Below are 115,343 nucleotides of genomic sequence, written 5' to 3' on the forward strand. Positions count from 1 at the left end.
TCCTTCCATTCGATTGGGAAAAGGATTGGAATCCAAATACCGCATTACCGTTGATGGTTTAGTTGGTCAAGACAACCGTATTTTTACCAATGTAGAATTACTGGCCAAGGACAGCCTATTTGTTTTTATTGAAACTACAGCCGGCATTGCGGATGCCAATCCGGGTGATTTTTTATACACCGATCAAATTGAATTCCATAACATTGCAAGCGTAACCCCGCAAACTGTGGAATTGGTTACCTTAATTCAAGATGCTTACTTCTTATATCCGCAACGCTTTGAGAACGGCACAACGGAAACACTACCTATTGGTGAAGACGAAATATATGGTTTCTTTTTAGATGAAAACGACCCCATTAATGGCAATGAATTGTTTTGGAACAACTCCAAGCCCTATGTGATATATGGCTATGCGGCAGTCCCTTCCAATCAAACATTAACTGTTGAAGCGGGAGCACGCATTCACTTTCATTCCGGTTCCGGTTTGATTGTTGGCAACAACGCTTCTATAAAAGTAAACGGATTGCCTGTAACCGATGAAACACAACCCTTACAAAATCAAGTTATTTTTGAAGGCGACCGATTGGAGCCGTTTTTTGAAGATGTGGCGGGTCAATGGGGCACCATTTGGTTGACTCAAGGAAGTAAAGAAAATGAGTTCAACAATTGCATCATTAAAAATGCAACTGTAGGTTTGTTTGTTACAGGAAATACGGGATTGTCAAACATAGCACCGGATGTCAAACTTTCAAATGTTCAAATTTACAACTCGTCTAATGTAGGTATACTTTCCAGAACGGGCTACATTACGGGAGAAAATGTGGTGATTAACCGAGCCGGTCAAGTGAGTTTAGCTTGTTCGTATGGCGGAAGTTATGAGTTTACGCATTGCACGTTCAACAATAGTTTTCCAAACGCACGACAAGTTTCTGTTATTATTGACAATTATATTGAAGGAGCTATTCCGGAAACACAGCCACTTGTTAAAGCCACGTTTCAGAATTCCATTATCTATGGTTCCAATCAAATTCAAATGTTGATTGTAAAAGAAGGCAGCGACACCTTCAATTACTTTTTTGACCATTGTTTGATTAAGTTCAACAACATTTCCAATCCGTTTACAAACAATCCTTTGTATCAATTTGCAACGGATACAGCACATTATAATGAAGTATATTTGGCCACTAATTCCTCTTTGTTTAATCCGAATTATTTTAATGCCAATTCTAATAAATTATTCATAGATGAAACCTCGGGAGTGATTGGTAAAGGCTCCAATGCTTTCTATATTGAAAAAGATATTTTAAACAGAACCCGTTCCACACCACCTGATTTAGGGGCTTATCAAAATGCACCTTTCCCGGAATAATTTTAACCTATAAAGTATAATTCAATTTTTTTACCACATAGAATCATAGAATTTCATAGAATTTAAAAGTCGTTTCACTTATCTATAGAAAATCATAGCTATGTGAGTCCAATAATTGGGTTATCTCACTCTTTTTTCTTCGTTTCTAAGTGTTTCAATTATGTTACGCATTTAAAAAAATCAATCTTGTTCTAATTACACCCAAATGGTTAATTTTAACTCGTCGGGTGTAATTGAATTCTCTGGATTTTAAACCACATAGGTTCATAGTATTTTGAGTTCTAAAAGACGCTTTGCTCAATTAGAGAATCACATAGCTATGCGAAACCAATAATTGGTTCTATGTCATTTTTCCTATGTATCTATGTGGTTAATTTGATTCAATAATTAAAAAAATCATTTTTGCACTAATTGCACCCAACGGGTTAATTTTACTATTTAAAAGTTTTTACATTTTACTTTTTTAGAGTACTTTTGCACGTACAACACAACTAATAAAAATATAATGATTCATTTCTTCGGAAGCGAAAGTGCAACTGTTTTTGCGGTTCAAACGCAAAACGAGCTTTCGGTACAAAGTATTTCAAAATTAAACTGGCTTTTTGGCAACACCCATAAAATAGAAAAATCCGTCCTGACGGATTTTTTTGTTGGACCTCGTGCCGCAATGGTAACCCCTTGGAGTACCAATGCCGTGGAAATTACACAAAACATGGGTATTGAGGGTATTCTTCGCATTGAAGAATTCCAAAAAGTAAAAGAAGATTCCACTGATTTTGATCCGATGTTATTTCAAAAATATTCGGAACTGCATCAAGACATTTTCACCATCCATATTCAACCGGAATCGATTATTGAAATTGAGGATATTTCGGCTTACAACAAACAAGAAGGTTTGGCTTTAAGCGAAGAGGAAGTCAATTACTTGAACACGTTAGCGATTAAACTGAAACGCAATTTAACGGATTCCGAAGTTTTTGGTTTCTCACAAGTGAATTCAGAACATTGCCGTCACAAAATTTTCAACGGAACATTTGTGATTGATGGCGAAGAAAAACCGTCATCGCTATTCAAATTAATCAAAAAAACATCGGCAGAAAATCCGAATGATATTGTTTCGGCTTATAAAGATAATGTCGCGTTTATCAAAGGGCCGAAAGTGGAACAATTTGCTCCCAAAAGTGCCGATAAACCGGATTTTTATCAAACGAAAGAATTTGATTCGGTTATCTCGATTAAAGCAGAAACACATAATTTCCCAACTACGGTTGAACCCTTTAATGGAGCAGCAACCGGTTCGGGTGGAGAAATCAGAGACCGTTTGGCCGGTGGTCAAGGTTCGTTACCCTTAGCCGGAACAGCGGTGTATATGACCTCTTACTCACGCTTGGAAGAAAACCGTCCGTGGGAAAATGCCATGGAAGAACGCCAATGGTTGTATCAAACGCCAATGGATATTTTAATCAAAGCATCCAATGGTGCTTCTGATTTTGGTAATAAATTCGGACAACCGTTAATTACCGGTTCGGTTTTGACCTTTGAACACGAAGAAGATGCTCGAAAACTAGGTTTTGATAAAGTAATTATGTTGGCAGGCGGAATTGGTTACGGAAAAGCCGAACAAGCACAAAAACACGAACCCAAAGTAGGAGATAAAATCGTCATTTTAGGAGGTGAAAACTACCGAATCGGAATGGGTGGAGCCGCTGTTTCCTCAGCGGATACAGGAGCATTTGGTTCAGGAATTGAACTAAACGCCATTCAACGTTCCAATCCCGAAATGCAAAAAAGAGCTGCCAATGCCATTCGTGGTTTGGTGGAAAGTGATGAAAATCCGATTGTTTCCATTCACGATCACGGTGCGGGTGGCCACTTAAACTGTTTATCGGAATTAGTGGAAGCAACCGGAGGATTAATCGATTTGGATAAATTGCCTGTGGGCGACCCTACCCTATCTGCCAAAGAAATTATTGGCAACGAAAGTCAGGAACGGATGGGCTTGGTGATTGGTCAAAAAGATATGGATACATTGCAACGCATTGCCGACAGAGAGCGTTCACCCATGTATCAAGTGGGTGATGTAACCGGAGATCAACGATTTACCTTTGAATCGAAAACAACCGGAGCCAAACCAATGGATTTTGAATTGGCTGATATGTTCGGAAGTTCGCCAAAAGTGATCATGAATGATGTTTCGGTGGAACGAAATTTTACCGAAATTAATTATAAAGAAGCCGATTTTGAAACCTATTTAGAACACGTTTTACAGTTAGAAGCTGTTGCTTGTAAAGATTGGTTAACTAACAAAGTCGATCGTTGTGTTGGTGGAAAAGTGGCCAAACAACAATGTGCCGGACCATTACAATTACCCTTGAACAATGTGGGTGTGATGGCATTAGATTACAAAGGAAAAGAAGGAATTGCCACTACACTAGGTCACTCGCCTATTTCTGCGTTAATTGACCCGAAAGCCGGAAGTAGAAATGCCATTGGTGAAGCTCTTTCCAACATTGTTTTTGCTCCGTTAAAAGATGGCTTAAAAAGTGTTTCGCTTTCTGCCAACTGGATGTGGGCTTGTAAAAACGAAGGCGAAGATGCTCGTTTGTATGAAGCGGTTGAGGCGTGTTCCGATTTCGCTATCGAACTTGGAATCAACATTCCAACCGGAAAAGATTCCCTTTCCATGAAGCAAAAATATGCTGATGCGGAAGTAATTGCACCCGGAACGGTTATAATTTCTGCCGCCGGAAATTGCAATGACATTACGAAAGTAGTTGAACCTGTTTTTCAAAAGAATGCCGGTTCTGTTTATTATATTAATTTGTCGCAAGACGCGTTCAAATTAGGAGGTTCTTCTTTTTCGCAAGTTAGAAATGCGATTGGAAAAGAAACACCAACCATCCAAAATGCCGCTTTCTTTAAAAAAGCATTTAATGTGATTCAGGAATTAATCAAAAACGATGAAATTGCTGCTGGACACGATATTGGAAGTGGTGGTTTGATTACGACATTATTAGAAATGTGTTTTGCCGATAACAATTTAGGTGCAAAACTTGATTTTTCCTCATTTGAAGAAAAAGATGTATTGAAAATTTTATTCGCAGAAAACATTGGAATTGTGCTTCAAGCGAATGATGACAGTGTGTTTGAATCATTCTTAAAAGAGGAAAACGTCACTTTCCATAAATTAGGAAATGTTACGCATTCAAGTGCTTTAGAAATTGGAGCCTATTCGTTAGACATCGCAAAATGGCGAGATATCTGGTTTAAAACCTCCTATTTATTAGATCAAAAACAATCCAAAAACGGAAAAGCAGCCGCACGCTTTGTAAATTATAAAATGCAACCGTTAGCATACCAATTCCCTTCCCATTTTGATGGAAAGAAACCGGAAATTGATTTGTCAAGACCAAGACCCAAAGCCGCAATCATTCGTGAGAAAGGAAGTAATTCGGAACGCGAAATGGCCAATGCGATGTATTTAGCCGGATTTGATGTAAAAGATGTACACATGACCGATTTAATCTCAGGTCGTGAAACGTTGGAAGACATTCAGTTTATTGGTGCGGTAGGCGGATTTTCCAATTCAGATGTTTTGGGTTCTGCCAAAGGTTGGGCCGGAGCCTTTTTATACAACGAAAAAGCAAAAACAGCGTTGGATAATTTCTTTAAACGTGAAGACACGTTGTCTGTTGGAATTTGCAACGGTTGTCAGTTGTTCATGGAATTAGAAGTCATCAATCCCGAACACGAAATTCACGGAAAGATGCACCACAACGACAGTCAGAAACACGAAAGTATTTTTACCTCTGTGAAAGTTCAGGAAAACAATTCTGTGATGTTAAAGTCCTTAGCGGGAACAACATTAGGTGTTTGGGTTTCACATGGCGAAGGAAAATTCAAATTGCCTTATGAAGAAAGTCAGTACCATATAGTAGCCAAATACGGTTATGAAAATTATCCTGCGAATCCGAATGGTTCCGATTTCAATACGGCCATGATGTGTGATAAAACGGGTCGTCATTTAGTGATGATGCCACATATCGAACGTTCGACATTCCCTTGGAACTGGGCACATTATCCAAAAGACAGCAACGATGAAGTGTCACCATGGATTGAAGCATTTGTGAATGCCCGAAAATGGATCACAGCATTATAAAAATAAAAAAGGTGCCATCGATATAACAGATTGCACCTTTTTTTATTTGAAAAGCCAAAGCTTATCTACTTCCCAATTGTTTGTCTATAATTTTATCAAAATAATCTTTTAAAAACGCTTTACAACCCAATTCGACGCGGTCCATCTCCTTGTTGCGTTTTGAAATTAAATTGGTTTGTAGTCCTTTATCTTTGATGTCATAAAAACCAATGGCTTTTTTACCATCAAAAACGCAAATGTAGTTACCTTGTTGGAACTGGTAATTCTGTCCGTTATAATTGATTACATACGGTTCTGTTGTTGTGGTATCCAATAAACTTCTACCCCAACTTCTAAAGGGCTTATCATAGCCTATCATGTCCAAAATGGTTGGAAATATATCAATTTGTTGGCTTAAGTGTTTGTCAACTCCTTTGTATTTTTCATCCGGAGTATAAATCAAAATAGGTACTGCTAATCGGTTGACGATTTTATAATAGTCCTCATAATACACCTGGTTGCAATGATCGGCAGTAATGATAAAAATGGTATTGTTGAACCACGCTTCTTTTTTTGCGGCTTCAAAGAATTTTTTAAATGCATAATCGGTGTAACCTACACATTGATGGATGGGTACATTGCCTTTTGGAAACTTCCCTTCGAGGTGTTCCGGCAGTAAATATGGTTCGTGTGAGGACAACGTAAATAAGGTGCTGAAAAAAGGTTTCGTTTTTTCAGACAAGGTTTGATTCATAAATTGAAAGAAAGGCTCGTCCCAGATACCCCAAGAGCCATCAAATTGGGAGGCATCATTAAATTCGGTCATGCCATAATAATGGTCAAACCCTAAAATATTGCCAAACCCTAAAAATCCCATCGAACCATTTGGGGCTCCATGAAAAAAAGAAGTATCATACCCTTGGTCCTTTAAAATAGAAACCAATGACTCAATGTTTTGCTTACTGTAAGGTGAAGAAGTAAAAGCATCTTTAAAGGAAGGAATTCCTGCCAAAACCGATGACATCCCGTGAATGGATTTACTACCATTGGCAAAAGCGTTGGGAAAAATCAAACTTTTGGAAGCCAACGAATCAATAAACGGTGTATAACTCACATGATTTTTTATGCCGCTATCTTTATTGAACGCACCAATGTATTCCCTGCCAAAACTTTCGGTAATAATCAACACAATGTTTGGTGTAGTTTTAGGATTGGTGGTGTAGTGTTTTACAGGATGAAATAAAGAATCAATAACTTGATCTTCTATTTCATAAGGCACCTTAATAAATGTTTTTACACGAAGGGTTCTCAAAATAGCAAAGGGGGTATTCAACACCAAATCCGCTTGCTCCATTCTGGTAACATGTCGGTTCGCATCCACCAAATTAATGGGGCGTGTACTTTTTTTGAAATCACCACGAATCCCACCCACCATTAAAGTTGAAATGACCAAAAGTGCCACTATTGAAGTAGAACCGTAAATGATTTTTCCTTTTGGATAAATAATGTGTTTTATTCCGACTTTCTTGTATAAGTAAATCCACAAAACAGCACATACAATGAAAAGCAAAAACACATGCCAATACGTAACCAAAAAGCGAAACAGCATGCTGCCTTTGTTTGATTCGTTCTGCACTAACTCCCAGGCTGATATAGTAGTTCGGGCATACGTATATTTGTAATATATTAAGTCTATAAAATTGGTAGCATAGGCTAATAAATTTGTTATGAAGTACACATAAAACAACATTTTCTGATAGCCTTGACGCGTATTTACCCAAAAAGGCAAGACAGACAACAACACAAAAAGACTGTTTACATATAAAATAGCGGTGGTATCAAATGCTAATCCGTGATAATAAATGCTAAAAAAATCAACCACTGAGGTCACTTGCAGGACTTCATTATTATAGCATAAAAACAAAAGTCGGCTGATAAAATAAAAGACATAAGCTAAAAGCAATCTGTATAACAACACTTTATACTCTGCCAGTCTAAAAAAAGCTTTCATTACTAAATGGTTAAATTAATGTAAATTTTTTTGCAAAAGTACAAAACATGACCTATCAAACTTTTAAAAATTAATATTTTTTATTCCTGACAAAATTTACTAATTTGCAGAAAATATAACCTGTATTCACATGATTAACATAACCCGCCTTTTTGATTTTCCTTATTATCAACTTGAAAAGAATGATATTGCCGATTGCCTGGTAACCAAATACAACGGAGAATGGATTAAAACATCCACTCAGGAATATGTGGATAAAGCCAATGCAATTTCTCGTGCTTTTTTGAGGTTAGGAATTAAAAAAAATGATAAAATTGCTCTGATATCTTCGACCAACAGAACAGAATGGAACATTTTTGATATTGGATCGCTTCAAGTAGGAGCTCAAACGGTGCCCGTTTATCCCACAATAGCATCTGAAGATTATGAATACATTCTAAACCATTCTGAATCTAAGATTTGTGTTGTTTCCGATCAAGTGGTTTATGATAAATTGATAGCTATTAAAAAGAACGTTCCAACCTTAACTGAAATCTATTCATTTGATGTAATTTCAGGTTGTAAAAATTGGAAAGAATTGCTGGACTTAGGAGCTGACAGTTCCAATCAAAGTGAAGTTGAAGAAAGAAAAGACAACGTTAAACCGGAGGAACTGGCAACCATAATTTATACTTCCGGCACAACCGGACGACCCAAAGGAGTGATGCTTTCGCACCATAACATTGTATCGAATGTATTAGATAGTGCTCCGCGAATTCCTTTTAAAGAAGGGACAAGTACCGCTTTGAGTTTTTTACCCATCTGTCACATTTTTGAACGGGTTATTTTGTACATCTACCAATATTATTCCGTGTCTGTGTATTTTGCCGAAAGCATTGAGAAATTAACGGACAACCTAAAAGAAGTACATCCTAACGTGATGACCGTTGTACCCCGCTTATTAGAAAAAGTATATGATAAAATTTACGGAAAAGGTGCTGAACTAACCGGAATTAAAAAGATGTTGTTCTTTTGGGCCATCGATTTAGGCTTAAAATACCAACCTTATGGTCAAAATGGCTGGTGGTATGAAAAACAATTGGGGGTAGCCCGCAAATTGATTTTCAGCAAATGGAAAGAAGCATTGGGAGGAAATCTTGACGTTATGGTTTCCGGTAGTGCTGCTCTTCAGCCCCGATTAGCCCGAGTTTTTGCTGCGGCAGGTATTCCTGTGATGGAAGGTTATGGTTTAACCGAAACCTCTCCTGTTATCTCTGTAAACGACATGCGTAATGGCTTATTCCGCATTGGAACCGTTGGAAAACTGATTAAAAACGTAGCAGTAAAAATAGCTGAAGACGGTGAAATTCTTTGTAAAGGACCCAACGTCATGATGGGCTATTATAAAGATGAAACCTTAACCAACGAAGTAATCAAAGACGGTTATTTTCATACGGGAGATATTGGAGAATTTGATAGTGACGGCTTTCTTCGCATCACCGACCGTAAGAAAGAAATGTTTAAAACTTCAGGCGGAAAATATATTGCTCCTCAATTAATAGAAAACCGATTAAAACAGTCCTTTTTTATTGAGCAAGTGATGGTGATTGGTGACGGTGAAAAAATGCCGGCAGCATTTATTCAACCTAATTTTGACTTTGTTCGCGAATGGGCAAAACGACATCAAGTGAAAGGAGTTGCTACCAATGAAGAATTGGTGAATAACCCTAACGTTTTAGAACGTTTTCAGGAAGAAATTATAGCTGCCAATGAAAACTTTGGTAATTGGGAAAAAATCAAACGTTTCGAACTGACTCCTGATGTTTGGTCTATTGATGGCGGCCATTTAACCCCTACTATGAAACTGAAAAGAAAAATAGTTAAAGAAAAATACCAATATTTATACGATAAAATATATAATTCTTAAAAAAACACACCATTTTTTAACAAGTGTTTACCATTTTTCATAAATTTACACCACTAACCAAAAACAATTAAATTTATGAATGCAAAAAACGTTTTAGTTTCCGGTGTCGTTGGAGGTATCGTTAATTTCTTTTTAGGCTGGATTTTTTATGCTATGCTCTTTAAAGATTTCTTTCCCCAATCGAATGAAGAAGATATGGATTTAACCATGATCTTTTTAGGTTGCTTGGTCTATGGCCTTTTTATGGCGTATGTGTTTGTTAAATGGGCCACCATTAGTTTAGCAAAAACAGGTGCACAAGCCGGAGCCATTTTCGGGTTTTTCTATGCCCTCTCGGTTAACCTCTTTATGGCCTCTTCAGGTAAATTAGACGTGCAAGTGATGTTACTTGATGTTGCTATTACCATTGTAATGAGTGCCATTATTGGTGCTGTTATTGCAGTAATCAATGGAAAATTGAAATAAAATATAAGCTATACTTCAAAAAGAAACGCTCTTTTCAGAGCGTTTTTTTTGTTTTTAAAAAGTAATCTTTTCCAGCGTTTCCAGTACATAGGTATGCATGACTTCTTTGTAATCCAGATGCGTCACCATTCGCAATTTTCCTTTACCTAAGGAACTAATGGCTATGTTTTTTTGCTTTAGTTTTTCAATGACATCTAAGTCCGCTATTGTGGGTTGTACCGAAAAAATCACAATATTGGTTTCCACCGGTTCCACTCCTTGAATCCATGGCAATCGTTGCAGCATTACGCCCAATTCTTTTGCCCGTCTGTGATCTTCTGCTAAACGTTCGATATTATTTTCTAACGCATAAATAGCTGCTGCAGCAACAAAACCTACTTGTCGCATGCCACCACCCAATACCTTTCTGATTCGCATGACTTTATTGTAGTGTTCTTGCGACATTAAGAGTACGGACCCAATTGGGGTTCCCATACCTTTTGAAAAACAAACCGAAATGGTATCAAATAGTTTTCCGTAATGCAAGGGATTCTGATTTTTAGCCACCAAAGCATTCCACAACCGAGCACCATCCAAGTGGTACTTTAACCCATGTTGGTCACAAACTTTTCTAATCGCTACCAAATCGACCATTTCATAACAAGCACCTCCTCCTTTGTTGGTAGTGTTTTCTAAAGCAACTAAGGTAGTCAACGGACTGTGGTAAAAGTCAGGCGGATTGATTGCTTCTTCCACTTGTTGAGCGGTAATCATCCCTCGAGAGCCTTCCAGTAACTTACAGGAAACACCACTATTAAACGAAACACCGCCACCTTCATAATTGTATATATGAGCAAACTTATCGGCAATCAATTGCTCTCCGGGTTGTGTGTGCAATTTGATTGCTGCTTGATTGGCCATTGTTCCTGACGGAAAAAACAAAGCGGCTTCCATGCCAAAAAACGCGGCAACTTTTGCTTCCAATTCATTTACTGTGGGGTCTTGTTTAAAAACATCATCACCTACTTTGGCGTTAAACATGGCACGTAGCATATCTGCATTTGGTTTGGTAACCGTATCACTCACTAAATTTATTTCCATTGAATTTTTAATTTTATATTTCATTTCGGACAGGTCGCAAGCTGTCCCTACGTAACAAATCTTACATTATTTCATTTTCACTATTAGGACAAATCACAACTTGTTCCTACCTTTGCAAAAAACAAAACTACAATAATTATGACAAATACCGAACAAATTAAAGGTATTGTGGAGCGTCTTGGTGCGTTGAGGAGGTATCTTTGACATCGATAAGAAGTTAATAGAAATTACCAACGAAGAAGAAAAAACGTTTGACCCCAATTTTTGGAACAATGCTAAGGAAGCGGAACTTATCGTTCGCGAACTTCGTTCCAAGAAAAAATGGGTAGAAGATTACCAAAAAGCAGTCAATCTCTCTGAAGAACTGCAAATGGTTTATGAGTTTTACAAAGACGGTGATGCTTCCGAAGAAGAAGTAGACAATGTTTTTGACCAAGCGAATCTTTTAATCGAAAATTTAGAATTTAAAAACATGCTTTCCGAAGAAGGAGACAGCATGAGTGCCGTATTGCAAATCACTGCCGGAGCCGGTGGTACCGAGAGTTGTGATTGGGCTTCAATGTTGATGCGAATGTATTTGATGTGGGCCGAGAAAGAAGGCTATAAAATCAAAGAACTCAACTTTCAGGAAGGTGATGTAGCCGGAATCAAAACCGTTACCCTAGAAATTGAAGGCGATTATGCTTTCGGATATCTGAAAGGGGAAAACGGCGTACATCGACTGGTGCGAATTTCGCCTTTTGACAGTAATGCTAAACGACATACCTCGTTTGCGTCAGTATATGTGTATCCGTTGGTGGATGATACCATTGAAATTGACATCAATCCCGCTGATTTAGAAATCATTACCTCTCGTTCGAGTGGTGCCGGTGGTCAAAATGTAAATAAAGTGGAAACCAAGGTACAATTGTTTCACAAACCAACCGGTATTCAAATTCAATGCTCGGAAACCCGTTCACAACAAGACAACCGTCAACGAGCCATGCAAATGTTACGTTCGCAATTGTATGAAATTGAATTGAAAAAACAAATGGCCCAACGAGCGGATATAGAAGCCGGAAAAATGAAAATTGAATGGGGTTCCCAAATCCGAAATTACGTTATGCAACCCTATAAATTGGTAAAAGATGTTAGAACCGGACAAGAAACCAGCGATGTAGACGGCGTCATGAATGGCGAAATAGACGAATTTTTAAAAGCGTATTTGATGATGATGGGACAGAAGGAAGAGTAGTTTTCGGGTTGCAGGTTGCGAGTTACGGGTTTTAGAAACGCTGAAAAAAGTATACGCTATTGTTACCTAAAAATCATTTTTCAAATTCTCTATCGTTTTCGTATTTTAGCAACAAATAAAAACACTACAACATATAATGGACATCAACTTCAACAAAAACGAAGACCACAACAAGCTTTTACTTTCTGATTTAAAACAGCGATTTGCTCAAGTGAAATTGGGTGGCGGTGAAAAGCGAATTGCCAAATTGCATGCAGAAGGAAAAATGACGGCACGCGAACGCATCGATTATTTGCTGGATCCTAAAGCGAAAAGCATTGAGATTGGCGCTTTTGTAGGTGACGGCATGTATGCCGAACACGGCGGTTGTCCTTCCGGAGGTGTGGTTGTAAAAATAGGTTATATCAAAGGAAAACAATGTGTGGTAGTAGCCAATGACGCTACTGTAAAAGCCGGAGCTTGGTTTCCGATTACGGGAAAAAAGAACTTAAGAGCTCAGGAAATTTCCATAGAAAACCGATTACCCATTATCTATTTGGTAGATAGTGCCGGAGTTTATTTACCGATGCAAGATGAAATCTTTCCGGATAAAGAGCATTTCGGACGCATCTTCCGCAATAATGCAGTAATGAGTAGTATGGGAATCACACAAATTGCGGCGGTTATGGGAAGCTGTGTGGCCGGTGGTGCCTACTTACCTATCATGAGTGATGAAGCGATGATTGTGGACAAAACAGGGAGTATCTTTTTAGCCGGAAGTTATTTGGTAAAAGCCGCTGTGGGTGAAAATATAGACAACGAAACATTAGGTGGTGCTACTACGCATTGCGAAATATCAGGCGTAACTGATTACAAAGCCAAAGACGACAAAGATGCTTTAGACCGCATTAAAAGTATCGTTGGGAAAATTGGCGATTATGACAAAGCCGGATTCAACAGAGTAAAAGCGGAAAAACCTGCCTTGAAAGAAGAAGATATCTATGGTATTATTCCAAAATCGAGATCGGACCAATACGATATGATGGAAGTAATCAAACGATTGGTTGACAACTCCGAAATGGATATGTATAAAGAAGGCTACGGACAATCTATCATCACGTGCTATGCTCGAATTGACGGATGGGCTGTGGGAATTGTTGCGAACCAACGTACGGTTTCCAAAACTAAAAAAGGAGAAATTCAGTTTGGCGGTGTGATTTACTCCGATTCTGCGGATAAGGCTACCCGTTTTATTGCGAATTGCAACCAAAAGAAAATACCCTTAGTTTTCCTTCAGGATGTCACCGGATTTATGGTAGGCAGTAAATCAGAACACGGCGGCATTATCAAAGACGGAGCCAAAATGGTGAATGCGGTCTCCAATTCGGTTGTACCCAAATTCACTGTGATCGTTGGCAACTCCTATGGAGCAGGAAACTATGCCATGTGTGGAAAAGCCTACGACCCCCGATTAATCTTTGCTTGGCCAAGTGCCGAATTAGCCGTAATGGGTGGTACGCAAGCCGCTAAAGTTTTAGCACAAATTGAAGCTTCTTCTTTAAAAGCTAAAGGGGAAATAATTGATGAAGTAAAAGAAAAAGAACTCTTTGACAAAATAAAAGCCCGTTACGATGCCCAAGTTTCTCCTTATTATGCCGCATCAAGGTTGTGGACTGATGCAATTATTGACCCATTAGAGACACGTACTTGGATTTCTATGGGTATTGAAGCGGCTAACCACGCTCCTATTGAAAAGAAATTTAATTTGGGGGTGATACAAGTTTAAAAAATATACCTCAAAATCTTATGAAATTATGGGATAGCAATAGTCCCTCGTTTTCTATAAACCAATACTTCTTTACCCTTTATTTCAATACACAATTACTTGATAATGACTAAAAACAGGAATACATTAGTTGCCATGAGGCTAGTACTTAAAACTTTTTTTCTTTTAATTTCACTACAACTGCTTGGTCAAACAGACACCACCAATGTTTCATTTGTGGCCTACTGGTCAATTGGTGACAGTTATGATTTTAAAATTTCAAAAGTTAAAAAGCAATGGAAAGAAGGAAAACTGGTTAAAGATGAAAACCAATCCTACATTGCCAATTTTACCGTCATTGATTCAACTGAAAACTCCTATACAATAAATTGGTCCTATGAAAATGATTTCAAAAACACCTACAATATTCCGGATCAATTGTTAGATAAATTATCAAAGTACAGGTTAACTGAAATTCAGTATAAAACTTCGGAGGTTGGTGATTTTATTGAAATCCTCAATTGGAAAGAAGTCTCCGAAATAATGAACAAAATGTTCGTTGATATTATTAATGTTAAGAGTTTAGATGACCCAAAATCAAAAGACAATTTAGAAAAGGCAATGGAACCTTTTAAGCAGATATACAGCTCTAAAGAAGGAATCGAGCAACTGGTAATGAAAGAAATACACTATTTTCATTTTCCTATGGGTCTTGAATTTGACACTACAGAAACCCTTACCTATGAAGACCAAATTCCCAATATGTTTGGCGGAGACCCCATTAAAGCCAATGCAAAAATGTATTTTGAAGAAATCGATTTTGAAGAAAATTTTTGTATCATAAAACACACTATGGAATTGGATCCTGATGACACTTTAAACATGCTTAACCAAGTATTTAAAAGCATGAATCTTAAGGATGGTGAATTTGAAAAGGCATTTGAAACTGCAGTATTTAAAATTAATGATTCCAACACTTTTGAATATTACTTTTATCCCGGAATCCCACATAAAATAGAAACTCTCAGAGAAACCGAGCTTACTATCAATGGTGAAAAAGGCAAACGAAGTGATAAAATTACGATAGAATTACTCTATCAGGATTAGTTTTGTTATCGTCTAAAACACAAAACCGGCCCATTTTGTGACACTTCATTAAATATGACTAAAATCATATTTTAGGGTAAAAAAATCACCCAATTTTGCTCCAAAATGTACACCCATGGAATTTTGGAAAAAAAGAACACCCGCAGAACGACTGCACCATATTGAAAAGGCCTTACAAGAAAATGTAAACTTTTCAAAAGATGCCTCTTTGGGCTATCCCGCGTCAAAATTAGACGGCAAAGTGTTTTATGATGATGCTCCTTTCTTAAAAGATGCTCCGGTATTAATGACTTTTGTGGCCAATCCGAATCATATCGGTTGTCATACCACGGGTACGTCAGAAAAGGCGTTTAAAGGGACACAGCAAATTGAAAGAGAGACCTTAGATATTCTGGCTGTGGACATCTTTGGAGCTGAAAAAAATCAATTTGACGGCTATATTGCTTCGGGAGGAACAGAAGCCAACCTACAAGCCTTGTGGATGTATCGCAACAATTTTATGAAGCATTTCGGGGCACAACCTACTGAAATTGCCATCCTAGCTTCTGAAGATACCCACTACTCTATTGCTAAGGGAGCCAACTTACTTTTAATTGATTGGTTATCCGTTCCTGTTGGTTTTGAAAATAGAAAAATCGACAAAGAAGCTTTGAATACTATGCTAGCTGTCGCGATGGAAAAAGGTAAAAAATACTTTATTGTGGTTTGCAATATGGGCACCACCATGTTTGGTTCGGTTGACAATCCTGATGACTATTGCGAGGTTTTAGAAAACTACAACGTTCCCTTTTCGATTCATATTGATGCCGCTTATGGCGGATTTGTATATCCTTTTTTGGCAAAAGAAACTACCGCATTGAGTTTCAAAAATCCAAAGGTATCTTCTATAACTGTTGATGCACATAAAATGTTGCAAGCCCCTTACGGAACGGGAATATTTATCTGTAGAAAGCGTTTAATTGAGAATGTGTTAACACAAGAAGCTCAATATGTTGAAGGAATGGATTTAACCTTGTCAGGAAGTCGTTCGGGAGCGAATGCAGTTGCCGTTTGGATGATTTTAAATACCTACGGACCGAATGGTTGGTTTGAAAAAATTAAGATACTGCAAATGCGTACCGATTGGTTTTGCCAACAATTAGATCAGATGAAAATTGCCTATTTTAGAGAACCCAATATGAATATTGTAACCATTAAATCGGCGTTTATTCCCGAGGAAACAGCGGCACGTTTTGATTTAGTTCCCCAAAAACACAACGACCAAAACCAATGGTATAAAGTGGTTTTGATGGAACATGTGGAAGTAGATCATCTCAACCAATTGTTGGAAGAGCTTAAAGAAGCTACCGTCACGGTAACTACCTAACTAGTAAACCTAAAAAAAGCCACTTAAATAAGTGGCTTTTTTATTTCGTATTAAACTTTGATTACGAATTTGTTTCTGCTTTTTTAGCAGAACAACATGCTTTTTTAGCAGCTCCACAGTCTTTCTTCTCTTCAGAAGCTTCTGCTTTTTCTGTTTTAGCTTTCGCTTTTTTCTTTTCTTTATTTTTTGGTTCACCAGCCATAACATCCATTGAGAATAAGAACGATGCTACTGCAAATAAGGCTACAATTTTTTTCATACTATTTAAATTTTTAACGGTTAATGTAATGAATTGAAAAACAAATATATATAATTTTTTAAAACGAACACTGTTAATTTTGTAGAATCTTTTCAGAAATGATTTGAAGCAACTGTTGTTTCGATAAAACACCCGACTGTCGCCAGAGTTGTTTTCCGTTTTGAAACAAGAGCATGGTGGGTACTCCTTTCACTTGGTATTGAGCCGCCAGGCTCTGATTTTTATCGACGTCAATTTTGATAATTGAAATGGTTTCACCTAAGCTGTCCTTTACCTCTTTGAGAATCGGACTTAGGGATTGACAGGGTCCGCACCAGGTAGCGAAAAAATCGACCAGTACGGGTTTGTCGGCGTTAATGAGGTCTTGAAAGGTTTTCATTAGTAATGCATTTTGTTATTTCCAATTCAAATAACCGCCTTCTAAATCGATGACTTCGGTAAAACCAAGGTCAACCATTTTCTTGGCTGCGATTTGACTTCTTGCTCCGCTACGGCAATAGACATAGACGGGTTGGGTTTTGTCCAGTTTTAGGATCTCCGTTTCAAAATCGGGTCCATTTACATTGTTATTTAGGGCGTGACCGATAGCACCTTCCGAAAATTCCTCCGGAGTTCGAACATCTACCAGTTGCACCTCCCCTTTTGCGATTGCTGTTTTAAAAGCATCGGGAGCAATGACCTTTATTTTGGGATTGGACTGCGACTGACACGAAATGGTGAGCATCGACAGGAATAGTATAACCAGTATTTTTTTCATCTTCTTTTCTTTTAGTTTATTGCGTTTCAACAACGGTAGGCGTATTAGTTACTTTACAGTGTACTCGGACAAACATAAGCCGTACGTTTAATACCTGTGTTTTTAATCGCGGCATAACCTCCTTTAACATCAATCACATTGTGATAGCCACGTGCTTTTAAAATGGAAGCGGCAATCATACTGCGGTAACCACCTGCACAATGCACATAGAAATCTTTGTCTTTAGGGAATTCAGCGATATGGTCGTTTAGAAAGTCTAGAGGTGTGGACGGCACATTTTCAATGTGTTCCGAATTGTACTCACCCGGCTTTCTAACATCAAAGACAGCGGCATTTTCGTTTATCTTTTGTTCCAGTTCGGTGGCTACTACGGTGGTAACGGTGTCGTATTCTTTACCGGAACTACGCCATGCGTCAAAGCCGCCTTTTAAATAGCCAATGGCACTGTCATAGCCCACACGGGATAATCGGGTGATGGTTTCTTCTTCTTTGCCTTCGGGGGCTACGATTAGAATGGGTTGTTTGTAATCTAAAATTAAGGCACCTACCCAGGGAGCAAAACCACCTTCAAGACCGATAAAGATCGATTTTGGGATATGTCCTTTTGCAAATTCATCCTGATGACGCACGTCCAGTATCAGAGCGTCGGTATCGTTAGCAACTAACTCAAAGGCAGTGGCATCGAGTGCTTTTGCTTCTTTGATGATGTCTTCTACATTGCTGTAGCCTTCTTTATTTAGTTTCACATTCATAGGGAAATACGCCGGAGGCGGTAATAAACCATCGGTTACTTCTGCGACAAACTCTTCTTTGGTCATGTTGGCTCGCAAGGCATAATTGGTTGCTTTTTGTTCCCCAATAGTACCCACCGTTTCTTTACTTAAGTTCTTTCCGCAGGCAGAACCGGCACCATGTGCGGGATACACAATAACATCATCGGCTAGCGTCATGATTTTTGTACGCAAACTATCAAACAACAAGCCTGCTAATTGCTCTTGTGTCATGTGTGCGGCTTTCTGAGCCAAATCGGGACGACCTACATCACCTAGAAATAGCGTATCGCCACTAAAGATGGCGTGATCTTTTCCGTTTTTATCTTTCAACAGATAGGTGGTACTTTCCATCGTATGGCCGGGGGTATGCAACGCGGTAATGGTGATATCGCCGAGTTGAAAAACTTCACCATCGGTGGCGATATGAGCTTTAAAACTCGGATTGGCATTAGGACCGTAAACAATAGTAGCTCCTGTTTTTTCTGCTAAGGTGACATGACCGCTAACGAAGTCGGCATGAAAATGGGTTTCAAAGATGTATTTGATTTTTCCGTTGACTGCTTCTGTTTTGTCGATGTAGGATTGCACTTCTCGCAGCGGATCTATAATGGCTACTTCACCTTGACTTTCAATGAAATAAGCCCCTTGAGCTAAACAACCGGTGTATATTTGTTCTATTTTCATAATTCGTTTTATTTTAGATTACAAAAGTAAAGCTGCATGGGTAAGCATACAGTAACATTAGTTACAAAGATACGGATTTTTGAAAAAGATTGAAAGGAATGGTTGTGTTTGGGAGGAAATTGGGAAAGTCGGCTGATTTACTGATTTGGAGCTTCGCTCCTTTATTGTTGCACAGCGTTCCACAAAGTTTTTTTGCCGCTAAGGAAGGAAGGCACTAAGTGGATTGGGTTGGGGAGCTTCGCTCTTATTTTTTGCCACGGATTATACGGATTTTGACAGATTAATACGGATTTTTTTTTCGCTGATTTACTGATTTGGAGCTTCGCTCCTTTATTGTTGCACAGCGTTCCACAAAGTTTTTTTGCCACGGACTTGCCTGCCGGCAGCTACGGTGTACCCACATCTTTTACTACTATCCTAACAAAGTGCTATGTTTTGCTAAAGTGCTGTTTGGGAATAGTTCTTGGTGTTTTGTTCAATCGCTTTTTTGAGATTGGAAAGATTCGTTTCTTCCTGTTTCTTTAGTGAACTTCCCATTAATGCCAGTATAGATTTTGAAAATATTCCATTTCCTGCTGCTGTTGTGATGGAATGAATTTTTGTTTTTCCATCAACGGAAGTAGTTCGTACTTCATAATCCATATCCATAAAATCAGATTCATATTTCATAGACATCATTTCATTTGGTTGGATGTCCGTTATTGTTTCTTTAATGGCCATAGTTTCTCCGTTATTGTCAAAATAAACCGTTGACACTGCTCCTATAGTTCCCGGAGTACCACTATTATGTTCAATTCTTTGAAAGCCGGGCAGCCATTCCGATAATTTTTCAGGGTCTTGCAGTACGTCCCACGTTTCAGTCACCGGTTTATCCACTACTATTTCACATTCATAGGTTGCTTTTGGTTTTATCAAACCCAAAACTAAAAATCCAATAATCAGGATTCCGATAATTACTAAGGCGTATTTTATATACTTCATGATGTTTACTTTTAATTATTATTTTATGGTTTTATGGTCGGAAAATTTGTTGTGTTTGTTCATGTTGTTTTTTGTTTGGCGTGGGGTTGGTTGTGGGGGTTTATAACTAACCTACAGTTCAAATATAGGTAACTTTTTTGAGGATTTAAAAAATTTTTATGGGTAATGCGTAGGAGGTCCCTTCCGCCTAGGCTGGATAAAATTTCGTCTTCGACATCCCGCGGGATGACAAAATTTGAGGGTAAACTGGGGGTGACTTTGATTATGGGATCCCTCCTTGCGTCGGGATGACATAGCGTGGTAAACTGGGTGGGGAGTTGCCTACTGCGTAGGGTATTCCTAATTCCTAATTAAAAAAAGCCCTCAACCGAAGTCAAGAGCTTTTGAACCAACTCAATTAGATTTATAGTATACGATGCAGAGCTTTGTGTTTGTTTTTACGGAAACTCTAGGTTGTGTGGGCAAAAGGGTGTGTTGATTTAATTGTAATAATAAAAAACTTCTGTGGTGAGTAGGTTATTATTGGCGGCTGCATTGATATAGGTTGATTTATAATATTCGATAAAGTTGTTTTCATTAAAATCGGTTTGATAGGTGGTGCTGACGCTATTGGTGGTTTCATTATTTCTTTTGAAATAAAAATTACCTTCTTCCGCCATTTTTAGTAATGAAAGACCCAATAAAACCGTATTATTCAATTCCGTTGTAGATTTTAAAATAGTTGCCGGTTTAGCAACCGGATAGTAGTCAAAACTTATTGTGTTCACCGAATTCGTATATTCGATGGGTCGCAATCCATCAAAAAGCAACGTGCCTTCTGTTATTGTAGTAGGATCAAAAGTTGTTGGTCTGTTTTCTTTAAAAATCAGTCCTTGATTGTTTTTGAAATAGGTTCCCACATACGAAACGGTTTGATCTATCAGATTCATGGCTTCAACCGTTACAGTCTCATCAGCAGTATAACTGTAGGATATCGCCAGAATATTTTCAGGAATTAGTTGTTTTCTGCCTGTAATTCTGCCTTGACTATCATAGGTTTCCTCTCTGTGCTCTGTGACTTCTCCGCTCACAGTAAAGGTTTTATAGGTTTTTGTAGTACCATTGGTCGTAGTTACTTTTCTATGTGTCCATTCCTCCAGATGATTAAAAATAGTGTCGGCTACTATTTCGTTATTTGAAAAATATTGGACTTCTTTAGTAAGAGCTTCCGCATTCAAGGATTGCGTTCGTACAATGACTCTTTTGTGTAAGGTCATTGCATTCGGATTGTTGGTAGTTTCAGCATCATTGCTACATGAAAAAAACGATGCTACTAGTAAGCCGAGAAATACATTTTTAAGTTTCATAGGTTTTGAAATTAGGTTATACTGAATAGTATTTAATTTCAAAAAAGGTTGCGTGGGTTTTTAAAAAAGAGATAGTGTAGGGACAAGTCGCGACTTGTCCGTACGGGACGTATAGGGTGAAAATCAGTGGCAAATAAAATCCGTCCCAATCCGTATAATCCGTATAACCTGCCTACCGGCAGGCAGGTCCGTGGCCAAAAAAAAAGCGAAGCACTCCCCCAATAATCCTTGTGCCTTCCCATCTTCGTGGCAAAAATAATTTGTGTAACCTGCTGGCAGTCCGTAGCAAAAAAAGAGCGAAGCTCCAATTAGTACATTCGTGGCAAAGAAAAAAAGCCAAGCTTCCACTCCTAAAAAATTCTCAATTCCTACTTCATAATTCCCCTCCAACCCCCAAAAAAACAACTTAAAAATGTATATTTGTGAAAACCAACTAAACACTATCTATTCCATGAACCTAACCATCGAAAACATACTCTTAGTGGGCTCGCTTCTCCTCTTTGTCAGCATTATTGTTGGCAAAACTTCCTATAAATTCGGAGTGCCAACACTACTCCTTTTCCTTGCCATTGGTATGTTAGCAGGTTCAGACGGCATCGGGGGCATTCATTTTGACAACCCCAAAGTTGCTCAGTTCATCGGAATAGTATCCTTGAACTTCATCTTGTTTTCCGGAGGTCTCGACACCAACTGGAACGCTGTAAAGCCCATACTCAAAGAAGGAATTGCCCTTTCCACCCTGGGTGTTTTATTCACCGCACTTTCGCTGGGTACTTTTGTGTGGCTGGTGACCGACTTCACCATTTACGAAAGTATGCTATTGGGTTCTATCGTATCATCAACCGATGCTGCAGCTGTATTCTCCATTTTACGTTCCAAAAGTCTCGCTCTAAAAACCAACTTACGTCCCACCTTAGAATTAGAAAGCGGAAGTAATGACCCTATGGCTTATGTACTTACCATTGCGTTTCTAACCCTGGTAGTCCATCAAGACCAAAGCTTTGCTTCCATCATTCCGCTATTTTTCCAGCAAATGATTTTAGGAGCTATTGCGGGTTTTGGATTTGGTAGGTTAAGCAAAATCATTATCAACAGAATCAAACTTGACTTTGAAGGGCTTTATCCTGTTTTAGTTATTGCCTTAATGTTCATCACCTTTGCCACTACTGACTTTGTTGGCGGTAATGGCTTCCTCGCCATCTACATTTGTGCGGTTTACTTGGGCAACCAGGAGTTGATTCACAAAAAAACCATCCTTAAAATGTACGACGGTTTGGCTTGGTTGATGCAAATCGTTTTGTTCTTAACCTTGGGGTTATTGGTCTATCCTTCCGAAGTGTTCCCGTATATGGGTATCGGTTTACTAATTTCCGTTTTCCTTATACTTGTTGCTCGACCCATTGGCGTTTTCCTCAGTTTGATTTTCTTCAAAATGCGACTCCGTCGCCGCTTTTACATCTCGTGGGTAGGCTTGCGTGGTGCGGTTCCTATTGTATTTGCCACCTATCCCCTTTTGGCCGGCATTGACAAAGCACATATGATTTTCAACATCGTCTTCTTTATTTCCGTAACTTCGGTACTGATACAAGGTACTACCTTATCCGTAGTGGCAAAGTGGTTGCATGTGGCCTTACCCGAAAAAGCAAAGCCCATTTCTGAAATTGACAAACTCATTATCGACCTCCCCAAATCGTCGTTACAGGAATTTGAAATCAGTCCTGATTCCAAAGCTGTAAACAAACGAATTGTAGATTTGAATTTTCCACACTCCGCTTTTATCATCATGATTAAAAGAAATGAAGTGTACCTCAGACCAGGGGGTTCTACTATTATTGAAGCTCAAGACCTCTTGATGGTGTTAGCCGACAAACAAGAAGATTTTAGTAGCGTAGCTGCCTGTCTTGATAACCGAATAACCACTCTAAAAGTGTAACCCATGAAAAAACGCTTTATCGTATTGATTGACTTTTCAGCCTATTCCTTAGACTTGCTGCAGTATGTATGCGATTGGAGCAACCAAGTGGACGCAGAAGTACTGCTGTTGCACCAAACCCTTGTGTTTGTTCCGGCTCTTGCTGACAATGAAACCCGAAAACAAATTGTCTTTCAAACCAATACCGATGCCCTGATACAACTAAAAGCTTTGGTAACCGACAACCACATTCAAACCGGTAAAATCTCTTTTTATGTGACCGAAACCAGTTTGAACACCACCTTAGAACGACTATTAGCCGATCCATTCGAGAACTTACTTTTTGTGGGGCTGAAACGCACCGCACGTATCAAACAATTGGTTTTAGGTAGTGTTGCCCTTCAGGTCATAGAAAAAAACAATAACTGCGTGGTAGCCCTACCTGCAGCAATAACCAAATTCAACCACCCGCGAATCTTGGTCGCTGTTACGGAAAAACACCCGTTGAATATTCTTGAACTTAACAATTTCCTCAAGTTTGTTGACTCGGATACCACACAGATTACCTTTTTTTACTTAGCCAAACCGAACGAAAAAACCACCGGAATCGAAAAACAACTCCGGCAACTGTCTGAATTGTTTGCGGACCGCTTTACCACGGACTACACCCTATTTGAGGGTGACAACCCATTTAACGACATCAAAAACCTCATCAACAACAAAACCGATGAACTCTTAGTGGTGCAGAAAGGCACCCGTTATTTCACCGACCAACTTTTTAGAAAGTTTATGGTAAGTGAGTTGGTGTATGAAGGAGAAACGCCGCTGGTAGTGTTGCCTTAGGGTGCGTATTATTTGTAGGGACAAGTCGCGACTTGTCCGTACGGGATGTATAGGGTGAAAATCAGTAGTCCGAAACATTCCACTTAGGGCTTGTATGGTCTTTCATTAAAATTATCCTTGTAGTAGTCTGCTATGATAAAAAACTGTTCGTCAGTCAAAAGAATGGCATGCAAGTCGTTGCCTCCATAAAGTAAATAAAACTGTTCGTTACTGTCATTTGCTTTCAAAATTGTATTTACTTTTCTGAAGAAGTTTATCGGTGCAGTACTCCAAAACGTATCGTTGTCTAATTCCAGCTGCGTGTAAAGTTGTATCGGTTGGCCATTAATTAAAACTTCAAAAGAATCATAATTGTCATTACTTTTTTTAACGGTAAGGCTGCTATTTCTTTTAGCCAGTATCGTATTGAGATTGGGAAGAAAAAAGTCAAAACTGAATTCAGCGAGTGCTTCGGCGTCAATGTGTGCGGTTTTAAAAAGAGCAGCGTCATAAATAGTGAATGCGTTTAGCAGTTCCATTTTCAAACTGTCAACCTTTGTACTGTCGGCATATTTCAGGAAGTCCTTTTCAATAAGTTCAGCCGCATGATTTCTTTTATCTGATGGTACTATATCGTCATTTTTTATCGGAGCATTTTGTTTACAACTGAATAAAAAAAGAATGTAAAATAAAAGTGATAGTTGTTTCATTTTATTTCGGTTAAGAATTCTAAAATTGGTTTATAGCATTACTTGTAACGAACTTTAATTACTTTCAAAACCCTTACCCTGATTTTGTTTGCCCCAACCTGCCTAGGCAGGAGGCAAAATCAGGATACTGGTTTTTTCCTAGCACAGTTCTTCCTGTTCTACAACTTTACTGTATTTCCTTCATCACCAAATACGTGGTATACAAAAGATAAAACCCCAACAAAATACTTGCTTCCCAACGGTCTAATCGTTTTCGTTTTCCGGTGAGCATGGCCAGTAGAAGAAAAACGGTACCGCCCATTAAAATATAAAGATCTAAATTAAACTTGGGGTTGTATTCAATGGGCATAATCAGACCGCTGATGGAGAGAATCAAAAGGATATTGAAAATATTTGAACCAATCACATTACCAATGGCTATATCGCTGTTCTTTTTTGTGGCGGCTATAACGGACGTAACTAATTCGGGTAAGGATGTTCCTGCCGATACGATGGTTAACCCAATTATTTTTTCACTCACACCTAAACTAGCGGCTATTTCAACGCTGTTCACCACCACCATTTGTCCTCCAATAATCAAAAGAGCCAATCCGATGAGAATAAGTCCCCAGATTTTATACGTTGCTTTCAGCACTACTTCCACTTCAACAGTGGGTTCCGATTTCATTTGACGGAAAACATAATACAGAAAGAGGAAAAACAACACAAGCATGATAAGACTATCCACTCGGCTGAGGTAACTTGGTGTTGAAAAAGTAAAATCGTTTAGTAAAAATAACAGCAGGATAGCGACACCTAACGAAATTGGAATTTCCTTCCATGCTGTTGAAGATTGCACGGAGATGGGTAGAATTAATCCCGAGATACCGAGTATCAGAAATAAATTAAAATTATTACTTCCAATGATGTTGCCCAAAACAATATCGGAATAGCCATTTACAGAGCCAATACTATTCACTACCAGCTCGGGAGCGGAAGTACCGAAGGCAACAATCGTTAAACCGATGGCTAAATCGGAGACTTTGTATTTTTTAGCTACTGCCGCAGCTCCGTCAACCAGCCAATTGGCTCCAAAAATCAAGAAAACAAATCCGATTACTACTAACAAAATTGGAATTATCATGTACTTTCTAATTTACACCCAAATGTATATAAATGTAGTTAATTCTGTTTGTTAATAGTCGGTAATTTTACAGGTGATCATACAACATCCCTCGCAATTAAAAAAAACTCTCGCAAAGTCGCAGAGAGGTAGAGCCGCAAAGTTCTTAAAACTTAATAGTTAGAAGCTTGGCGACTTGGCGACTCGGCGAGAAAATAAACAGCTACTTACACTATTCTAACTATTTACTCCTCACCGCCTCCTCAATCAATTTCTCCAATATCGTAACGTCAATATCCTCTAATTTATTGATGTAAAGACAACCGGCACCGGTTTTGAACTTGCCTAGCTTCGCCAGTAAGTCGGCTTGTTTGTGGAGGTCAAAAACAAGGTGTAATGAGAGGTTGGCTTTGCGGGGTGAAAACCCAATCAGAAACCAATCCACTTCCCTACCCGTTTTGGGGCTTTGGTATCGCTTGATGCCAAAACCGATGAGTGAAGCTCCCCACATTTTAGGTTCTTCCCCACTGTACTTTTTCATCAGGTCAAGAATGACCGTACTGTCTTTACGTTGTTGTTCGTTTGTTACGCTGTTGATGTAATCGGCAACGCTGGCAGTGGTTTGTTGTGTTTTTATTTCGACTACTTTTCCCATGGTTAGTTTTTAGTATGTTCAAATATAACGAAGTTTTCGTTTTATTCAAAAGGATTTGATTGGATTGTGGGGTTATTTGGGGACAGGCGGGGACAAGTCGCGACTTGTCCGTACAGTGCCTGAAAAAAGACATAATCAACAAATCAGCGGTAAAAAAAAGAGCGAAGCTCTAAAATCCGTGACCATCCGCAAAATCCGCGTAATCCGTGTTCCAAAAAAGAGCGAAGCTCTCCCCCATAATCTTAGTGTCTTCCAATCTCCGTAGCAAAAATAATTCGTGTAATTCGTGGCAAAAAAAAAGCCCCCAACCAAAGTCAAGAGCTTTAAAATCTCAAATATATTTAACATTATGAAGCAATCCTCATAGAAACCCCCTCATGCAACTGCACATTAACATCCGTACGTTCATTCGCCACAATAGCAACAGGCTGAGTATGCGTCTCATAACCCTGAAGTTCAAAACTCACATTATAAACCCCTGCCGGTAGAGACTTAAACTCATAATTACCATTGCCCGTCGAACGCTTACTAACGCCCAAAGAACCAATACGAACCACAGCTCCGGCCAAAGCCTCGCCCATCTCGTTCGTAATCGTACCTCGTAAAGACAACTTGCGATAACCCGGTGTAACCAACTTACGACTAAACGTATAACGCTCATAAAACTCCGGATGACTCCATTCCAGCATCTTAACATGAACATCCATAGCCGCAACCTTAGCACTACAAACACCCAAATACTGCGAAACCAATTCCGTCTGAACCCTACGGTCAACAATAGCCGTCCGTGGTTTCGGCAACCATTCCATATACACCGTGATAGCCGCCTGCAAATCAGTCAAATCCTGAGCAACAACACCATAAGCCCCCAAAGAAGCCAATAACGCCGTCCCCTCATCATGAACCATCTGACAATAATCCATACTAAGCGAATCCTTCATTTTAGCAATACTCGAACGCGACTTGTTCACCTTGCGAAACAAAAACCAGTTACCACTATCATAAGCATAAGCCCTGATTCTACTCGCAATATTCATACTCAAATCAACCATAGCCGTTTGCAGTAACTCCTTTTCTACACGGGCACCCGTACGATTATAAAGTTGATCCTCACTCGCTGCTCGTAAATCATTTAAAGCAGTTACAAAATCCTGATACTCCGAATTAAAATTCGGCATCAAAGCCAAAACACTAGCGTCTGAGTTCTGTACAAACTCTTCAACTACAATAAACATCGAGCGTTTGCTCTCTTGTTTTCTGTTCATAATTTCAAAAATTAAGTTGATAAAATAGACTTGGGGTCTAACACCACTTTGGTGCATGACAAATCTATAAACAAAAATTTAACAAATAAAAACACACGCATTTTCACAAAACACTGATTTTAAGGATTTTGCAACGAAAAGCAATTTTTACATTTATTTTCTTATAAAAACAGAAACATTTGTAAGAATAAATGAAAAATAATCGACAAACGACATACATTTTTATGGCGGTTTTCTGCACAAAATGACTAAAACACTCAAAATCAACCCCTAAAACAATCAATTTTAGAAGACAAAAAATACCAAAAACGTCGAGTTCTTACAGTTTTATGTAGTTAGTCGTTAAAAATAACCCGTTTGTCGACAATAAAACAACCGCTCGCGACATATCATCCCGATGCTGGCGTGTCCGCCAAGGCGGAAGCAATCCCATAATCCAAATCACCAACCGTTGGTCATTCAAAAAAATGTAGAAAACGAAACAAGAAACGAGCGATAGTCAATTAGCAAAGCAATCTCCTACATAGTAAGCAGCCTACCAAAACTTCCACCAAGTTTTATTTCTAAGGAGAGTTCGATCAGTATTAACCTCCGAATAGTCATCAAGGTAAATCGCCGGAACTCCATACGATTCTTCATTAGTAGGTAATAGTTTTGGTAATGAGCCAAAATCTAAAAAGTAAGTTTCATTAGTAGTAATAACAACATTTACATTATTATATTCATAGTCAGATGATGAAACATAAACTTTCACAAAACCTTTGGTTAAGAAAGAATGGCTATCATCATCATTAAAATAATAACCGGAAACCAAAGGAAGTGTATTATTTGGAGTTTCCATATAGCGTATGAAGTTAACACAATAACAGAAATGATCAAAGCTGGGTATAGTGGAAAACAGAATTAAAAAAGTGCCCGTTTTCTTTTCTTTATATAAGAGAATTTCATTTTCAAAATTCTCGCCCGAAAATATATTTACAAACTCAATCAGGAGATTGGTAAGCAATTTGTTTCGTAGTCCGGAGACAATAATAAAAGATTGTTTCATTTTAATAGTATATATAGATAGGACTATTTAACCAATGTATCTAAATTTTAGAAGTTCATCTCATCAATTCTACTAATTATCACTTTGAGAACTAAGATGCTATCAGGTAATGACACTTCAATATTAGAACTTTATCATTCAATTGAAATTACATCAAAATTATATTGTTGCTCAAGTCCTTTGAGCCAATCTCTGCGTGCTTAGCGGTTAACCTTTAAACCACCTCATAACAAATAAACTCCGCCACATTAAACTCCGCATCAAAAATCCATTCATTCTCCACCAACAACTGTTTCAACGCCTCATCCTTAGACGTCACACCTTCAACAATCCCAATAACCTGAAGATTTTCAACCTCCTGTCCGTTTGGCGATAACGTCGCCCCTTCCGGTGATAAAAAGATATACGTGCTCATTTAAATTTTTTATAATGTCCTCTACCTGTAAATTCCAGTAACCATTATTTTTAAATACAAATAGATTGTAAGAGGGTTAATACCTGCGAATCTTAATTTTTTCTTTGGTAAAAAGATTTGCAGTATATTTTTCATAAAGTTCAAACAAAAACTCTACCCGTTTCGCTTCGTTAATAAAAGGTTGTGAGCGATAAGTCGAATCTACCGCTTTATCTAAATAATGATGGGCTTTCACCAGTGCAGGTGGCATTGCTAGCGGGTCATATAAATCAGCAAGTGAACTGTTAGGGAATTGTAATCTTACATCCAAAACCTTTTGTGCTGCTATTTCAATAATTCTAATTTGTTTATCAGTGGGATTCTCTGGAAAAGGATAATTATTATAAACAATAGTATTAGAATATCTAAATCGACTTTCTAATCTCCCACAAGTATACTTAACCCAAGCAATATGCATTAGAGAACTAAGTAAACCAAAATGATATAAAGTAGCATTAGGTAAAGCAGTACAGCTATCATTTACAATGAAATCTTTTGTATAAAAACCTAAAGGCAAATATTTCCTATTTTCAGACGATGTTCTAGGTATTAATAAAAAATTACTTTTTGGTTGTCTTCGTTCAGCAAATAAAGTAGGTGTTTTTGAAGTTTCTCTTGTTTGAAGTTTTGGGCTTATGGATCTATATTTAGCTACGTTTTCAATTCTTTCTTTAATTAAAGGTAAATTTCTTATTTCGTGAGGCTCTATATTTTCTAGATATAAAATCCATCTGTTTCTTCCATTTATAAATTCATCACCTGATAAGATCGGTTTAAAAAACTTTACAGATAAAGGTTCCTTTTTTATAAAATCTTCTTTTTCTAAGTCTGTAAAAAGATAGAAACCTCCATCAACTATTTTATTACCATATAACATTTCTGGAACATTGCACAATGGTTTAGTTCGCGATTGTAAAGCAAAATCCCTACCTTCAACTAAATAAGGATTTATGTTTTTAACTTTAATTAAATGGGGCTCACCTTTAATATCTTCGTATTCATAAATAAATTTGTTTGGTACGTCAAATGAAGCAAATCCAATAATAACTACATGAACTGCTGCGTTTCCTTTTGCCTCATTTCTCCAACTAAATGTTCTGTGAGCAAAATGAATCTTAATTTTGTAATGATTAAAAAGTAATCTCCATAATACTCCAACTTGTTCTCCTTGTGCAATAGAATTAGTTGAAACAAAAGCAACCTTTGTATTTGTGTTTAATATAAATTGTGCAGCTTTTAAATACCATGCAGCTACATAATCTAATACTCCAGCCCCTTTAACCCCGGCAAATACAGTTTCTATATCCAACTTTTGAACTTCATTTTGTAAACTCTTTCCAATAAAAGGAGGATTACCTATAATGTAATCAAAGTTGTTCTTGAAGATTATCTTCTCTTTAGAAAGTTTTCTTTTATCAATAATTGTTAACTGTTTAGTTTTGATGTTCAAAGTTTTATACTCTGTTTCGGGTTCATTTAATAATAAGGTAGTACTTTCTGCATTAATATCAATTCTTTCATTTCTTAGTAAAGAACTCCAATTAATCTGTAAAGCGTTTCCATTAACAATATTCGCTGACTTTTTCAAAGGTAAACGAACAAAATATTGACCAAATTCATTACTAATTAACATATTCATCTGGTGGTCAATTAACCACATCGCTACTTCTGCAATTCTAGCTGGAAATTCTTCATATTCAATACCACTCATCATGTCAACATCCAGCCAAATAATATCACCAACATTCATTACTTGTTGCCCTTTCTTATAAATGGCTCTCAAAATTTCTAACTCTAATAAACGTAGTTCACGATAGGTTATAACAAGGAAGTTTCCGCAACCACACGCAGGGTCTAGAAATCTTAAAGTACTAAGTTTTTTATGAAATTCTTGAAGTTTTTTTATTCGTGATACTGTCGTAGAAACTTTTTTAATACTTTCGAATTCTCTCCAGAGGTCATCTAGGAAAAGAGGTTTAATTAGTTTCAATATATTAGTTTCACTTGTATAGTGTGCACCTAAATTTCTCCGCTCTTTCGGATTCATTACACTTTGAAACATCGAACCGAAAATAGCAGGCGATATTTTGCTCCAATCAATATAACAACAATCCAAAAGTGCTTGTCGCATTTTGGTGTCAAAACTTGCGGTTGGCAAAATTTCCTCGAAAAGCTTTCCGTTTATATAAGGAAAATCATCAAGTTGTTCATCTAAGTTTTTAAATCGGTTCTCTTTTGGGGTGTTTAAAACCTGAAATAATTCTTGAAGCTTAGCAGCTAAGTCACTTCCATCAATAGCTGTTCGTTGTTCTATAAACTCCTGAAATTGTTGCTTATTAAATATTGTAGTGTCTTCTGCAAATAATAAAAACAATATGCGTACTAAATAAACCTCTAAGGGATGTCCACTATATCCTATTTCTTCAAGTCTATCGTGAAGCTTGCCCATCAATTCTGCTGCCTTTATGTTTGCGGGGTCTTGTTCTTTGTAAATCTTTTTTTGATAACCTAATATCGAACCAAAATGCTGTACATTGTTAACAAGTTCTTTTAATTTAAAATCTACTCTCTTATCTTCCTCAAGATCATAAAGTCTAAAATTTTCAAAATCACAAATAAGTATATATTTGGGCAAATCATGTTGTTTCAAACCATGTGTATAGTCTTTTGCCTGCTGAAAAGCTCGATCAAGGTTTTTTCCTCTGCTTTTCATTTCAATTAATATAGTTCCTTTCCAGAGTAAGTCAATGTAACCTTCTCTTTCATCTAGTTTTTTTACACGATGTTCAAAAGTAGAAACACGTTTACTACTAATTCCAAAAACATTAAAAAACTCAACTAAAAATGGTTTAGCATCTGCTTCTTCATTAGAAGTGTCTTCCCATTCTTTTGAAAAGTTTAAAGCTCGGTCTTTAATTTCATTCCAACTTAATGCCATTATTTTTATGATTGATTGATGTGTAAATTATTGTATTGTTAATTTTAGTGCTTTCTGTTTTTAAAGGATTATGTAGGTTAATCCAATAAAAGTTAAACCGCCAAAACGAACTTGTGAAATTACTTTTAAGCTATGGTTAGAGTTCTATATATTAATTGGCTCTTTACCGATTGAAACTAAAACTTTATTTATCCAATTTTCATCATTCATTTTTATCCAATGTATCTCTCTTAATTCTCTTGGAGGAGTAACATCATCAATTAAAATTGGAATTATGTATCTCGTATCGAAAGGCTTTAACATTTTTTGTTCTAGTGCAAATCGTATTTCTTTGTTTTTATAACCTTGTCTAGTAATGCTGTTTGAAGAGAAAAAAATTAAAATATAATCAGCTTTTTCGATTGATTGTTCAATCTTATCTTGCCAATTATCTCCAGGCAATAAATCTTTTTCATCAAACCAAGTGATAACCCCATAATCATGCAAAACTTCCATTGTCTGTTTAACTATTTCCTTATCCTCTTTTGCATAGGAAAGGAAAACAAAAGTAATTGGCAACATTATTAGTTCATCATCTTCTATTTTAAGATAACCTAAATCAAAAATTTTGTCACTTCCCGGAAGGCTATATTTAACGTTTAAAAACCCTAATTTACCATTATTTTTAAAATAAAATTTAATCCAATTTGGAAGAGGTCTATTATTTTTAGTTTTTAAACCTTTTACTACATTTAATTTAACCCTATACGACTCAACGAGAGAAAGTGGTATGTACATAACATATTCTCTAATGTTATCAAACAAAACACTATTCCCATTACTCTTTTCATAAAATTTTTTAAAATTTTGTTGAGGTAAAAAAATAAAATGATCAGTTTCGGGAGAATCGAAAGGTACTTTTCCAACAAGACTTTCACCCGTTTTCAATTTAAGCTCTATATATCCTTTTAGTGTCTCTTTGAGTAATTCATGCATAAGAAAAAGTTATAATAATTATTCATTTGGTTATGTAAAAATTTAATTAGAATCCTATTTTTAAAACAACTTCCTGACAAACGTTTGTAATATTTGCACTTCTTATATTTTCAGTAGGATACATCAAGTATCCAGATTTTTGCACTGCCTTAAAAGTATAATTTCCATTATTTACATAAAAAGTTTTTGCTGTTTTTCCTTGCAAAGTTTCTATAAATTTATTTCCATGAAATAAGTCATAAGGATTTATAGAATGGTTTTCTATTACAATAACACCTTGTTGTTTTTTCTCACACTCGGGTTTGTTTACTTCTTTATTTACTTCATTTAGAACATTATAAAAACTCATTAAATCTTCTTTAATTTTGTTTTCATAATTTAACGTATTTGTTCTTGATATAAACTCGTTATTACTACAACATTCAGAATTAATGGAACAATAGATATCTGAACAGCTATTGTATCGTTGCTCAATTTCATGCATTAAATTTTCCAATTCAGAACTATATTTTTTCAATCTGACTACTGTCTCATTTCTTTTATCTTGAACTAATTTTATCAATTGGGGAGTAACCTGATTTTTTTGATATTCATCAACTATTTCATCAATTGACGATGTTTCAATTAATCTAGATATTACAGTTCTGTCTCTATATAAATTGATTAGTAGTTCATTCAGTTTTATTAGTTCACTTTGTTTTTTAGAATCCCAAATTATACCTTCAAGACCATAGAGTGAAAAAGGTGAGTAATAATATTGAGTAATTACACTCTGATTTGGATCAGAAATATTTTTTATAGCACTTCCAATGATATCTGATATAGCATTAGCTTTATTTTGAGTTGTACCATTGAGAATAGCATTTATTTGATTTTGAATAACCGATTGTTCAATTGCAGGACCATTAATTTCAACAGTTACGGAATAACTGTTGTTTCTTAATTGATTATTAACCCAATCACTATTATCTATTTCTAAAGAACTTTTGCCTTTGAATGGAATATTACCATTGGAGTTTATATTAGTTTTGGTATTATACAGAAAATTCTTTTCTGTATAATTCTTTTTCAAAATAACAACAATATTACTTTCCTTTTTTACACCACTGATATAATGAGTGCCAAAAAGTTTTACAAATTCTTGTAATTTATTTTGTTTAATTAGATTGTTAGCCTCATCTGTCAATATCGGTTCTTTGTCAAAAGAATAGATGCCAAAATCTACATTAGCAGAAAAAATTAGCCGTTCCACTTCTTCAATAGAAGCGTTTGAATATTCATCAAGTTTTTTTCCATTGAATTCAAATAAGTTTAGAAAACTCACACTTCCAGTATTTCCTCGGCTCTTGTAATCATTAAAATCTTTGTTTGATTTCGTGTAAAAAAGTTTTATGCTGGTTTTCTTACCGCCTACTTGTTGTGAAGTTAATTTATTTGGATTGATTGTTTCAGACTTAAAACAATTTTTAGTTTGCTTGTAAATGTCATTAATATGAAATCCTTTTCCAACTTTTATAGAAGGTTGTGAATTATCTGTATTAAAATAATTTGCATCAAAAACACTCGTCGATTGAGCTAAAAAATTATAGCTAATCAATAGAAAAATAAGGAATTTTACAGTCTTCAAATTTGATTTTTTATATTAAACATCTCTTTAAATTTTTCTAAACAGAATAATCCAGCTAGTAAAAAGTTTAAATGATTTAGGATCTCATAAAAATATAAAAATAAATAATCCCATTCCTAATAATTTTATTAACAAATCAAATAACTAATGAACTTCTAAAACTACTAGTTTAAAAAAAAACTCCACTAACGTTTGTTTTTAGCTCACACTATCTCAGGATTAGAACTAGATATCCAATAATGTCTTCATACTATCACACAAATCATTCTCTGTAAAACTCAAAGCTGTAAAAAATAACGCTTTCGAATTGATATACTTAATCTCATTTTCGAACATTTTGAATTCTATCATCTCTTTGGTTACTTTTTGAAAACTAACAATATGAAAGTTTTTTAAATTGCAGTTAGCTACATACTCCTCATTTTCAAATCCAACATAAAGTAAAAGAGATACAGTTATTTGGTCATTAAAAACTTCAATGGAATGTTTCTTTGGTTCAACCTTAAAATTATCATACTCTTTAAAAGTTGTCATGTAAGCCAATGACTTACACAAGGTTTGATTGGTTTCAAAAGACCACAATAACTCATTGTGCTCCATTCTTTCGTAAAATAAATTCATTCTTTTTTATTTAAAATTTAGCCATAGGATTATGGCCAGCAAAAACGGCTTGGGATTTTAAATCGCTCTTTTTTTATTAATTAATAAACTTTAATAAACCTGTTTAAAAGTAGTGATTTAATTAAACTGCTATTGGTAATTTAAAATTCTGATTTTATTCCACTTAGTATATCAGTAAAATAATCTTTTCTTTTTACGCCGAAATACTGTGGATGATATGCATCAACAAAAATTTTATCATCTACTTTAAACACATTGCACGTACCGCTTTTTTTAAGGTTATGGGGAGGGATATCGTTCTTAAAATAAGGGTATGTACCTCCGAATATAATTATGTCAGCATCAATTAATCTTATTTGTTTAAATAACAGTTCTTTATAAGTTTGATAAGCATGGCTTAATTCGTTGCTAATCGCTCTTGGTTTCCCTGCAATTTTCTTCATGTTAATATAGGCAATACTGTTTAAAATATCTACAACATCAGGATTATCAGGAATGTCCGGAATATCATCCCAGTTTTTGTTATTGATAATGCCTTCACTAACATAAACAATCGATGAAAATGTTTTTGCCCATACTGCTTTTAAACCATTTTTCACTTTGAATTTCTTAATAGCCTCACGCATATCCCATCCACCCTCATCACCTGCACTGTTAACTTCTTTCAATATCCACAATACTTTAGTATTGGTTTTTTGGTAGGATTCCAAATCTACAATTCCATCATAAATTGGTAGTGTTTCATATTCAGATAAACTTAATTTTTCAATTTCTATGTCTAATGCCTTTAATTCCTTAATCATTTTTATTAAAATTTTAATTATTTCATATATCCCCAAATATATACATCTTTTTCACCACTTCTCACAACACCCCAAGAGTTGTCTTATCCTTATTATCAACAAAGAAAAGTAATAATTAAGAAGCACAATTACGGATTCCCGTAATCAACCTTTAAATATTTAATGATAAAACCCACCGACTGGCAGGAGTTTGTTTTTGGAAAGACTAAGATAGGAAAAATAATTGAATTTAATTTTGTTCAACAGGAGTTTCATTGTTGGCTTTTCAAGCCCAACGAAACTCTAGCTATTGTAAGTAGTATTTTTATTTAGTTCTCTTTGTAATTTCCAATTTCGTCCATGTAGAAGTTGGTCAAATTTAAATTTTTGAAGGCTTTAAATATTTTTCTTTTATTGGTTGAAATAAAAATTATTCCGCAATCTGCACTTGTTCCGTATAAAACTTTTCTTTTATCATCAATCCAAACTTCTACAGCAGAAATATTATTTTCAGTTATCAGTTTCGAAACTGAATTAGTTAAGTTATCATTTAATGGATTTTCAATTCTGAACGCAATTTCTTTTTTCTTATATTTTACAACGTAAAGTGGTTTGCAAAATCCTTGATTTCTAATTTTACTAATTGAATCCAATTTTGGTATTCTTTGAACTGTAATACCATCGGGAAAACTCCATTTAATGTAAACATTAATATCCGAAATCAAACGTTGATTTATTAGTTCAATTTTTTCATTCAATTCGTTTGTTGTGTTCAGTTTTTGAAACCATAAATTGTTTGCTTTTTCAGTCAAAATCAATTGTTCATTTTGTGCTAAACAAAATATTGAATTTAAAAATAAAAATGTTAACAGAATGTTCTTCATAATATTACTTACAACGTATTGCTGCTTTGCCTAGTGCTGGGTTTTGGAGCCCGTCACTGTCAGGCAAACCTTTAGTTGATTGTTGTAAGGCGTTTAAAGTTAGTAAATTAGCCAGCATTAGGCAAAACAGTTGTTATGCACAGTAGTTCTGTCAGTCTGAGGATGAACCATAAATAAATAAACATTTGTTGTTGTCCGTTTGCAATACAAATCTATAATCCCAATACACAGGATAGCCTGGAATTCCTTCTTCGTCAGGGTAGCTATAAATTTTTGTATTTTCATTGATGAATTGTCTAATAAATTCTTTGTAAGCAAGTTGTACTTTTTCCAACTTCTCATTTTTCTTTTCGTTCAGTATCAAACCAGCGGTGCTGTCGCCTCTAAAGTTTAGTCCAAAATTTATATCGTCCCAGAAGTCAGCAATTTCATAGGGAATGATATTTGCGTTTTCAGGTTTTGATTCAAGATATCTTTTCTTCAGTTTGACTTTAAAGTCGTCAAGGTTGGTACAACTTTCAAAAATGTCGATTCCAAAAGTCACCTGATAATTATATCCATACATTAAATGTTCAAGTTGGTCTAAAATATCTTTCATACTCTCGTCTGTCTTACTATTGTGCATAACTACTTAATATCATCAAATATATACAACTTTTTTAACACTTTCCAAAACAACACAAGAGTTTTCTTATCTTTTTATTAACAATAAATCAAAAAACTAAAAAAATCAAAAACAACTAAAAATCGAAAACCAAAAAATTAAAAGAACTAAAGAACTAAAGAACTAAAGAATTTAAAAAAACTTCAAACAGTTCCATAAATAGCAAAACCATTCCTATAAAATAAAGAGCCATTTACCAAGTGCATCCCTACCCCAACCAATACATGCTATACCAAAACGGAAACAAACCAAACCCCAACCGAAACAAGTCATACCCTAATAAAAACAAACCAAACCCCAACCAAAACAAACCAAACCCCAATCAAAACAAGCCAAACTCCAATCAAAACAAACAAAACCCTAATGAAAACAAACCAAACCCCAATCAAAACAGACCAAACCCTAATCAAAACAAACCAAACCCTAATCAAAACAAGCCAAACCCTAAAAAATTTTATAACAAAAACTAAAGAAAAATAAATATATTTGAGTTTTTATAACAAAACGCAACGCCAAACACCCCAATAACCGCCCAAACAAGCAACCATCACAATCAAAAAACTAAAAAAGCAATCAAAAAGCAAGTAGCGTAAACCATGAAAACACACCTCCTACTCCTACTCACCACACTAGCCGGCCTGCAAGTCGCCGCACAAAACTTTACCCGCAAAGACACCCTACAAGGCAGTCTCCGCCCAGAACGCACCGCCTTTGACGTCCTTCGCTATGACCTCAACCTCACCATCAACCCCGAGGAGCGAAGCATCGCCGGCCACAACGCCATCACCTTCAAAATAGTAGCCCCCACACAAAAGATACAACTCGACCTCTTCGCCAACATGCAAGTGGACAGCATCCTGTACCAAAACAAACCACTCGCCTACACCCGCGAGTTCAACGCCGTTTTTATTGATTTTCCGCAAACCCTCACCCTAAACACGGAGCACACGCTCTTTTTTCACTACTCGGGCAACCCCAAAATAGCCAAGCGTGCCCCCTGGGATGGCGGCTTTGTCTTTAAAAAAGACAGCAACAACAACCCCTTCATTGGCGTGGCCGTACAAGGCACGGGAGCCAGCCTCTGGTACCCCGTAAAAGACCACCAAACCGATGAACCCGACAGAGGGGCTTCCGTGAAAGTAGCAGTGCCCAATGGCCTGATGAACGTTTCCAACGGTCGTTTCCTCGGCAGCGAAAACCTCAACAACGGCTACACCCGCTGGGATTGGGAGGTTATCAACCCCATCAACAACTACAACATCGTTATCAACATCGCCGACTACGTCCACATCCACGACCACCACAAAGGCCTCGACCTCGACTACTATGTCCTCCGCGAAAACGAAGCACTCGCCCGCAAACACTTTGAAGAAGTAAAACCCATGATGGATTGCTTTCAGGAGAAGTTCGGTCCCTATCCTTTCCTTGAAGACGGCTTCAAACTCGTTGAAACGCCTTATTTGGGTATGGAACACCAAAGTGCTGTGGCTTACGGCAATAAATACACCAAAGGCTACCTCGGCAACGACATGACAGGCACCGGAGTAGGCCTCCTGTTTGACTACATCACCATCCACGAAACCGGCCATGAGTGGTTCGGCAACAGCATCACTTCGAAAGATATTGCGGATATGTGGATACACGAAAGTTTTACCACCTACTCGGAAAGCGTCTTTGTAGAATGCCAATTCGGCTACGAAAAAGCCATGCAATACATCAACGGTCAAAAGAAAATGGTAGGCAACCGCAGCCCGATGATTGGTCAGTTTGGCGTCAACTTCAAAACCGGCAACTCTGATATGTATTACAAAGGGGCTTTGCTCCTCAACACGCTACGTCACTTAGTCAACAACGACGAGGAATGGTGGCGTATTTTGAAAAGCTACACGGAACATTTCCGCCATCAAATCATCGAAACGGAAGATGTGAGTACGTATTTCACTAAAGCTATTGGGAAAGACTTGCAGCCGTTGTTCAATCAGTATTTGAACCACACGGCTCTTCCGTTGTTGGAATTCCGCAGTACTAAAAAAGGCGTTGAAGCTCGTTGGGTTACAGACGTCTCGGGATTCAAAATGCCGGTTCATTACAGTGTGAAAAACAAGAATTTTCACACTTGGTTCAGCAACGATTGGCAGAAAGTGGAAGATGCAAAGACAGTGGATGAAATCACGCTATCCCTTGAAAAGATGCTGATTGCGGTAGGTGGTAAATAAAAGCTCGACCAACGACACAAAATTTTAACAGGGTAACAGTCAGTTGTTTAGGTAATTTTTTGTACTTTAAATCCAATTTTAAATGCTACTAAAATGGATACGGTAAAAAAACTAAACAAATGGGCGAACGCACACACGAGTTATCCCATTGATGCGTTGCGTATTGGTTTGGGTGTATTTCTATTTTTTAAAGGAACCACATTCCTAACCAACAGTCAGTATTTACTGGACTTATTTGAACCTTTCAACAACTTTGGCGGAGCCATGTTGGTGATACACTATGTAGCTTTTGCTCATCTGGTGGGTGGTGTGCTGATAGCGGTGGGTTTACTCACTCGATTGTCTATCGTGACACAATTGCCTATACTCTTTGGAGCAATACTCATAAACTTTGTCGGTGAAATGAATTACAACAACTTTGTTGTGGCTACTTTATGTTTGGCTTTGTGTATTTTTTTCTTGATTTACGGTAGCGGAAAGCATTCAGCCGATTATTTTTTTAAGATGGGACAATAACATCTAACACTACGTAAATGAAAAAACTAGGCATCCTATGTTGTTTACTTACGCTGTCATTTTCCTCTTGTTCGGATGATGACAATAACAACAACATCTCATTAGATTTGTTATTAAAAAAATGGTATTATGTAAGTTATGAGTTTGAAGGTGATACCTTTCCCTACGAACATGAACTTTGTGCCCGCGATTATATAGAAATACAATCGGGCGGCGTAGCTAAAGACGTCCTTGTAGCATTTTGCGGGGATCCTATTACTTACGATATTGCTACCGGCACTTGGACCTTGAATGGCACGAACTTCACGGTTACCTTCAATGAGTTGGAACTCTATGTAATTACCGGAACTATTACCAATCTAACCACCACTACCCTCCGAATAAAAGCACAAGAAGACTTTGACGATGACGGCACTATGGAGACGTATTATGTGAATTTTACGTCGATTTAGTCTGCATCAACGTGCTTTATGAACGGGTTACCTACGAGGCTACGTTTTAGTAGTTTAAAAACAAACAAGTACACGTTACCAAACAAAAAAGCTCTGTATTTACAGAGCTTTTTTATAGTGTATCTTTTATAATTTCTTTTAAATCACAAACTTACTAGCTGTTTCTTTACGGATAATCTTTCCTGTAGGGGTCTCTTCGAAATGTTTTACGAAGTGGACTTCTTTGGGTTTTTCGTATTTGTCGAGTACATCAAAGACATTGTCATCGATTGTGATCGGTTCGCCTTCCACAAACAGCACCAGCTTTTCTCCTAACACGGGATCGGGTTTGCCAATTACAAAATAACGGGCGGGAATGCGGGTTGCCAATTTCTCTTCGATTTGTTCAGGGATTAATTTGATACCACCACTGTTGACTACGTTGTCAAAACGTCCTAGCCAGATGAATTGGTTTTCTGAAACCATCTCCACGACATCATTGGTTGCAATCAGTTCGTCATTGATATTGAACGCTTTCAGCAACAAGCAGTTGTTGTCGTCTTGCGAGATAATCACATTCGGGAACACGGTGAAGGCTTCTTCCCCTACTCGCTTTGCGGCGATGTGTGAGATGGTTTCGGTCATTCCGTAGGTCTCGTAGATTTCCGATTTGATTTTCTTCAGTTTTTGCTCCAAAGGTTTAGTGATTTTGGCACCCCCAATGATTATTTTTTTAACCCGATGTAATTTATCTAAGGAATATTGAGCTTGCAGTGGCACTAAGGCGGTGAAATCATAATCGTATTCGATGCGTTCCAACGGTTTCGAGCTCGGAGCCACGAAGTCAATTTCCAATCCGATGATGAAGCCACGTACTAACATCATCTTTCCTGCCACATAACTGGCGGGAAGGCAATGCAAGACTTTATCTCCGGGTTGTAATCCGAAGTAATCTCCGGTAGCCAAAGCGGAATGCACCATGGCTTGTTTTTCCACTCGGATCATTTTTGGAATACCGGTGGAACCTGAGGTGCTCATTTCGATATACGTCTTTTCATCAAACCAATCCAATAGGAAGTCGCCCACGGGTTTTTCCCAGTCTTCGCCTTCTTTGATGAAACTATAGGCTATACGACATAAGTCGTCGCGGTTTAATTGAAAGCCGTTTAATTTGAATCGGTTGTGTACATTTTTATAACTTGGTGTCATAGTGAAAAAGTGTTTTTAACGTAACAGTTTTGTTTTTTTTCTTTAACCACATAGAGACATAGTTTTCAGGGCTGATAAAGACGTTTCACTCATTTTGAGGAAATCATAGCTATGCGAAACGATAATTGGGCTATCTATACCTTTATTCTATGTATCTATGTGGTTTAATTTTTTATTGTTTTTTTTCTTTAACCACATAGAGACATAGTTTTTCATAGCTTTTGAAGACGCTTTGCTCAATTAAAGTAAAACATAGCTATGCGAAACGATAATTGGGCTATCTATACCTTTATTCTATGTATCTATGTGGTTTAATTTTTATTATTCTATTGATGATTATATGTTCCTATACAACTTATTGTATTCTTTAATTGGGTAAAACGTCAGTTGGTTCGGGTAACTTTCCGGTTAGTTTTTCCTTCCAGTTGGTCCATCCGTACTTTTTACCAAAAATAACTAAAAGAATCGGAAAAATAACTACAACAGGTAAAAGCACATCTACCCCTGCGGAAGGTTCTGAAATGTCTTTAAAAATGGAATGGGTCTGAAAGGCGGTCCAGTCTGCAGTTACCAATAACGCCCCTACGAGGTTGTTGGCAGCATGGAAACCCAGGGCCAATTCTAATCCTTCATCCATTAGCGTGATGATACCGAGGAAGAAGCCCGTTCCTATGTAATAAATCATGATGACTGGGCCCATTTTTCCCACTTCGGGATTGGCAATGTGCATTAATCCAAATGCTATTGAGGTGATGAGTAAAGGAATCAACCGACTTTTGGTTGCCACACCAATGCCTTGCATGAGGTAGCCTCGGAATAAATATTCTTCAAAGCTGGTTTGTAATGGGATTAGTATAAGAGCTAAGAGTAAGAAACTAAAAAAAGGAATGGGTTTAAAATTCCATACAAAATCGTCGGGACTTAGGTAGAAAAACAACAAGGTTGAGCCGATGGTGATTAAAGCCCATACGGTAAAGGAAAAGAATATCCGTTTCCAATCTATTTTGGGGCGTGCGGTTGTTAAGCTTCTGATGGTTTGCTGGTGGACGAACTTTACCCAAAAGAATAAACAGAAAAGACCAATGGACAAGGGTGCGATTAACAACACGAAAGCTACATTGGTTCCCATTTGCTCTATCAAGGTTTGGAGTACTTCTTCTACGTTTATATCTTTTGTGGTGATGTAATTGAAGATGATAAGGCCCAGAAAGCAGAGTGGTATGGGTAAATAGAGAAATAGGTCGAATTTTTTGTTATTGATTTGTTGGATGTACATGATAGGCAATTTTAGAAATTCAAATATAAGGGGTGTGGATTGATTTTTTGTTATGGGGGGTGAAAAAAATGTGGGTGGAGCTGCCTACTGCGTAGGAGGTTCCTATTTCGTCTGCGACATCCCGCGGAATGACACAACTTTGGGGGGAGCTGCCTACTGCGTAGGAGGTTCCTATTTCGTCTGCGACATCTGGCGGAATGACAAACTGTGTGGGGGGTTCCTACTGTGTAACTTTATTTCAATGACTAAAGAGAAGGATGATTGTTACAAGTCGAGAAAGGTCATTTCCTTGTTTTGGGTGTGAATGAGGTTTAGTTTTTTTTCTCTTGTCCAAGATTTGATTTCTTTTTCTCTTGCTATTGCTTCTTGTATCCAAGTAAATTTTTCATAGTATACGAGGTGGTATACTTGATATTTTGTTGTGAATGCGTTTGGGTTTAAACTTTCTCTGTGTTGTGACAAGCGTAGTTTGAGGTTGTTTGTTACTCCTGTATATAATACTGTTTTGTATTTGTTTGTTAGGATGTAGATGTAGTATGTGTGGTAACCTTGTTGGTTTTGTATCATGGTTTTATGGCGTTTATGAAGTAAATTTAATAAAAAAAGATGCTATAATTGCTCAATAGTAGCTGTTTTTTATGAATGACAAACTTTGGGGGGCTGCCTACTGCGTAGGAGGTTCCTATTTCGTCTGCGACATCCCGCGGAATGACAAACTGTGAGGCCAAACTGGGCGTGATAAGTTGGGTGTGATGCGTTTGCGTTAAGGGTATTCAAAAAAATATCTTACAATTTTTTTAACAGAAATAGGATAGCAAAGTATTTTCTTTGTAAAAAAAGAAGGATATGATACAAATTTACCATAATCCGAGGTGCGGGAAATCCAGAGAGGGACTGGCACTAGTGGAACAATCAGGGAAACCGTTTGAAGTGATTCTTTACTTAAAAGACACGCCTACTCTTGAGGAGTTGGAGGTGCTGGTTTCGAAATTGAAAGTAGCTCCTATTGATTTAATCCGTCAGAAAGAGAAGATTTGGGTGGAAGCGTTCAAAGGTAAGTCCTACTCAGACAAGGAGTTACTGGAAATCATGGTTAGTCATCCTATTTTAATAGAACGCCCTATCGTGGTGAATAACAACAAAGCCGTTATTGGCCGACCGCCTTCTACTATAATCGATTGCATTTAGATTTAATTGGGATTCATTTAACAAATGTTTGTGAAATGTACACTAAACCTTAGTCTAATTTTGCGGTCTAAACACTCATAATCAACTTTCAATTCATGATGAATTACAAATCAATTCTTAGTTTACTGTTACTTGCCGTAACGTGTATCTCATTTGCACAACAACGTCCGGACGCTAAAAAAATAAAAGTAACCGGAAAAGTAATCGACAAAATGTCGTCACAACCCTTAGAGTATGCCACCATAGTGTTTGAAAACTCCAGAAGACCAGAGATGGTTTCCGGTGGAATTACCGATTCAAAAGGGGAATTTGATATCGAAATCAATGCCGGTACGTATAACGTAAGAATTGAATTTATCTCTTTCAAAACAGTAGAATACAAACAACGCAGTTTGCAGGATAACACCAATTTAGGCACCATCATCCTTTCCGATGAAACGACGGCTCTTGAAGGTGTGGAACTACGTGCGGAACGTTCAACGGTTGAGATTAAGTTAGACAAACGTGTTTATAACGTGGGTCAAGATATGATGGTCAAAGGAGGTACAGTGAGTGATGTGTTGGATAACGTACCGTCAGTATCTGTGGATGTAGAAGGAAATGTGAGTTTGAGAGGAAATGAGAATGTTAGAATATTGATTGATGGACGTCCATCAAATGCGATTAACGTGACTGATGCTTTGCGTTTGCTTCCTGCCGATGCGATAGACAAAGTGGAAGTGATTACGAACCCTTCCGCTCGTTATGATGCAGAAGGTGGTGGTGGTATTATCAACATCATTTTGAAAAAAGGAAAAAATCAAGGCGTAAACGGTACGGTAACTGTGACTGTTGGAGAACCTGAAAACACAGGAATAACCGGAAGTTTCAACTTGAAATCAGAGAAGTTTAATATTTTCACCACGCAAGGTTACAGTAAGAGAAACAGTCCGGGTAACTCGATGACTGATTCTGAATTGTTGAACCCGGCTACCGGAGAAACGATTGGTTATTTAGACGAGCGTCGTTTGAACAGCAGAATACGAGAAGGTTATAACGGTAGTTTTGGTGCGGAATGGTATTTAACGGACAACTTAACGTGGACCAATACGTTATCCTATCGTAGAGATACCGGAGGCAATCCCGATGAAGTATTATTTTATGAATATGACGCGGATAGAAATTTTCTTGGTACCCGAAGACGATTTAATGACCAATTGAACAAAGGTGAGAATGTAGAATTTGCTACCAACTTCACACAAAAATTCAAAAAAGACGGACATCAATTGAATGTAGACTTTTCTACCTCTATCAACAGAGATAACGATTCCTCGGCTATTTTTGATTTTACCAATCAAATTACGGATAATATCCAACGCCAAAACAAAAACTTAGTGCAGTTGGATTATGTTTTACCTTTAACCGACGACATGCGTTTTGAAGCCGGTTATCGCGGTGATTTTACTGATGTAGTGACTGACTTTAAAGTAGCGACTTTTGATGATGGTGCGGATGACTTTTTACCGGACCCTCGTTTTACCAATATTTTTGAATACAAAGAATACGTAAATGCTTTTTATACCCAATTTGGCTCTAAAATCAGCAAGTTCTCTTATTTGTTTGGTTTGCGATGGGAAGATTCCAATATTGAAGTGAACCAATTGGCCACGGACGATTTCAACAACAAACGCTACAACAACTTTTTCCCATCGGCCTTCTTTGCTTATGAGCTATCGGAGTCGAGTAATGTTTCGTTGAGTTATAGCAGAAGAATCCAACGTCCGAGAGGTCGTTTCTTGAATCCGTTCCCGAACTTATCGAGTAACATCAACATCTTCAGTGGAAATCCGGATTTAGATCCAGCCTTGACCCATGCGGTGGATTTTGGTTATTTAAAACGTTGGGATAAAGTAACTTTCAATACGTCACTTTACGGAAACAAAACGGATGATGTATTTAGTTTTATCCGAAGAGAATCGGGTGATTTTGTAGATGGCATTCCTATTATTTTAAGTGGTCCTGTTAACTTGGCTACGGAATACCGTTTGGGATTTGAATTTACCTTAAACTACAGTCCATATAAATGGTGGCGTTTGAACGGTAACTTCAATTTCTTCAGAAATGAAACGCAAGGAGAATATGCTTACACCAATTTTCAAGATGAAGAAGTGGTTATTGACTTAGACAACGTGGCCACGGGATGGTTTGCTCGTATCAACTCCAAAATAACCTTACCTTATAAAATTGATTTACAAACCAATGCTACGTATAATGCTCCGCAAAAAACCTTCCAAGGAAGAACGTTGGGTGTGATAAGTGCCAACATGGCTTTAAGTAAAGATGTATTGAAAGAAAAAGGTACGATTGCGTTTAACGTAAGTGATATTTTCAACAGTAGAAAAAGAATCATGGAGACGAATTTACCGAGTATCAATTCGTACAGTGAAATGCAATGGAGAGAGCGACAAATCAATTTGTCATTCACCTACCGATTCAACAGACAGAAAAACGAACGTGACCGTCAGCGACGTGAAAACGGAGAAGACAACGGTGACTTCATGGGGAAACCATAATAATAACAAAAAGGGACGCAATAGCGTCCCTTTTTTAGTAATCAATTTAATTAATTAAGCTGATTCTTGTGCTTTTTTAGCTCTTTTCTCTTTGATTAATTCCATGATAGCACCGCCCAACCAATAGTGAACAAATCCTATTAAGAATATCATCAACCAAAAACCGATGGTTAAAATGGTCAAGAAAAGAATAAAGCCTAAATACTGTTGAAATTCAAACATGTTTTCCGGAGTTTTTCGAATTCAATCACAAAGATATAGCAACCATCCCATTTTATCAACTTAAAATAAAAATATTTTTAAAAAGTGGTTGTTAATAAGTAAATTTACGGTTGAAAGGGTTAATTGGTTAATCGGTTAGGCTAATTACTAGTCACTAATTACTAATCACTAAATACTAAATACTAAAATAATGAACTACCGTATAGAGAAAGACACGTTGGGTGAAGTACAAGTGCCGATAAATGCTTATTGGGGAGCTCAGACGGAACGGTCGCGAACTAATTTTAAAATTGGTCCCGTGGGTTCGATGCCGTATGAAATTATTGAAGGGTTTGCCTATTTAAAGAAGGCAGCTGCTTATGCGAATTGTGACTTGGGGGTTTTGGCTACAGCAAAACGCGATGCCATTGCTCAGGTTTGTGATGAATTGTTGGCAGGGCAACTTAGCGACCAGTTCCCGTTGGTGATTTGGCAAACCGGCTCGGGTACGCAAACCAATATGAATGTAAATGAAGTGATTGCTAACCGAGCTCAAGTACTAGCAGGCTTTGCCATTGGTGAAGGAGAGCCGGTGCTGAAAGCAAATGATGACGTGAACCAATCGCAGTCGTCCAACGATACGTTTCCCACCGCGATGCACATTGCCAGTTATAAAGTGTTGGTAGAAAAGACAATTCCGGGTATTACGAAGCTTCGCGATACGTTACATGAAAAGGCATTAGAATTTCAAGCTATTATTAAAATTGGACGTACCCATTTAATGGATGCTACTCCCCTCACCTTGGGTCAAGAATTTTCGGGGTATGTGTCGCAATTGGATCACGGTTTAGCGGCACTGAACTACACCTTACACCATTTATCGGAATTGGCATTGGGTGGCACCGCAGTAGGCACAGGCTTGAATACTCCAAAAGGCTATGACGTAAAAGTGGCTGCTTATATTGCCGAGTTTACCGGATTGCCTTTTATCACTGCCCCTAATAAATTTGAGGCCTTGGCGGCACATGAAGCCTTGGTTGCTTCGCATGGAGCCTTGAAGCAATTGGCTGTTGCTTTATACAAAATAGCCAACGACATCCGAATGCTGGCTTCAGGTCCGCGTTCGGGTATTGGCGAACTCCTTCTTCCTGAAAACGAACCCGGTTCGTCTATCATGCCGGGGAAAGTAAACCCTACACAATGTGAAGCCTTAACGATGGTTTGTGCTCAAGTATTTGGAAATGATGTTACCCTCACATTTGCCGGTTCGCAAGGTCATTATGAATTGAATGTTTTTAAACCCGTATTGGTGGCCAACTTTTTGCAATCTGCCAATTTATTAGCCGATGCTTGTGTTTCCTTTACGGATAATTGTGCGGTGGGCATTGCCCCGAATACGAAACGAATTAAGGAATTAGTGGACAACTCGCTGATGTTGGTTACGGCCTTAAATACCAAAATCGGCTACTATAAAGCGGCCGAAATAGCTCAAACCGCCCATAGAAATGGTACGACTTTAAAAGAAGAAGCGGTACGATTGGGGTATGTTTCGGAGGAGGATTTTGATCTGTGGGTTCAGGCGGGGGATATGGTTTAGGTAGTGATTAGTGATTAGTGAATAGTGATTAGTACTGATTGGTGATTGTAAATTTTTTGTAAAGCAGGGATAGTATATCCCATCTGCATCTTCTTTCTTCTACCTCCCTGCCTTTGTAAACTTTATGATTTTGTTCTATCGGTTTCTTTTTTAGCTACTTCGGCGTGTTCCAGATGGGTTCTTAACGTGCGTAGTTTGCTTGAAGCCCAGGTTCTGATGTCACCATCTTCTGAATCGTTGGCTGCTTTTTCAAATAAATCTACGGCATCTTTATGATGATCGACCATCATTTCACTGTAGGCTTTATCAAAATCATTAGCTGTTTTACCTGCTAAATCATCGTAGTTCTTTTTTGATCTTTCGGTGATTGACGTTGGTATGGTTACTGATTTTGATTGGGACAAAGTAGTTAGTTCTCTAAGGGCTTGACTGTGCTCGTTTTCCATCATTTTTCCCAGTTCTTTGACATGAGATGACGTTCCTTGTTGTTGGGCTAATTTTCCCAAGCTGATTTCTTCCAATTGCATTTCAGCCGCTTCATTCAAAAACTTGGCGTTGTCGTCGTTTTCAACCACCAGAATTGTTTCATCGTCAATAGTGTTATTATTGGCACTATTTTCATAGTCTGCATCTGTTCCTACTTCGTCAGCTCTGTTATCCTTGCAAGCGGTAGCCAAAGCAAGTGTTCCAGCCATGCAAATTGAAAACAGGAATAGTGCATTTTTATTCATTGTATTTTTCATAATTGTATTTTTTTATAATTTTTATAAATAAGCAAGGGATTACTACAACCCCTTGCTTATAGTTTTTTATTTAATAGTGTATTTCCTCACCACGGTTGTTTCTCCAATTATCTTGCAAGTATTCGGCATCTTCACTATTTCTTGGGGTCACTGAAATAACTACATTACCTTCTTCGATACCTGATTCATATAATTTGGCTCTAGCTTCCGGAATACCTGAACCCACTAAGGCTCCAATCACACCACCCGCTAATCCACCTGCACCGGCTCCAGCCAATCCTGCTGCAATCGGACCGGCGATTAAAATTCCCAATCCGGGAATCACTACACTGGTTCCAATCGCTGCAATAACACCTACAACAGCACCGATAGTACCGCCAATAGCTGATCCTTTTCCGGCATGTTCTGCTGCTTTGGTTCCGATTTCCGTTTCATCGGACATATCTTCATTGTAATGCGTTTTTCTTGTTTCATCCGACATTACTAAGTTGATATCATCTTTTGAATAGCCTCTTTCATTCAGTGCATTATAGGCGTTTTCAGTACTCTCACGGTCACGAAACATACCGGTTAATACTCTACTGTCACTTCTGTCGTTTCTGTCAGAAGTTCTGTTTACTAAATCTCCATTCTCATTTCTTGAATTTTCCATTTTTAAAATTGTTTTTAGATTACTTGTTCAGGTTTTAGTTGGCACCTTATGGTTGCATTATTTTATTTAAGTTATTGTTTTAAAGTAGTTTAACTACTATTACCTTATCTATCACTTATGCTAAAACAGCACCTGTAAGACACTTTAAACTACTTGTTTTTACTTATGCTTTTTTTTCAGCAGCTTCCATATTGATGGCATCCACTGCCACTTCGGTTAATTTTACATCGGCTTGCTTTTCTTCATTTAAAGTAGCATCCAATAATTTTACCGCATCTTTTAATCCGAGTGTGTGGGCAAATTGGCTCAATGTTCCATAAGACGCAATTTCATAGTGTTCTACTTTTTGAGCGGCAGAAATAATTCCTGCATCACGCATCGCACCGGGTTCGCAGGCTTCCATAATATCTTCCGATTCTTTCATCAAACCTGCCATTGCCTCACATTTTTCAGCTTCTGGTTTTTTACCCAAGATTTTAAAAATCTGTTCCAAACGATTGGCTTGTTCTTCTGTTTCGGTAAGGTGACTTGTCAATGCTTCAATCAATTTTTCGGATGTGGCCTTTTTAATCATCTTCGGAATTGCTTTGGTCAACGCCTTTTCTGCCCAATAGATATCTTTAAGTTCATCTTCAAATAATTTCATTAGTTGCGAAGATTTCATTTTACTTGTTGAAGTAGTTTGGTTTTTAGGGGCCGTTTTTAATTCACCGTTTTTACTGAAATTTGTTTTTGTTGTATTCATCTGTTTTTATAATTGATTGTTACTGTGTATGCGTTTTTGCTACTTTTTATGTGTTAAGAGCAGTTCTTTTTATCTCAAACAAAAAGCGTTTACAAAGGTGGGATGCAATCTTATTTTTCTCATTGTATCATTTATACAAATGGTTGTATTATTTACATATGATGGTTGTAGTATTGTTTAGAAAGAGAAGTAAACTTCTGAAAAATAGGGCTTTACTATCGGGCTACACGGTGATTTAAAGGGAGATTTCTATTGTTTATTTTAAGGTTTGTGTCTGTCTTTATAATTATTTCATTATATTTATATCAAATAAGACTAATCCTTAAACAAATCATAATGAAAAAAACACTACTCTTATTTTTTGGACTATTGTTGGTTTTCAGCTTTCAGAGTGAAGCTCAGGTTACTGCAACGTTAGGTATTCAAACAGGTGCTTCATCCACCAATTCTCTATTGTCAACAAGTACTACAGTGAATCGTTATTCCAGAACTATGTCGCTGTATACCGCTTCAGAAATTGTTGCTGCGGGTGGATTATCAGGAACCATTACCAGTTTGGCATGGAATAAAGCCGGAGTAGGTGAATATCCCTTTGGCGATGCGTATATCAAAGTATATATAAAACATGTCACCCATAGCAATTGGGCTAGTGTACCGTCATGGACTACTGAAGTAAATGGTGCCACCGAAGTTTTTACCTCATCTACTTACAGCATTCCGGCGGGAACCGGTTGGAAAGAAGTACCTTTTACCACCTCTTTTGAATGGAATGGCACCTCAAATATTGTCATTTTTGTGGAATGGCACCGTCCGAGTACGCCTACGGGCGATATTGCCTGGGGACGATCTACGGATGCCACAATGAATGCCACCCGTGTTGGAAGTACAAGTTTGGATGCTTTAGTCATGTTGATTAATTCCAATAGACCTTTGGTACAATTGACCATTACACCTAATACGGCCAATTTGGATGATGCTATTCGTTCTACCTTCCAGCTGTATCCAAATCCGACAACCAATATACTGTTTTACAGTTCAGAGCAACCCCTTACCAACTATGTACTCTATAATGCAAATGGACAAATCATCAAAGAAGCGGATTTTACAGCTACAGAAGGTGAGATTAATGTAGCCGATCTCGCATCAGGTATGTATTATATTAAAATCATTTCAGCTGATAAATCGGAAGTATTCAAATGGGTTAAATTATAACCTCTCCATTTTAACTTGTCTGCGGTCAGGTTGATTGTACCTTTAAAAATTCGCGTTGGGTAAAATTAGTGTCACTATGATTTTTTTAAAAATAGAATCAAACTAACCACATAGATTCATAGGAAAAAGGACATAGAACCAATGCTTGGTTTCGCATAGCTGTATGTTTCTCTAATTGAGCGAAGCGTCTTTTAGAACTCAAAATACTATGTAACTCTATGTGGTTAGAGAAAAAACAAACAAGAAAAAAATTGAACCACATAGATACATAGGAAAAGGACATAGAACCAATGCTTGGTTTCGCATAGCTGTGTGTTTCTCTAATTAAGCGAAGCGTCTTTTAGAACTCAAAATACTATGTCCCTATGTGGTAAGAGAAAAAAAACAAACAAGAATAAATTGAGCCACATAGATACATAGGAAAAGGACATAGAACCAATGCTTGGTTTCGCAAAGCTGTGTGTTTCTATTTGGTTTAAAAAACTAGAAAATTTAATTACATCCTAAGGGTTTAAAAATGAAAAAAAGTATACTGCTTTTACTGTTTTGCTTGCCGATTACTGCATTGAGTCAGACGGAACAAAAGGAAACAAAAGTAAGAATCTTCCAAGTCAAAGCGGCTTGTGGCCAATGTCAATTGGAACTACCCGGCTATGGTTGTGATTTGGCTGTGGTTGTGGACAATAAAGCCTATTTTGTTGCGAACGGCGACATTGACGCTCATGGTGATGCTCATGCCGCTGACGGATTGTGTACTACCATCAGGGAAGCGGAAGTATCCGGAGCAGTGGTTGAAGGCAAATTTACAGCGACCTATTTTAAATTGCTACCCGTCAAGAAAGAGAAAAAGGATTAGGCTATTACTTTTTCAGTTCGTTCAAGAAAAACAAGATGACTTCTAAATTCATCTCGGATGTGGTCCAATGTCCGACCTTTTCAAACGTTTTAAAAGTAGCTACGATGCCTTGCTTCTGATAGTAATTTTGGCAATTTACAAATCGCTCTTGTACTGATTTGCCCAGATTTTCGTTAATGATTTTTCGTTCACTCCCACTGTATGCATCGTCAAACTGAACCGCATCGTTAGTGTCCAAAGCCCCCATGTAGATATGTTTAGGGATTTCTTTGAAGTTTGTAAAGTCAAAGTTTTTATCGAATAGTTTCGAGAAATCCTTTATTCCGATGGGGTAGTTCAACTCCTCTCCATTGAGTGCTTCCAGCGGTAGCATCAATTTTCCGTTGAACCCTCCTATTGCCAATGCTTTAATTTTTTCCGGATGCATTAAAGAAAAGCGGTTGACAAAAGTACCGGATGCTGAAAAACCACACATGAAAAATTTTGGGGCTATTTCAATTTCCAGGGAAGCCAAACGATTTTTTGCATCGTTTATCATTTCAAGTAATTGTAGGTCGAGCCGCTTGTATTCCGGAGTTTGATTCAATAATACATCCCTATCAAGAGCATGCGTATAGAGTAAAGGTTGCGAAGCAGGTCTCGGAAAAACAGGAACCAACAGTGGTATTTTTAACTCAGTAGCACAGTTGTTTCCCACTGAGCTAACTGAAGCTAGTGCTATTGCCGCCTCTTTGTGTATCTCGATACTGTCTGTTATTTTTCCGGTGTTGTTGGGTTCTACTAACAGTACAGAGGTTGCATTCAAGGGTGTCCCTTTTGGAATAAAAATAATGTACTCGTGATAAAACCCTTTATTAGGTTGTTTTGTCACTACTATCAAGCTATCTTTTTGAAAAAAGGAATTTGTTGAAGGCTGAGCGAATGCATTGCATCCTAAAAATGAGAAAAGTAAAACAGATAAAAAACGCATGTTAGTATTGATTTGCTTTATCAGACAGTGATTTTCCGGAATTGTTACAAATTACCTTCCTTAGCAGGGCGTATTATTCTGCCATACAACCACTTAAATGATTGTTAAAGTATATTTAAAATTTAGAAGTACCCGTTGGTATTTTCATTTGAAACCTTTTACTTTGTTTAACAGTTTAAATAAATAGTTAAACAAAATGATTACTATTTAAAGAATCGTCCCCAAAGATTCAATTATCAGTACCTACGCTATCTTTTTTTCAGTATAAATAACAAGTTGCATACTATCAGAACTTTTTAATAACTAAAATTAGTAGTACATGAAAACAAATCCTTTTAATTTGAGAAAAAGAGTAGTGTCGCTGGCCTTTTTGACTGCGATGGCTACTGCGGTGCTGTCATGCGACAGCGATGAATCCGTCAACTTTGACAGTGAGTCCTCCAAACTTACCCTTGTAGAAACCTTAGAAAATATTAACAACACGGCGAACCGTGCTCCTGCTCCGGGTACTACACCAATTGCCGGAATTGCAGTTGGTGCCGAGTTTACTGAACTTGTTGGTGCTTTAGTCTATGTAGATCAAGAATTGGATGCCGGATTGGTCAATTTATTTTCTAACGGTACCAACCAGCACACCGTTTTTGCTCCAACAGATGAAGCATTTGATGCTTTGTATACCGAATTGGGTGTAGACGGTATTACTGATTTACCTGCAGAATTGGTACTAGATGTTTTAAAGTACCATGTAGTTGAAGGGCGTCGAGCAGCCAATAGTGTGGTACCACCTGTAAAAAGCAGAACGATAACCACGCTTTTAGGAGCTACTTTCGCTGTAAACAAAGATGCATTACTAACGGCTGTTGGAAGTACCGCTACTATAACAACGGCAAATATATCTGCTTCAAACGGCATTATTCATGTTATTGATCAAGTGTTATTACCAATTGTACCGGGTTCCGATAAACCGGCCAATGCACCAGGTTCCGATTCTATAGCAACCATCGCTGTAAATGCTAATTTTACTGAATTGGTTGCTGCCTTGACTTATGTTGACCAAGAGTTAAATGCCGGATTGGTAACTCTTTTTGCAAATGGTACTGATCAATACACTGTATTTGCTCCAACGAATCAAGCCTTTGAAAATCTTTACACCGATTTAAACATTGACGGAATAACTGATTTACCGGCTACTTTAGTTTTGGATGTATTAAAATATCATGTTGTTGAAGGAAGAAGAGCAGCTAATAGTGTGGTGCCACGTGTTAATTCACGTACAATAAACACCTTATTGGGTGTGAGTTTTTCGGTAAACAATCAAGCAGTTATTACTGCTGTAGGTAACACTTCCTCTATAGTCATCCCGAATATTTCCGCTTCCAACGGAATTATTCATGTTATTGATACGGTATTACTACCCATTCAATAAGTTATATTCCAAACGTTTTCAACAGTAAGTGTTGTGAATATTGTTTGTTTTTCAGAGAAACTGCCACATAGGCAGTTTCTCTTTATTTTAAAAACCTTGGTATAATTGGATGTTCAATTAAATTGTTACCAATCCAACTCCTTTATTCCTTTTTTACTGAGGTAGGCATTGGTTTTACTAAAATGTTTGTTTCCGAACCAAAACCCTCTATTGGCACTCAACGGTGACGGATGTCCGGCTGTTAAAACAAAATGTTTTGTTTGGTCAATTTTAGCTCCTTTTTTTTGAGCAAAACCGCCCCATAGTAGAAACACGATACCTTCATTATGCGATGAAATCGTTTGAATCACGGCATCCGTAAACGTTTCCCACCCCCTTTTTTGATGACTTCCGGCTTCGCCTTTTCTTACTGTTAACGTAGCGTTTAACAGCAAAACACCTTGAGCAGCCCAACGTTCTAAATTCCCCCAAATGGGAATTGGAGTTCCTATATCTTTTTCTAACTCTTTAAAAATATTCATCAAGGAAGGAGGAAAAGCCACGCCGTCGTTTACAGAAAAACACAAACCGTTGGCCTGACCTGGTCCGTGATAAGGATCTTGGCCAATGATGACCACTTTCAACTTGTCAAACGGACAGTGATTAAAGGCTGCAAAAATTTCATTTTTAGGTGGGTAACAAGTACTGGTTGCATATTCATTTTCAACAAAAGTGGTCAATTGTTGAAAATAGGTTTTTTGGAATTCCTCTGATAAAATTGCTTGCCAAGAGGGATGTAAGTGAGAAAGCATTCTTTTTGTATTTATACAAATATACGTATAGTTGCATCAATTTTTCAAATGAGAATAAAAGTATACTAAACTAAATAATCGCTAAATTTGCCTAAAATTGCTACGCTTATAAAATGATATCCATCACCGATAAAACCTTAAAGGATTTAGAATTTGCCACTGTTTTACAAACGGTCTCCGACCGATGTAACACTGAATTGGGAAAACAAAAAGCACTTGAAATTGTTCCTTTTAAAAACAAGGCACAATTGATGGATTCGCTGTTGCAAACTTCAGAATACCTTTCCTCCTTTTCCAATAACAATGCACTGCCAAACCATGGGTTTGATTCCATTACCCATGAAATAAAATTCATCGGTATTGAAGACAGTTTTTTGGAAGTGGGTAGCTTTCGTAAAATTGCACAAATTTCAGAAACGGTCAATGCGTTGCTTTTATTTTTAAAGAAATTCAACGAGTATTATCCCAAACTCAACGAACGAGCCCTTCAGGTAGAATACACCAAATACATCATTCAAAAAGTGGATGAAGTGGTTGATAAATATGGCGTTATTAAAGACAATGCCTCACCGGATTTAATCAATATCAGACGTGACATGAGTGTGGTTCGGGGTAAAGTGAACCAAAGTTTCGGCACCGCTTTAACGCAATACAACAGTTTGGGCTATTTGGATGAGATTAAAGAAAGCTTTGTTGAAAATCGTAGGGTTTTAGCCGTTTTAGCCATGTATCGCAGGAAAGTTAAGGGTTCGATTTTAGGAAGTTCCAAAACGGGAAGCATCGCTTATATTGAACCCGAAGCTACACTCCGATATTCCAGAGAATTAAGTAATTTAGAGTATGAAGAACGAGAGGAAATCACGAGAATTCTAAAGAAGTTATCCAATGATATCCGTCCTTTTAAGGAACTTTTGAACCAGTATCAAGATTTTTTGAGCGACATTGATGTCATTGCCGGAAAAGCAAAATACGCATTGAAAATAAATGCCATTTTACCGACTATTATTGAAGAAAAGCGGTTGTTTTTTAGAGATGCCTACCACCCTATTTTGTATTTAAACAATAGTACAAAAGGTGAAAAAACGTTTCCGCAAACCATTGAATTGCAAAATGAAAATCGGATTATAGTCATTTCGGGACCAAATGCCGGTGGAAAAACCATCTCTCTCAAAACGGTTGGATTGTTGCAATTGATGTTGCAAAGCGGGATGTTGCTTCCGGTTCACGAACGCAGCGAAACCTTTTTATTTGATCGTATTCTAACTGATATTGGCGACAACCAATCTATTGAAAATCATTTGAGTACGTACAGTTACCGACTCAAAAACATGAACTACTTTTTAAAGAAGTGCAATACCAAAACCTTATTCTTAATTGACGAGTTTGGAACGGGTTCCGACCCTGAGTTAGGAGGAGCTTTGGCAGAAACCTTTTTAGAAGAATTCTATCATCGGGAGGCGTTTGGTATCATTACGACACATTATTCGAATTTAAAAATATTAGCTAACGAATTGCCTTTTGCTTCCAATGCCAACATGCTTTTTGATGAAAAATCATTGGAACCTTTATATAAATTGATTTTAGGTCAAGCCGGAAGCTCGTTTACTTTTGAAGTAGCACAGAAAAACGGAATCCCCTTTGGATTAATCAATCGAGCCAAGAAGAAAATTGAAGTAGGTAAAGTGCGATTTGATAAAACCATTGCCACGTTACAAAAAGAACGTTCGAAACTGGAAAAAACGTCCATCAATTTAAAAGAAGAAGAAAGTAAAGCTCGCGAAGAAAGCAAAAAAATGGAGACCATTAATGCTAAGATTCAAGACAAACTAGAACGGTATCAGGAATTGTATGATGCCAATCAGCGGTTGATTTATTTAGGTCAGAAGATGGATGATTTGTCCTCGAAGTATTTCAACAATAAAGACAAAAAGGTTTTGATTGGGGAATTGTTGAAAATTGTAGAAATCGAAAATTCCAAACGCAAAAAAGCGACCGCAAAAGAAACTAAGGAAAAAGAAATCATTCAGCAACAAATTGTTCAAGAAGTGACGGCTAAGGTAGAAGAAATTCGCACCGTTAAAAAAGAAAAGAAAATCAAAGCTTTGAAAGCCGAAGCGGACAAACCGAAAGTTACACTTAAAATTGGTGACCGGGTTCGAATGATAGATGGCAAAGCGGTGGGTACCTTAGACTTGATTGAAAAAAATAAAGCTACTGTTAATTATGGTGTATTCACTTCGAAAGTGAGTGTGGATGCGTTGGAGTTGGTGGAAGCTAAGGGGAAATAGGGATTAGAGATTAGTGATTAGTGATTAGTGAATAGTAATTAGTGAATAGTAATTAGTGAATAGTAATTAGTGAATAGTGAAAATGGAAAATTTACCAAGAGATAAAAAGATAGTTTTGTTTGACGGGGTTTGTAACTTGTGTGACAACTCTGTTCAATTCATAATAAAAAACGACCCTAAAGACTTGTTTCGATTTGCTTCGATACAATCGGAGATTGGGCAACAAATCATAACGTATTTGGGGATTGATGCTTCAAAGGTGGACAGTATTATTTTGTATGTTCCCGGAGAAGCGTATTATATCAAAGCAGAAGCGGCGATGCAAATTGCAAAGAATTTAAACAGCTGGCATCGTTTTTTGGCTTTGTTTTCGTTTACGGGTTCTTTTGGCAATTTTATTTACGATTATGTGGCTAAAAACCGTTACCAATGGTATGGTAAAAAAGAGGAATGTATGATTCCTACTGAGGAAATGAAGGCGAAGTTTTTATAAGTGTTGGCCTATTTATGAAGTTGCGGGTTTTGAAAACGGGTTTTTCATTTTAACACTACATTTTATACAATGCACAAAGTTTGCGTTTAGTACAAAACCCGGCATATCATACCTATGCTGCTGTAGCCAGTTTTAATCTTATCTAAACGGATTACTCCATTTCACTTCTGTACTCACACTATTGTCTGTTAGTGTTTTAAGAAATGCAACTAACGCAGCTTTTTGAGCATTTGTAAGATTTAGTTGAACAGGATTTCCATTGGCATCTTTCAAAGCCGGAGAAAGTGTTGGATGTGGCTTGATACCACTGTTGTAATGTTCAACCACTTGTTCCAAAGTAGCAAATCTTCCGTCGTGCATATACGGTGCAGTTAATTCTATATTTCGTAAACTGGTAGATTTAAAACGCCCCACAAAAATAGGATTTGGGAATACTCCTCCTGCACCTAAATCTGTTGTGGAAGTGGCATCAAGTCCGTTGTTTTGAGGTCCGGGATTGGCACTAATAAATGCTTCAGTAGTATGACAACCAAAACAAGCACCCCCTCCGTTGGGAATGGTTCGAAAGAATATATTTTTACCAATGTTCTCTTCATCTGTAAAATTAGGAAAGTTTGCACCTGGTGCAGCCGACTGAGCTCTACCAATATCGTACTTACTCGAATAACTTACAATACTACGTACAAACTGTGCAAGTGCTTTAGATATTTTATCGGATGTGATTTCTTGTGAACCAAATGCTTTTTGAAACAATTCCGGATAATACGATTGTTCTTGAACTTTGCCTACAACTTGTTCCAAAGTCATTCCCATCTCAACAGGGTCTTGAAAAGGCATTAGCACTTGTTCTTCCAGAGTAGTAGCACGCTCATCCCAAAAAAAGCGTCCACGTTGGTAAAATCTAGCATTAATTAAAGTCATTGAATGCCTCGCAGTTAAACCAGCATCAAAGCCTACACTCAACACTGTATCATCCGAAAATCCTTTATCTTGTTTATGACAAGAAGCACAGGAAATAGTTCCATTTGCACTTAATTGTTTATCATAAAATAAAACCCTGCCAAGTGTTGCACCATCGTTTGTTATTGGATTGTCGGTTGGTGTATTGTCTGTGCCATTAATAGCAGTTTGTAGCGGTTGTCCCGGTACATTTGTTGTAAAATGACTAGGCAAGTCAAGACTTGAATAATCAAATGGTGTTTCGGGAAGGTTCAAAACATTCACTTCAATAGGTTCATAACCATCGTCTTTATTACAAGAAAGGATTATAACAACAAATAAAACTGAACTTAAGTACAATATTTTATTCATTTTGAATTTTGTTAATTTGTAACTAGTAAGTTTGACTGTCTAAAAGCTTAAAGGTTTAATTTAAGCAGTATCGTTTTTCAAAATTAGCTACAACTGATAAATATCATATATTTTAAGTGCTTTCCTTTTTATTTTTGACTACTTAAACTCAATAAAATGAACAAACTATTCTTCTCTTTATATTCGTGGGATAACGGAGCTATCATCATGATTGGTGTTTTTGCGTTAGTTATTATCGGCATCATTGCCGCTGTAATGCTCATGATGAATAGTGATAAAAAAAAGAAAAACGACTAGCCGGTCGTTTTTCTTTTAGTTTTACTCTTCTTTATGTAAAGGAGGTTCGTGTAATTTTCCAACAGACTTAGCCACTAATGTGGCCACTGTTGCATCACTGGTTATATTGGTAACCGTTCTACACATATCCAAAGGTCGGTCAATCGCAAAAATCAATGCCAATCCCGCTTCCGGAATTCCGGCTTGCCCTAATACAATAACCAGCATCACCATTCCGGCACTAGGTACTGCCGCAGAACCAATTGAGGCTAAAGTAGCGGTGACAATAATCATTAATTGCGTTTGCAAATCTAATGGTTCCGGCAACATGGCTTGAGCAATAAAAATGGCCGCTACAGCTTGATACAAACTCGTTCCATCCATATTGACTGTGGCACCCAGTGGTAAAACAAAACTGGAGACTTCTTCGTCAACACCCACATGTTCCGTAACCCGCTCCATCGTAACCGGCAACGTTGCGGCACTTGAACTGGTAGAAAACGCCAACAATTGAGCAGGAGCAATCGCTTTAAAAAAACGTATGGGGTTGACTTTCGCAATGGTATACAACAAAGTGGGATAAAACACAAAAGTCATTAAAAGCAATCCTAATAAAACCGTTAACGCATATATTCCCAAAGCACCTAAGGTAGAAAAATCAGGAATTTCGACCATCAAAGAAGCCATTAAAGCAAAAACACCGATCGGAGCTGCTGACATAATAATATCTATAATCTTCATGATTACATCATTCAAACCTTTGAAAAAGTCGACCACCGGTTTTGCTTTTTGTTCGTCAATTAGAATTAATCCGATACCAATCAGAATCACAAAAAGTATGACTTGCAGCATGCTCCCATTATCGCTCAACGCATTGAAAAAGTTCTCGGGAACAATATCGACCAAAGGTTGCAAAGGACCACTATGTTTTGCTTTCTCAGCCAATTCAATTTTTTGAGCGGCATCACCTGCAAAATTTTCCAACAAGCTTTTTCGTGATTCTTCGTTAATAAAACTACCGGGTTTAATCAAATTAGCCAAAACTAATCCTATAGAAACTGCGGTTACCGTAGAAAACAAATAAAATATAACGGTTCTTCCGCCAAGTTTGGAAAGTTTGGAAATGTCTTTTAAATCAGATAACCCAACAATTAGAGAAACCACAATCAGGGGAACGGCAATCATTTTTAGGAGGTTGATAAAAATAGTTCCGAAGGGTTTTATCCAATCGACCACTATGCCTTTCATTTCGAGGTTTTTCATCAAGTAGCCAAAAAGCAATCCGGCTACCATACCAATCACTATTTTCCAATGTAGGGGTAATTTCATGTTTTATTGATAGATTTTGTTTAGTAAATAAAAATCGGCCAACACCAAAGCGGCCATGGCTTCCACGATGGGAACAGCACGAGGCACCACACAGGGATCGTGTCGGCCTTTGCCTTGCGATTCAATAATTTCGCCAGAAGTGGTTAAAGCTTCTTGTTTTTGGATGAGTGTGGCCACCGGTTTGAACGCTATTCTAAAATAAATATCCATACCGTTAGAAATACCACCTTGAATGCCGCCTGACAAATTGGTTTTTGTAGTTCCGTCGGCATTATATAAATCGTTGTGTTCGCTACCTCTCATTTTGGCTCCACAGAAACCACTACCAAATTCAAAACCTTTAACGGCATTGATTGATAGCATGGCTTTGCCTAATTCAGCATGTAATTTATTGAAAACAGGTTCGCCCAAACCAATCGGTACATTTTGAATGACACACGTTATCGTACCTCCAACCGTGTCGCCTTGTTTTTTGATTTCTTTGATGTAATCTTCCATTTTAGAAGCCGTAGCTTCATCAGGACAACGAACGGGATTGGATTCAATTTTAGAAAAGTCTAAATCCTGATAGGGTTTGTCGATGAAAATTTCCCCTACCGATGATACAAAAGCATTTATCTTTACGTTTGCTATCACTTGTTTGGCAATAGCTCCTGCCACTACCCTACAAGCAGTTTCACGGGCAGAACTTCTGCCACCACCACGATAGTCGCGAATGCCGTATTTTTTTTCATACACATAATCGGCATGACTTGGTCTGTAGGAATCTTTAATATGGGCGTAATCGTCTGATTTCTGATTGGTGTTCGGGATGATAAAACCGATAGGAGTTCCTGTAGTTTTGCCTTCAAAAATTCCGGATAAAAACTGCACTTCGTCGGCTTCTTTTCGTTGGGTTACAATACTTGATTGACCTGGTTTTCTACGTTCCATTTCCATTTGAATAGCCTCAAAATCAAGTGCAATTCCGGGAGGACAACCATCGATACTACCACCTAATGCTTCGCCATGCGATTCGCCAAAAGTGGTTAGTTTAAATAAATTTCCGTAGCTATTTCCGGCCATATTCTAAACATTTTCAACAAAAATAGGGTTTTTAGTTTAATAATAGTAAGTCGCCCCCGATATTATAGCATCGCTTTCTTCACACAATCATAATATAGGTAGCCACAGACTTAACTTTTGAATAAAACAGAATTGCAACTGAATCGCTTAATTTGTAAAACCTCAATTCGTATGCTTAAAAAGAGAAAAGTTGAAGTAGTAGTTTTGTCGGATATCCATTTGGGTACCTTTGGATGTCATGCCAAAGAATTGTATCAATACCTTTCCACCATAAAACCGAAAACTTTAGTGCTGAACGGCGATATCATTGATATTTGGCAGTTTCGGAAGTCCTATTTCCCAAAATCGCATCTGAAAGTCATTAAGAAAATTATTGACTTGGCTTCAAAAGGCACTGAAGTGTATTACATCACAGGGAACCATGATGAAATGCTACGAAAATTCAGTGATTCCTCTATTGGTAATTTTCATATTCAAGACAAGTTGATTTTAGAATTGGACGATAAAAAAGCTTGGCTATTTCACGGTGATGTATTTGATGCATCTGTGCAACATTCAAAATGGATTGCAAAACTGGGAGGTTGGGGTTATGATTTGCTCATCCTTATGAATCGCATTGTTAACCACGGACTTCAAAAAATGGGAAGAGAGCCTTACTCCTTTTCAAAAAAGATAAAAGCGAATGTAAAAAAGGCGGTGAAGTTCATTTCTGATTTTGAACACACTGCTTCGGAATTGGCTATAGAAAATAATTATGACTATGTGATTTGCGGACACATTCACGAACCAAAAATGATTCGTAAAGTCAATAAAAAAGGGACTACTTTCTATTTAAACTCAGGTGATTGGGTTGAAAATCTAACTGCCTTGGAATACAACAAAAAGCGTTGGAAATTGTATCGTTTTGATAAAGATACCAACATGATACAAGAAGACTTTTTTGAGATGGAAACTAAGTTAAGTGAGCAATTGGTCGCTTCCTTAATTTTTTCTAACAAATAATATTGTAATTGTTTCACTTGTTCGTTAAAGTGTTATGCAATTATAATTAAATTGTTGTTAATTTGTTATGTATAACATAACATAACTTAAACAACTATGAAAAAACAATTAATTTTAGTCTTTGCATTTGCAAGCTTGTTATTCTCCTGCTCCAGTGATGATACTAATCAAGACCCCATTGATCCTTCTGTGAGTTATCTACCGTTAACTACCGCAAACAGCTGGGATTATGAAGTTAACACAGCTTCACAACCGACACTATTTGACGATTTGTATGTAGGAAATGATGTGGTTATAAGTGGGAAAACCTACAAGCAAATGAAAAACGTGAACATGCCATCTGGTTTGTTTTGCAGTTTGATGAGAGACAATGCCCTTCGTCAGGAAAACGCCAAAACACTTTTTACGGGTACTTTAAATTTTGATTTAGGAATTGATATTCCTTTTGACTTAGCGGTACAGGATTTAGTAATTTTAGATTACAATGCACCCACCAACCAAGTACTAGGGTCTCTAAATGGCGTAATAGAAGAAACAATTGAAGGGGTACCTTTCACCATCACTTACAATTTAAAAATTACTGCTTTAGAAAATTTGGCCAGTTATACGACCCCTGATGCTGTAGTTTACAATGATGTAAAAAAAGTGCAAGTAACTTTAAATCTTCAATTAGTAACTGAGCAGACTATCCCGGGTACTACGATAACTGTTCCCGTTACGATAATGAATGCTCAAGATGTAGTGACAGCTACACAACATTATGCGAAAAATATTGGCATGGTGTATGCCAACGATGTAATTTCATACAATTTAGCTATAGATCCAGCTGTAGTCGGGCTAGCTATTCCCCAATCTGGAAATCAAGTAATTACAGAAACATTAACAACCTACAACATAAATTAACAAAAAATAACTTTCTAATTTATGACGATTTTGGCATAGTTGTTGTAAATTCGTAAAAATCAATTTAAATGATTTATTTATGAAAAAACTAATTTTAACAGTAGTAGCAGTATTTGGATTCGCCATGTTTTCAAATGCACAAGAAATTTCTAAAAATGCATTAGGTCTACGTTTGGGAGACAACGACGGCTTTGGAGGAGAGATCTCTTATCAAAGAGCATTAGGCAGCAATAATCGTTTGGAGTTAGATTTAGGCTGGAGAAACAGCAACAATGTTGATGCTTTTAAATTGATTGGTCTTTACCAATGGGTTTGGAACATTGACGGTGGTTTCAATTGGTATGCCGGCCTTGGTGGTGGTGTTGGAAGTTGGAATAACAAAAGAGCTGATGTTAATGGTTCTTATGTGGTATTAGCAGGAGACATTGGTATTGAGTACAATTTTGACATTCCTCTTTTATTGTCATTAGATTTCCGTCCTGAGTTTTACGTAGGTGGAGGCGATGATTTTAGAGAAAACAATTTTGGTCCGGACATCGCTTTGGGTATCCGTTTCCAATTCTAATCTTTAGAAAATAGAAAACAAAAACGTCTCAAAATTTGAGACGTTTTTTTATTTAAATCGGATTGTTTTTTTTGAATTTATTTTTACAATCATAAAAGGATAGGTCATTACCGAAGTTGCCATCCCTGAGGGATAATTTTCTTTTACATCAACAATAATTTCAGTATCCGTTTCTTCAACAGATTCTAAAGAAAGGAAGTGACCTCCACTACTTTTCTCACCCATATTCAGCAATAAGAAATTGGAAGTTTTAATGTCTTCTTCAGCTACTTTTCTTTTTAATTCTTTGTCATTCAGCAACATTTTAAACTCGTTGGGTTCCGTAATTACTTCAAAGAAACGGATGTTGGCTCCACCTTGTTCGTCTTGTTTTAGAATTTCAAACAATTTTGAATCTTCTTTGTTTTCCAGCTTGTTTTTGGTACTACATGAGAAAAGCAGTAGTCCGACTATAGGAAGCAGTATTTTTTTCATACCATTTGTTTGTTTGCGATTGCTTTAGTGTATAACGCTTCATACAGAGGTAATATTTCTTTGATATCATATTTCTGTGCTGCTTTGAGAGCATTTGTTTTAAATGTTTGTAAAACAGACTCATTTTCAAGAATAGTTAACGCATTATTTGCCATTTCGTCTATGGCACCCACGTTACTTAAAAATCCTGAAAATCCGTGTTCATTTACCTCCGGCAAACCTCCCGTGTTACTTGAAATAACCGGTACGCTACCCGCCATAGCTTCCAAAGCCGCTAAACCAAAACTTTCTGTTTCAGAAGGCAATAGAAACAAATCGGAGAAACACAATATTTTATCAATTTCATGGCTGTTTCCGAAGAAGATTACTTTATCAGCTATTCCCAAACTCTCACACAATTGTTCCGCTTTTTCTTTTTCGGGACCCTCACCTACCATCATTAATTTGGCCGGGATTTGTTGTTGGATTTTATAAAATATTTTTATCACATCCGGAATGCGTTTCACTTTTCTGAAATTGCTGATGTGTGTTATAATTCGCTCTTTGTCTTTTGCCATTAACGAACGATAACAAGGTACTCCGTCTTCTATTTTATTTTTATCCAATTCAATAAAATTTGGAATCACTTCAATTTCCTTATTGATATTGAATAGTTTATAGGTTTCCTCTTTTAAACTTTGAGAAACTGACGTCACATAATCTGATTTATTGATACTAAAACAAACGGCAGGTTTGTAATGCGGATGATTTCCAACCAAAGTAATATCGGTGCCATGTAAGGTAGTAATCATAGGAATGTCAATACCCTCTTCCAACAACATTTGCTTTGCCATATAGCCGGCATAGGCATGAGGAATCGCATAATGCACATGCAAGACTTCAATTTGATGCAACTTTACCATATCAACCAACTTGCTTGACAGCGCCAATTCATAAGGTTGGTAATGAAAAAGTGGGTATTCGGGAACATTCACTTCGTGGTAATGCAAGTTTGGATTCAGCAAAGCCAATCGCACCGGTTGTTTGTAAGTAATAAAATGAATTTCATGGCCGCGTTGCGCTAATTCAAGTCCTAATTCTGTTGCTACTACGCCACTACCTCCAAACGTTGGATAACACACTATTGCTATTTTCATTGTACTAAATTAGATACACAAATTTACATTCTTTCCCGTTTGCTTTTGGTAAGAAATCGTTAAATATTACTAACAACTCTCCATTACACTATTTCAAATTGCGTTGAATTTTTCAATTCACTTATCATAAATGAACTGTGAGTACTGCCAATATGTTTTAAGTTGGTGAGTTTGTTGACCATAAAAGCTCTGTATTCTTCCATGCTGCCAAGACATATTTTTAAGATGTAATCATAATCACCACTCACATGAAAACATTCGAGAACTTCATTTAATTGTGTCACTTCATTTTCAAAAGTGTTGAGGTATTCTTTAGTGTGTTGCACGAGTTTTATGTGACAAAAAACCACAAAACTTTTGTTGATTTTTGTTCGATCCAACAAGGCAACATAATTTTTTATGATTCCTTCGCGTTCCATTTTTTTGATTCTTTCATAAACTGCAGTTACTGAAAGATTAAGTTGCATTGAAAGTTCCTTTGTTGTCTTTTTACTATCTGCTTGCAAGAGCATCAGTAATTTTTTATCAATTGCATCGAATTCCATAATTGTGATTTTTCGGTTAGTGGTACTAATTTCAAATCAAATATAGGTATAAAATCTATTTATACATAAATAATTAGATAAAAAAACTAAATAAACTATTCTATATTGATTTTTGCACTAGTATTTCCTTATTTTGTAATAAACTTAATATAAAATACTAATGAAACCCAATTCTTTTCATCCGGCCGACAAAATTCAAGATTTACAATATTTTGGTGAATTTGGCGGTGTAAACCCCTCTATTTCTGACTCTTCCACCTATACCTTTTTATCAGCAAAAACCATGTTTGATACATTTGAAGGAAATGCAGAAGGCTGTTATTTGTATTCCCGTCATTCCTCCCCAATGAATTTATATCTTGGTGAAGCTTTAGCTGCTATGGAAGGAACAGAAAGTGCAAATGTGGCCGCTTCAGGAATGGGAGCCATCACACCGGTTCTTATGCAATTATGTGCTGCAGGGGACGAAATCGTTTCGAGTAGAACCATTTATGGCGGAACGTATGCTTTTATGAAAAACATGTTGCCAAAATGGAATATCAAAACCCACTTTGTCGATATTACAAAATTAGATTTAGTAGAAGCAGCGATTAATGAAAATACCAAAGTATTATACTGTGAAACTGTAAGCAATCCTTTATTAGAAGTAGCTGACATTGAAAGCTTGGCTAAATTGGCTAAAAAGTACAACATCAAATTGGTAGTTGACAACACCTTCTCACCTCTTTCGGTAGCACCGGCAAAATTGGGAGCTGATGTAGTGATTCACAGCTTGACTAAATTCATCAATGGAAGTAGCGATACCGTTGGTGGTGTGGTTTGTGCTTCGCAAGAATTTATCAACGATTTAAAAAATGTGAATAATGGTGCCAGTATGTTACTCGGACCAACGATGGACAGTCTTCGTTCGGCGAGTATTTTAAAGAACTTGCGAACGCTTCATATCCGAATGAAACAACATAGTTATAATGCCAGTTATTTAGCTGAAAAGTTTGAAAATGACGGTTTGAAAGTAGTTTATCCAGGTTTAAAAAGTCATCCGAGTCATGACATTTATTCAGGGATGATAAACAAAGAATATGGTTTTGGTGGTATGATGACGGTAGATGTGGGTTCGCTAGACAAAGCCAACGAGTTAATGGAATTAATGCAAAACAGAAACTTAGGCTACTTAGCTGTAAGTTTAGGTTTTTACAAAACATTATTCAGTGCTCCTGGAACATCCACTTCTTCTGAAATTCCAATGGACGAACAAATAGAAATGGGTTTAACCGATGGATTGATTCGTTTTTCCATAGGTTTAGACAATGATATTGAACGCACCTATCAAATGATGAAACAATGTATGGTAGAATTAAATATACTGACTGAAGTAGCAGCTGCAGTTTAAATTCTACTTTTCAAAATAAAATCTGCTTGACCTCCAAGCGGATTTTTTTGTTTCCTTTCAAAATATACCTTCCTTTTTTTATATATTGCAACCACAAATACACTTTATGGAAAGCCAAGACATTAAACCATTAGACCCCAGAAACGAGGAATTAATTGAAAATAAAAACCTGACCTTATTTGAAGCATTACTTCCTATTATAGTATTGGTTGGACTTTTAGCATTTAATGTATTGTATGCTTTTGGAGATGATGCATTGAGCGGAAGCAATCAATTCATTTTATTACTTGGAGCTGCTTTTGCTGCCATTGTGGGTTTTAGAAATAAAGTTTCCTATCAGGCCATGATGGAAGATGTTTCTAAAAATGTAAAATCAACTTCAAGTGCGATTATCATCTTGCTTTTGGTAGGTGCACTTTCCGGAACATGGCTTTTAAGCGGTATAATTCCGACGATGGTTTATTATGGTTTACAAATCTTACATCCCACTATTTTTCTTCCCGCATGTGTTGTGATTTGTTCTGTGATTTCTATTGCTACCGGAAGTTCTTGGACCACTTCTGCCACTGTCGGAATTGCATTAATCGGAATTGGTTCAACGCTTGGTATGCCAATCGGAATGGTAGCCGGAGCCGTAATTTCAGGAGCTTATTTTGGGGATAAACTTTCCCCGTTGTCCGATACTACCAATTTAGCACCGGCAATGGCAGGAACGGATTTGTTTACACATATTCGCTATATGATGTTAACAACTGTGCCCACTTTGGTAGTGAGTTTAGTACTTTTTATCATTTTGGGATTAACACAAACCACAAGTGGAGCAAACAATAATGAAGCCACTTTAGTCGCCATCAAAGAAACGTTTACCATTTCACCTTGGTTATTTTTAGTTCCTATTGCTGTTATCGTTTTAATCATCAAAAAAACGGAGCCACTTATTGCTTTATTAATCGGAACCTTGTTAGGCGGTGCGTTTGCTTTATTTTTTCAACCGGACTTAGTTGCTAAAATTGGGGGCAGTACTTCCTTAGATTTAATGTCAGGATACAAAGGTGTGATGAACGCTATTACTGTTCAAACAAACTTTGAATCGTCAAACGAAATGTTGCAAGAACTTTTCACTGCAAAAGGAATGCAAGGTATGTTAGGTACCATTTGGTTAATATTATGTGCCATGGTTTTCGGTGGCGTTATGGAGGCTATTGGAGCTTTGACAAAAATCACGGAAGCCTTGCTGAAATTATTCCATACCGTTTTTGGATTATTTGCCAGCACAGTTGCCAGTTGTTTAGCCTTAAACTTGACCGCTTCTGATCAATATTTAGCTATAGTTGTTCCCGGTAAAATGTTTGCTAAAGCTTACGAAAACAAAGGATTAGCTCCAGAAAATTTAAGTAGGACTTTAGAAGATTCCGGAACAGTAACTTCTGTTTTAGTGCCTTGGAATACCTGTGGAGCGTATCATAGCGGAGTTTTGGGTGTGTCTACATTAAGCTATGCTCCTTATGCCTTTTTCAATATCATCAGTCCCTTCATGACCTTGCTATTTGCTGCTTTCCGAATAAAAATCAAACAATTATCCACTAAATAAGGATTTCTTATCCTAACATCATAAAAACTGCTTTAATCGGCAGTTTTTTTGTTTTAATTTAATTTTAACAATTGTTGACTCTGCAATAAATTGCTATTAAAACTACGAAAACACAAAAAATTTCAATTTAAAATTACACACTTGCAAGTTTTAGAGCAAAACCTACGTTAGCATCAATAAAATCAATACCTACATTGCAATTAGGTATGACATTTGTCATGGTTGCAACTCCCCTATTATCTTACCTTTGCATCAGAAATTAACAATTTAAAAAATAAAAATTATGTCATTAGTAGGTAAAAAATTTCCAAACATCACCGTAGATGCTATCTCAGAAATGGGAGATAATTTAAGAATCAACGTTTTGGATGAAGCGGTAAAAAACAACAAAAAAGTGATTTTGTTTTGGTACCCAAAAGATTTCACCTTTGTTTGTCCGACAGAATTGCACGCTTTTCAAACTGCTTTACCGGAGTTTGAGAGTAGAAATACACTAGTAATTGGTGCTTCTTGTGATACAAATGAAGTACACTTTGCCTGGTTAAACACAGCAAAAAACAACGGTGGAATTGAAGGTGTAACTTATCCTCTACTTGCTGATACAACAAGAAATTTATCATCCGCTTTAGGGATTTTAGACATCGAAGCCGGAGCATATAATGAAGATACTGAAACGTATTTAATTTCAGGTTCTAACGTAACTTACAGAGCTACGTATTTGATTGACGAAACCGGAAAAATTTTCCACGAAAGTGTAAATGACATGCCATTAGGTAGAAATGTAAACGAATATTTGCGTTTGATTGATGCCTACACTCACGTTCAAACCAAAGGTGAAGTTTGTCCGGCCAACTGGGAAGAAGGAAAAGAAGCAATGGTAGCTGACCGTTTAAGCACTGCTGCTTACTTAAGTCAAAACTAAAACAAAGATCAATGGCAATGGCAAAAGTCAAATAGTTTTCTTGAAATTTGATATTGTCATTGATTTTTGAACTTGATTTTTGCCATTGTAATTGAAATTTAAAAAAACACAATTTATGTTAATCGATTTAACCGAAGATACCCTTCAAGATTTAGTCAATCAAAACAACAAAGTAGTAGTTCAGTATTCGGCTTCTTGGTGTGGCAATTGCAGAATTATGAAACCGAAATTTAAAAAATTGGCTTCAGAAAACGACGGAATTACCTTTATCTTGGTGGATGCAGAAAATGCACCTGAATCAAGAAAATTGGCTAATGTTTCCAATTTACCCACATTTGCCACTTTTGTAAATGGCAAATTAGTAAATCAAACCCAAACCAACAAAGCAGAAGTATTAGCTGAATTGGTTTCAGAAATTTCAGCAAACTAATGAAATTACCCGTTATCAAACAGTTAACTCAATTTATTGAGGAGAACGACCAAGATTATCTAGTTGAAACCATCGAAGTTTTGGAAGCTTTGACCGAAGTCCCTTCGCTAAAAGATGAAGAATTGGATGTGATTGGCGAATTAATTTCCAATATGTATGGAGCCTTGGAAGTGCATAAATCCATCAGAAACGGAATGGAGAAAAAAGAAGCTTTAAACAGTTTCATGCAACGGGTTTTGGGTTCAATAGACAAATAATTTCCAAACAAATACCTCAAAAAATCGCTCTCCAATGGGAGCGATTTTTTTGTTAAACGATTCCGTTTAAAAGTTCCTATTTTTTTCCTATTTTTGAAATCTTAATTAATCATTTTTATGGCATCAATTACATTAGGCGGAAATCCTATAACAACCGTTGGAGAACTTCCAAAAATAGGATCTGAAGCTCCCCCATTCAATTTAACTAAAACCGATTTATCAACCACAACATTAAACGATTACAAAGGAAAAAAAATAGTTTTAAACATTTTTCCGAGTATTGATACCGGCGTTTGTGCTACATCCGTTAGAAAATTCAATGCGTTGGCTGCCAATTTAGAAAATACAACCGTTTTGTGTATTTCACGTGATTTACCATTTGCTCAAAAGCGTTTTTGCGGTTCGGAAGGTATCGAAAATGTAGAAAACGTATCTGATTTTATTGATGGTAATTTTGGTAATTCCTACGGATTAACAATCAATGAAGGCGTTTTTAATGGTTTACATGCAAGAGCTGTAGTTGTAATTGATGAAAACGGAATTATTTTGCATACTGAATTAGTACCTGAAATTGCACAAGAACCCAATTATGACAAAGCATTAGCTGCTTTATAAAACAACTATGAAATTTCAAAAAGATACTTCATTTTTTACAGGAAGAGTAAAAAGCATTGCTTTTGCTGTAAAAGGTGCCTTTAAATTGATTACAACCGAACATAGTGTAATGGCTCAGGTCAGCATTGCCATTGTAATGACCCTAGCCGGATTCTACTTTGATATATCTAAAACAGAATGGCTATTTCAAATTTTGGCCATTGGATTGGTTTTATCCATTGAAGGATTGAATACTGCTGTTGAAAAAGTGGCTGATTTTATACATCCGGATTATCACGAAAGAATTGGTTTTATTAAAGACATTGCGGCCGGAGCTGTTTTCTTTGCCGCCTTAACTGCAATTCTGATTGGTGGTATAATTTATGTACCGATACTTTTTTTTAATTAATTTAGTTTTATTTTTAAACCAAAATTAGAGAATGGCTAAAACAGCAACAAAAGATACTTCAACAAAAAAGACCGATTCGGATTCTAAAAAAAGTGTGCATTTTACCAAGCAGCACAAACTTCTTTTAGGGATTTTGTTTGTTTTAATTGCAGTTGCTTTGTTCTTTTCGTTCGTTTCCTATTACATCAATTGGCAAGAAGATCAAAGTGCCGTTTCCGCTTTAAGAGACAGAACTGTGGCGGTTAACAATTGGTTAGGCAAGGTTGGTGCTGCAATTTCTCACTTTTTCTTATTCAAAGGTTTTGGTATTGCTTCCTTCCTATTTGTACGCTTGTTATTTATTACCGGAATCTATTTGATTTTGGATTTATCTCTTAAAAAACTCAAAAACACTTGGTTTTGGGACTTGTTTGCGTTGGTAAATATTTCCTTATTGTTTGGTTTTTTTGCGGATACCATTCCTGAACTAGGTGGTGTCATTGGTTATGAAATGAACCTATATTTTCAGAGTTTCATGGGTAGTATCGGTACTTTACTGATTTTACTTTTTAGTTGTATGATTTATTTGATTTTAAAAATAAACATCAATCCTGAAAAAATTCAAAAGTTGTTTCAAGTTAAACTTCCAAAATTTGCTTCAAAAGAAGCCGACGATGATTTGGATCTTTCTACTACGACAATCACCGACACTATTGAAAATCAGGAACCTGAAAATAAAGTAGCTCCCATTTCACAATTTGAAATTAACAGAGAGGATTTAAAACCAACTATTAATAATCCTTCTGAAATCAACTTGGAGGTAAAGAAAATAGATCCAATTGCAACTAAAATTGAAAAGCCAATAATTTCAAAAGAACCTGAAATCATAACCACTAACGATGAGGCTTTTGTAATTGAAAAAAATGCAGAAGAAGACACATTAGAAGAAAATTTAGCGGCTCGTTTAGTGGCCGACTTTGGTGAATTTGACCCTACGTTAGAACTTTCGAATTATAAATTTCCAACGATTGATTTGTTAAAAGATTATCCAACTACCGGAATCACAATCAATCAAGAAGAATTGGAAGAAAATAAAAATCGAATTGTTGATACGCTTAAAAACTACAAAATAGAAATTGCACAAATTAAAGCCACTGTTGGACCTTCGGTAACATTATATGAAATTGTTCCGGAGGCCGGTATTCGAATTTCAAAAATTAAAAGTTTGGAAGACGATATTGCTTTATCGCTTTCGGCATTGGGAATTCGTATCATTGCTCCTATTCCCGGGAAAGGAACAATTGGTATTGAAGTACCCAACAAAAATCCAACCATGGTTCCTATGCGTTCTGTTATTGGTTCGGCTAAATTTCAAGAAGCTGAAATGGAATTGCCCATTGCTTTAGGAAAAACAATATCCAACGAAACCTTTGTAGTTGATTTGGCCAAAATGCCTCACCTACTTATGGCCGGAGCGACAGGTCAAGGAAAATCGGTAGGTTTAAATGCGGTTTTAACCTCTTTATTATACAAGAAACATCCTGCGGAAGTTAAATTTGTTTTGGTGGATCCTAAAAAGGTAGAATTGACCTTATTCAATAAAATTGAACGCCATTATTTGGCAAAGCTTCCCGATACGGACGAAGCCATTATTACCGATAACAATAAAGTAATCAACACACTAAATTCCTTGTGTACTGAAATGGACAATCGTTATTCTTTGTTAAAAGATGCTATGGTTAGAAATATCAAAGAATACAATGAAAAATTCAAAAACAGAAAACTGAATCCTGAAAACGGTCATCGTTTTTTACCTTATATCGTATTGGTTGTAGATGAGTTTGCCGATTTAATTATGACCGCAGGAAAAGAAGTGGAAACACCAATTGCCCGTTTGGCACAATTGGCTCGTGCCATTGGAATTCATTTGATTATAGCAACGCAACGTCCGTCGGTGAATGTAATTACGGGAATTATCAAGGCCAACTTCCCTGCTCGTATTGCCTTTAGAGTAACTTCAAAAATTGATTCCAGAACCATTTTAGACACACAAGGTGCCGATCAGCTAATTGGTCGCGGTGATTTATTATATACAAACGGTAATGATTTGGTTCGGGTGCAATGTGCTTTTGTTGACACTCCTGAAGTAGAACGAATTACCGAATATATTGGTTCGCAGAAAGCCTATCCTAATGCTTATTTGCTTCCGGAGTATGTTGGAGAAGAAAATGGCACAGTGCTTGATATTGATATCTCCGAACGCGATTCGATGTTTAGAGAAGCTGCCGAAATAATAGTTACGGCTCAGCAAGGATCCGCTTCTCTATTACAACGAAAATTAAAATTAGGATACAACAGAGCCGGACGATTGATAGATCAATTAGAAGCTGCCGGAATTGTTGGCCCGTTTGAAGGCAGCAAAGCCCGAAGTGTGAACATCACTGATTTGAATTCGCTGCATGAATTTTTGAACAATGAACAAAACCCATAATAAAATGAAAAAAGTAGTCACCATACTTCTATTACTAAACGTATTTTTTACAATCCAAGCTCAAGACAAAAAAGCCAAAGACTTGTTGGATGAAGTAACGACAAAAGTAAAGAGTTTTGAAAACATTACCATCGAATTCAAATACAGTTTAAGTAACACGAAAGAGAACGTTAATCAAGACAGCAAAGGAACTGTTGTTATGAAAGGCAATCAATACCACTTAAATTTTATGGGAGTTACTAAAATTTTTGATGGTAAAAAATCATACACCATTAATCCTGAAGATGAAGAAGTAACAATTTCAAAGGTTGATGCTTCAGATGAAAATGCTATTACCCCTTCTAAAATGCTTACCTTCTTTTCGACCGGTTATAAATATTCGATGAATATACTGCAAGACATTAAGGGTCGAAAAATACAATATATCAAATTGATTCCAATAAGCTCAAAAGACCAACGGAAAGAAATTTTATTAGGAATAGATACGCAAACAAAACACATCTATAATTTGATTGAAGTGGGTAAAAACGGAACAAAAACAACGTTAACTGTTAATTCTTTTAAAACCAATCTTCCATTGTCAAAAAATCAATTTACCTTTGACGAGAGTAAATACAAAAATTACTACATCAATAGAATTGATTAATTATTGAGGTGAAAATACTTGACCGCTACATTTTAACGTCATTCCTGAGTACATTTACATCTGTTTTTGTAATACTCTTTTTTATCTTTATTCTTCAAGGGATATGGCTCTTTATAGCGGAATTGGCCGGAAAAGATTTAGATTTTTTTTTGATAGTTAAATTTTTATTATTCTATTCACCTAAAGTCGTACCTTTAGTATTACCCCTATCTGTTTTATTGGCATCGATTATGACTTTTGGTAATTTTGCCGAAAATTATGAATTTGCTGCAATGAAATCTTCGGGAATTTCGCTAAAGCGAGCCATGCGGTCTTTGCAATATTTTATTGTTTTATTGAGTATCGTGGCGTTCTTTTTTGCTAACTCTATAATTCCCAAAGCCGAATACAAATTTGTGAATCTCCGAAAAAATATTTTACAACAAAAACCTTCGATGGCGATAGCTGAAGGGCAGTTTAGTAATGTTGGAAATTACACCATTAAAGTAGATAAGAAATCTGGTCCCGAAGGCAACTTTTTAGAAAAAGTAACCATTCACAAAGTGTCTAATTTAGGAACAGGAACTACAGTGGTAATTAAAGCCAAAACCGGCGAATTGATGAGTAGTGAAAAGTCTAACAATTTGCAACTCATTCTATATGATGGTAATTACTATGAGTCAATAGAACCGAAACGATTTGAAGATAAAAATAAGCAACCTTTTGCTAAAAGTTCCTTCAAAAAATACATTATCAATTTTGATTTAAGTCCGTTAGAAAAAGCTTCAGATAATCAAGAAAACATAACCAACACCAATACGATGCTTTCTGTAAATGAATTGCGATATACGTTAGATTCATTACAAACCAGCAAACAAAAAGATGTAAAATCATTTACAGACAATATTCATCAGCGTTTGAGTTTAGTGTCAATCAAACCTGATAACAAAATTGAAACCAAAGATAGTTTAGTTTCTGATGTATTGTCGTTGATGCCCACCCATCAGAAGGCCATTGTTTATGACATTGCCAGAAGTAATGTTCAAAATACCAAGTTTTCGATTGAAGGTTCTAAAATTGATATCGCATCAAAAATAAAAAATATCAACAATCATTGGTTGGCGTTGTATGACAAGTTTGTCATTGCTTATGCTTGTTTATTGATGTTTTTTATTGGAGCACCTTTAGGAGCCATAATCAGAAAAGGCGGACTGGGCTTGCCAATCGTTTTTGCGGTAATGATTTTTATTATATTTCATTTTATAAATGTATTTGGCAAAAAAATCGCACAAGAAGATGGTCTAACTCCTTTTTTAGGTGCTTGGCTTTCCTCCATTATATTAACGCCTTTGGGTTTATTACTTTTTTACAGAGCTACAAATGATATTGGCTTAATAAATATGGATGTTATTATGGATCCAATTCATAAATTTGTAAACAAACTATTTTCCAATTCCAAAAAAGACAAAAATGACACTTGAAAAAATACAACTTAATACCATTGAAGAAGCAATTGAAGACATCAGAAATGGAAAGGTAATTATAGTTGTGGATGATGAAGACCGAGAAAATGAAGGCGATTTTTTAGCTGCTGCTGAAAAAGTGACACCTGAAATGATTAATTTCATGGCAACACACGGACGCGGTTTGATCTGTGCACCACTTACCGAAAGGCGTTGTGTGGAATTGGACCTTCACACTATGGTTCGCAACAATACCGATCACATGGAAACAGCCTTTACCGTTTCTGTTGATTTAAAAGGTCATGGTGTAACAACAGGAATTTCAGCATCAGATAGAGCAAAAACAATTTTAGCTTTAGTTAATGAAGATACAAAGCCAAACGATTTAGCTCGTCCGGGACACATTTTTCCTTTAATTGCAAAGCAAGGTGGCGTTTTAAGAAGAACAGGCCACACAGAAGCTGCCATTGACTTTGCACGATTAGCTGGCTTCACTCCTGCCGGTGTTATTTGCGAGATTATGAATGATGATGGATCTATGTCGCGATTACCCGAATTGGTAAAAGTGGCCAAAAAATTTGATTTAAAGTTGGTGTCCATAGAAGATTTGGTAGCGTATAGAATGCAACACGACAGTTTAATTCAAAAGAAAGAAGATTTTGATATCGAAACTCGGTTTGGCACCTTTCGATTGCGTGCCTATTTACAAACTACAAACAAACAAGTACATTTAGCACTAACTAAAGGTAGCTGGAATAATGGTGAAGCGATTTTAACCCGAATCAATTCCAAACAAGTTAACAACGATATTTTAGAAACCTTAACCAACAATTCGGATAAGCGATTGGTGGCTATGTTTACCAGAATTAATGAAGAAGGTCGTGGAGCTATCGTTTTTATCAATCAAGAAATACCATCCATTGAATTGCTTAATCGCATCAGCGAATTGAAAGCATTACAAGAAGAAGGACAAATGAAAGCACCTCCAATTCGAATGGATACTAAAGATTTTGGAATTGGAGCTCAAATTTTACATGATATTGATATATCAAAAATCAGATTATTATCCAATTCAGAGCACACAAAACGTGTTGGAATGATTGGTTATGGATTGGAAATTACCGATTACGTTCCTTTTTAAAGTCTATTTTTGAATTGAAACTAACTGTAAGCTATAGAAAATGAAATGGTTAGTTTGTTTCACTTTAATTCATGAAATTTTAAATTAAAAAAGGTTTGCAGAAACCAAAATTCGTTCTATATTTGCACTCGCAATCACAAAATGGTTGTGACTTATTGGAGAAATGGCAGAGTGGTCGATTGCGGCAGTCTTGAAAACTGTTGACTGTAACAGGTCCGGGGGTTCGAATCCCTCTTTCTCCGCACACTTTCATTCAAAATGAATCAAAACCCTTTAAATTCAACATTTAAAGGGTTTTTTAGTTTTATTCAATCCTCAATCTATTCAAATTTATTCAAATAAAAGATGTACAATTCGGTGCACGTCGTTTGGAATGAACCACTTATGAATTATGAGGTTCAATGGATTGACATCTTTAATGAATTGACAAGTAGTGTAGATAAATTACAATAACACTTAGATTCAAACATTTATATAATTTCAAAATTAATTGAATCCTTATTTTAGAAAAAACATTTTTTGTCAACCCAATAGTGAAAAAATTTCATAACAATTTAACAATTATTTGTGATTTTGTTAATAACTTTTTAATGCTCTAGTTAAACAACATCAAATATTTAATAAAATTGTCAAATATTAATTGAAACAAAACCAAAAACCTTAAATTATTATTTGATTATGAGAAAAATTTTAGTTTTAGCTGCAGCATTAGTATTTGTTGTTAGCTGTTCCAAAGATGAAAACAAATTAGAAGATGATACCGTTGGTGTTCACTTTGCTGCTCACAGAGGTTGTGGATCTATGGAGGTATTAGAAGAACAACTACGAGCTGACCCTAGTTTAGCCGGCAGAATGCAACGCATTGAACAACTTACTGAAAGAGCCATTTCAGAGGGTAAATTAGTAAATGGAGTCATTGAAATTCCTGTACATGTTAACGTATTGTATAATACAGCAGCACAAAACATTTCAAATGCACAAATTCAATCACAGATTGATGTGTTAAATGAAGATTTTGCAGGTACTAACCCAGATTATAATTTAATCCCTGCCGATTTTAGTGGTGTAGCTTCCGGTGATATAAAAATCAAATTTATTTGGGATCCTACTACTGGAACATCCAGAAAATCTACCACTAAAAAGAATTGGAGAACTAATGATGACATGAAAAGATCAAATAAAGGCGGCTTAAACCCTACTGATTGTGCAAACAAATTCAATATTTGGGTTTGTGTTTTAGCTAACAACATATTGGGTTATGCTCAATTTCCCGGTGGAGCTTGTGCTACTGACGGTGTTGTAGTTCATACTAATGCTTTTGGTAGAGGAAATTATCCTTTATTTGCCTCGTTCAACAAAGGAAGAACTGCTACTCATGAAGTAGGTCACTGGGCTAATTTGAGACACATTTGGGGAGATGCAACTTGTGGCAACGATTTTGTAGCTGACACTCCTGTTCACAACACTTCAAATGGTGGATGTCCTAATCAGCCGCATTTTTCAACTTGTTCCGGTTCACCAAGAGAAATGACAATGAACTATATGGATTATACTAATGATGCTTGCATGTATATGTTTACAGCAGGACAAAAAAGCAGAATGTTAGCTGTTTTTGGTTCCGGTGGACCTAGATCTGCTTTTGCTCAACCCTAATAAATAATTTTATTTAAATTTAAAACTCGTTACTTAGTGACGAGTTTTTTTTATTTTTACTCAAATTATAATTTATGATTACTTCAAAAATAATTGCAAACGGAATCTTAAGAGCTTTATTTATTTTAGCTTTAATTTCAATAGTCTTGCTCTTCATTTATTCTATAAAAACAGTATTAATTTACTTAGTTATAGCCTTAATTTTTTCATTAGTTTGTAATCCCATAGTTGAATTTTTAATTAGAAGATTAAAATTCAAAAATTCTTTAGCTGTTCTTTTTACAATTGGATTAATGCTTTCTTTATTTTTACTTTTCATTTTAATGATTGTACCGCTCATTACTGAACAAGCCAGGAATCTATCGCTTTTAAATACACAAGAAATTCAATCAAAAGCAACACTTATTTTTATCGATTTGCAAAATTATTTTAACCAACAAGATTCTTTTATTTCAGACCAATTAAAAGACATAAACCTTTCCAGTTATGTTGATTTCAATTTTTTGACAGGTATTTTTAATAATTTTATATCTATGATTAGTGGTTTTTTAATGGGATTAGCAACAGTACTTTTTATTAGTTTTTTCTTTTTAAAAGACAAAGTTTCTTTCATTGCTGGATTTAAAAGTATTATTCCAGAATCACACGAAACTGAAACCTTAAATTCATTAAAAAAAATCTATGATTTGCTAAGCAGGTATTTTTCCGGTTTACTACTTCAGTTATTTATTGTTTTTGTGTTGTATTATATTGTTTTATTGATTTTCGGAATTAGTAACGCTTTTGTAATCGCATTCTTTTGTGCTATTTTAAACATCATTCCCTATATCGGTCCGTTAATAGGAAGTGTTTTAGCTGCAACATTAACCATGATTAGCAACATTGGAAGTGATTTTCAGACAGAAATTTTACCCAAAACTATTTATGTTTTAATTGGCTTTGTTATCGTTCAACTGATTGACAATAACTTAAACCAACCCTTAATTTTTTCAAAAAGCACTAAATCGCATCCGTTGGAAATATTTTTAGTCATACTTATTTCCGGTTTTATTTCCGGAATTGTAGGTATGATTGTTGCCGTTCCTGTTTACACCATTTTAAAAGTTATTGCAAAAGAATTTTTTCCTCAAAACAGTATTGTAAAAGCAATTACAAGAAAATTATAAATGATTGATGAATTACTACAACCTGAAATTCAAAATTTTATTTGTGAAAACACAGGTAAACTCATTTCAGATTTGGCATTGAAAAAAAATCCATTTCCAGAAGTGGATTATAAAGAGATTATCAATCAAATTGAAGCTAGAACAAAATCTAAAGAAAAATTACCCACTTGGTTTAACCAAAAAAATATAATTTATCCAAGCAAAATTTCCATTGAGCAAACTTCTTCTGAAAAAACCGCAAAATACAAATCACAACTAATAAACGGTGATTCAATAATCGATTTAACAGGAGGCTTTGGTGTTGATGTATATTACTTTTCATTACAAATAAAAAGGGTTATTCATTGTGAATGGAATGAAGCTTTATCAAAAATTGTAAAGCATAATTTTAATCAATTGAATAAAAGTTCAATTGCATGTTTCTCAGGCGATAGTGAAGAAATTTTAAAAAAAATAAATCAAAAAACAGATTGGATTTATATCGATCCGTCACGAAGAAGTGAAAAAAAAGGAAAGGTTTTTTTACTCAAAGATTGTTGTCCAAATGTACCGGAATTGCTTGATTTTTATTTTAATTATTCCGATAACCTACTTATAAAATCTTCTCCAATTTTAGATTTAACCGCCGGAATTGAAGAACTAAAAAATGTAAAAAGTATCCACATCGTTTCTGTAGAAAATGAAGTTAAAGAAATCCTTTGGATTATAGAAAAAAATTATCAGGACAGCATTCAAATAAAATGTGTCGATTTGGCTGATAATGAACAAGAACAATTTGAATTTTTATTGCCTTCAAATGCTTTATCCACGTATAGTCTGCCTTTAAACTATTTATATGAACCAAAAGCTGCACTAATGAAATCAGGTGGTTTTGATGAAATTTCAAAACAATATGGCATTCATAAATTACATAAAAATTCACAACTTTATACTTCAGACCAACTATTAGATTTTTTTGGTAGGATATTTGAAATAGAAAAAACATTCCTTTATTCAAAGGAAAACATGAAATCCTTTTTAGAAAATTCGAAAGCCAATATCACCATTCGAAATTTTCCATTAAGTGTAGAAGAAATAAGAAAAAAATGGAAAATAAAAGATGGTGGAACCTTGTATTGTTTTTTTACAACAACTGTAGATAACCATAAAATTGTTTTACTTTGCAACAAAATTAAATAAACGAATGAAAAGATTACTTATATTATTTTTTGTACTACTTACCACATTACTATCCGCTCAAAAGAATTGTGACTATGCTGTAAATGAAACAGACAGCACCGGAACTTATAAATCTGTTAAAGAACAACTTCTTTACGAACGCGTTTTTGGTTCTTCTGAAAACTACATCTTAGCTACTTTATCAAATTATAACGGAACTCCATATTTAAATTTTAAATTACTTCAAAAAAATTCTGAATTTATCAAAGCAACTTGTTTGAGTAAAAATTCTAAAATTTATCTTCAATTAGAAAATGGAAAAATAATTACGATGTTACATGAAGATAATGAAGTTTGTGGTAGTTTATTTAAAAATGATGAAGACAAAAAAAATGTTCGTCTCCTTGAAGGAAACTTTTATTTTTTAAAGAATTCCATTGACGATTTGAAAAAGTATCCCATTTCAATGATGAGAGTAGTTTATGGAACCGAAACAGTTGATTATGTTATCAAAAAAGAATTAAATTCTGAATTATTAAAGCAATTTTTCAGACCGGAAAGTTTTTTTATGAATTACTTACATTGCATAGAAAACTAATCGCAATTCCATTTAAAATTAGAAAGATTGTCTAACGTATCTTGTTTTAGATTATAATGCCACCATTCTGATTTTATCGGATTAAAACCATTATTTTGAAGCACTGTTTTAAGTAAAATTCTATTCTCTAAAACTTCTTTTGACAGATTTTGATAAGCATGAGCTGCCTCTACTCCAAAAAAATCAAAGGTTGTTCCCATATCAAGTTCGTTTCCATTTCTATCAATCAAAGTTAAATCAACAGCACATCCCCTATTATGTATGGAACCTTTTTTGGGATCAGCCACATAAGTAGGGTTCGGCACAATATCAAACATTATTTTTTGAACATCTGTTGGACGATAACAATCAAACAATTTGATTTTATAACCTAACTTAAGAAATTCTTGATTTGCATTCAGCAGTGCTTTCACAGTTTTGTATCTCAAATAACATTTCTCACAATCGTACACCTTTGTATTCATAAAGTTATTTGTTGTGGCATATCGCATATCGAGTACAAAATCAGACGAGTACTCTTCAATATTCACAAATGTTGTATCATGTGGTGTTGTATTATACCCATGAATGCGTTGTGAAAAAAGATTGCTTACAATAAGAATAAAAAAAAAGGTAAGGATATCTTTCATAAGAAACAATTTATGTCTAAAGATAAACTATTCAAAAAACTCTGACCAGAATTCATGAATTAATTTTTTATGAGCCGCATAAAATAAAACAGCTTTTTCTCTACTTCTAAAGGCTAAAAATTGTGGAAAAACACCTTGACCAATATAAGGTTTTACTTCTCCGTCAATTAACTCGGGTAATAAAACATAATTAGGCAAACTTTTATGCCAACCACTTCTGAATGATTGTAAAAGCTGAGATAATTGTGCCTTTGCTAAAGCAGATCTTGCTTGACTTTCGGTAGCAAAAACATTTCTGTTCTCTTCGTTAGTAGGTCTATTGTCATAAACTTCAACTTTAGAAAAACTATCGATATAATGACCACTAATGGTATTTAAGTCTAACCAATCTTCGGCCAATAAAGGATTTTCCTTAAGATAGTTTTTCAATGCAGTAACCTCTTCTAAATTTTTCTTTTGAAGAAGCTCTAAAGCATTTAAACGGTTAATTATATTTAATTTTTCCTCAGGTGTCATACTTACAACCTTTCAATAAAATTAATTGTAGCAATTTGGGGACTACTAAATTTTTAAAAAGTGTACTAAATTATACTATTTATTGAAACAAATAGAAAACTTTAATTAAAAAGCACAGAAAATCGATGAATGACTATATTAAACAAAAAAAGCCTCGTAAAACGAAGCTTTTAAAGTGACCCAGTCAGGATTCGAACCTGAGACCTACTGCTTAGAAGGCAGTTGCTCTATCCAGCTGAGCTACTGGGCCATTTGTCGGGGTGGCAGGATTCGAACCTGCGGCCTCCTGCTCCCAAAGCAGGCGCGATAACCGGGCTACGCTACACCCCGAAAAAAGCGGAGAGACAGGGACTCGAACCCTGGCGACAGTTACCCGTCGACAGATTAGCAATCTGCTCCGTTACCACTCCGGCACCTCTCCTAAATTCTATAAGAACTCAACTTTTTTGCGGTTGCAAATGTAACGTTTCATTCTATACTTTACAAGAATTTTTACTTGTTTTTTTAAAGTTTTATTTAATTATACTTTAATTGTCTTTAAGTCAGATTTCTATGAAAATTTAAATTTAATAGTTTTTACAAATTTTATAATCAAATTGTTCCATCCTTAAATTAAGTAAACAAAATGCAAAAAAATAGTCTAAAAATAATTAATTTCGCAATCTAAACAGACAACATAACAAATAACAATATGAAAGTAGTAATTGTATCAGCCGCAAGAACTCCAATTGGAAGTTTCATGGGAAGTTTATCCACTGTATCAGCACCACAATTAGGGGCTATTGCCATCAAAGGTGCCTTAGACAAAATCAATCTAGACCCTAAATTAGTTGATGAGGTTTTAATGGGTAATGTGATTCAAGCAGGAGTTGGACAAGCACCCGCAAGACAAGCAGCTATATTGGCAGGTTTACCAAATACAGTTGCATGTACTACAATTAATAAAGTTTGTGCTTCAGGGATGAAAGCTGTAATGATGGGTGCTCAAGCCATAAAAAGCGGTGATGCAGAAATTATTGTTGCCGGAGGTATGGAAAACATGAGTTTGATACCTCATTATGTTCATTTAAGAAATGGATATAAATTTGGTCCCACCTCCTTAATTGACGGAATGCAAAAAGATGGTTTGACGGATGCCTACGACAATAACGCCATGGGTGTTTGTGCCGATTTATGTGCCACTGAATACAAAATATCTAGAGAAGAACAAGATGCCTTCGCCATTCAGTCGTATGAACGTTCAGCAAAGGCATGGAGTGAAGGTAAATTCTCAAACGAAGTAGTTCCGGTTGCCGTTCCACAACGAAGAGGAGAACCAATTATGGTTACTACAGATGAAGAATTTACGAATGTAAAATTAGATAAAATCCCAAGTTTAAATCCAGTTTTCACCAAAGACGGTAGCGTTACTGCCGCAAATGCTTCAACAATTAATGACGGTGCCGGTGCTGTTGTATTGATGAGTGAAGAAAAAGCAAAAGCATTAGGACTGAAGCCATTGGCTTATATTTCAGGTTATGCAGATGCTGCTCAAGAACCAAAATGGTTTACTACAGCTCCTGCAAAAGCGTTACCAAAAGCATTAGATAATGCTAAATTATCTATCAATGAAATTGATTATTTTGAGTTTAATGAAGCCTTTGCTGTAGTTGGATTAGCGAATGCTAAAATTTTAGGTCTTTCTACTGATACAATCAACGTTAATGGTGGTGCTGTTTCTTTAGGCCATCCACTTGGTTGTTCCGGAGTAAGAATCATCATAACCTTGCTAAATGTTTTAGACCAAAACAATGGTAAATATGGAGCTGCTGCTATTTGTAATGGTGGTGGTGGTGCTTCTGCAATAGTTATTGAAAAAATCTAACTAAATTTGTAGAAAATCGTTAATGTACGGAATTTGTAATTTAGCCATTGTTCCCATACGAATTGAACCTAATGACAGAAGTGAATTAGTTTCACAACTTTTGTTTGGTGACCATTTTGAAATTATTGAAACGAATAAACAATGGTACAAAATCAAGGCTTATTTTGACTCCTATGAAGGTTGGATTGACCAAAAACAATGTCAAGTAATTACAGAATTTGAGTATGAAGAACTTTCAAACAATGACCAAATTTTGTCAGCTGATTTGATTGAGTTTATATCTAATTCTGATGATTTGTTATTACCAATTCCTTTAGGATCTTCTTTATCTTTTTTGAGTATTGAAAGTATAAACAAAAAAAGTTTTGCTTTTGAAGGAATGAAAGTTATTGGAATTAAACCTAAATCAGAATTAATAAAAACAGCATTTTTATATTTGAATGCTCCCTACTTATGGGGAGGCAAAACACCTTTCGGTATTGACTGTTCGGGTTTTACTCAAATGGTATATAAGCTAAACGGATATAAATTATCAAGAGATGCTTCACAACAAGCTTCACAGGGAGAACCTTTAAGTTTTATTGAAGAAAGTGAGCCAGGTGATTTAGCCTTTTTTGATAACGAAGAAGGAAAAATTATTCACGTTGGCATGATTATGAATGACAATTACATTATTCACGCTAGTGGTAAAGTAAGAATTGACAGGCTAGATCATTTGGGCATTTACAATGCTGAATTGAATAAGCACACTCATAAACTGAGAGTTATTAAAAAAATTATATAAAAAATCCCGATTAAAAATAATCGGGATTTTTTGCATTTTTATCTTTTTATTAATCCATTGTTGCTTTGAGTGCTTTGTATTTATCTGTCATATCTAAAGTAGAATACAAATTCATCAGAGTTTGTTTCGTTTCAGAATCTTTAGGATCTAATTCGATTACTTTTTCTAACAAAGGCATAACTGAAACAAATAATTTTTCACGTTCTTTCTTAATTTCATCATAACGTTTGTTGTCTTTAGCTGAAATTCCTAGTTTATTCATTTCTTCAACCATTTTAGTATCTGCATCCAATTTCAAAATAGCCAAATTTTTATAAGCATTTTTATAATTCTTATTTATCTCAATAACTTGAAGATAATATTTTTCAGCTTCTTCATTATTTCCGGCTTTTGAGGATACAACTCCTAAATTATATAATAAATCAGGATCATTTGGGTTTTTACTCAACACTTCTTCAACAATCTTCTTGTAGGAAACAAAATCACCTTCATCTAAATACAAATTAGATTCAGCAATTGCTAGTGAAGTATCATCAGGATTCGATTTTCTAGCCTCTACTAAAGCAGCTTTTGCCTTTGCAACTTCTCCTTTTTGAACTAATATTAATGCGTAATTTCTATAAATCTCACCTCTTTTTGATGTCGTTTTTTGTTGTCTTGGCTTGTGATGAGTTCCTGCTTTTACGAACAAATCTCGTTCCGCTTTTGATCTATATTCTGATTCTTCATCAGTTGCTTTTTCAGTAGCAAAATATTGAATCGCAATTCCAGAGAAGTTCAGTCTTTTTAATTCATCATAATACTTTAACGCAGTATCATAATCACCATCATTAACAGCTCCATTTGCTGCATAATATAAATAGAGTGTATCCTGTTTATTTATGTTATAAGCTTCATATAACTTTACTGTTCCATTTTTAAAACGCTTGGCGTTATTGTCCTTAATGGCTTCATCAACTAATTCTGCTTGTAAGGCTGTCAAGGCTTCTTTTGCCGGAGCACTAAACTTTTGCTTAGAACCTTTTTTTTCAATTTCTATTACTTCCTGATAAGACTTCGATGCTTGTACAAGCTTTTCACCTTTGTCAGAAGTTCTCTTAGAGAAAAACATCATTGCATTCCCTTTTAAGAAATAGAATTGAGATTTTTCAGCATCAGTCGCATTAGCCAATACATTTTCTGCATTAGCTAAAGATGTCTTAATCATTTGGTCGTCAGTTGATTTCAATGCTTTTTCAAGAGCTTTGAGTTCATCTTTCTGAGCAAATGTGCTCATGGTAATCACTGAAATAGCCAGAGCGATTGCATATTTGCTTTTCATTTTAATTTAAATTTAAATTTAGTTACTATTATTCTTGGGTTTCATTGTTTTCATCTGATTGATCTGCGTCATTAGTGTCTTCTGAATCTTCTACATTTTTAATTTCTTCACTTACATCTTCAAAATCTACTTCTTCTGCTTGTTCTTCACGCATTACTTTTGTTACTGCTGCAATGGAATCATTACCTTTAATGTTGATCAATCGAACACCTTGTGTAGCTCTTCCCATTACTCGTAAATCGGAAACTTCCATTCTGATTGTTAATCCTGACTTATTAATAATCATTAAATCATCAGCATCAGTCACACTGTTAATGGAAACTAATCTTCCTGTTTTATCAGTAATATTAAGTGTTTTAACTCCTTTTCCTCCTCGATTTGTAATACGATAATCTTCTAATGAGGAGCGTTTTCCATAACCTTTTTCCGAAACAACTAATATTTCACTGCTCATGTCATTTACAGAAACCATGCCAATCACTTCATCTTTATCATCGGCTAAAGTGATACCACGAACTCCAGAAGCACCTCTTCCCATCGGACGCGTTTTGCTTTCTTCAAAACGAACTAACTTACCTGATTTAACCGCAACTAATATTTGACTGTTTCCATTGGTTAATTTTGCTTCTAATAATTCATCATCTTCACGAATAGTTATGGCTGCAATTCCGTTAACTCTCGGACGCGAATATTGTTCTAACAACGTCTTTTTAACTTGACCTTGTTTTGTTGCCATAATCACATAATGACTATTGATATACTCTTCATTTTTCAAATCTTGTGTGCAAATGAACGCTTTTACTTTATCATCATTTTCAATATTGATTAAGTTCTGAATTGCTCTTCCTTTAGAAGCTTTACTTCCTTCCGGAATTTCGTAAACACGCATCCAAAAACATTTTCCTTTTTGAGTAAAGAATAACATGTATTGGTGATTTGTTGCCACAAATAAATGTTCTAAGAAATCTTGATCTCTTGTTCCTGCACTTTTTTGTCCAACTCCTCCTCTATTCTGTGTTTTGTATTCAGATAAGTTTGTACGTTTAATATATCCGGCATGTGAAATGGTAATTACGACATTTTCATCGGCAATTAAATCTTCGATACTTACATCACCACCGGCATATTCAATTACAGAACGTCTTTCATCACCATATTTATCACGAATTTCAACCAATTCATCTTTAATCACTTGCATTCTCAAGTCTTTATTAGCTAATAATTCTCTTAAATGAGTGATTAATTTCATGATGTCTTCGTATTCAGCACGTAATTTATCTTGCTCAAGACCAGTAAGTTGACGCAAACGCATTTCAACAATAGCTCGAGCTTGAATTTCGCTTAACGAGAAACGTTCTATTAATTTTGTACGAGCTTCATCACCATCTTTTGAACCTCTAATCAATGCAATTACTTCATCAATATTATCAGAAGCGATGATTAAACCTTCTAAAATGTGAGCTCTTTCTTCTGCTTTACGCAAATCGAATTTTGCTCTTCGAACAACTACTTCATGACGGTGTTCAACAAAATAATGAATCAATTCTTTCAGATTCAACATTTGTGGGCGACCATTTACTAAAGCAATGTTGTTTACACTAAACGAAGATTGTAATTGAGTAAATTTATATAACGTATTCAAAACCACATTTGGAACTGCATCACGTTTTAATTCGTAAACAATTCGCATTCCGTTTCTATCCGATTCATCACGGATATTTGAAATACCTTCAATTTTTTTATCATTGACTAAATCGGCCGTTTTCTTAATCATATCAGCTTTATTTACCTGATATGGAATTTCGGTTACAATAATAGCTTCTTTGCCATTACTTTCTTCAAAAGCTATCTTAGCACGCATCACGATACGACCACGACCTGTTTTGAATGCTTCGCGAACACCTTCATAACCATAAATGATTCCACCTGTTGGAAAATCGGGTGCTTTGATGTGATTCATCAACTCATCAATTTCAATTTCAGTGTTATCAATATAAGCCAATGTTCCATTAACTACTTCGGTTAAATTGTGAGGTGGCATATTTGTTGCCATACCAACTGCAATACCTGAAGCTCCATTAATCAATAGATTCGGAACTTTTGTTGGCATTACTTTTGGTTCATATAACGTATCATCAAAGTTTAATTGAAAATCAACGGTTTCTTTTTCGATATCAGCCATAATTTCTTCCGAAATCTTCTGCATTCTGGCTTCGGTATAACGCATTGCTGCAGGACTATCTCCATCAACCGATCCAAAGTTACCTTGACCATCAACCAATAAATAACGTAAACTCCACTCTTGAGCCATACGAACCATTGCATCATAAACAGATGTATCGCCGTGTGGGTGGTACTTTCCTAAAACTTCTCCGACAATTCTGGCGGACTTCTTGTGAGCTCTATTCGAAAAAACTCCTAAATCATACATTCCGTAAAGAACTCTACGGTGTACAGGTTTTAAACCATCTCTAACATCAGGCAAAGCACGTGACACAATTACAGACATCGAATAATCGATGTATGCTGATTTCATTTCGTCTTCGATGTTTATAGGAATCAACTTTTCTCCTTCAGACATAAGTATTTATATTTTAAAAATTATATTTTAACAAAACGTGCTAATATAGGGAATTTCAACATTTTTTAAGGTAAAAAATCAAACAAATTTCAAAGATTTATTAACAAAAAGACCACGGTTTTTGGTTGATAAGTATATGGTACATTACCTTTTATTTTTAAAATATTTTTTGTCAATTTACTGTCAGTAGATTAGTCAAGGAATGATTTTTGATTATTTTAATCATATTTACTAAATTTACCTATAAAAAACAATTGCTATGGACGATAATTTTTCACCAAGAGTCAAAGATGTAATTAGTTACAGTAAGGAAGAAGCCCTTCGTTTGGGTCACGACTTTATTGGAACTGAACATCTGATGTTAGGTATTTTGAGAGATGGAAATGGAAAAGCGATAAATATTTTAAACAATTTAGACATAGATTTAGAACATCTTCGAAGAAAAGTTGAAATTTTGAGTCCGCCAAATCCTATTGCTGAAATTGGCAATGAAAAGAAAAACCTGCATTTAACTCGTCAAGCGGAAAGGGCTTTAAAAACCACGTTTCTTGAAGCCAAAGTTTTCCAGAGTTCATCTATTAGTACGGCACATCTTTTGCTTTGTATATTGAGGAACGAAAACGATCCGACAACAAAATTACTTAACAAGCTAAAAATCGATTACGATATAGCTAAAGAACAATATTTGAATATGATACCAAATAACAATGAAGAAGATTTTAACGAAAATTTTCCAAAAGCAGAATCATTTAATGATGACTCCGGACAAGATGACAGTTTGAAAGAAGGCAACTTTAATAATCCCGGAAGTAAAACCAATAAAAAATCCAAAACGCCTGTTTTAGATAATTTTGGTCGTGATTTAACCGAGTTAGCCGAAGAAGGAAAACTTGATCCGGTTGTGGGTCGTGAAAAAGAAATTGAACGTGTTTCACAAATTTTAAGCCGAAGAAAGAAAAATAATCCGCTTTTAATTGGTGAACCCGGTGTTGGTAAATCTGCCATTGCCGAAGGTTTAGCGTTGCGAATCATACAAAAGAAAGTATCCCGAATTTTATTCAACAAACGAGTAGTTACGCTTGATTTGGCGAGTTTAGTTGCCGGAACAAAATACCGCGGACAGTTTGAAGAAAGAATGAAAGCGGTAATGAATGAATTGGAAAAAAACGATGACATTATTTTGTTTATCGATGAAATTCATACCATCGTTGGTGCCGGTGGTGCAACAGGTTCTTTGGATGCGTCCAACATGTTTAAACCTGCTTTAGCCAGAGGCGAAATTCAATGTATTGGTGCTACAACGTTAGATGAATACCGTCAATATATTGAAAAAGACGGTGCTTTGGAAAGACGTTTTCAAAAAGTGATTGTTGAACCTACAACTATTGAAGAAACAATTACAATCTTGAATAATATCAAAGGTAAGTATGAAGATCATCACAGTGTCACCTATACACCTGAAGCGATTGATGCATGTGTGAAATTGACCAGTCGTTATATGTCTGATCGATTCTTACCGGACAAAGCGATTGATGCGTTAGACGAAGCCGGTTCGCGTGTCCACATCACCAACATCGAAGTTCCGAAACAAATTTTGGAACTGGAAAAACAATTGGAAGATGTTCGTGAATTGAAAAATACGGTCGTTAAAAAACAAAAATACGAGGAAGCTGCTAAATTGCGTGATGATGAAAAACGCATCGAAAAAGATTTAGCTATCGCACAAGAACAATGGGAAATTGATTCTAAAAATAATAGAATAACCGTTACCGAAGACAATGTTGCCGATGTTGTTTCGATGATGACAGGAATTCCTGTGAACAGAATTGCTCAAACTGAAAGTAATAAATTGGCTCATCTACCGGAATTAATCAGAGGAAAAGTAATTGGTCAAGACGAAGCAGTGATGAAAATTGCTCGTTCGATTCAACGTAATCGAGCCGGATTAAAAGATCCGAATCGTCCGATTGGGTCGTTTATTTTCTTAGGTCAAACCGGAGTTGGAAAAACGCAATTAGCAAAAGTTTTAGCTAAAGAATTATTCGATTCTGAAGATGCTTTAGTTCGTATTGATATGAGCGAGTATATGGAGAAATTCGCAATTTCCAGATTAGTCGGAGCACCTCCGGGATATGTGGGTTACGAAGAAGGTGGTCAATTAACCGAAAAAGTGCGTCGCAAACCGTATTGTGTTGTTCTATTAGATGAAATTGAAAAAGCTCATCCGGATGTTTTCAATATGATGCTGCAAGTGTTGGATGATGGTTATTTAACGGATAGTTTAGGTCGAAAAATCGATTTTAGAAATACCATTATCATTATGACTTCCAATGTGGGAGCACGTCAATTGAAAGATTTTGGTCAAGGTGTTGGTTTCGGAACTGCCGCAAAAGTTTCGCAAGCAGATGATCATTCGAAAAGTGTGATTGAAAATGCGTTAAAGAAAACTTTCGCTCCTGAATTTTTGAATCGTATTGATGATGTGATTGTGTTTAATGCTTTAGAAAAAGAACACATCGATTTAATCATCGAAATCGAATTGAAAAAATTATATGCTCGAATTAAAGATTTAGGTTATACGTTGAATTTATCAGATAAAGCTAAAGCATTTATTGCTGATAAAGGTTTTGATAAACAATTTGGAGCCAGACCATTAAAAAGAGCCATTCAAAAATATGTTGAAGATTCTTTAGCCGAAGAAATTATCACTTCTAAAATTGGAGAAGGTGACGAAATCTTTATGGACATTGAAGATGATGCTCAAGAATTGAATGTAAAAGTTCAAAAAGCAGAAAAACCAACGAGTTAAATAGAACTAAATTGTAAGCCACGAATTCACGAATTAAAGTAAAACTATTTGTGAATTCGTGGCTTTTTTATACAATCAATCAAAAAATGTTAGACAACAAATTAATTTTAGGTAGTGAAGAATGGTGTTCTTTCCCAGAATTAGGAATTCCAACTATCAAAGCCCGAGTAGATTCCGGAGCCAAAACCTCTGCCCTACACGCCATCAACATCAGTCCATTTATCAAAGAAGGGGAACATTGGGTAAAATTTGATATTAATCCGATTCAGAATAATGTCAAAACCATCATTCACTGCCAAGCTCCTTTAATTGACAAACGAGTAGTAAAAAGTTCAAGCGGATTTCGTGAGCAACGTTTTGTAATTCAAACGCAATTGCAATTGGGAGAATCCAATTGGACGATTGAAATGACGTTGACTAATCGAGATTCAATGGGATTCCGAATGTTGTTAGGTCGCGAAGCGATGAGCGGACGAGCGATGGTTGATCCGGAAAAGAAATATTTGTTAGGAGATAATTCAACCGATAAATTAAAAGACTTATATCCGGATGTTTTAAAAGAGCGTTCAGGTTTAAAAATCGGACTTTTAGCCAGCAATCCTGAACTTTACAGCAACAAACGAATTATGGAAGCCGGTGAACGCCGTGGTCACGAAATGCAATTTTTAAACATCAAAGAATGTTATATGAAATTGGATGCCGACACGCCTGAAATTCATTACCGTGGTGGAAAAGTTTTGAATGAATTGGATGCTGTCATTCCGCGAATTCGTCCGAATATTACCTTTTATGGTTGTGCGTTAACTCGTCAATTTGAAGCGTTAAAGATTTTTTGTCTAAATTCTTCTTCAGCAATTACGCAGTCGCGAGATAAATTATATTCGTTGCAATTGCTTTTGAATAACGGAATTGACATCCCAACCACTGGATTTGCCAATTCACCCTTAGATACCGATGATTTAATAAAAATGGTTGGCGGAACACCTTTAATTGTCAAACTTTTAGAAGGAACGCAAGGAAAAGGAGTTGTTTTGGCCGAAACTAAAAAAGCAGCTGAAAGTGTTATTAACGCTTTTAAAAGTTTGAATGCTAATATTTTAGTTCAAGAATTCATCAAAGAAGCCAACGGAAAAGATTTGCGTTTATTTGTGATTGACGGAAAAGTAGTAGCAACCATTCAACGAGAAGCATTGGCAGGAGAATTTAGAGCGAACATTCATTTAGGTGGAACAGCTTCGGTTATCAAACCAACTCGTGAAGAAAAAATCATTGCCGTAAAAGCGGCTAAAGCGATGGGATTAAAAGTAGCCGGAGTTGATATTATTCGATCAAGTAAAGGACCGCTTTTGTTGGAAGTAAATTCATCTCCCGGTTTAGAAGGAATTGAAGGAGCAACTAACAAAGATATTGCAGGAGAAATGATTAAGGCGATTGAGAAGAATTTTAAGGTGAAATAGTAACTTGTATTATTCGATAACTTTTAAAATATCGGCTTTTAAAACATATTAATTAGTCCTAAGAAAGTTTTCTTTGAACGCATAAAAAATAAAAATAATATGAATAGAATATTTTTTTACTTAATACTATTATTTGCAAATATAACTTTTGCTCAAAAAAATTATAAAATTGGAAATATTTCTTGGACATACGAAATACCCAAAAATTATTTTTATCAAACTGATAATTTTTCACAAATTACAACTACAGGAGAAAAATTTCTTGAAAATGATACGAATTTAAACTTAGATCCCGAGGAAGATATTCTTTTCGCTATTGCTAAAGAAAAAGATTCTAACTTTAATATCATAATGTCAAGCTATTTATCTGGTAATAACATAAAAAAATTTGGGATAAATGAATACATAAATAAGCTTATAGAATTATTTGAAGAAAAATATAAAGAACTAGAAACTCCAATTAATATTAGCAAAGAGGAAATTGAAATTGACGGAAAAGTTTTTTATAAAATCAAAAATATTATTTCAGACCCTCAAAAAAAATACACAACATTTTTACTTATTGGAGAAATCTCAAATAAAGAATTGCAAATTTTATATGTAATTGATAACGAAGTTGACGAAAAATTAATAACCGAATCAATACTTAAATCAAAGTTTAAATAAAAAATTAAAAATAATCAACAAAGTTCTTTCTGCTTGTAAAAAATTAATATTTTAAAAAGTTAATATATGATGAATGTCACTGATTAAATAACAAGTAAATATATTGTTATAATGCTTTAAAATTTTTTTATTAGCTAAACATATGAGCTTATCAAATTCATTTGGAGAATTGTCAAAAGCTTTGAACAGCAAATTAATCTTATCTATTCCACCTCAATCTCAAAACTCCTTAAAAAAGCGATTGAGTTTTCAATATCATAATGCAAAATGCGATCTTCTTGTACAAAAGGAACTTCGGTACGATAAGAAAAAATAAATTGCTCAATAAACTCACTGGATTTCAATGGTCTTCTGAACTCAATGGCTTGCGAAGCATTCATTAATTCAATGGCTAAAATGCGTTCTAAATTTTCAATAATTTTAAAACACTTTGTTGCCGCATTCGCACCCATACTAACGTGATCTTCTTGTCCGTTACTGGAAACAATACTATCAATACTTGCCGGAGTGGCTAATTGTTTATTCTGACTAACTATACTTGCAGCCGTGTATTGCGGAATCATAAAACCGGAGTTTAAACCGGGATTGTCAACCAAAAATGCAGGTAATCCACGAAGTCCGGAAATTAATTGATACGTTCTTCTTTCAGAAATACTTCCTAATTCTGCTAAAGCAATTCCAAGAAAATCTAATGCTAAAGCCAATGGTTGTCCGTGAAAATTTCCACCGGAAACTATAATATCTTCGCCTACAAAAACATTTGGATTATCGGTTACAGAATTGATTTCTGTTCGAAAAACTCTTCGCACATAATCCATTGTATCTTTTGAAGCTCCGTGAACTTGCGGCATACATCGGAAAGAATACGGATCTTGAACGTGCGTTTTCTTTTGATTGATAATTTGACTTCCATCTAAAAAATCAGTAATTCGCTGAGCTGTTTCAATCTGACCTTTGTGCGGGCGAACCAAGTGAATCAATTCGTTAAACGGATCAATTCGACCATCAAAACCTTCTAAAGAAATGGTTCCAATTAAATCGGCCAAATAGGATAATTTATACGATTTTAATAAAATATGAACACCATAAGCACTCATAAACTGCGTTCCGTTCAACAATGCCAAACCTTCTTTGGATTGTAAAACGATAGGTTTCCAATTAAAATGGGCGAGAACTTCTTTGGAATGGACTTTTTTCCCTTCAAAATATACTTCACCTTCACCTAACAATGGTAAACTCAAATGTGCTAACGGAGCCAAATCGCCCGAAGCACCTAAAGAACCTTGCGTATAAATTATTGGTAATACATCATTGTTGAAAAATTCTATCAATCGCTCAACGGTTTCTAATTGAACTCCTGAATTTCCGTAACTCAACGATTGAATTTTAAGCAACAACATCAATTTTACAATCGAGTTTGGTACTTCATCGCCTGTTCCGCAAGCGTGTGATTTCACTAAGTTTTCTTGAAGTTGTGAAAGATTTTCATTTGAAATTTTCACATTACACAACGACCCAAATCCGGTATTAATACCATAAATCGGATCGGTTTGCGATTGCATTTTCTTATCTAAATAATCACGGCATTTCTGTATGTTGACTTTTGCTTCTTCTGATAAAGCAAGCCATTTATTTTCAAGTAAAATTTGATTGATGGTTTCCAACGAGAGTAGGTCGGAACTGATATAATGATAATGGTCCATTTATTGTTTGGTTGAGGTTTCAAAATTCCGCAAACGTTTGCATAAATGCAACATAATTGTGGTTTTTTTAATAACAAATTGTGAATTGAATTTCTTATTTTTGAGAAACTAAACAATTATATGATGAAAAAAATTATCGCATTACTATCTGTAATTTGCTTTATTTCTTGTCAGGATAAAGAAATTATCACCACCTTTTCAGGAAAAATTGCAAATACTGAATCAAAAACCATCAAATTAGAAGGGTTAAATTTTTCGAAAGAAATTAATCTTAATACAGATGGAACATTTTCAGACACGCTTCAATTGGATTACAACGGACTTTATTCGTTGATTTTAAATGATGAAAATCAACGATTCATTTATTTGGAAAACGGATTTCAATTGAATGTTGAAAATAATGCGGAAGAGTTTGAAAAGTCTTTTGTTTTCAAAGGAAATGGTTCTGATGAAAATAATTTTATGTCAAAAAAACATCAAGTTATTGAGTCCGTTTATGGTAAAATGAATGACTGGGAAAGTGCTAAACCGTTATTCACTTTGGATGAAAAAGCTTTCATAGAAAAAAATGAATTGTACAAAAAAGAAATTTTGAAAGCATTGGATGAAGCAAAATTATCTAATGCAAATTTTGTGAAAAATGAAAAATCAGATACCGATTTTCATGTTTTAAGAATGTATGTGCAATATCCTTCTAATTATGGTTATTTAACTAACAATAGAGCATTTAAGGCTTCCGAAAGCTTTCCAAAAATTGGAGATGATTTCTCGATGGATAACGAAGAATTATTTAAGTTCTCCTTTTCCTACCGTAATTTAGCTGGACGTAATTTTTATGAAAAAATGTATGCAGAAGCAGATTCAACTAAAACACCGCTTGAAAAAGGTTTTGAGGTTTTAAAACCTATCAAAAGTAAACTCATTCAAAGTGAATTGGTTAAAAATATGATGTATGAATTGAATGGTTCAACTCCAAATTTAGAAACCGTTTATAATGAAATGATGAGTTATTCACTGGATGAAAAGTTTAAAAAAGAATTAACTGACAAGTTTGAAATTGTAAAAAATCTTGTTAAAGGTTCACCCTCTCCTACTTTTGATTATGAAAATATAAATGGCGGAAAAACTTCTTTAGAAAGTTTGAAGGGGAAATTTGTTTATATTGATGTTTGGGCTACTTGGTGCGGACCGTGCATTGCCGAAATTCCTGCTTTAAAAGAAGTTGAAAAAGAATATCATGGAAAAAACATTGAATTTGTCAGCATTTCTATTGATGATAAAAAAGATCATGAAAAATGGAAAAAAATAGTGGCTGATAAAGAATTAAAAGGTGTCCAATTATTTGCGGATAACGACTGGAAATCTGATTTTGTTAAAAATTATGCTATCGACGGAATTCCAAGATTTATTTTGATTGATACGGAAGGTAAAATCGTAAATGCTGATGCTCCAAGACCGTCTGATGCAAAGTTGAAAGAATTGTTGAATGAAGTTGGATTGTAAATTTCAATCTTTCTGATTTATATTTAAACCATTTAGAAATTAACTTAGTTTCTAAATGGTTTAATTTTTTAATTCCAAAAAAACTTTCCCTAAATACTTTATAATATCCGAAGCAATAAAACCTCCGTAACCCATATCGTTCATGGCAATATCAGCGGTTCGACCGTGAAAATAAACACCTAAAAGTGAAGCATCAACGGCAGAATAGCCTTGAGCACGAAAACTAGTAATCATTCCGGATAACACATCGCCGCTTCCACCTGTTGCCAAAGCTTGGTTTCCTGAAGAATTGACATACACGTTTTTGTCATCTATAATTAAAGTATAAGCACCTTTGATTAAAACCACCAAATGGTACATTTTGACAAATGATTTTACTTTTTCAATTTTGTTAAAATCATCTTCCCAAGTTCCAATCAACCGTTCTAATTCTTTGGGATGTGGTGTCAAAATGGAGTTCTTTGGCAGTAAATTCATCCATTCTGAATTTTCAGAAAGAATATTCAATGCATCGGCATCAATCACTAGAGGAATTTTATTCTCCTTTAAAAAGTGATATAAAGCTGCTGTAGTTTCCTCCTCTTGACCAATTCCCATTCCAATTCCGATTGATTTTGGTTGAAGATTAAATTCAATGTTGGTTATTTTATGATAATTTTCATCAGTCATCACCATGACTTCCGGTGTGGCGGTTTGTAAAATTTCGTAACCACATTTAGGAATAAAAACCGTTGCCAAACCGCAACCTGACCGCAATGCAGCTTGCGAAGCCAAAACCATTGCTCCAATTTTTCCATAGCAACCACCAATCAACAACACATGGCCTTGCGTTCCTTTATGCGAAAATTTTGAAATGGGCTTGTATCGCTTTTTTATTTTATTCAAATCGGTATAATAATAATTGGTGTGAATTGATTCGATAGATTTCACATCTAAATCAATTGGCAACAAAACAATTTCATTAATAAAACTTTCATTATCAGGCAAATAAAAAGCCAATTTTGGGAACTGAAACGTGAGAACAACATCTGAATGAATGGCAATCATTGTTTTTTTATCCAAAAATAATCCGGATGGAACATCAATGGAGACTTTAAACGATTGATGATAATTAATTTTTTGAATCAAAATTTGAAGCCAACTATCCATTTCTCTAGTTAAACCAATTCCGAAAATGGCATCTACAATAACATGATTTTCAGCTATATCAGGAAATTCAGATGCAGCATTAATTACTTCATATGTTAAATTACTTTCTTTTAAACGATCTAAATTTGTATCAAAATCCGATGAAAATTTATCCGTAAACGGAACAACATACACATGAACGTCAAAGTAATTTTGTTTCAACATTCTAGCAATTACCAATCCGTCACCTCCGTTATTTCCAACTCCACAAAATATGTGGTAAACGGTTTTTTTATCTTGAAAATGATTCACCAACCACAAAAAAGCTTGTAAAGCAGCTCGTTCCATCAATTCTAAAGAAGTGATTTGCTGCTTTTCAATTGTTAATTTATCAAGTTCTTTGATTTTTTCTGCATTAAATATTTTCATCTGTATCAGATTACAAAGTTTATTGAAGTATTCGCAAAAAGTTTCAGTTTTATATTTCCTATATGTAAATTTATTACATTTGTTTCAGATGAAATCACAAAAGAACATATTTTATTCAAACAACTCCTTCAATTCGTTGAACGGATTTTCTTTTGGCACATCTTCTACAACTACAACCCCATTCGGGGTATAATTTTTACATATCATCCGCATCCATGCTTATTCGAAAGGATAAAATAAAAACCCTGTTTTTAAGTAAAAAATAATCAAATGAAAGTATTAAAATTCGGCGGAACTTCGGTTGCCAATGCTCAAAATATAAAGTTAGTTCTCGAAATTGTTGAACAAAAATCTAAAGAAGATAAATTAATCGTGGCTGTTTCAGCCTTTAGTGGCGTAACTGATTTACTTTTGTCTGCTGCACAAAAAGCAGCTTCAAAAGATGATTCCTATCGCGATGTCGTTTTACAAATTGAGAAAAAACACCTCGAAGCCATTAAAGAATTGGTTCCAACTAACGAACAATCGGCTTTGTTGCATTATTGTAAAAAGAAAATTTCCTTATTGGAAACGTTGTTGGATGGTTGTTATTTGTTGGGTGAATTAACCGCTCGAACATCCGATATGATTGTGAGTTTTGGTGAGTTGTTATCGTCTTACATTATTGCTGAAGCGATGAAACAACAGCTATCAAATAGCAGTTTTAAAGATAGTCGGGAACTAATTAAAACCAATAATAACTTTGGAAAAGCTGAAGTGAATTTTGAAATTACGAATACAACTATTATTGATTATTTTAATTCTACTACTTATCAAGTTACACTCATTCCCGGTTTTATTGCTTCTTCATTAGATGGAAATACGACCACGTTAGGTCGTGGTGGTTCTGATTATACTGCTGCGATTGTTGCTGCAGCTTTGAAAGTCAAAGAATTAGAAATTTGGACCGACGTCAACGGAATGTTTACCGCCAATCCGAAAATCGTTAAACAAGCTCAACCCATTGAAAAAATTACGTATGAAGAAGCGATGGAATTGTCACATTTTGGTGCAAAAGTGCTTTATCCGCCAACTATTCAACCCGTTTTAAGCAAAAATATTCCGATTTGGATAAAAAACACATTTGAACCGGAAGCTTTTGGAACGTATATTTCTTCTGAATCTAATCCGAACGGAAATCCGATTAAAGGAATTTCACATATTGATAAAATTAGTTTGATTACGTTGGAAGGTTCAGGAATGGTAGGAGTTGCCGGAGTTTCTAAACGTTTGTTTGAAGTTTTATCCAATCATTCTATCAATGTTATTTTTATCACACAAGCTTCATCAGAACATTCCATTTGTATCGGAATTTTAAATGCTGATGCCGATTTGGCAAAAACAGCAATTGATAAAATCTTTGAATTGGAAATTTCACAACAAAAAATCAATCCGTGTGTGGTTGAAAAAGATTTGTGCATCGTGGCTTTAGTGGGCGAACAAATGAAAAACCACCAAGGAATTAGTGGAAAAATGTTCAGTACTTTAGGCAAGAATAACGTAAATATTCGTGCGATTGCTCAAGGTGCTTCCGAGCGGAATATTTCTGTGGTAATCAATGAAAATGATGTAAAAAAAGCATTGAACACGTTACACGAACGTTTTTTTGAAGAACAAACCAAACAGTTGAATTTATTTGTAATGGGAGTTGGAAATGTAGGTGAAAAATTCATCGAACAAATTCACCAACAAAAGAAATTCTTAAAAGAAAATTTAAAAATAAATCTGCGGGTTATTGCACTTTCCAATTCCAGAAAAATGGTTTTTGATGAAGAAGGAATTTCATTAAAAGATTGGAAAACTGATTTGGATAATGGTGAAAAAGCTTCAAAAGCTGATTTTATTGAAAAAACAAAAGCACTCAATCTACGGAATAGCATTTTTGTTGATATTACGGCAAATACTGAAGTTTCTAAAACCTACGAACATTATCTTCGAAAAAATATTGCGGTCGTAACGTGCAACAAAATAGCTTGTTCATCTGAGTATGATAATTATTTGAATTTGAAACGCTTATCGCGAAAATACAATGCTCCATTTTTGTTTGAAACGAATGTAGGTGCGGGTTTACCAATTATTGATACGTTGAAGCATTTGATAGCTTCGGGTGATCGAATTCATAAAATTCAAGCGGTTTTATCGGGAAGTTTGAACTTTATTTTTAATAATTTTAGCGAAACCTATAATTTTCACGACGTAGTGAAAGAAGCCGGAGTACAAGGTTTCACCGAACCTGATCCAAAAATCGATTTAAGTGGTGTTGATGTGGCCCGAAAAATTCTGATTCTTATTCGCGAGAGCGGTTATCAAATGGAAATGGAAGACATTGAAAATATTTCGTTTTTACCAAAAGAATGTATGGAAACCAAAACCAATGAAGACTTTTTCAAATCCTTAATCAAACACTCGAGTCATTTTGATAATTTATTGAAAGAAGCGAAAGAAAAAGATTGTCGTTTGAAATTTGTTGCTAAATTCGATAACGGAAAAGCCAGCGTTGGTTTACAGTTTATTCCAAAGGAAAGTCCGTTTTACAATTTAGAAGGAAAAGATAATATTGTTGAATTTTTCACCGATCGTTATGTAGATCAACCGTTGATAATCAAAGGAGCCGGTGCCGGTGCTGCCGTGACTGCTTCGGGTATTTTTGCGGATGTGATTCGGATTGGAAATGTTTAATGAAGGTTCTGAGGCACTAAGGTTCTAAGCAACCTCAGAACCTTAGTGCCTCAGAACCTTAGAACCTTTAAAAAAAAATGAACGAAATAAAAATATTCTGCCCCGCCACCGTAGCCAACTTATCCTGTGGATTTGATGTCTTAGGATTATGTTTAGAAGGCATTGGCGATGAAATGATTATTCGCAAAAGCGATGAAAAAGGAATCCGAATTACCAAAATAACCGGAGCCGATTTACCTTTGGAAACCAATAAAAATGTAGCTGGTGTTGCCGGATTGGCGATGTTAAACCACTTGGATTTAGAATTCGGATTTGAGATTGAAATCCATAAAAAAATCAAAGCCGGAAGCGGAATTGGTAGTAGTGCCGCAAGTGCAGCAGGAGTTGTCGTTGGAATTAACGAGTTATTGGGGAATCCTTTGCATCGAAAAGATTTAATTCCGTTTGCCATGGAAGGTGAATTTTTAGCCAGTGGAAGCTATCACGCCGATAATGTTGCTCCTGCAATTTTGGGCGGATTTACGTTAGTTCGAAGTTATGAACCGTTGGAAGTTATTAAAATTAATAGTCCGAAGGATTTATATGTAACAATTATTCATCCGCATATTGAGGTGAAAACATCCGAAGCCAGAAACATTTTACCTAAAGAAATTGCGTTAAAAACAGCCATTACACAATGGGGAAATTTAGGTGGTTTCATTAGTGGATTATATACCGAAGATTATGCTTTAATGGGTCGTTGTTTGCAAGATGTTGTAGCCGAACCTTATCGAAAAAACTTAATTCCTGAATTTAATAATGTAAAAAAATCGGCTTTAGAAAATGGTGCATTAGGTTGTGGCATTTCCGGTTCAGGACCTTCAATTTATGCATTGAGTAAAGGTATTCAAACATCTAAAAATGTGGGTAATAAAATGAAAGAAGTCTATTTGAAAACCGGAATTGAATATGCTATTTATGTGTCTAAGGTTTGTGATAAAGGGGTGAAAATGATTTAAAAAACTATTTATTTACTAATTTCTGTAAATTTAAAACTAAAGCTTCAACTTCCTTTTTATCAACTTTAAATAATAAAATTTCAATTTCTGAATCCTTTGTCTGAATGATTAATTTATCTTTTTCCTTATAATTACTAAAACTTCCCAAATCAAATATAAAATCAATTACTAAACTGAAAATTGATACAATCCAATTTGTTTTGCCTTTTATTAAACTAATAGAAGTAATTGAGTTGTATTTATATTCACCTTTATTGGAAGGAGTATCATCATCAATCAAATGAAAATTATTTTCATTCAATGTAAATACTAACAGGGGTTTCTTTCTTAAATTATGAATCGTAGTAGCCATCAATTACTCCTCTTCCCTATTCTGAAACTTCGTTCGCTTACTACCTTCGTAAATATCATACTTCAACAACCTGGCTTCTAATTTTCCATTGAATAATTTGATTTTTCGGGAAGGTTTTAATCCCACAAATTTCAATGCTTCTAAATTAGCTGTGATAAACCAAGCTTGCGTGTTGGGATAACTTTGTTTGAAAGTGTCGCCAATTTCTCTATAAAATCGTTCCATATCAATATCCAAACGTTCACCATAGGGTGGATTGAAAACCATATGAAGTGGACCTTCCGTTTGTTTTTCTGTTTCAAAGAAGTCTTTCTGTTCAATCGTAACATAATCATCCAAATTGGCATTTTGAATATTGTCTTGTGCTTTTCGAACTGCACTGGGAGCTTTATCAAAACCTTTTATCGTATAATGAAATTCTCTTGTTTTCTTCATCAAACTATCAATAATTTGGTCGAATAAATCATTGTCCCAATCATTCCATTTTTCAAAAGCGAATTCTTTTCGATTGATATTAGCCGGAATATTACAAGCAATCATCGCAGCTTCGGCTAAAATGGTTCCGCTTCCGCACATTGGATCGAGAAAATGAGAAGTTCCATCCCAACCGGAAAGAATCAACATTCCGGCTGCTAAAACTTCATTTATTGGAGCAATATTCGTAGCCGAACGATAACCACGTTGATGCAACGATTCACCGGAGGTATCCAATGAAACCGTACATTGATCACGATCTAAGTGAATATGAATTCGCAAATCGGGAAAATCTTTATCAATACTCGGACGAACACCGGTTTTTTCACGAAATTGATCCACAATCGCATCTTTCGTTTTTAAAGCTACAAATTGTGAGTTGTTAAAAGCTTCAGAATACAATGTGACATCCACCACAAAAGTCTGCTTTTCATTCATAAACTGACTCCAATCTATGCTGTAAATTCCATCATACAAACTCTTGTCATTAAACACTTTAAACCATTTAATTGGCTTCAAAATTTTAAGAGCTGTTCGCAACGATAAATTGGCTTTGTACATAAAACCTTTGTCGCCGGAAAAAGTGACAACTCGTGTCCCGGTTTGCACATCTTGTCCGCCTAATTGCTGTACTTCTTTGGCTAAAATATCTTCAAAACCAAAAAAAGTTTTGGCTACCATCTTAAAATTCTTCTCCATAACTGTTTAAATCTGTAAAACTTGGCAAAAATACACTAAATTTGCACGTTCTTAAAGCATCTATCCAATTAATGTCAGAATCTAAAATTCCTTCAACTCGCAACTCGCAACTCGCCACCGAAAACTGGTACGCCTCTTGGTTTGACACTCCGTATTATCATATTCTTTACAAAGACAGAGATTATGAAGAAGCACAGGCGTTTATGGATAATTTAACCGAATATTTGAATTTACCCGAAGAAGCCAAGATTTTAGATCTAGCTTGTGGAAAAGGTCGTCATTCGATTTATTTGAATCAATTGGGTTATGATGTAACAGGAGCCGATTTGTCTGAAAACAGTATAAATGCAGCTTCAAAATCATCGAATGAAAAACTGCATTTTGTGGTTCATGACATGAGAATTTCATTTGAAGAAAAGTTTGATGCCATTTTCAATTTATTCACCAGTTTTGGTTATTTTGAAGATGATGCGGATAATTTAACGACGCTAAAAGCCATTCGCGACAGCTTAACAGAATATGGATTTGCTGTAATTGATTTTATGAATGTGGATTTTGTGTTGGAAAATTTAAATCCGGAAGAAACTAAAACCGTCGATGGAATCGATTTTCATATTAAACGATATGAAAAAGACAATCATATTTATAAAGAAATTTCATTTTCGGATAAAGGAAAAGAGTTTCATTTCACCGAAAAAGTGCAAGCTCTCCGATTAGCCGATTTTGAAAAGATGATGGACGAAGCCGGAATTTATTTATTGGATGTTTTTGGCGATTACAAACTCCGAAAATTCTATAAAGCACAATCTGAACGTTTAATTTTGATCTTTAAATAAATGCAGTACATCATCACTTTTTCGGCTGTTATTTTAGGTTTTTTGATTGCTTTATTTTTAAAACCTCAAAAGAAAAAAAACATCAAATTATTACTGGCTTTTAGTGGAGCTTTTTTACTTTCGCTAACTGTTTTGCATTTACTTCCTGAATTATTTGAAGATTCTCATCATGTTCATGAAGGCGAACATGTGCATTCGAGCATTCCCGTAGGCGTTTTTATTATGATTGGAATTTTGTTCCAAATTGTCTTAGAATTTTTCTCCAAAGGTGCCGAACACGGTCACGTTCACGTGCATACCGATGAAAACAATGAAGTGCATCATATTCCATGGTTATTATTTATTAGTTTGTGTATTCACGCCTTACTAGAAGGATTTCCAATTCATGAAAACACCAACTTGGCTTATGGAATTGCAGTACACCACTTCCCTATCGCCATTATTTTGACACTGTTTTTTGTTAATGCGAAGATGAATAAATGGATGGTTTTTGCCTTTATGTTTTCGTTTGCTTTGATGACGCCAATCGGAACTTTATTAGCGGAACATTTGCATTTTGCACAACATTATTCCAAAGAAATTTCAGCCATTGTAGTGGGTATTTTATTTCATATTTCTTCTACTATTATTTTTGAAAGTAATGAAGGTCATAAATTCAATTTGGCTAAAATCACGATGATTGTATTGGGATTTTTATTGGCATATGTGATGGAAATGGGGCATTCGCATTAAGGTTTTCTATTGTCGGTTGTCGGTTTTCTGATTTGGGGTGAAGTTATATTTCGTCATTGTAATCAAAAAAAACTCAGCTTCTCAGTAACTCAGCAACTCAGCAACTTTTTTTACTATTTTCAACTTTGGGAACATTCAAAATTCACTTATCTTTGAGTGAAAATTAAAAGTATGTCTTTTACCAAAACAACCGAACAATCCTCCAACTACGAACATCTGGAAAAGATGTCAGTTTCCGAATTACTACAAAACATTAATAATGAAGATAAAACCGTTCCATTAGCGGTTGAAAAAGCCTTGCCTCAAATTGAAAAAACTGTTGAAAAAGTGGTTAGTCAGTTGAAAAACGGCGGAAGACTTTTTTATATCGGAGCCGGAACTTCTGGTAGATTAGGTGTTGTGGATGCTTCGGAATGTCCACCAACGTTCGGAGTTCCGTTTGATTTGGTCGTGGGAATCATTGCAGGTGGCGACAAAGCCATCCGAAAAGCGGTAGAATTTGCCGAAGATGATACTGAACAAGCTTGGAAAGATTTATCTGAATTCAACATCAATCAAAATGATTTCGTCATAGGAATTGCGGCTTCAGGAACTACGCCTTATGTGATTGGTGGTTTAGAAAAATGCAATGAAAATAACATTCCAACGGGTTGTATTACTTGCAACGAGGGAAGTCCGCTCTCACAAGTTTCGCAATTTCCGATTGAAATTGTGGTTGGACCGGAATTTGTAACCGGAAGTTCTCGCATGAAAGCCGGAACTGCACAAAAGTTGGTTTTGAATATGATTTCAACCGCTACGATGATTCAACTTGGAAAAGTGAAAGGTAATAAAATGGTGGATATGCAATTGAGCAACAATAAATTAGTTGACCGAGGTATTCGAATGATAATGAGCGAAATTCCTGTGAGTTATGAAGAAGCGGGAATTTTGTTGGAAACGTATGGTAGTGTTCGGAAAGCGGTGGAGAATTTTCAGTCGCAGTAAGCATTAATCTACCTTAGAAACTCAGTCACTCATAACCTTAGCAACTTAAAAAATATGGACAACAAAGAACTCCTCTTTAAAGGAATAAAATATGCAGTAGGTTCCATTCCTTTGATGTTTTTGGGACCAATCCTCATTCATAATGCCTTTATGAACAAACATACTTGGATTCATTACATCGTTTTGGGTGTCGGAATCTTTGTTTGTATAACAGCCGTTTCTTTAATGTTTAAAGGAATAAAAATTATGATGAAAAGTTTATTTGATGAAAACGAAAACTAATTACCTCAAGAGTGTCAAAAAACAATTTCTCTACTATAAAACGTTGGGAGAAAAAGCGATGGAGCAACTTGAACCGGAGCAACTTTTTGTTTCGTTGAATGAAGACACGAATTCAATTTCAATTATTGTGAATCATTTAGTGGGAAATATGCTTTCGCGATGGACCGACTTTCTAACTACCGACGGCGAAAAAGAATGGCGAAATCGGGATACAGAATTTGAAGAAATTCTCAAAACCAAACCTGAACTTTTAGCTCATTGGGAAAAAGGTTGGCAATGTTTATTTGATGCATTAAATGGTTTACAACCGGAACAACTAAACGAAATCATCTATATTCGAAACGAAGGCCATACCGTTTTAGAAGCTATCAACCGTCAATTAGCTCATTATCCTTACCACATTGGACAAATTGTGTTTTATGCCAAAATGATAAAGAAAACCGAATGGCAAAGTTTATCCATTCCTAAAAATAAATCCAATAATTACAATACTGATAAATTTTCGAAAGAAAAAAGCATTAAGAATTTTACTGATGATGAATTAAAAAAATTACAATGAAAAAAATACTTCCACTCTTAAGTTTATTATTGATTTCTTGTTATCAGCAAGAGCGAAATTGTGCTGATTTTAAAACGGGGAAATTTCAATTTGAACAAGAAATTGATGGCAAAATAGAAATTTCTCTTTTTGAACGAAATGATACGTTACAAATAGAGACCTTCCGAGGAAAAACAGATTCCTCCTCCGTTCGATGGTTAAATGATTGCGAATTTGTCTTGCAAAAGCTTCATCCGAAAGGCATGAAAGAAAAAAAAGCAATTCACATGAAAATTTTAACAACAAACGAAAAAAACTATACATTTGAATATTCTTTTGTGGGCGAAACTGCGAAACAAAAAGGAGTGGTTACAAAGCAATAACAAGCACTTTTTTATATTCAATTTAGTTTTAATTTTATGGAAATATTTTTAAATCCTGATACCTGGATTGCCTTATTAACATTGACATTCTTAGAGGTAATTCTCGGAATTGACAATATTATTTTCATTTCTATTGTTGCCGGAAAACTTCCGGAAGAACAACGTAAAAAAGCCATCCGACTTGGATTGTTTTTAGCAATGTTCATGCGAATAGCACTTTTATTTGGAATTACTGTTCTAATTGCAATGAAAGAACCCTTTTTTCATGTTGATTTATCGTGGTTTGATGTCGATGTCACCGGACAAAGTATTATACTCTTTCTCGGTGGTTTGTTTTTAATTTATAAAAGCACCAAAGAAATTCGTGAAAAAGTAGAACATTCAGGAGAAGAGGCACTTAGCTTGAAAAAAGCCGCTGTAAAATCATTTGGTAATGTTATTTTTCAGATTTTATTAATTGACTTAGTCTTTTCTGTAGATAGTATTTTAACCGCAGTTGGAATGACCAATGGCGTTCCGGGTGCCTTGACAATCATGATAATTGCTGTTGTTGTTGCTGTTTCTATTATGATGTTTTTTGCCGTTCCGGTTGGTAATTTTGTAAACAATCACCCATCCATACAAGTCTTGGGGTTAGCTTTTCTGATTCTCATCGGATTTATGTTAATCACAGAAAGTGCTCACTTGGCACATGCTAAAGTCTTTGATCAAGAAGTAGGTGCTGTCCCCAAAGGATATCTCTATTTTGCCATTGCATTTTCGTTAGGTGTTGAATTTATTAATATGAAAATGAGAAAGAAAAATATCTCTACATAAAAAAAATAAAAAAAGAATGTAACAATTTTCATCGTGATGAATCAAAAGGAAAACTTTTAAAAATCACAACTTATGAAAACTGTTACATTTTTTATTTTATCACTTGTAAGTTCATTAGCAACTTCAATGTATGCTCAAAAATCATTTGACGTAAGTATTAAAGGAAAAGGAGAACCTATTTTTCTACTTCCCGGTTTTGGATGTACGGGCGAACTTTGGAACGAAACTGTTTCCGAACTTTCTAAAACCCACGAATGCCACATTTTTACATTTGCAGGTTTTGGTGATGTTGCTCCAATTGAAATGCCTTGGTTCTCAACAATCAAAAATGAAATCATAACTTACACCAAATTAAACAAAATCAATAAACCTACTTTAGTTGGTCATAGCTTGGGTGGAACGTTAAGTTATTGGTTGGCAGCTATTGAACCTGATTTATTTAAAAAAGTGATTGCAGTTGATGCTCTTCCCTGCTCCGCTGCATTGATGCTTCCAAATTACAATGGAGAAAAAATTCCTTATGATAATCCACAAAGCAAAATGATGTTGCAAATGGATGATGCAGCTTTTAAAGGAATGAATGCACAGCAAGTACAGTTTATGTGTAAAAATCAAGAGAAGCAAAAAGTGATTCTTGAAATGATGAATAAAGCCGATCGAAAAACCTACGTTAATGGTTATATTGATATGCTTAATCTGGATTTGAGAGAAGAAATTTCAAAAATAAAAGTTCCTGTGATTATCTTAGCTGCTACATTTCCTGATAAAGCTACGGTTGAAAAAACCTATCAAGCACAATTTGAAAAATTACCTTCTGTAAAAATTGATTATGCTGAAAATGCCGCTCATTTTGTAATGTATGATCAACCGGAATGGTTTTTAAAAAATCTAATCGAAAATTTAAACTAACTTGGAAAAGCAATCCCAATTTAACGAATTATTCAACACACATTATCCCAAGGTTTTGCGATTGTGTAAAGGATATTTCAATGGCGATGTTGATTTGGCTGCTGATGCTTCCCAAGAAGTTTTCATTAAAGTTTGGGAGAATTTAGATTCTTTTAGAAATGAATCCAGCATTAGTACTTGGATTTTCAGAATAGCCGTAAACACTTGTTTAGTTTATTTAAGAAAGAAATCAACTAAAAAAGAAATCCGTTCCGAACAATTTCCCAACCTTGAAACCGAAAATTATTTTCCTGAAATCGAAGAAAAATTAAGCAAAATGTATGCTTGCATTCAGAAACTCGATGAAACCGGAAAAATGATTATTCTGATGGTTTTAGAAGGAATGGAATACAGCGAAATTGCTCAAGTGGTGGGTTTTACCGAAGAAACGCTTCGAGTTCGAATTCATCGCATTAAAAAAAGTTTAACTCAATGTGTACAAAAATGACAGACTTTAATAACATAAAAGAAATTTGGAATTCGCAATCGGAGGCCAAACCAAACACCACTGCTTCAGCATTAATTGCTAAAGCGAAGGAACATACCAAAACCTTAAAACACAATCATTATTGGACAATCGGAATTATTTCTGTGACCGTTTTGATTTTATTGTTTTACTTTTTTTGGACGAATTCGCATCAATTTAATTCTTTAACAATTGGTTTGAGTGTGATGATTGGTATGTTGATTTTTAGAATTATTTTGGAAATCAATAGTTCTACTAAATTAAAATCCATTAAACCTGATTTAACTTTACTCGATTATTCTCAAAAAGTAAAAACATTTTATGAATGGCGGAAAAAAATCCATTATATACTAACACCAATTATTTACTTCAGCTATTTCATTGGTTTCACAATGCTTTTACCAGCTTTCAAAGCCAATTTAAGTAACGGATTTTATATTTATTGTTTGGTAAGTGGTTATGGATTTTTCTTTGTATTTGGGTATTTTTTAATCAAACAAATTAAGAAAGAATTAAAATTGATTGAGTTTTTGAAAGGAATTAATTAAAACTAGAAGTTCGCAATGAAATATTTTTTTTTCATTGCGAATCTTCAATCTATTCTCACATCAAAATGTTCTTGAGTAAAGCCTTACAAAACTATTAAGACAATCCTGAAATAACACCATTTTTATCAATATCGATTCGTTCTGCATTTGGTATTGACGGTAGTCCGGGCATTCGCATCACTTCTCCTAAAAGTGGAATAATGAATTGTGCACCGCTGGCAATTTCAAATTCTCGAACGGTTATCTTAAAATTGGTAGGCCTTCCAATCAATTTTTCATTATCCGAAAAGCTTGCCGGAGTTTTTGCCATGCAAATTGCGAAATTATTAAATCCAAATTCTGTAATCTCTTTTAATTGCATTTTAGCTTTTGAAGTATATTCTACAGAGCTGGCACCATAAATTTCTTTTGCGATACTATTTATTTTGCTCTCTATACTATCAGAAGGTTGGTAAAGCGGTTTGTAATTGATTTCTTCTTTATTTATTTCATCTACAACTACTTGAGCCAAAGCAGTTGAACCTTTTCCTCCATCAGTAAAAGCAGAACTAACAACAGCTGTTACATTTTTTAAAGCACACAATGCTATTAGTTTTTCATATTCAATTGGTGAATCGTCAGGAAATGCATTTATACAGACTATTGGATTGATTCCAAATTTTTGAATGTTTTCAATATGTTTTTCTAGATTAGCGAAACCTTTTTCGATTGCCTCTACGTTTACTGTATTAAATTCAGAAGTATTCAATCCTCCGTGATGTTTTATGGCTCTTAGTGTTGCTACTAAAACTACTGAATCCGGTTTTATTCCCGTTTGTTGACATTTGATGTGGAAAAATTTTTCAGCACCTAAATCAGCTCCAAAACCCGCTTCAGTTACTACATAATCCCCTAATGACAATCCCATTTTTGTAGCTATTGCAGAATTCGTTCCTTGTGCAATGCTGGCAAACGGTCCTCCGTGTAAAATGGCCGGATTCTTTTCAATTGTTTGAACGAGATTCGGTTTAATCGCATCTTTTAATAAGACAGCCATGGCTCCAACTGCTTTTAAATCTCTAGCAAACACTGGTTTTCCTTCTTTATTCTTGCCAATAAAGATATTTCCTAATCTAAATTTTAAATCTTCAAAATCTTTTGATAAGCAAAGTATGGCCATCACTTCTGATGCCGGAGTAATATTAAAACCATCTTCACGAAGGGTTCCGTTTTTTTCACCAATACCAATAATTATTTTTCGTAACGAACGATCATTCATGTCCATCACACGTTTCCAAGCAATGGTTTTAGAATCAAGTTCTAAAGAATATTTCTTGTTCTGTAGGTTATTATCAATCAAGGCTGACAATAGGTTATTTGCTTTTTCAATTGCAGAAAAATCTCCAGTAAAATGCAAGTTTATGTCTTCCATGGGAAGTACTTGTGCATATCCTCCTCCTGCAGCTCCTCCTTTTAAACCAAAAACCGGACCTAACGAAGGTTCACGCAAAACTGCAATGGCTTTTTTCCCAATACAATTCAAGCCGTCAGTTAATCCAATTGCCATAGTAGTTTTTCCTTCACCATATTTTGTAGGTGACATGGCAGTTACTAAAATTAATTTCCCTTTTGGATTGCTAGATAGCAATCCAAAAGGTAGTTTAGCTTTGTATTTACCATAATATTCTAATGATTCCTCAAGTATATTTATTTTTTCTGCAATCTCTTTGATGTGAAGCATTTTTGCATTTTGAGCAATTGCAATGTCAGAAGGAAAATTATCCATTTTAGTTTTGTATTATAAATTTTACCGAATTTATAATTAAGTTTCTTCTTAAAATAGGATAAAAATCATGTTTTAAAAAAAACCTGTAAGTTTTATTTTCTTACAGGTTTCATATTTAATCTAAACTTAGTGTTATCTGTCCATCATCATCCAATTCAGTATGAATATCATCGGATACATTATCTTCTCCGGAAACTTCCATTTCTTCTGGAGCTTCTTCTTCGGGTTCTTCGAAAGGCAACGGTTCTAACAGATTAACCTGCTTGATTTTATCAGTTGTTAATTGGTTCCCAAGAGCTTTAATTCCTTTAACCGCAATGAATTGTTCAAAGTCAACCGTTTGATTTTCTTTTTGAACTCCTTTAACTTTTGCAAAAATAACTTCTGCAACCGGACGCCAATCGGTGGAAACAATTTCTAACTGCGATTTTTCATTTTCCGAAATAAAGATTTCTTCTTTATTTTCATTCTCAACCAAGAAACGCTTTACATAGTAGCGGTCTTTTTCCCCATCATAATAAATGGCAGAAATTGGTTTTTTAGGATGCCATTTTTCCAACACCACCATATCTTCATCAAAATGCGTAGTCAATTCAGGAATAATCGTTTTTAATTTTCCGGACTGATTCACGACCAAAATTCGGTCATTCGGACGGAATTCACCCAACAATTCCCCTCTTCCATCTACATTCAGACGTTGAACAGTATCATCAAACCAAATTTTTCTTGGTCGTAAGGTCGAAATTCCTTTTTCTTTTAATTCAATTTTTTTAATCGGATATTTGGTTACGGTATTTCCGCGGGAAGCTCTTCCTTTAATGGCAATATCAGCAAAATCTAAATCCCATTTCAACTTTTTGATGCTTCCGACTTGACGCAATAAAATCGTCACTACTT

The 115,343-nt window shown here is 35.7% G+C and carries 105 protein-coding genes and 4 tRNA genes (2 of these 109 cut by a window edge); 60 read left to right on the plus strand and 49 right to left on the minus strand.

Annotation, left to right across the window (positions count from 1 at the left end; all coding sequences use genetic code 11):
• Both IEV15_RS06650 and purL read left to right on the plus strand, forming a co-directional pair.
• Positions 1–1,369, plus strand: partial view of a hypothetical protein gene (locus IEV15_RS06650; RefSeq protein WP_188361736.1) — the 3' portion only. It extends 200 nt beyond the left edge of the window; only the last 1,369 of its 1,569 coding nucleotides appear in the window; its start codon lies off the left edge, out of view; the stop codon is at positions 1,367–1,369.
• Between the two features lie 505 nt (positions 1,370–1,874).
• Complete coding sequence (purL, locus tag IEV15_RS06655) at positions 1,875–5,528, plus strand: phosphoribosylformylglycinamidine synthase (protein WP_188361737.1); 3,654 nt, start codon at positions 1,875–1,877, stop codon at positions 5,526–5,528.
• A 61-nt stretch (positions 5,529–5,589) separates the two neighbouring features.
• On the opposite strand, the gene IEV15_RS06660 is transcribed toward purL, so the two are convergent.
• A complete protein-coding gene (locus IEV15_RS06660; RefSeq protein ID WP_188361738.1) occupies positions 5,590–7,518 on the minus strand; it encodes an LTA synthase family protein in 1,929 nt (642 codons plus the stop codon).
• 130 nt (positions 7,519–7,648) lie between these two features.
• Here IEV15_RS06660 and IEV15_RS06665 point away from each other — a divergent pair, with 130 nt between their 5' ends.
• Positions 7,649–9,424: an AMP-dependent synthetase/ligase gene (locus tag IEV15_RS06665; RefSeq protein ID WP_188361739.1), complete on the plus strand. Its 1,776-nt coding sequence runs from the start codon at positions 7,649–7,651 to the stop codon at positions 9,422–9,424.
• A 75-nt stretch (positions 9,425–9,499) separates the two neighbouring features.
• Positions 9,500–9,889: a hypothetical protein gene (locus tag IEV15_RS06670; RefSeq protein WP_188361740.1), complete on the plus strand. Its 390-nt coding sequence runs from the start codon at positions 9,500–9,502 to the stop codon at positions 9,887–9,889.
• 54 nt (positions 9,890–9,943) lie between these two features.
• Here the strand turns inward: IEV15_RS06670 and IEV15_RS06675 are convergent, their stop codons facing one another.
• Positions 9,944–10,969 (minus strand): threonine aldolase family protein, encoded by a 1,026-nt coding sequence (locus IEV15_RS06675; RefSeq protein WP_188361741.1) that lies wholly within the window; start codon positions 10,967–10,969, stop codon positions 9,944–9,946.
• Between the two features lie 138 nt (positions 10,970–11,107).
• On the opposite strand from IEV15_RS06675, the gene prfB reads away from it, so the two are divergent.
• The 4 genes from prfB (at position 11,108) to IEV15_RS06695 (ending at position 16,420) form a co-directional block, all read left to right on the plus strand.
• Positions 11,108–12,203 (plus strand): peptide chain release factor 2 gene (gene prfB / locus IEV15_RS06680; RefSeq protein ID WP_188361742.1). Its coding sequence is split into 2 segments (ribosomal slippage): positions 11,108–11,170 and positions 11,172–12,203, totalling 1,095 coding nucleotides; the frame shifts between segments, so codons are not numbered across the junction.
• 136 nt (positions 12,204–12,339) lie between these two features.
• Complete coding sequence (locus IEV15_RS06685; protein WP_188361743.1) at positions 12,340–13,968, plus strand: acyl-CoA carboxylase subunit beta; 1,629 nt, start codon at positions 12,340–12,342, stop codon at positions 13,966–13,968.
• Positions 13,969–14,103: 135 nt separating this feature from the next.
• Positions 14,104–15,054 carry a hypothetical protein gene (locus IEV15_RS06690; protein ID WP_188361744.1) on the plus strand — a complete coding sequence of 317 codons (951 nt, stop codon included), beginning with the start codon at positions 14,104–14,106 and terminating at the stop codon, positions 15,052–15,054.
• A 115-nt stretch (positions 15,055–15,169) separates the two neighbouring features.
• Complete coding sequence (locus tag IEV15_RS06695; RefSeq protein ID WP_188361745.1) at positions 15,170–16,420, plus strand: pyridoxal phosphate-dependent decarboxylase family protein; 1,251 nt, start codon at positions 15,170–15,172, stop codon at positions 16,418–16,420.
• Positions 16,421–16,481: 61 nt separating this feature from the next.
• On the opposite strand, the gene IEV15_RS06700 is transcribed toward IEV15_RS06695, so the two are convergent.
• The 6 genes from IEV15_RS06700 to IEV15_RS06725 form a co-directional block, all read right to left on the minus strand.
• Complete coding sequence (locus IEV15_RS06700; protein ID WP_188361746.1) at positions 16,482–16,679, minus strand: hypothetical protein; 198 nt, start codon at positions 16,677–16,679, stop codon at positions 16,482–16,484.
• Between the two features lie 73 nt (positions 16,680–16,752).
• Positions 16,753–17,058: a thioredoxin gene (gene trxA / locus IEV15_RS06705; RefSeq protein ID WP_188361747.1), complete on the minus strand. Its 306-nt coding sequence runs from the start codon at positions 17,056–17,058 to the stop codon at positions 16,753–16,755.
• Positions 17,059–17,073: 15 nt separating this feature from the next.
• Positions 17,074–17,436, minus strand: coding sequence for a rhodanese-like domain-containing protein (locus IEV15_RS06710; protein ID WP_188361748.1), 363 nt, complete (start codon positions 17,434–17,436; stop codon positions 17,074–17,076).
• Between the two features lie 53 nt (positions 17,437–17,489).
• The gene (locus tag IEV15_RS06715; RefSeq protein ID WP_188361749.1) at positions 17,490–18,893 is read right to left on the minus strand and encodes an MBL fold metallo-hydrolase; all 1,404 of its coding nucleotides are present in this window, start codon (positions 18,891–18,893) and stop codon (positions 17,490–17,492) included.
• 438 nt (positions 18,894–19,331) lie between these two features.
• The gene (locus IEV15_RS06720; protein ID WP_188361750.1) at positions 19,332–19,874 is read right to left on the minus strand and encodes an SRPBCC family protein; all 543 of its coding nucleotides are present in this window, start codon (positions 19,872–19,874) and stop codon (positions 19,332–19,334) included.
• A gap of 479 nt (positions 19,875–20,353) precedes the next feature.
• The gene (locus tag IEV15_RS06725) at positions 20,354–21,220 is read right to left on the minus strand and encodes a hypothetical protein (RefSeq protein WP_188361751.1); all 867 of its coding nucleotides are present in this window, start codon (positions 21,218–21,220) and stop codon (positions 20,354–20,356) included.
• A gap of 451 nt (positions 21,221–21,671) precedes the next feature.
• Between IEV15_RS06725 and IEV15_RS06730 the strand changes: the two genes are divergently transcribed.
• Both IEV15_RS06730 and IEV15_RS06735 read left to right on the plus strand, forming a co-directional pair.
• Positions 21,672–23,153 carry a potassium/proton antiporter gene (locus tag IEV15_RS06730; protein WP_188361907.1) on the plus strand — a complete coding sequence of 494 codons (1,482 nt, stop codon included), beginning with the start codon at positions 21,672–21,674 and terminating at the stop codon, positions 23,151–23,153.
• 3 nt (positions 23,154–23,156) lie between these two features.
• Positions 23,157–23,975, plus strand: a complete 819-nt coding sequence (locus IEV15_RS06735; RefSeq protein WP_188361752.1) for a putative universal stress family protein — start codon at positions 23,157–23,159, stop codon at positions 23,973–23,975.
• A gap of 83 nt (positions 23,976–24,058) precedes the next feature.
• Here IEV15_RS06735 and IEV15_RS06740 read toward each other — a convergent pair whose 3' ends face one another.
• The 13 genes from IEV15_RS06740 to IEV15_RS06800 all read right to left on the minus strand — a co-directional run bounded on the left by IEV15_RS06740 (position 24,059) and on the right by IEV15_RS06800 (position 37,613).
• On the minus strand, positions 24,059–24,664 hold the full coding sequence (locus IEV15_RS06740; protein WP_188361753.1) for a hypothetical protein: 606 nt from the start codon (positions 24,662–24,664) through the stop codon (positions 24,059–24,061).
• Between the two features lie 166 nt (positions 24,665–24,830).
• Positions 24,831–25,787 (minus strand): calcium/sodium antiporter, encoded by a 957-nt coding sequence (locus IEV15_RS06745; RefSeq protein WP_188361754.1) that lies wholly within the window; start codon positions 25,785–25,787, stop codon positions 24,831–24,833.
• Positions 25,788–26,007: 220 nt separating this feature from the next.
• The gene (locus IEV15_RS06750) at positions 26,008–26,421 is read right to left on the minus strand and encodes a DUF1801 domain-containing protein (protein ID WP_188361755.1); all 414 of its coding nucleotides are present in this window, start codon (positions 26,419–26,421) and stop codon (positions 26,008–26,010) included.
• A gap of 347 nt (positions 26,422–26,768) precedes the next feature.
• Complete coding sequence (locus IEV15_RS06755; RefSeq protein WP_188361756.1) at positions 26,769–27,686, minus strand: carboxypeptidase-like regulatory domain-containing protein; 918 nt, start codon at positions 27,684–27,686, stop codon at positions 26,769–26,771.
• A 535-nt stretch (positions 27,687–28,221) separates the two neighbouring features.
• Positions 28,222–28,734: a hypothetical protein gene (locus IEV15_RS06760; RefSeq protein ID WP_188361757.1), complete on the minus strand. Its 513-nt coding sequence runs from the start codon at positions 28,732–28,734 to the stop codon at positions 28,222–28,224.
• 214 nt (positions 28,735–28,948) lie between these two features.
• Positions 28,949–29,149, minus strand: a complete 201-nt coding sequence (locus tag IEV15_RS06765; protein ID WP_188361758.1) for a hypothetical protein — start codon at positions 29,147–29,149, stop codon at positions 28,949–28,951.
• 76 nt (positions 29,150–29,225) lie between these two features.
• Positions 29,226–32,126 carry a DNA methyltransferase gene (locus tag IEV15_RS06770; protein ID WP_188361759.1) on the minus strand — a complete coding sequence of 967 codons (2,901 nt, stop codon included), beginning with the start codon at positions 32,124–32,126 and terminating at the stop codon, positions 29,226–29,228.
• A gap of 144 nt (positions 32,127–32,270) precedes the next feature.
• A complete protein-coding gene (locus IEV15_RS06775; RefSeq protein WP_188361760.1) occupies positions 32,271–33,101 on the minus strand; it encodes a toll/interleukin-1 receptor domain-containing protein in 831 nt (276 codons plus the stop codon).
• 46 nt (positions 33,102–33,147) lie between these two features.
• Entirely contained in the window at positions 33,148–34,698 is a 1,551-nt protein-coding gene (locus tag IEV15_RS06780; RefSeq protein WP_229734112.1) for a hypothetical protein, read from the minus strand.
• Between the two features lie 255 nt (positions 34,699–34,953).
• Positions 34,954–35,349, minus strand: a complete 396-nt coding sequence (locus tag IEV15_RS06785) for a hypothetical protein (protein ID WP_188361762.1) — start codon at positions 35,347–35,349, stop codon at positions 34,954–34,956.
• Positions 35,350–35,489: 140 nt separating this feature from the next.
• Positions 35,490–36,152, minus strand: coding sequence for a hypothetical protein (locus tag IEV15_RS06790; RefSeq protein ID WP_188361763.1), 663 nt, complete (start codon positions 36,150–36,152; stop codon positions 35,490–35,492).
• A gap of 308 nt (positions 36,153–36,460) precedes the next feature.
• Entirely contained in the window at positions 36,461–37,015 is a 555-nt protein-coding gene (locus IEV15_RS06795) for a hypothetical protein (RefSeq protein ID WP_188361764.1), read from the minus strand.
• Positions 37,016–37,166: 151 nt separating this feature from the next.
• Positions 37,167–37,613, minus strand: a complete 447-nt coding sequence (locus IEV15_RS06800) for a hypothetical protein (RefSeq protein ID WP_188361765.1) — start codon at positions 37,611–37,613, stop codon at positions 37,167–37,169.
• Between the two features lie 290 nt (positions 37,614–37,903).
• Here IEV15_RS06800 and IEV15_RS06805 point away from each other — a divergent pair, with 290 nt between their 5' ends.
• From IEV15_RS06805 to IEV15_RS06820, 4 genes are all read left to right on the plus strand, one after another.
• Positions 37,904–38,149: a hypothetical protein gene (locus IEV15_RS06805; protein WP_188361766.1), complete on the plus strand. Its 246-nt coding sequence runs from the start codon at positions 37,904–37,906 to the stop codon at positions 38,147–38,149.
• Positions 38,150–38,275: 126 nt separating this feature from the next.
• The gene (locus IEV15_RS06810; protein WP_188361767.1) at positions 38,276–39,895 is read left to right on the plus strand and encodes a M1 family metallopeptidase; all 1,620 of its coding nucleotides are present in this window, start codon (positions 38,276–38,278) and stop codon (positions 39,893–39,895) included.
• A 93-nt stretch (positions 39,896–39,988) separates the two neighbouring features.
• Positions 39,989–40,411: a DoxX family protein gene (locus IEV15_RS06815; RefSeq protein WP_188361768.1), complete on the plus strand. Its 423-nt coding sequence runs from the start codon at positions 39,989–39,991 to the stop codon at positions 40,409–40,411.
• Between the two features lie 17 nt (positions 40,412–40,428).
• A complete protein-coding gene (locus tag IEV15_RS06820; RefSeq protein WP_188361769.1) occupies positions 40,429–40,863 on the plus strand; it encodes a lipocalin family protein in 435 nt (144 codons plus the stop codon).
• A gap of 138 nt (positions 40,864–41,001) precedes the next feature.
• Here IEV15_RS06820 and IEV15_RS06825 read toward each other — a convergent pair whose 3' ends face one another.
• The 3 genes from IEV15_RS06825 to IEV15_RS06835 form a co-directional block, all read right to left on the minus strand.
• Positions 41,002–42,051, minus strand: coding sequence for an AMP-binding protein (locus tag IEV15_RS06825; protein WP_188361770.1), 1,050 nt, complete (start codon positions 42,049–42,051; stop codon positions 41,002–41,004).
• A gap of 367 nt (positions 42,052–42,418) precedes the next feature.
• Positions 42,419–43,327, minus strand: coding sequence for a CPBP family intramembrane glutamic endopeptidase (locus IEV15_RS06830; protein WP_188361771.1), 909 nt, complete (start codon positions 43,325–43,327; stop codon positions 42,419–42,421).
• 264 nt (positions 43,328–43,591) lie between these two features.
• The gene (locus IEV15_RS06835) at positions 43,592–43,894 is read right to left on the minus strand and encodes a GIY-YIG nuclease family protein (protein ID WP_188361772.1); all 303 of its coding nucleotides are present in this window, start codon (positions 43,892–43,894) and stop codon (positions 43,592–43,594) included.
• 279 nt (positions 43,895–44,173) lie between these two features.
• Here IEV15_RS06835 and arsC point away from each other — a divergent pair, with 279 nt between their 5' ends.
• Both arsC and IEV15_RS06845 read left to right on the plus strand, forming a co-directional pair.
• Complete coding sequence (gene arsC, locus IEV15_RS06840; RefSeq protein ID WP_188361773.1) at positions 44,174–44,515, plus strand: arsenate reductase (glutaredoxin); 342 nt, start codon at positions 44,174–44,176, stop codon at positions 44,513–44,515.
• 95 nt (positions 44,516–44,610) lie between these two features.
• The gene (locus IEV15_RS06845) at positions 44,611–47,067 is read left to right on the plus strand and encodes a TonB-dependent receptor (RefSeq protein WP_308418838.1); all 2,457 of its coding nucleotides are present in this window, start codon (positions 44,611–44,613) and stop codon (positions 47,065–47,067) included.
• Positions 47,068–47,121: 54 nt separating this feature from the next.
• On the opposite strand, the gene IEV15_RS06850 is transcribed toward IEV15_RS06845, so the two are convergent.
• Entirely contained in the window at positions 47,122–47,289 is a 168-nt protein-coding gene (locus IEV15_RS06850; RefSeq protein WP_188361774.1) for a hypothetical protein, read from the minus strand.
• A gap of 190 nt (positions 47,290–47,479) precedes the next feature.
• Between IEV15_RS06850 and fumC the strand changes: the two genes are divergently transcribed.
• A complete protein-coding gene (fumC, locus tag IEV15_RS06855; RefSeq protein ID WP_188361775.1) occupies positions 47,480–48,865 on the plus strand; it encodes a class II fumarate hydratase in 1,386 nt (461 codons plus the stop codon).
• A 122-nt stretch (positions 48,866–48,987) separates the two neighbouring features.
• Here fumC and IEV15_RS06860 read toward each other — a convergent pair whose 3' ends face one another.
• The 3 genes from IEV15_RS06860 to IEV15_RS06870 all read right to left on the minus strand — a co-directional run bounded on the left by IEV15_RS06860 (position 48,988) and on the right by IEV15_RS06870 (position 51,005).
• Complete coding sequence (locus tag IEV15_RS06860; RefSeq protein WP_188361776.1) at positions 48,988–49,608, minus strand: DUF4142 domain-containing protein; 621 nt, start codon at positions 49,606–49,608, stop codon at positions 48,988–48,990.
• Positions 49,609–49,678: 70 nt separating this feature from the next.
• On the minus strand, positions 49,679–50,260 hold the full coding sequence (locus IEV15_RS06865; RefSeq protein ID WP_229734113.1) for a hypothetical protein: 582 nt from the start codon (positions 50,258–50,260) through the stop codon (positions 49,679–49,681).
• 163 nt (positions 50,261–50,423) lie between these two features.
• Entirely contained in the window at positions 50,424–51,005 is a 582-nt protein-coding gene (locus tag IEV15_RS06870) for a YciE/YciF ferroxidase family protein (RefSeq protein WP_188361777.1), read from the minus strand.
• Between the two features lie 336 nt (positions 51,006–51,341).
• Between IEV15_RS06870 and IEV15_RS06875 the strand changes: the two genes are divergently transcribed.
• Complete coding sequence (locus IEV15_RS06875; protein WP_188361778.1) at positions 51,342–52,217, plus strand: T9SS type A sorting domain-containing protein; 876 nt, start codon at positions 51,342–51,344, stop codon at positions 52,215–52,217.
• 517 nt (positions 52,218–52,734) lie between these two features.
• Complete coding sequence (locus tag IEV15_RS06880) at positions 52,735–53,073, plus strand: DUF6370 family protein (RefSeq protein WP_229734114.1); 339 nt, start codon at positions 52,735–52,737, stop codon at positions 53,071–53,073.
• 4 nt (positions 53,074–53,077) lie between these two features.
• Here the strand turns inward: IEV15_RS06880 and IEV15_RS06885 are convergent, their stop codons facing one another.
• On the minus strand, positions 53,078–54,043 hold the full coding sequence (locus IEV15_RS06885; protein WP_188361779.1) for a hypothetical protein: 966 nt from the start codon (positions 54,041–54,043) through the stop codon (positions 53,078–53,080).
• A 319-nt stretch (positions 54,044–54,362) separates the two neighbouring features.
• Between IEV15_RS06885 and IEV15_RS06890 the strand changes: the two genes are divergently transcribed.
• Complete coding sequence (locus IEV15_RS06890) at positions 54,363–55,469, plus strand: fasciclin domain-containing protein (protein WP_188361780.1); 1,107 nt, start codon at positions 54,363–54,365, stop codon at positions 55,467–55,469.
• A 125-nt stretch (positions 55,470–55,594) separates the two neighbouring features.
• Here IEV15_RS06890 and ung read toward each other — a convergent pair whose 3' ends face one another.
• Positions 55,595–56,260 carry a uracil-DNA glycosylase gene (ung, locus tag IEV15_RS06895; protein WP_188361781.1) on the minus strand — a complete coding sequence of 222 codons (666 nt, stop codon included), beginning with the start codon at positions 56,258–56,260 and terminating at the stop codon, positions 55,595–55,597.
• Positions 56,261–56,373: 113 nt separating this feature from the next.
• On the opposite strand from ung, the gene IEV15_RS06900 reads away from it, so the two are divergent.
• The gene (locus IEV15_RS06900) at positions 56,374–58,548 is read left to right on the plus strand and encodes an endonuclease MutS2 (RefSeq protein ID WP_188361782.1); all 2,175 of its coding nucleotides are present in this window, start codon (positions 56,374–56,376) and stop codon (positions 58,546–58,548) included.
• An 82-nt stretch (positions 58,549–58,630) separates the two neighbouring features.
• Positions 58,631–59,041, plus strand: a complete 411-nt coding sequence (locus tag IEV15_RS06905; protein WP_188361783.1) for a thiol-disulfide oxidoreductase DCC family protein — start codon at positions 58,631–58,633, stop codon at positions 59,039–59,041.
• A gap of 138 nt (positions 59,042–59,179) precedes the next feature.
• Here IEV15_RS06905 and IEV15_RS06910 read toward each other — a convergent pair whose 3' ends face one another.
• A complete protein-coding gene (locus IEV15_RS06910; RefSeq protein ID WP_188361784.1) occupies positions 59,180–60,352 on the minus strand; it encodes a cytochrome-c peroxidase in 1,173 nt (390 codons plus the stop codon).
• A gap of 156 nt (positions 60,353–60,508) precedes the next feature.
• On the opposite strand from IEV15_RS06910, the gene IEV15_RS06915 reads away from it, so the two are divergent.
• A complete protein-coding gene (locus IEV15_RS06915; RefSeq protein WP_188361785.1) occupies positions 60,509–60,649 on the plus strand; it encodes a hypothetical protein in 141 nt (46 codons plus the stop codon).
• A 21-nt stretch (positions 60,650–60,670) separates the two neighbouring features.
• Here the strand turns inward: IEV15_RS06915 and IEV15_RS06920 are convergent, their stop codons facing one another.
• Both IEV15_RS06920 and aroC read right to left on the minus strand, forming a co-directional pair.
• The gene (locus IEV15_RS06920) at positions 60,671–61,957 is read right to left on the minus strand and encodes a dicarboxylate/amino acid:cation symporter (protein WP_188361786.1); all 1,287 of its coding nucleotides are present in this window, start codon (positions 61,955–61,957) and stop codon (positions 60,671–60,673) included.
• Positions 61,958–61,960: 3 nt separating this feature from the next.
• Entirely contained in the window at positions 61,961–63,022 is a 1,062-nt protein-coding gene (gene aroC / locus IEV15_RS06925) for a chorismate synthase (RefSeq protein WP_188361787.1), read from the minus strand.
• Between the two features lie 171 nt (positions 63,023–63,193).
• Here aroC and IEV15_RS06930 point away from each other — a divergent pair, with 171 nt between their 5' ends.
• The 3 genes from IEV15_RS06930 to IEV15_RS06940 all read left to right on the plus strand — a co-directional run bounded on the left by IEV15_RS06930 (position 63,194) and on the right by IEV15_RS06940 (position 65,492).
• Positions 63,194–64,024: a UDP-2,3-diacylglucosamine diphosphatase gene (locus IEV15_RS06930; RefSeq protein ID WP_188361788.1), complete on the plus strand. Its 831-nt coding sequence runs from the start codon at positions 63,194–63,196 to the stop codon at positions 64,022–64,024.
• A 96-nt stretch (positions 64,025–64,120) separates the two neighbouring features.
• The gene (locus IEV15_RS06935; protein WP_188361789.1) at positions 64,121–64,927 is read left to right on the plus strand and encodes a hypothetical protein; all 807 of its coding nucleotides are present in this window, start codon (positions 64,121–64,123) and stop codon (positions 64,925–64,927) included.
• 79 nt (positions 64,928–65,006) lie between these two features.
• On the plus strand, positions 65,007–65,492 hold the full coding sequence (locus IEV15_RS06940; RefSeq protein ID WP_188361790.1) for a hypothetical protein: 486 nt from the start codon (positions 65,007–65,009) through the stop codon (positions 65,490–65,492).
• Positions 65,493–65,540: 48 nt separating this feature from the next.
• On the opposite strand, the gene IEV15_RS06945 is transcribed toward IEV15_RS06940, so the two are convergent.
• The 3 genes from IEV15_RS06945 to IEV15_RS06955 form a co-directional block, all read right to left on the minus strand.
• Positions 65,541–65,966: a protease complex subunit PrcB family protein gene (locus IEV15_RS06945; RefSeq protein WP_188361791.1), complete on the minus strand. Its 426-nt coding sequence runs from the start codon at positions 65,964–65,966 to the stop codon at positions 65,541–65,543.
• The gene (gene bshA / locus IEV15_RS06950) at positions 65,963–67,102 is read right to left on the minus strand and encodes an N-acetyl-alpha-D-glucosaminyl L-malate synthase BshA (RefSeq protein ID WP_188361792.1); all 1,140 of its coding nucleotides are present in this window, start codon (positions 67,100–67,102) and stop codon (positions 65,963–65,965) included. The genes IEV15_RS06945 and bshA overlap by 4 nt, the downstream gene beginning before the upstream one ends.
• A gap of 83 nt (positions 67,103–67,185) precedes the next feature.
• Complete coding sequence (locus IEV15_RS06955) at positions 67,186–67,647, minus strand: Lrp/AsnC family transcriptional regulator (RefSeq protein ID WP_188361793.1); 462 nt, start codon at positions 67,645–67,647, stop codon at positions 67,186–67,188.
• 160 nt (positions 67,648–67,807) lie between these two features.
• Between IEV15_RS06955 and IEV15_RS06960 the strand changes: the two genes are divergently transcribed.
• From IEV15_RS06960 to IEV15_RS07035, 16 genes are all read left to right on the plus strand, one after another.
• Positions 67,808–69,037: an aminotransferase class I/II-fold pyridoxal phosphate-dependent enzyme gene (locus IEV15_RS06960; protein ID WP_188361794.1), complete on the plus strand. Its 1,230-nt coding sequence runs from the start codon at positions 67,808–67,810 to the stop codon at positions 69,035–69,037.
• A 106-nt stretch (positions 69,038–69,143) separates the two neighbouring features.
• Positions 69,144–70,628: a Na+/H+ antiporter NhaC gene (nhaC, locus tag IEV15_RS06965; RefSeq protein ID WP_188361795.1), complete on the plus strand. Its 1,485-nt coding sequence runs from the start codon at positions 69,144–69,146 to the stop codon at positions 70,626–70,628.
• Positions 70,629–70,911: 283 nt separating this feature from the next.
• Positions 70,912–71,550 (plus strand): peroxiredoxin, encoded by a 639-nt coding sequence (locus tag IEV15_RS06970; protein WP_188361796.1) that lies wholly within the window; start codon positions 70,912–70,914, stop codon positions 71,548–71,550.
• A gap of 115 nt (positions 71,551–71,665) precedes the next feature.
• Entirely contained in the window at positions 71,666–71,980 is a 315-nt protein-coding gene (locus IEV15_RS06975; RefSeq protein WP_188361797.1) for a thioredoxin family protein, read from the plus strand.
• Positions 71,980–72,237 carry a DUF6952 family protein gene (locus IEV15_RS06980; protein ID WP_188361798.1) on the plus strand — a complete coding sequence of 86 codons (258 nt, stop codon included), beginning with the start codon at positions 71,980–71,982 and terminating at the stop codon, positions 72,235–72,237. Before IEV15_RS06975 ends, IEV15_RS06980 begins: the two co-directional genes overlap by 1 nt.
• A 117-nt stretch (positions 72,238–72,354) precedes the next feature.
• The gene (gene tpx, locus IEV15_RS06985) at positions 72,355–72,852 is read left to right on the plus strand and encodes a thiol peroxidase (RefSeq protein ID WP_188361799.1); all 498 of its coding nucleotides are present in this window, start codon (positions 72,355–72,357) and stop codon (positions 72,850–72,852) included.
• Between the two features lie 7 nt (positions 72,853–72,859).
• Positions 72,860–73,240 carry a diacylglycerol kinase gene (locus tag IEV15_RS06990; RefSeq protein ID WP_188361800.1) on the plus strand — a complete coding sequence of 127 codons (381 nt, stop codon included), beginning with the start codon at positions 72,860–72,862 and terminating at the stop codon, positions 73,238–73,240.
• A 31-nt stretch (positions 73,241–73,271) separates the two neighbouring features.
• Positions 73,272–75,710 carry a DNA translocase FtsK gene (locus tag IEV15_RS06995; RefSeq protein WP_188361801.1) on the plus strand — a complete coding sequence of 813 codons (2,439 nt, stop codon included), beginning with the start codon at positions 73,272–73,274 and terminating at the stop codon, positions 75,708–75,710.
• Positions 75,711–75,714: 4 nt separating this feature from the next.
• Complete coding sequence (gene lolA1 / locus IEV15_RS07000) at positions 75,715–76,356, plus strand: outer membrane lipoprotein periplasmic chaperone LolA1 (protein WP_188361802.1); 642 nt, start codon at positions 75,715–75,717, stop codon at positions 76,354–76,356.
• A gap of 8 nt (positions 76,357–76,364) precedes the next feature.
• The gene (locus IEV15_RS07005; protein WP_188361803.1) at positions 76,365–77,816 is read left to right on the plus strand and encodes an LptF/LptG family permease; all 1,452 of its coding nucleotides are present in this window, start codon (positions 76,365–76,367) and stop codon (positions 77,814–77,816) included.
• A complete protein-coding gene (gene ribB, locus IEV15_RS07010) occupies positions 77,806–78,939 on the plus strand; it encodes a 3,4-dihydroxy-2-butanone-4-phosphate synthase (RefSeq protein WP_188361804.1) in 1,134 nt (377 codons plus the stop codon). Before IEV15_RS07005 ends, ribB begins: the two co-directional genes overlap by 11 nt.
• A gap of 157 nt (positions 78,940–79,096) precedes the next feature.
• Positions 79,097–79,181, plus strand: a tRNA-Ser gene (locus IEV15_RS07015).
• Between the two features lie 436 nt (positions 79,182–79,617).
• Positions 79,618–80,592, plus strand: a complete 975-nt coding sequence (locus tag IEV15_RS07020) for a zinc metalloprotease (protein WP_188361805.1) — start codon at positions 79,618–79,620, stop codon at positions 80,590–80,592.
• 74 nt (positions 80,593–80,666) lie between these two features.
• Positions 80,667–81,758, plus strand: a complete 1,092-nt coding sequence (locus IEV15_RS07025; protein ID WP_188361806.1) for an AI-2E family transporter — start codon at positions 80,667–80,669, stop codon at positions 81,756–81,758.
• Positions 81,759–82,937 carry a THUMP-like domain-containing protein gene (locus tag IEV15_RS07030; RefSeq protein WP_188361807.1) on the plus strand — a complete coding sequence of 393 codons (1,179 nt, stop codon included), beginning with the start codon at positions 81,759–81,761 and terminating at the stop codon, positions 82,935–82,937.
• Positions 82,938–82,941: 4 nt separating this feature from the next.
• Positions 82,942–83,514, plus strand: a complete 573-nt coding sequence (locus IEV15_RS07035; RefSeq protein ID WP_188361808.1) for a hypothetical protein — start codon at positions 82,942–82,944, stop codon at positions 83,512–83,514.
• Here the strand turns inward: IEV15_RS07035 and IEV15_RS07040 are convergent.
• The 5 genes from IEV15_RS07040 to IEV15_RS07060 all read right to left on the minus strand — a co-directional run bounded on the left by IEV15_RS07040 (position 83,511) and on the right by IEV15_RS07060 (position 85,080).
• A complete protein-coding gene (locus tag IEV15_RS07040) occupies positions 83,511–84,143 on the minus strand; it encodes a M15 family metallopeptidase (RefSeq protein ID WP_188361809.1) in 633 nt (210 codons plus the stop codon). The genes IEV15_RS07035 and IEV15_RS07040 overlap by 4 nt on opposite strands.
• Positions 84,144–84,170: 27 nt before the next feature.
• Complete coding sequence (locus tag IEV15_RS07045) at positions 84,171–84,659, minus strand: hypothetical protein (protein ID WP_188361810.1); 489 nt, start codon at positions 84,657–84,659, stop codon at positions 84,171–84,173.
• Positions 84,660–84,835: 176 nt separating this feature from the next.
• Positions 84,836–84,909, minus strand: a tRNA-Arg gene (locus IEV15_RS07050).
• Positions 84,910–84,914: 5 nt separating this feature from the next.
• Positions 84,915–84,989 (minus strand) — tRNA-Pro (locus IEV15_RS07055).
• Positions 84,990–84,996: 7 nt separating this feature from the next.
• Positions 84,997–85,080 (minus strand) — tRNA-Ser (locus IEV15_RS07060).
• Between the two features lie 270 nt (positions 85,081–85,350).
• Here IEV15_RS07060 and IEV15_RS07065 point away from each other — a divergent pair.
• Positions 85,351–86,523, plus strand: a complete 1,173-nt coding sequence (locus IEV15_RS07065; protein WP_188361811.1) for an acetyl-CoA C-acyltransferase — start codon at positions 85,351–85,353, stop codon at positions 86,521–86,523.
• 22 nt (positions 86,524–86,545) lie between these two features.
• Positions 86,546–87,307, plus strand: coding sequence for a C40 family peptidase (locus IEV15_RS07070; protein ID WP_188361812.1), 762 nt, complete (start codon positions 86,546–86,548; stop codon positions 87,305–87,307).
• A gap of 49 nt (positions 87,308–87,356) precedes the next feature.
• On the opposite strand, the gene IEV15_RS07075 is transcribed toward IEV15_RS07070, so the two are convergent.
• Entirely contained in the window at positions 87,357–88,628 is a 1,272-nt protein-coding gene (locus tag IEV15_RS07075; protein WP_188361813.1) for a tetratricopeptide repeat protein, read from the minus strand.
• Between the two features lie 28 nt (positions 88,629–88,656).
• The gene (gyrA, locus tag IEV15_RS07080) at positions 88,657–91,209 is read right to left on the minus strand and encodes a DNA gyrase subunit A (protein ID WP_188361814.1); all 2,553 of its coding nucleotides are present in this window, start codon (positions 91,207–91,209) and stop codon (positions 88,657–88,659) included.
• Between the two features lie 259 nt (positions 91,210–91,468).
• On the opposite strand from gyrA, the gene IEV15_RS07085 reads away from it, so the two are divergent.
• The 3 genes from IEV15_RS07085 to IEV15_RS07095 all read left to right on the plus strand — a co-directional run bounded on the left by IEV15_RS07085 (position 91,469) and on the right by IEV15_RS07095 (position 96,141).
• On the plus strand, positions 91,469–94,018 hold the full coding sequence (locus tag IEV15_RS07085) for an ATP-dependent Clp protease ATP-binding subunit (protein WP_188361815.1): 2,550 nt from the start codon (positions 91,469–91,471) through the stop codon (positions 94,016–94,018).
• 86 nt (positions 94,019–94,104) lie between these two features.
• A complete protein-coding gene (gene rimK, locus IEV15_RS07090) occupies positions 94,105–95,475 on the plus strand; it encodes a 30S ribosomal protein S6--L-glutamate ligase (protein ID WP_188361816.1) in 1,371 nt (456 codons plus the stop codon).
• Between the two features lie 99 nt (positions 95,476–95,574).
• Positions 95,575–96,141, plus strand: a complete 567-nt coding sequence (locus IEV15_RS07095) for a hypothetical protein (RefSeq protein WP_188361817.1) — start codon at positions 95,575–95,577, stop codon at positions 96,139–96,141.
• Between the two features lie 203 nt (positions 96,142–96,344).
• Here the strand turns inward: IEV15_RS07095 and hutH are convergent, their stop codons facing one another.
• On the minus strand, positions 96,345–97,844 hold the full coding sequence (gene hutH / locus IEV15_RS07100; RefSeq protein ID WP_188361818.1) for a histidine ammonia-lyase: 1,500 nt from the start codon (positions 97,842–97,844) through the stop codon (positions 96,345–96,347).
• Between the two features lie 123 nt (positions 97,845–97,967).
• Between hutH and IEV15_RS07105 the strand changes: the two genes are divergently transcribed.
• Positions 97,968–99,347, plus strand: coding sequence for a TlpA family protein disulfide reductase (locus tag IEV15_RS07105; protein WP_188361819.1), 1,380 nt, complete (start codon positions 97,968–97,970; stop codon positions 99,345–99,347).
• Positions 99,348–99,407: 60 nt separating this feature from the next.
• On the opposite strand, the gene IEV15_RS07110 is transcribed toward IEV15_RS07105, so the two are convergent.
• Positions 99,408–100,904, minus strand: a complete 1,497-nt coding sequence (locus tag IEV15_RS07110) for an NAD(P)H-hydrate dehydratase (RefSeq protein ID WP_188361820.1) — start codon at positions 100,902–100,904, stop codon at positions 99,408–99,410.
• A 270-nt stretch (positions 100,905–101,174) separates the two neighbouring features.
• Here IEV15_RS07110 and thrA point away from each other — a divergent pair, with 270 nt between their 5' ends.
• A complete protein-coding gene (gene thrA / locus IEV15_RS07115; RefSeq protein ID WP_188361821.1) occupies positions 101,175–103,622 on the plus strand; it encodes a bifunctional aspartate kinase/homoserine dehydrogenase I in 2,448 nt (815 codons plus the stop codon).
• 77 nt (positions 103,623–103,699) lie between these two features.
• On the plus strand, positions 103,700–104,620 hold the full coding sequence (locus tag IEV15_RS07120; RefSeq protein WP_188361822.1) for a homoserine kinase: 921 nt from the start codon (positions 103,700–103,702) through the stop codon (positions 104,618–104,620).
• Between the two features lie 4 nt (positions 104,621–104,624).
• Here the strand turns inward: IEV15_RS07120 and IEV15_RS07125 are convergent, their stop codons facing one another.
• Both IEV15_RS07125 and IEV15_RS07130 read right to left on the minus strand, forming a co-directional pair.
• On the minus strand, positions 104,625–104,972 hold the full coding sequence (locus tag IEV15_RS07125) for a hypothetical protein (protein WP_188361823.1): 348 nt from the start codon (positions 104,970–104,972) through the stop codon (positions 104,625–104,627).
• Positions 104,973–104,975: 3 nt separating this feature from the next.
• Complete coding sequence (locus IEV15_RS07130; RefSeq protein WP_229734115.1) at positions 104,976–106,145, minus strand: THUMP domain-containing class I SAM-dependent RNA methyltransferase; 1,170 nt, start codon at positions 106,143–106,145, stop codon at positions 104,976–104,978.
• A 71-nt stretch (positions 106,146–106,216) separates the two neighbouring features.
• Between IEV15_RS07130 and IEV15_RS07135 the strand changes: the two genes are divergently transcribed.
• The 10 genes from IEV15_RS07135 (at position 106,217) to IEV15_RS07180 (ending at position 112,681) form a co-directional block, all read left to right on the plus strand.
• Positions 106,217–106,981 carry a class I SAM-dependent methyltransferase gene (locus IEV15_RS07135; protein ID WP_188361824.1) on the plus strand — a complete coding sequence of 255 codons (765 nt, stop codon included), beginning with the start codon at positions 106,217–106,219 and terminating at the stop codon, positions 106,979–106,981.
• The gene (locus IEV15_RS07140; protein WP_188361825.1) at positions 106,982–107,713 is read left to right on the plus strand and encodes a ZIP family metal transporter; all 732 of its coding nucleotides are present in this window, start codon (positions 106,982–106,984) and stop codon (positions 107,711–107,713) included.
• Between the two features lie 171 nt (positions 107,714–107,884).
• Positions 107,885–108,700: an N-acetylmuramic acid 6-phosphate etherase gene (gene murQ, locus IEV15_RS07145; RefSeq protein WP_188361826.1), complete on the plus strand. Its 816-nt coding sequence runs from the start codon at positions 107,885–107,887 to the stop codon at positions 108,698–108,700.
• 54 nt (positions 108,701–108,754) lie between these two features.
• The gene (locus tag IEV15_RS07150) at positions 108,755–108,982 is read left to right on the plus strand and encodes a DUF6095 family protein (RefSeq protein WP_188361827.1); all 228 of its coding nucleotides are present in this window, start codon (positions 108,755–108,757) and stop codon (positions 108,980–108,982) included.
• Positions 108,966–109,541 carry a DUF1572 domain-containing protein gene (locus IEV15_RS07155; protein WP_188361828.1) on the plus strand — a complete coding sequence of 192 codons (576 nt, stop codon included), beginning with the start codon at positions 108,966–108,968 and terminating at the stop codon, positions 109,539–109,541. Before IEV15_RS07150 ends, IEV15_RS07155 begins: the two co-directional genes overlap by 17 nt.
• Positions 109,538–109,903 (plus strand): DNA topoisomerase IV, encoded by a 366-nt coding sequence (locus tag IEV15_RS07160; RefSeq protein ID WP_188361829.1) that lies wholly within the window; start codon positions 109,538–109,540, stop codon positions 109,901–109,903. Before IEV15_RS07155 ends, IEV15_RS07160 begins: the two co-directional genes overlap by 4 nt.
• Positions 109,904–109,939: 36 nt before the next feature.
• Complete coding sequence (locus IEV15_RS07165; RefSeq protein WP_188361830.1) at positions 109,940–110,719, plus strand: TerC family protein; 780 nt, start codon at positions 109,940–109,942, stop codon at positions 110,717–110,719.
• Positions 110,720–110,791: 72 nt separating this feature from the next.
• Positions 110,792–111,628, plus strand: a complete 837-nt coding sequence (locus IEV15_RS07170) for an alpha/beta fold hydrolase (protein ID WP_188361831.1) — start codon at positions 110,792–110,794, stop codon at positions 111,626–111,628.
• 1 nt (position 111,629) lies between these two features.
• Entirely contained in the window at positions 111,630–112,115 is a 486-nt protein-coding gene (locus IEV15_RS07175) for an RNA polymerase sigma factor (RefSeq protein ID WP_188361832.1), read from the plus strand.
• A complete protein-coding gene (locus IEV15_RS07180) occupies positions 112,112–112,681 on the plus strand; it encodes a hypothetical protein (protein WP_188361833.1) in 570 nt (189 codons plus the stop codon). The genes IEV15_RS07175 and IEV15_RS07180 overlap by 4 nt, the downstream gene beginning before the upstream one ends.
• A gap of 94 nt (positions 112,682–112,775) precedes the next feature.
• On the opposite strand, the gene IEV15_RS07185 is transcribed toward IEV15_RS07180, so the two are convergent.
• Together IEV15_RS07185 and IEV15_RS07190 are read right to left on the minus strand one after the other, a co-directional pair.
• Positions 112,776–114,446, minus strand: coding sequence for a formate--tetrahydrofolate ligase (locus IEV15_RS07185; protein ID WP_188361834.1), 1,671 nt, complete (start codon positions 114,444–114,446; stop codon positions 112,776–112,778).
• Between the two features lie 115 nt (positions 114,447–114,561).
• Positions 114,562–115,343, minus strand: partial view of a DNA gyrase/topoisomerase IV subunit A gene (locus IEV15_RS07190; protein ID WP_188361835.1) — the 3' portion only. Its footprint extends 1,921 nt past the window's final position; 782 of the gene's 2,703 nt are visible here — the last part of the coding sequence; the start codon falls outside the window, past its right edge — the gene reads right to left on this strand; it ends in the stop codon at positions 114,562–114,564.

This window comes from Flavobacterium orientale (assembly GCF_014638005.1).
GTDB classification, from domain to species: domain Bacteria; phylum Bacteroidota; class Bacteroidia; order Flavobacteriales; family Flavobacteriaceae; genus Flavobacterium; species Flavobacterium orientale.

Excerpts from the sequence above, each read along its gene's own strand:
- purL (WP_188361737.1), top strand. The coding sequence starts at position 1,875 with ATGATTCATTTCTTCGGAAGCGAAAGTGCAACTGTTTTTGCGGTTCAA.
- IEV15_RS06660 (WP_188361738.1), bottom strand. The coding sequence starts at position 7,518 with ATGAAAGCTTTTTTTAGACTGGCAGAGTATAAAGTGTTGTTATACAGA.
- IEV15_RS06665 (WP_188361739.1), top strand. The coding sequence starts at position 7,649 with ATGATTAACATAACCCGCCTTTTTGATTTTCCTTATTATCAACTTGAA.
- IEV15_RS06670 (WP_188361740.1), top strand. The coding sequence starts at position 9,500 with ATGAATGCAAAAAACGTTTTAGTTTCCGGTGTCGTTGGAGGTATCGTT.
- IEV15_RS06675 (WP_188361741.1), bottom strand. The coding sequence starts at position 10,969 with ATGGAAATAAATTTAGTGAGTGATACGGTTACCAAACCAAATGCAGAT.
- IEV15_RS06685 (WP_188361743.1), top strand. The coding sequence starts at position 12,340 with ATGGACATCAACTTCAACAAAAACGAAGACCACAACAAGCTTTTACTT.
- IEV15_RS06690 (WP_188361744.1), top strand. The coding sequence starts at position 14,104 with ATGAGGCTAGTACTTAAAACTTTTTTTCTTTTAATTTCACTACAACTG.
- IEV15_RS06695 (WP_188361745.1), top strand. The coding sequence starts at position 15,170 with ATGGAATTTTGGAAAAAAAGAACACCCGCAGAACGACTGCACCATATT.
- IEV15_RS06700 (WP_188361746.1), bottom strand. The coding sequence starts at position 16,679 with ATGAAAAAAATTGTAGCCTTATTTGCAGTAGCATCGTTCTTATTCTCA.
- trxA (WP_188361747.1), bottom strand. The coding sequence starts at position 17,058 with ATGAAAACCTTTCAAGACCTCATTAACGCCGACAAACCCGTACTGGTC.
- IEV15_RS06710 (WP_188361748.1), bottom strand. The coding sequence starts at position 17,436 with ATGAAAAAAATACTGGTTATACTATTCCTGTCGATGCTCACCATTTCG.
- IEV15_RS06715 (WP_188361749.1), bottom strand. The coding sequence starts at position 18,893 with ATGAAAATAGAACAAATATACACCGGTTGTTTAGCTCAAGGGGCTTAT.
- IEV15_RS06720 (WP_188361750.1), bottom strand. The coding sequence starts at position 19,874 with ATGAAGTATATAAAATACGCCTTAGTAATTATCGGAATCCTGATTATT.
- IEV15_RS06725 (WP_188361751.1), bottom strand. The coding sequence starts at position 21,220 with ATGAAACTTAAAAATGTATTTCTCGGCTTACTAGTAGCATCGTTTTTT.
- IEV15_RS06730 (WP_188361907.1), top strand. The coding sequence starts at position 21,672 with ATGAACCTAACCATCGAAAACATACTCTTAGTGGGCTCGCTTCTCCTC.
- IEV15_RS06735 (WP_188361752.1), top strand. The coding sequence starts at position 23,157 with ATGAAAAAACGCTTTATCGTATTGATTGACTTTTCAGCCTATTCCTTA.
- IEV15_RS06740 (WP_188361753.1), bottom strand. The coding sequence starts at position 24,664 with ATGAAACAACTATCACTTTTATTTTACATTCTTTTTTTATTCAGTTGT.
- IEV15_RS06745 (WP_188361754.1), bottom strand. The coding sequence starts at position 25,787 with ATGATAATTCCAATTTTGTTAGTAGTAATCGGATTTGTTTTCTTGATT.
- IEV15_RS06750 (WP_188361755.1), bottom strand. The coding sequence starts at position 26,421 with ATGGGAAAAGTAGTCGAAATAAAAACACAACAAACCACTGCCAGCGTT.
- IEV15_RS06755 (WP_188361756.1), bottom strand. The coding sequence starts at position 27,686 with ATGAACAGAAAACAAGAGAGCAAACGCTCGATGTTTATTGTAGTTGAA.
- IEV15_RS06760 (WP_188361757.1), bottom strand. The coding sequence starts at position 28,734 with ATGAAACAATCTTTTATTATTGTCTCCGGACTACGAAACAAATTGCTT.
- IEV15_RS06765 (WP_188361758.1), bottom strand. The coding sequence starts at position 29,149 with ATGAGCACGTATATCTTTTTATCACCGGAAGGGGCGACGTTATCGCCA.
- IEV15_RS06770 (WP_188361759.1), bottom strand. The coding sequence starts at position 32,126 with ATGGCATTAAGTTGGAATGAAATTAAAGACCGAGCTTTAAACTTTTCA.
- IEV15_RS06775 (WP_188361760.1), bottom strand. The coding sequence starts at position 33,101 with ATGCATGAATTACTCAAAGAGACACTAAAAGGATATATAGAGCTTAAA.
- IEV15_RS06785 (WP_188361762.1), bottom strand. The coding sequence starts at position 35,349 with ATGAATTTATTTTACGAAAGAATGGAGCACAATGAGTTATTGTGGTCT.
- IEV15_RS06790 (WP_188361763.1), bottom strand. The coding sequence starts at position 36,152 with ATGATTAAGGAATTAAAGGCATTAGACATAGAAATTGAAAAATTAAGT.
- IEV15_RS06795 (WP_188361764.1), bottom strand. The coding sequence starts at position 37,015 with ATGAAGAACATTCTGTTAACATTTTTATTTTTAAATTCAATATTTTGT.
- IEV15_RS06800 (WP_188361765.1), bottom strand. The coding sequence starts at position 37,613 with ATGAAAGATATTTTAGACCAACTTGAACATTTAATGTATGGATATAAT.
- IEV15_RS06805 (WP_188361766.1), top strand. The coding sequence starts at position 37,904 with ATGCTATACCAAAACGGAAACAAACCAAACCCCAACCGAAACAAGTCA.
- IEV15_RS06810 (WP_188361767.1), top strand. The coding sequence starts at position 38,276 with ATGAAAACACACCTCCTACTCCTACTCACCACACTAGCCGGCCTGCAA.
- IEV15_RS06815 (WP_188361768.1), top strand. The coding sequence starts at position 39,989 with ATGGATACGGTAAAAAAACTAAACAAATGGGCGAACGCACACACGAGT.
- IEV15_RS06820 (WP_188361769.1), top strand. The coding sequence starts at position 40,429 with ATGAAAAAACTAGGCATCCTATGTTGTTTACTTACGCTGTCATTTTCC.
- IEV15_RS06825 (WP_188361770.1), bottom strand. The coding sequence starts at position 42,051 with ATGACACCAAGTTATAAAAATGTACACAACCGATTCAAATTAAACGGC.
- IEV15_RS06830 (WP_188361771.1), bottom strand. The coding sequence starts at position 43,327 with ATGTACATCCAACAAATCAATAACAAAAAATTCGACCTATTTCTCTAT.
- IEV15_RS06835 (WP_188361772.1), bottom strand. The coding sequence starts at position 43,894 with ATGATACAAAACCAACAAGGTTACCACACATACTACATCTACATCCTA.
- arsC (WP_188361773.1), top strand. The coding sequence starts at position 44,174 with ATGATACAAATTTACCATAATCCGAGGTGCGGGAAATCCAGAGAGGGA.
- IEV15_RS06845 (WP_308418838.1), top strand. The coding sequence starts at position 44,611 with ATGATGAATTACAAATCAATTCTTAGTTTACTGTTACTTGCCGTAACG.
- IEV15_RS06850 (WP_188361774.1), bottom strand. The coding sequence starts at position 47,289 with ATGTTTGAATTTCAACAGTATTTAGGCTTTATTCTTTTCTTGACCATT.
- fumC (WP_188361775.1), top strand. The coding sequence starts at position 47,480 with ATGAACTACCGTATAGAGAAAGACACGTTGGGTGAAGTACAAGTGCCG.
- IEV15_RS06860 (WP_188361776.1), bottom strand. The coding sequence starts at position 49,608 with ATGAAAAATACAATGAATAAAAATGCACTATTCCTGTTTTCAATTTGC.
- IEV15_RS06865 (WP_229734113.1), bottom strand. The coding sequence starts at position 50,260 with ATGGAAAATTCAAGAAATGAGAATGGAGATTTAGTAAACAGAACTTCT.
- IEV15_RS06870 (WP_188361777.1), bottom strand. The coding sequence starts at position 51,005 with ATGAATACAACAAAAACAAATTTCAGTAAAAACGGTGAATTAAAAACG.
- IEV15_RS06875 (WP_188361778.1), top strand. The coding sequence starts at position 51,342 with ATGAAAAAAACACTACTCTTATTTTTTGGACTATTGTTGGTTTTCAGC.
- IEV15_RS06880 (WP_229734114.1), top strand. The coding sequence starts at position 52,735 with ATGAAAAAAAGTATACTGCTTTTACTGTTTTGCTTGCCGATTACTGCA.
- IEV15_RS06885 (WP_188361779.1), bottom strand. The coding sequence starts at position 54,043 with ATGCGTTTTTTATCTGTTTTACTTTTCTCATTTTTAGGATGCAATGCA.
- IEV15_RS06890 (WP_188361780.1), top strand. The coding sequence starts at position 54,363 with ATGAAAACAAATCCTTTTAATTTGAGAAAAAGAGTAGTGTCGCTGGCC.
- ung (WP_188361781.1), bottom strand. The coding sequence starts at position 56,260 with ATGCTTTCTCACTTACATCCCTCTTGGCAAGCAATTTTATCAGAGGAA.
- IEV15_RS06900 (WP_188361782.1), top strand. The coding sequence starts at position 56,374 with ATGATATCCATCACCGATAAAACCTTAAAGGATTTAGAATTTGCCACT.
- IEV15_RS06905 (WP_188361783.1), top strand. The coding sequence starts at position 58,631 with ATGGAAAATTTACCAAGAGATAAAAAGATAGTTTTGTTTGACGGGGTT.
- IEV15_RS06910 (WP_188361784.1), bottom strand. The coding sequence starts at position 60,352 with ATGAATAAAATATTGTACTTAAGTTCAGTTTTATTTGTTGTTATAATC.
- IEV15_RS06915 (WP_188361785.1), top strand. The coding sequence starts at position 60,509 with ATGAACAAACTATTCTTCTCTTTATATTCGTGGGATAACGGAGCTATC.
- IEV15_RS06920 (WP_188361786.1), bottom strand. The coding sequence starts at position 61,957 with ATGAAATTACCCCTACATTGGAAAATAGTGATTGGTATGGTAGCCGGA.
- aroC (WP_188361787.1), bottom strand. The coding sequence starts at position 63,022 with ATGGCCGGAAATAGCTACGGAAATTTATTTAAACTAACCACTTTTGGC.
- IEV15_RS06930 (WP_188361788.1), top strand. The coding sequence starts at position 63,194 with ATGCTTAAAAAGAGAAAAGTTGAAGTAGTAGTTTTGTCGGATATCCAT.
- IEV15_RS06935 (WP_188361789.1), top strand. The coding sequence starts at position 64,121 with ATGAAAAAACAATTAATTTTAGTCTTTGCATTTGCAAGCTTGTTATTC.
- IEV15_RS06940 (WP_188361790.1), top strand. The coding sequence starts at position 65,007 with ATGAAAAAACTAATTTTAACAGTAGTAGCAGTATTTGGATTCGCCATG.
- IEV15_RS06945 (WP_188361791.1), bottom strand. The coding sequence starts at position 65,966 with ATGAAAAAAATACTGCTTCCTATAGTCGGACTACTGCTTTTCTCATGT.
- bshA (WP_188361792.1), bottom strand. The coding sequence starts at position 67,102 with ATGAAAATAGCAATAGTGTGTTATCCAACGTTTGGAGGTAGTGGCGTA.
- IEV15_RS06955 (WP_188361793.1), bottom strand. The coding sequence starts at position 67,647 with ATGGAATTCGATGCAATTGATAAAAAATTACTGATGCTCTTGCAAGCA.
- IEV15_RS06960 (WP_188361794.1), top strand. The coding sequence starts at position 67,808 with ATGAAACCCAATTCTTTTCATCCGGCCGACAAAATTCAAGATTTACAA.
- nhaC (WP_188361795.1), top strand. The coding sequence starts at position 69,144 with ATGGAAAGCCAAGACATTAAACCATTAGACCCCAGAAACGAGGAATTA.
- IEV15_RS06970 (WP_188361796.1), top strand. The coding sequence starts at position 70,912 with ATGTCATTAGTAGGTAAAAAATTTCCAAACATCACCGTAGATGCTATC.
- IEV15_RS06975 (WP_188361797.1), top strand. The coding sequence starts at position 71,666 with ATGTTAATCGATTTAACCGAAGATACCCTTCAAGATTTAGTCAATCAA.
- IEV15_RS06980 (WP_188361798.1), top strand. The coding sequence starts at position 71,980 with ATGAAATTACCCGTTATCAAACAGTTAACTCAATTTATTGAGGAGAAC.
- tpx (WP_188361799.1), top strand. The coding sequence starts at position 72,355 with ATGGCATCAATTACATTAGGCGGAAATCCTATAACAACCGTTGGAGAA.
- IEV15_RS06990 (WP_188361800.1), top strand. The coding sequence starts at position 72,860 with ATGAAATTTCAAAAAGATACTTCATTTTTTACAGGAAGAGTAAAAAGC.
- IEV15_RS06995 (WP_188361801.1), top strand. The coding sequence starts at position 73,272 with ATGGCTAAAACAGCAACAAAAGATACTTCAACAAAAAAGACCGATTCG.
- lolA1 (WP_188361802.1), top strand. The coding sequence starts at position 75,715 with ATGAAAAAAGTAGTCACCATACTTCTATTACTAAACGTATTTTTTACA.
- ribB (WP_188361804.1), top strand. The coding sequence starts at position 77,806 with ATGACACTTGAAAAAATACAACTTAATACCATTGAAGAAGCAATTGAA.
- IEV15_RS07020 (WP_188361805.1), top strand. The coding sequence starts at position 79,618 with ATGAGAAAAATTTTAGTTTTAGCTGCAGCATTAGTATTTGTTGTTAGC.
- IEV15_RS07025 (WP_188361806.1), top strand. The coding sequence starts at position 80,667 with ATGATTACTTCAAAAATAATTGCAAACGGAATCTTAAGAGCTTTATTT.
- IEV15_RS07030 (WP_188361807.1), top strand. The coding sequence starts at position 81,759 with ATGATTGATGAATTACTACAACCTGAAATTCAAAATTTTATTTGTGAA.
- IEV15_RS07035 (WP_188361808.1), top strand. The coding sequence starts at position 82,942 with ATGAAAAGATTACTTATATTATTTTTTGTACTACTTACCACATTACTA.
- IEV15_RS07040 (WP_188361809.1), bottom strand. The coding sequence starts at position 84,143 with ATGAAAGATATCCTTACCTTTTTTTTTATTCTTATTGTAAGCAATCTT.
- IEV15_RS07045 (WP_188361810.1), bottom strand. The coding sequence starts at position 84,659 with ATGACACCTGAGGAAAAATTAAATATAATTAACCGTTTAAATGCTTTA.
- IEV15_RS07065 (WP_188361811.1), top strand. The coding sequence starts at position 85,351 with ATGAAAGTAGTAATTGTATCAGCCGCAAGAACTCCAATTGGAAGTTTC.
- IEV15_RS07070 (WP_188361812.1), top strand. The coding sequence starts at position 86,546 with ATGTACGGAATTTGTAATTTAGCCATTGTTCCCATACGAATTGAACCT.
- IEV15_RS07075 (WP_188361813.1), bottom strand. The coding sequence starts at position 88,628 with ATGAAAAGCAAATATGCAATCGCTCTGGCTATTTCAGTGATTACCATG.
- gyrA (WP_188361814.1), bottom strand. The coding sequence starts at position 91,209 with ATGTCTGAAGGAGAAAAGTTGATTCCTATAAACATCGAAGACGAAATG.
- IEV15_RS07085 (WP_188361815.1), top strand. The coding sequence starts at position 91,469 with ATGGACGATAATTTTTCACCAAGAGTCAAAGATGTAATTAGTTACAGT.
- rimK (WP_188361816.1), top strand. The coding sequence starts at position 94,105 with ATGTTAGACAACAAATTAATTTTAGGTAGTGAAGAATGGTGTTCTTTC.
- IEV15_RS07095 (WP_188361817.1), top strand. The coding sequence starts at position 95,575 with ATGAATAGAATATTTTTTTACTTAATACTATTATTTGCAAATATAACT.
- hutH (WP_188361818.1), bottom strand. The coding sequence starts at position 97,844 with ATGGACCATTATCATTATATCAGTTCCGACCTACTCTCGTTGGAAACC.
- IEV15_RS07105 (WP_188361819.1), top strand. The coding sequence starts at position 97,968 with ATGAAAAAAATTATCGCATTACTATCTGTAATTTGCTTTATTTCTTGT.
- IEV15_RS07110 (WP_188361820.1), bottom strand. The coding sequence starts at position 100,904 with ATGAAAATATTTAATGCAGAAAAAATCAAAGAACTTGATAAATTAACA.
- thrA (WP_188361821.1), top strand. The coding sequence starts at position 101,175 with ATGAAAGTATTAAAATTCGGCGGAACTTCGGTTGCCAATGCTCAAAAT.
- IEV15_RS07120 (WP_188361822.1), top strand. The coding sequence starts at position 103,700 with ATGAACGAAATAAAAATATTCTGCCCCGCCACCGTAGCCAACTTATCC.
- IEV15_RS07125 (WP_188361823.1), bottom strand. The coding sequence starts at position 104,972 with ATGGCTACTACGATTCATAATTTAAGAAAGAAACCCCTGTTAGTATTT.
- IEV15_RS07130 (WP_229734115.1), bottom strand. The coding sequence starts at position 106,145 with ATGGAGAAGAATTTTAAGATGGTAGCCAAAACTTTTTTTGGTTTTGAA.
- IEV15_RS07135 (WP_188361824.1), top strand. The coding sequence starts at position 106,217 with ATGTCAGAATCTAAAATTCCTTCAACTCGCAACTCGCAACTCGCCACC.
- IEV15_RS07140 (WP_188361825.1), top strand. The coding sequence starts at position 106,982 with ATGCAGTACATCATCACTTTTTCGGCTGTTATTTTAGGTTTTTTGATT.
- murQ (WP_188361826.1), top strand. The coding sequence starts at position 107,885 with ATGTCTTTTACCAAAACAACCGAACAATCCTCCAACTACGAACATCTG.
- IEV15_RS07150 (WP_188361827.1), top strand. The coding sequence starts at position 108,755 with ATGGACAACAAAGAACTCCTCTTTAAAGGAATAAAATATGCAGTAGGT.
- IEV15_RS07155 (WP_188361828.1), top strand. The coding sequence starts at position 108,966 with ATGAAAACGAAAACTAATTACCTCAAGAGTGTCAAAAAACAATTTCTC.
- IEV15_RS07160 (WP_188361829.1), top strand. The coding sequence starts at position 109,538 with ATGAAAAAAATACTTCCACTCTTAAGTTTATTATTGATTTCTTGTTAT.
- IEV15_RS07165 (WP_188361830.1), top strand. The coding sequence starts at position 109,940 with ATGGAAATATTTTTAAATCCTGATACCTGGATTGCCTTATTAACATTG.
- IEV15_RS07170 (WP_188361831.1), top strand. The coding sequence starts at position 110,792 with ATGAAAACTGTTACATTTTTTATTTTATCACTTGTAAGTTCATTAGCA.
- IEV15_RS07180 (WP_188361833.1), top strand. The coding sequence starts at position 112,112 with ATGACAGACTTTAATAACATAAAAGAAATTTGGAATTCGCAATCGGAG.
- IEV15_RS07185 (WP_188361834.1), bottom strand. The coding sequence starts at position 114,446 with ATGGATAATTTTCCTTCTGACATTGCAATTGCTCAAAATGCAAAAATG.